Source organism: Streptomyces sp. NPDC006261 (assembly GCF_040613515.1).
In the GTDB taxonomy this organism is placed as follows: Bacteria; Actinomycetota; Actinomycetes; order Streptomycetales; family Streptomycetaceae; genus Streptomyces.
In genome coordinates, this window is the sequence record NZ_JBEXSI010000032.1 from 1 (window position 1) to 93,194 (window position 93,194).

Below are 93,194 nucleotides of genomic sequence, written 5' to 3' on the forward strand. Positions count from 1 at the left end.
GTCGGTGTGGTCCCCCCGGTGTCCGACGCCCCGCGACCGCTCCCGCGCCGCCGTGCCCGGTTCGCCGCCGGCCTGACTCTGCGGACATGCAGCCCTCCCGCTTGCTCCCGCGGAGTGTCAGCGCGCCTTCTTGGCGCCACCGACAGCGGCGATGGCACCGAGGGCCAGGAAGAGGTACCGCATGAAGTCGGCCTCTTCCTTCCAGGCCCGGGTCACCGCGTCGAAGTGGTCGAAGAACACCTCGGAGAACGAGACCTGGGCGACGTCCGCCATCACCATCGCGTAGCCGATGAGCTGGCCGAAGTAGACGGCGCCGACCGAGAAGACGGCGGACGCGGCGATGGTCACCGGGTTGGCGCCGCCGAGCTTGCCCGCCGCGAAGCCGACGAGGAAGCCGACGCCGACCGCCGCGTAACCGATCTCGCGCTCGATCGAACCCAGGATCACGCCGTACAGGACGGACGCGACGATCGCCGCGCCGAGGGCGACCAGCACGCCGAGGGCGAGGTTGTTACGGGCCGGGGGAGCCGGGGCGAAGGGCGCGCCGCCGAACGGGGCGGGCTGGCCCTGAGGGTTCCCGAAGGGGTTGCCGGTGGGCGCGGGGGGCTGGTCGCCGTAGGGGTTGCCCGTCGGGGCCGGGGGCTGCTCGCCGTACGGGTTGCCCGTGGGGACGGCGGGGGCGGGAGCGCCCGGTCCGCCGGCGTACGGGTTGCCGTCGGCGGGCTGGCCGCCGTACGGCTGCTGGGGCTGGTTCGGCGGCTGCACGGGCTGGCTCACGGTGGGTCTCCCCCTGGGGCGAAATGCGCAGGTGCGGTTCTTGACGCGAACACGCGTGCGCTCTGTGACGCCGCACGGTAGCAGTACGCACCGGAATTGGTCACTAGCAATCCGTTGGCCGATACGCGCACATCCCGGTGGCCGGTACGCGCCGTCAGAGCCGGTGTGCCGCCCCCGCCGGAGTGGCGCCCCGGGTGTCCAGGAGGAGCTGCGCCTTCACCGCGAGGCCCTGGAGGTCGTAGGTGCGGTGCTGCTGGAGCAGTACGGTCAGGTCGGCCGCGGCGGCCGCCTCGTACAGCGAATCGGCGCGCGGGACGGGGAGTTCGCGCACCCGCCAGTCCAGGACGTGCGGGTCGTGGTAGCCGATCTGGGCGCCCATGTCCATCAGCCGGGTGGCGATCTCGCGGGCGGGCGCGGCCTCCTGGTCGGCGCTGTCCGGCTTGTAGGTGACGCCGAGCAGCAGCACGCGGGCGCCCCGGACGGACTTGCCGTGCTCGTTCAGCAGGGTGGCGCAGCGCTGGATGACGTAACTGGGCATCCGGTCGTTGATCTCCTGCGCCAGCGAGACCATCCGCAGCGGGTGGCCGGGCGTGCGGCTGCTGTACGGGAGGCAGCCCGGGTCCACCGGGACGCCGTGGCCGCCGACGCCGGGGCCGGGGCGGAAGGGCTGGAAGCCGAAGGGCTTGGTCTCGGCGCACCGGATGACGTCCCACAGGTCGACGCCCAGGTCGTGGCAGGCCACCGCCATCTCGTTGACCAGCGCGATGTTGACGTGCCGGAAGTTGGTCTCCAGCACCTTCGTCATCTCGGCCTCGCGTGGCCCCCGGGCCCGTACGACCTTGTCGGTGAGCCGTCCGTAGAAGGCGGCGGCCGACTCGGTGCAGGCGGAGGTGAGGCCGCCGATGACCTTGGGGGTGGAGGCGTAGGTGTGGGTGCGGTTGCCGGGGTCGAGCCGGCTGGGGGAGCAGGCGAGGTGGAAGTCGCGTCCGGCGGTGAGCCCGGAGCCCTCCTCGAGCAGGGGGCGCAGGAAGTTCTCGGTGGTGCCGGGCGGGACGGCGGACTCCAGCAGCACGGTGGTGTGCGGGCGCAGCCGGCCGGCCAGGGCGCGGGCGGCGTCGCCGAGGGCGGTGAGGTCGATGGTGCGGTCGGGGCCGAGGGGGGTGGGGGAGCAGATCACGGCGGTACGGACCCGGCCCAGCTCGGCGGCGCTGGTGGTGGGGCGGAAGCCGCCGGAGAGCATGCGGCGGATCTCGGACGCGGTGAGGGAGCCCTCGACGGGGGTGCGGCCCGCGCGCAGCTCCGCGCAGGGGCGTGGGTCGGTGTCGTAGCCGACGGTGTCGATCCCGGCGGCCACGGCGGCCTGCACCAGGGGCAGGCCAAGGTGGCCGAGTCCGATGACGGCGAGGTCTGCGGGCATGTCGAAGGCCGCCTTCCCTATGACCGGAGAACGTATTTCGCAACTGCTGTGGACAGTGCAATGTCAGACTAGGCGTAAATATGACCTATATGTCGCATTGCGCGACGCCTGTCGTCCGGGTGTTGTCCACAGGCGGTGGCTGAAGTCGGGGAGCGCGGACAGAATCGAGGAGTGGACACGGGCGGCCGGCCCCTCGGCCGGGTGGCATTCCCGTGTCCGACCACCCCGATCCACCGGGAGGCAGCAGTGAGGACAGCGACACTGGGACCCGCCGAGCGCACCGCCGCGCTCGCCGCCATGGCCGAGCGCGAACTGGACGTGCTGGTCGTGGGCGCGGGCGTCGTCGGCGCGGGCACGGCGCTGGACGCCGCCACCAGAGGGCTCTCGACCGGCCTGGTCGAGGCGCGCGACTGGGCGTCCGGCACATCGAGCAGGTCGAGCAAGCTGATCCACGGGGGGCTGCGCTATCTGGAGATGCTGGACTTCGCCCTCGTGCGTGAGGCGCTGAAGGAGCGCGGGCTCCTCCTGGAGCGGCTCGCCCCGCACCTGGTGAAGCCGGTGCCCTTCCTCTACCCGTTGCAGCACAAGGGCTGGGAGCGGCTCTACGCGGGCTCCGGCGTCGCGCTGTACGACGCGATGTCGGTCTCCTCAGGACACGGCAGGGGCCTCCCTGTGCACCGCCACCTCTCCCGCAAGCACGCCCTGCGCGTCGCGCCCGCGCTGAAGAAGGACGCCCTGGTCGGCGCGTTGCAGTATTACGACGCCCAGATGGACGACGCCCGCTTCGTCACCGAGCTGGTCCGCACCGCCGCCTCCTACGGGGCCCAGGTGGCGAACGGGGCGAGGGTGATCGGCTTCCTCCGCGAGGGCGAGCGGGTCGTCGGCGCGCTGGTGCGGGACGTCGAGGGCGGCGAGGAGTACGAGATCCGGGCCAAGCAGGTCGTCAACGCGACCGGCGTGTGGACGGACGACACCCAGGGGCTCATCGGGGAGCGCGGGCAGTTCCACGTCCGGGCCTCCAAGGGGATCCACCTGGTCGTCCCCAAGGACCGCATCCACTCCTCCACCGGCCTCATCCTGCGTACCGAGAAGTCCGTCCTCTTCGTGATCCCCTGGGGCAGGCACTGGATCATCGGCACCACGGACACCGACTGGGATCTGGACAAGGCCCACCCGGCCGCCTCCAGCGCCGATATCGACTATCTGCTCGAACACGTCAACTCGGTCCTCAACACACCGCTGACCAGGGATGACGTCCAAGGCGTCTACGCCGGGCTGCGTCCGCTGCTGGCCGGTGAGTCGGACGCCACCAGCAAGCTGTCGCGCGAGCACACCGTCGCCCACCCCGCCCCCGGGCTCGTCGTCGTGGCGGGCGGCAAGTACACGACGTACCGGGTCATGGCCAAGGACGCGGTGGACGAGGCGGTGCACGGGCTCGACCAGCGGGTCGCCGCCTGCGTCACCGAGGACACCCCGCTGCTGGGCGCCGAGGGGTACAAGGCCCTGTGGAACGCGCGGGCCAGGATCGCGGCCCGGACCGGACTCCACGTCGTCCGGGTGGAGCATCTGCTCAACCGGTACGGCTCAATGACGGAAGAAATCTTGGAACTGATCCTGGCCGACGCCTCCCTGGGGGAACCGCTGCCCGCCGCCGACGACTACCTCCGAGCCGAGATCGTCTACGCGGCCTCCCACGAGGGCGCCCGGCACCTGGACGACGTACTGACCCGGCGTACCCGGATCTCCATCGAGACCTTCGACCGTGGCACCCGCAGCGCCCGCCTCTGCGCCGAGCTGATGGCGCCGGTGCTGGGCTGGGACGAGGGACGGATCGACCGGGAGGTGGAGCACTACGAGAAGCGGGTGGAGGCCGAGCGCGAGTCGCAGCGGCAGCCCGACGACCTCACGGCGGACGCGGCCCGGCTCGGTGCGCCGGACATCGTGCCCATCTGACCGGACATCGGGCCGATCGGGAGCCCGTCCCGGCGTCGTTCACCCTGACGGCCACCGCCCTTCACGTCCGGGCCAGTTGAGGGGGAGGGGCCCGGCCCCCTGGCGGGTGCCGTCCGGTCGGCGCTGGACGGGGAGGCCCGGTTGGTAGGAGGCTGTGGGAGATTCCCTCTTCGGCCCGTATCGCGGCGGACCCCGGACCCGGCACCAGGACCGGTCCCGGGGTGAGGGACAATGAACGCTCTGCCAGGGCGGGTTGATCGCAGAGGGGACGCATGTCGGAGGCGGAGCAGGCACGGGAGCCCCAACGGGACAAGAACGGTCGTCTCCTCGCAGGGCGGTACCGGCTCGGGGAGGTGCTCGGCCGGGGCGGCATGGGTACGGTCTGGCGCGCTGCCGACGAGACGCTCGGCCGCACGGTGGCGGTGAAGGAACTGCGGTTCCCGGGGGCCATCGACGAGGACGAGAAGCGCCGGCTGATCACGCGCACGCTGCGTGAGGCGAAGGCGATCGCACGGATCCGGAACAACGGCGCGGTGACCGTCTACGACGTGGTCGACGAGGACGACCGCCCGTGGATCGTGATGGAACTGATCGAGGGCAAGTCGCTTGCCGAAGCGATCCGCGAGGACGGCACGCTGACGCCGCGGCGGGCCGCCGAGGTCGGGCTCGCCATCCTCGACGTACTGCGCTCGGCGCATCGCGAGGGCATCCTGCACCGCGACGTGAAGCCGTCCAACGTGCTGATCTCCGAGGACGGCCGCGTCGTGCTCACCGACTTCGGCATCGCCCAGGTGGAGGGCGACCCCTCGGTCACCTCCACCGGCATGCTCGTCGGCGCGCCCTCGTACATCTCGCCGGAGCGGGCCCGCGGCCACAAGCCCGGGCCGCCCGCCGACCTGTGGTCGCTCGGCGGACTGCTGTACGCGAGCGTCGAGGGCTGCCCGCCGTACGACAAGGGCTCGGCCATCGCCACCCTGACGGCCGTGATGACCGAGCCGCTCGACCCGCCGAAGAACGCGGGCCCGCTGACCGAGGTCATCTACGGGCTCCTCGCCCGCGACCCCGACCAGCGACTCGACGACCGAGGGGCACGGGCGCTGCTCAACAAGGTGATCAACGCTCCTGACGCGCCTGAGGTCCCGCCCGCCGACTCCACCCAGGTCATGGCCCTGCCGACGGTCCCCGCAGCCGAAGCCGGTGCGGGCCGGGCCGCGAAGGCGGCGAAGGCCCCCAAGCTGACGAAGCAGACCGGGGCGTCGAGCGAGTCCGGTGAGGGCGCGCGGGACCGGCTGCGCGGAGCGCTGCGTTCCGTCCGCGGCGCGAAGGCGGTATCCGGTGTGGCCGCGGGTGCGGTGGCGGCCTCCGCTTCCCCGGCCTCCGCTGCCCAGGCCCCCGTAGCGACCGGCTCGCCGGTCGCCCCGCCCAAGCCCGCCGCACCCCCCGGCACCCCGGGCGCTCCCGGCGCTCCCGGTGGCCGGGGTGCGACGGCCTCGCCGTCCGTCCCCGCGGCCGCCACCACCGCCCTGGCCGCCGGCTCGCAGTCCGCCGTGAAGCCGGCCGGTTCCGGGGCCGCTTCGGGCGCGGCCGTACCCCCGCAGCGCTCCCCGACCTCACCGGCCACCACCCGCGCCTCGATCACCGATGTCGTGCCGCGCCGCACCCTCGCGGTCATCGCGGGCGTCGTCGTGCTGGCGATCCTCGGCACCGTCCTCGCACTCACCCTGGGCGACGGTGACGACAAGGCCAACGCCGGTGACGGCAAGGGCGACACCGCCGCGTCCGCCGGAGCCGCGGCAGGCGGGTCCGACGGCGAGGGCGACAGCAAGGGCGGGGGCTCCGACGGCGGTCAGAAGGAGGGGCAGGGCACCGGGGACGGCAAGGTGCCCGACGACCCGTCCGGTGACCCGGCGGGAGAGGACCCGAAGACGGACGACCCCGCCGGAGACGACCCGGAGACCGGCGACCCGGCCGGCGGCGGCCTGCCCGCGGGGTACGAGAAGGTCACCGACGACCGCTTCCACTTCACCATGGCGATGCCCGGGGACTTCAAGCGCACGGCCATAGCGGGCGCCAACTCCGGCGGCATCTACAACGCCGAGCGCGGCGGCTTCCCCCGGGTCCAGGTCGACTTCAACAGCTCGCCCAAGGACGACGCGGCCGCCGCCTGGCGCGGGGCCGTCACCAGCACCAAGCTCCTCAGCGACAACTACAAGCACGTCAGCATAAAGAAGGTCGAGTACAACGGCTATCCGACCGTCGCGGACTGGACGTTCGAGCGCAGCCACAACGGCGTCCGGGTCCGGGTGCTCAACCGCGGCTTCAAGGTCGACGCCGAGCGCGGCTACTCGATCATGATCAGCTGCAAGGTGGACGAGTGGGACGGCGGCGCGTGCCGCACGCTGCGCGAGACGGCGTTCGCCACCTTCACCCCCACGAAGTAGCCGTCGGACGGCCGCGCGAGGCGCGGCGCGGGACGTATTGGGTGGGCCGGGTTGGTGCGACCCGGCCCCTCGGCCCGCATTGCCACGTATCGTAAGACGACGGAGACCGTACGCAGCCGGAACAGTGGGTCAATTGCCCGCCGAATGACCACAACTGACTGGTTCGTACGGTTCGATGGCCGGGGGAACAGCGCGCTCTGGGGAGGCGTCGTGGACGACTACGCGGGTCGGGTGCTTGCCGACCGCTACCGCCTTCCGCTGCCCCCGTCCGACGGGTACGAACTGGTCGAGACCCGGGCGTTCGACACGTACAGCGGTCAGGAAGTCCTGGTCCGCCAGGTGCCCTTGCCGGAGATCGTGGACGCCGAGGTGCTCGACGCCGACGGCCGGTCGTCGGCGGGCGGGCGCACCACCGGGCGGGCGGTGCGCCGCAGTACGGACCCCGCGGTCCGGCGGGCGATCGAGGCCGCGCAGGCCGCCGCCCAGGTGCCCGACCACCCCCGGCTCGACCAGGTCTTCGACGTGTTCGCCGAGGCCGGTTCGCTCTGGATAGTCAGCGAGCTCGTCGCGGCCCGCCCGCTCGCCGCCCTCCTCGCCGAACGCCCCCTGAACCCCTACCGGGCCGCCGAGATCGGCTCCGACGTGCTCACCGCCCTGCGGGTGCTCCACGCGCACGGCTGGACCCACCGCAACATCACCGCCCGCACGGTCCTGGTCTGCGACGACGGGCGCGTGATGCTCACCGGGCTCGCGGCGGGCGCCGCCGAGGAGGCGCTCTGCGGCTATGCCCCCGAGCCCTTGCCCGACGACGAGCCGGCGGCGGCCGCGGAGACGTACGGCGGGCAGTCGGAGACGTATGGCGGGCAGTCGGAGGCGTACGGGGGGCAGCAGGCGTATGAGGTGCCCGGGGTCCATGAGGCGCCCGGGATCGGTGGAGCCGACGACACGCTGGGGATACCCGTCGTCGAGGCGGTCGACGCCGTGGAGCCGGGTGAGCTGCCGGGCGCGCCGGAGGGCCGCGGTGCCTATTCCCTCCCGCCGGCCGGCAACCATGACAGCCCGGAACTCCCGCTCGCACCGCCTTATGTGCGGGCGCAGCCGCCGCAGGACGACGCGTACCGTCCGGACCGGGGCCGGGACGGGGGGCGGGCGCCCGGGGGCCCCGAGGCTCCGGAGGCGTACGGCACGCCCGGTGGCCAGGAGCTGGTTCCGCGTCCCGCGACGCCCGCCGTGCCCTACACCGCCGCCCCCAGGCCCCCCGCCGAGCCGGGAGCCGCGAGCGCCGCTCAGCTGCGGGCCGCCCGCGCCGGGGCGATCGCCGCCTACCGGGCCGGTGCGCGCGCCGCCGCCCGGGTGACCGAGGACCGTCAGCAGGCGGCCGGGAGCACCCCGGCGGACCTCTCCAAGGAGACGCCCGGCGCGGAGGAGGACGCGACGGGCATCCTCCCCCCGCCGCGCCCCGAGCCCGACACCTTCGAGGCTAGCCCCGCCGCCGACCCCGGCCCCGCCGCCACCGAGCCCGCCCCCGCCTCCGCGGGCCGCCCGGGCCCCCTGCTGACCGGCCCCTGGGGCAGCCCGCCCGAGGACCCCTACGACGACGAGGACGACGAGGACGACGAGGAGGGCCCCCGCCCGCCCCGCCGCGTCCACCTCGCCGGCACCTGGGACGACGGCCCCGGCTCCGGGCGGCCCGTCCCCGCGGGCGGCTCCGGCACGGACGCGCTGCGTGCCGACTCCCGCCGCCCCGGCCAGGCCGCCATCGCCCCCGCCGCCCGTCTCCCCGTCGAGCGGGCACCCTCCAGCACCTGGGAGGAGGCCGTCGCGGGCACCCGTAAGACCGCCGTCTACCGGGGCCCCGCGACCCCGCTCGCCGCCGAGCGCGCCCGGCAGGCACGGATCGCGGTCGTCGGCCCCGTCACCGAACGCTGGGCGCCCGAACAGGCCGGCCCCGTCCACGACAACTGGCAGCTCGCACCGCCCATCGGCCCCTCCACCGACCTGTGGGCGCTCGGCGCCCTGCTCTACCGCGCGGTCCAGGGCCACGCCCCCTACCCCGAGGAGAGCGCGGCCGAGCTCGTCCAGATGGTCTGCGCCGAGCCGCCCGCCTTCGCCGAGGAGTGCGGCGCGCTGCGGCCCGTCGTCGAGTCCCTGCTGCGCCAGGACCCCACGGAGCGGCCGGACTTCGAGGAGCTGCGCGGCTGGCTGCGCTCGCTCGTGCGGTCCGCCCCCGAGCCCGAGGCGGGCGCCGACGTCGTCCCGCTGCCCGCACCCGACGCCACCCGGCTCCCCGTCGTACGCCGCCGGGGCGAGCTGGTCCGCAGGCGCCGGGGCCGGTTCGGCGGGGGAGCGGCGCACGGCCGCCACCGGCAGGGCAAGCGGCAGCGGCAGCAGCTGGAGAGGCAGCGCGCCGCTGAACGCCACGACCCGCGGCAGCCACCGCCGCGCCACGAGTCGCTGCTGCCCCCCGAGCCCTCCGGCCGCCCCGTCGACGCCTGGGAGCCCCGCCCGTCCCGCGTCCCGCGCGAGCCCAAGGGCCCCAGGGTGCTGCGCGAGCCCGCCCGGCCGCGCGAGGGGCGCTCACCGCGCCACCTCGGCCGGTTGCTGCTGATCCTGGTCCTGCTGCTGATGGCCGCGGCCATCACGTACGCGTTCATGTTCATGCCGAAGCAGGAGCCGGGTGGCGAGACGGGCGCGACGGGACAGCCGACGAACTCCGCCGCACCACCGCCCCCCGCCGCCTCCGGCGCGCCCGCCCCCTCCGAGGGAGCGAGCACCGACCCTGGCTCCCAACAGCCCCAGACCAGCCGCTCCGCCGTCGCGCTCGCCTCCGGCTATGTGCTCCGCAAGGACGCGGAGGGCTTCGAGGTCGGCGTACCGAAGGACTGGCAGCGCAGCCCCGCCAACGCGGACCGTCAGATCCGGTACAGCAGCGACGGGTTCACGCTCCTCGTCGTGCCCGGCCGGGACACCGTGAAGGCGGCGGGCGGCGACCCGCTGGACTACCAGCGCGTCAAGCAGCTCGAACTCCAGCCGTTCCGGGACTCCAGCTGGGCCACCTCCTCCGGGCTGCGCCGGGTCGACGTGGGCCGGCAGGCCATGGCCGAGGGGCAGTTCACCTGGCAGGGCAGCGGCGGCCGCGAGGTCTACGTCCGCAATCTGGCCATGATCGTCGACGGCCGATACCACATCGTCCAGGTCATCGGGCCGGAGGACGAACGCGACAAGGTCACCGAGATCTACCAGCAGGCCATCGCCTCCTACCGGGTGAACGCCTGACCGCGCGTCACCGTGGTCCGGTGGGTACGGCCGTTGTCCGGTGCCGACAACCATCACAGTGCGGTCTCGTGGGCGATCCCCCGTTCCGTCCCGCCGCCCGCGCTCCGTAATCTGACAAGCTGAGGAACGGGGGCGGGGACACACGTGGATCGATCACAGGGCACAGCTGCGGGACTGGTACTGGCGGGGCGTTACCGGCTGGGCGAGGTGCTGGGCCGCGGCGGCATGGGTAAGGTCTGGCGCGCCCATGACGAGGTGCTGCACCGCACGGTCGCCGTCAAGGAGCTGACCGCCGGGCTGTACGTCGCCGAGGCCGACCGGCTCGTGCTGCACGCCCGCACCCAGAAGGAGGCGCGCGCCGCGGCCCGCATCACGCACCCCGGTGTCGTCACCGTCCACGATGTGATCGAGTACGACAAGCGCCCCTGGATCGTCATGCAGTACGTGGACGGGCCCTCGCTCGCCGACGCGACCAAGGAGAAGGGTGACATCGCCCCGCGTGAGGCGGCCCGGATCGGGCTTCACGTCCTGAGCGCGCTGCGTGCCGCCCACAGCGCCGGGGTGCTGCACCGGGACGTCAAGCCCGGCAACGTCCTGCTGGCCCGCGACGGGCAGGTGCTCCTCACCGACTTCGGGATCGCCGCGATCGAGGGCGACTCCACCATCACCAGAACCGGTGAGCTGGTCGGCTCCATCGACTATCTGGCGCCCGAACGGGTACGCGGCGGCGACCCGGGCCCCGCCTCGGACCTCTGGTCCCTGGGCGCGACCCTGTACACGGCGGTGGAGGGCCGCTCGCCGTTCCGCCGTACGTCCCCGATCTCCACCATGCAGGCCGTCGTCACCGATGAACCGCCCGCCCCCGTCAACGCCGGTCCCCTCGGCCCCGTCATCACCGCGCTGCTCCGCAAGGACCCGGCCGACCGGCCCACGGCCGCCGCGACCGAGCAGATGCTGCTGGACGCCTTGGAGGGCCGGGAGCCGCGCTCGGCGCAGGCGCATGTGCCGACCCAGCGGGTGCCGGAGGAGGACAGGTTCGCCTACGCGGGCCCGGACCGCTCCACGGCCCGGCTCCCCGGGGCGGCCGGCGCGGACACAACCGCCCCCCTCCCCGTCGCGGGCCACACCTCCGCCCCCGTCACCCGGCGTGCCGGCTCCCGGCGGTGGCGCACGGTGCTCGTGGTGGTCGTCGCGGCGGCGGTCCTCGGGGGCGCGGCCGGACTGGCCGCGATGAAATACGGGCCGGACGCATCGGCCGAGGGCCGTACGGCCACCACCCCCACCGCGCCTTCCGCCCCGGAGACGACCCCGGATCCCACCGCTCCCGCCCGAGGGACGTCGGAGATACCCGACGGCTGGCACCGGGTCGACGACCCGGCGGGCTTCAGCCTGGTCGTCCCGAAGGGCTGGACGCGCCAGGTGAACGAAGGGCAGATCGACTACACCCCGGACGGCGGGGCCCACCGCATCCGGATCAGCGTCGACCCGGACCCGGACTTCGAGCATCCGTATCTGCACATGCAGAACATGGAGGAGCAGCTGGCGGACCGGCTGCCGGGCTACCAGCGGATCAGGCTGGAGAAGAACACCTTCCGCGACCGGCCGGGCTCGCTCTGGGAGTTCACCTGGCACGAGACCCAGGACCACGCGGGACCCCGGCACGGGATCGACCAGATGTACTACGGCGGGCCGGGCGGTCCCGAGTACGCGCTGTATCTGACCGCCCCGCAGGAAGGCTGGGAGACCAGCCGCGAGAAGTTCGACATCATGCTGCGCAGCTGGCGGGCGCCGGGCGCGCGGAGCTGAGGGGCGGCGGGGGCCTCCCCGTACGTCACGGCTGTGCATCCGCTGACCGGCCCCGGTGGTGCCCGCCGGGCCGCGTGACCCAGGATGGGCCCCATGAGCCATGACGGGGGACGGGCGAACGAGCCCACCAGCTACGAACTCCAGCCGCCGCAGAGCCCGCCGGGAACCGACGGGCCCCCGGCCACCCAACCCCCCGCCCGCATCCCCGCCCCCACCGTCGCCCCGACGGCCCCCGACGGCGCCGCGAACCGGATAGTCGGCGGGCGCTACCGGCTGCTGTCCCGGCTCGGGCACGGCGGCATGGGCACGGTGTGGCGGGCGCACGACCAGGTCGTCGACCGCGAGGTGGCCGTCAAGGAACCCCGCGTCCCGGACCACCTGGGCGAGCGCGAACACACCACGGCGCACCAGCGGATGCGAGTGGAGGCGCGGTCCGCCGCCCGGATCGACCACCCCTCGGTCGTCACCATCCATGACGTCGTCGTGGAGGAGGGGCGGCCCTGGATCGTCATGGAGCTGGTGCGTGGCCAGTCGCTCGGCGACCGCCTCCAGGAAGGCATCCTGGACACCCGGGAGGCCGCCAGGATCGGCCTCGCCGTCCTCGACGCGCTGGCCGCCGCCCACAACGCGGGGGTCCTGCACCGGGACGTCAAGCCGGACAACGTGCTGCTCGGCACCGCCGACCGGGTCGTCCTGACCGACTTCGGGATCGCCCAGGTGGAGGGGGAGCAGCGGCTGACGGAGACGGGGGCGTTCGTCGGCTCGCCCGAGTACATCTCGCCGGAGCGGGTCCTCGGCCAGCACCCCGGCCCCGCCTCCGACCTCTGGTCGCTCGGGGTCGTGCTGTACGCGGCGGTGGAGGGGATGTCCCCGTACCGCCGCTCCAACACCCCGGCCACCCTCCAGGCCGTGCTCTCCGCCGAACCGCAGATGCCCGCCCGGGCCACGGGTGCCTTCGGCCTGCTCGTGATGCGGCTGCTCCGCAAGGACCCGGCGGCACGGCCGTCCGCCGCCGAGGTCCGCCGGATCCTCCAGGAGACCGCCGCCCCGGCGCGGACCACGGAACCCTTCGCCGCGAGGGAAGGCGGCGGCAGGTGGGTGCCGCCGGTACTGCACCGCAACCGGTCCGCGCAGTTCGGCCTCGCGGGCGGGGCGCTGGCGCTCGTGCTGGCGCTGGTCCTGGTCCTGGTCAACCCGTTCGCGGGCGACGGGCCACCCGGGGGATGGCAGGTCCGGCCGGAGAACGAGGTGCTGTCGGCGGACGTTGCGGTGCCCGCGGAGTACAAGCGCGTGCAGGACGACAGTGGGGAGATGGTCTGGTATGCGGACCCCAGCGGCGTCTTCGGGATCGACTTCTGGCACCGGCCCCTGAAGGGCGAGGACGGCACGGACAGCGACGACCCCGGCCCCGAAGCGGCGGCCCGCAAGACGTACTACGAGAAGGGCGGGGCCGACACCACGCAGATGGAGGACGCCTCAGTCACGTACAAGGAGGTCACGCACCAGGGCCGCCCGGCCGTCGAGATGATCACGGACTACACCCCGTACGCCTCCTCCGGCGACGACCCGGTGCGCTACCGCTTCCACGAGCTCCTGATCCCCGGCAGGAGCCCGTCCGATCCCTACTGGCACGTCCGGGTGCGGATGCCCGCCAAGGGGCAGGCGGTGAAGGACGGGGCCACGATCTTCACCGAGGTCACCGGGCGGCTGAAGATTCATGATTCCTGAGCGCGATGGGCGGACCGCGGCCCCCGGCCTTCCGTATAGCCACTGATCAGCGGTTATGTCGCCAGTGATCGCTGGCTCGGTCGTGCGGGTAGCCCGGGGCGGGTGGCGGGTCCTGTGAAAAACTGTTACCGACGGGTACCCAAAGGGTGCGGCTGGACATACTCTCGGCCTCATGACGGACTCGCAGGCCCCTGACGCCCCTCTTGGTACGAACCCCGTCGCGGTCGCCCCCGCCGGCGTGCGCACGGCCGCCGATGTGGTCACCCCCGAGGTGGTCGCCCAGCTGATCAGCGGCGTCGTCGGTTCGGGCCGCACGGCCAACCACACGCCGTTCACCGGGGAGAAGCTGGCCGACCTGCCCGAGTCCACCCCCGAGGACGTCGCCACCGCCTTCGACCGGGCCCGCGCCGCCCAGCCCGCCTGGGCCGCCACCCCCGTACGGCAGCGGGCCGCGATCCTCCTGCGCTTCCACGACCTGGTCCTCAGCCGGCAGTCCGAGGTCCTCGACCTCATCCAGCTGGAGACCGGCAAGGCCCGCCTGCACGCCCACGAGGAGGTGCAGGCCGTCGCCGTCGCCGCCCGCCACTACGGGCGCAAGGCCGCCGCCTATCTCAAGCCCCGGCGCCACACCGGTGTCGTCCCGGCCCTCACCAAGGTCACCGAGCTGCGTCAGCCGCGCGGGGTCATCGGCCAGATCGCCCCGTGGAACTACCCCTTCGAGCTGTCGGTGGGCGACGCGCTGCCCGCGTTCGTCTCCGGCAACGCCGTCGTGATGAAGCCCGACACGGAGACCGCGCTCACCGCGCTCTGGGGCCGTGACCTGCTCATCGAGGCCGGACTGCCCGCCGAGGTCTTCCAGATCGTGCTCGGCGAGGGACCCGTCGTCGGCCCCGAGGTCGTCAGCCGCGCCGACTACGTCTCCTTCACCGGCTCCACCCGCACCGGCCGTGAGGTCGCGATCGGCGCCGCCTCCCGGCTGGTCGGCGTATCCCTGGAGCTCGGCGGCAAGAACGCCATGCTCGTCCTGAAGGACGCCGACGTGGAAAAGGCTGCCGCGGGCGCCGTCCGCGCCTGCTTCTCCTCCGCCGGGCAGCTCTGCATCTCCATCGAGCGGCTGTACGTCCACGAGTCCATCGCCGACGACTTCGTGGAGCGGTTCGCCACCCGGACGAAGGCCATGCGGCTCGGCACCTCCCTCGCGTACGGCGCCGACATGGGCTCCCTCGTCGGGGAGCGCCAGCTGGAGACGGTCAGCCGGCATGTCGCCGAGGCCGTCGAGAAGGGCGCCACGCCCGTCGCGGGCGGGGTCGCGCGCCCCGACATCGGCCCCCTTTTCTACGAGCCGACCATCCTGGACGGGGTGGAGGCGCCGATGGCCGTCTGCTCCGAGGAGACCTTCGGCCCGGTCGTCTCCATCTACCGCTTCAGCGACGAGGACGAGGTGATCGCGCTGGCCAACGCCACCCCGTACGGCCTCAACTCCAGCGTCTGGACCACCGACTCCAGGCGCGGCCACGAGGTCGCCGCCCGGCTGCGGACCGGCACCGTCAACATCAACGAGGGATACGCCCCCGCGTACGGCAGCGTCCAGTCCCCGATGGGCGGCATGAAGGACTCCGGCCTCGGCCGGCGGCACGGCTCCGAGGGCATCCTCAAGTACACCGAGGCCCAGACCGTCGCCCAGCAACGGCTGATCCCGCTGGCGCCCGCCTTCGGCATGGACGACGAGAAGTACGCCGCGTTCATGACCCGCAGCCTCAAAGCGATGAAGGCGTTCCGGCTGCGCTGAGCCTCCCGGAGGCCCCGGCGCCTTCCGCCCTTTTCGTCCCGATTCCGTAGTGAGGAGCGCCATGTCCCAGGACAGCCCTGCCCAGAAACAGCCCGTGAGCCCTGCACCGGCCGAGGACGACGCCGCGTACGACTACGACGTCCTGGTCGTCGGCTCGGGCTTCGGCGGGGCGGTGTCCGCCCTGCGGCTCACGGAGAAGGGATACCGCGTCGGCATATTGGAGGCGGGCCGCCGCTTCACCCCCGGCACGCTCCCCAAGACCTCCTGGGACCTGAAGAACTACCTCTGGGCCCCCGCACTGGGCCTCTTCGGCATCCAGCGCGTCCACCTGCTCGGCAACGTCATGGTGCTCGCGGGCGCCGGCGTCGGCGGTGGCTCGCTCAACTACGCCAACACGCTGTACGTGCCGCCCGCCCCGTTCTTCGAGGACCGCCAGTGGGCCTCGATCACCGACTGGCAGGACGAGCTGAAGCCGTACTACGACCAGGCCCGCCGGATGCTCGGGGTCCGCCTCAACCCGACCATGACCCCCTCCGACATCCACCTCAAGGCGGCCGCCGAGGCGATGGGCGTCGGCGACACCTTCCACCTGGCCCCGGTCGGCGTCTTCTTCGGGGACGGCAAGGACGCCGACGGCACGGCCAAGGCGAAGCCCGGCGACACCGTCCCCGACCCGTACTTCGGCGGCGCCGGACCCGCCCGCAGGGCCTGCACCGAGTGCGGCGAGTGCATGACGGGGTGCCGCCACGGCGCGAAGAACACCCTCAACGAGAACTACCTCCACCTCGCCGAGAAGGCTGGAGCGGTCATCCACCCGATGACCTCCGTCGTCGCTGTCACGGACGATCCGGAGGGCGGCTACCGGGTCCTCACCGTTCCCACCGACCGCCGCCGCAAGGCGAAGCCCACGAAGCTCCGCGCCCGCAAGGTGGTCGTCGCGGCGGGCACGTACGGCACCCAGACCCTGCTGCACGCCATGAAGGACCGCGGCCTGCTGCCCCGGCTCTCCGCGAGGCTCGGCGAGCTGACCCGGACCAACTCCGAGGCGCTGGTGGGCTCCCAGACCAGCGACCGCCGCTACCGCAAGAAGCACGGCATCGCCAAGGCCGACTTCTCCCAGGGTGTCGCGATCACCTCGTCGATCCACCCGGACGGCAACACCCACATCGAGCCGGTGCGTTACGGCAAGGGCTCCAACGCCATGGGCGCGATGTCGATCCTCCAGGTCCCCTACGGCGGCCGCCGGGTGCTCGGCTGGCTCGCCAACATGGCCAAGCACCCCACGCTCGCCGCCCGTTCGCTCTCCAACCGCCGCTGGTCCGAGCGCACGATCATCGGCCTCGTCATGCAGTCACTGGACAACTCGCTGACGACGTACCGCAAACCGGGCGGCATCGGCAAAGGCCTGCTCACCGCCCGCCAGGGCCACGGCGCGCCCAACCCGACCCAGATACCGGAGGCCACCCGCAGCGCCACCCTCCTCGCCGAGGAGATCAACGGCTTCGCCGGCTCCAACGTCGGCGAGCTGATGGGGACGCCGCTCACCGCCCACTTCCTCGGCGGCTGCCCGATCGGAGCGAGCGCGGAGGAGGGCGTCATCGACCCGTACCACCGCCTGTACGGCCATCCCGGCATCAGCGTCGTCGACGGCTCCGCGGTCTCCGCCAACCTGGGCGTCAACCCCTCGCTGACCATCACCGCCCAGGCCGAGCGCGCGATGTCCTTCTGGCCCAACAAGGGCGAGGCGGACCCGCGACCCGAGCAGGGAGCGGCCTACGAACGCCTCGCCGCCGTGCAGCCGTTGGCGCCGACCGTGCCCAAGAAGGCGTTCGCGGCGCTGAGGCTGCCGTTCCTCGGTATCCCCGTCGTACCGCCGAAGGGGACGGCGGAGGCCGGAGCGGACATCGAGGGCGTAGGGAACACCCCCGTACCCAATCCGTGATCTTTCCCCGGGCAACTGTTCGGGGAGCTGCGCGGTCGAACCCGTGCTGCCTCACAGCAGTCACACAGCTCCCGCCACGTACCAGAGGGTTCCGATGACACGCTTCTCCCCGAGAACCGCGCTGCGCCGCGCAGCGGGCTCTCTCGCCGCCGCAGGTCTGCTGGCCGCGGCCTCGCTCGCCGGGGCGGCCGCCCCGGCGCAGGCCGCCGACCTCCCGGTGCTCGCCATCGGCGGCCCTGCCGAGACCGCTCTGCACCCGTACCCGGCAAGCGGTGAGCCGCCCCACTCCACGCTCGGGATCACCATCAACAACCCGAGCGAGGACGAGGAGGACGAGGACTACGAGACGGAGTTCACCGTCACCTTCGACCTCGGCGGCATCGTGGGCGTCGCCGACGTGGCGGTGGAGGACGACTCGGACTGCAAGGTCACGGGCACGAAGGCGGTCTGCACCGACCGGGGCATCTGGGCCGGCCTCCGGGGCATCGACGACCTCCTCCTCACCGCCGCCGAGGGCAGTGGCGACGGCGACACCGGCACGATCAAGGTGACCGGACAGTCCAGGGGCGCGACCTTCACCCCGTTCACCACCAAGGTCACCGTCGGCGGCGCCGACCTCGTCATGGAAGAGCTCCCCTTCAAGGAGCAGACGAACCCGGGCGACCAGCAGAAGGCCCCGATCACCTTCACCAACCGGGGCAGCCGCGCCGCCGACGGCGTCCTCCTCGGCCTGGTGTACTCCCGCGGCCTCGACATCCCCGAGCGCTACTCCAACTGCGAGTACGCCGAGGGCGGCCCGGACTCCCGGGGCGCCGGCTGGACCACCGCCCTCTGCTCGGTCGAGGGCTCCTTCGAGGTGGGCGCGACGTACACCCTGGCGACCCCGCTGACCATCGAGGTCACCACCCGCGCCTACTACGACATGTTCGTCTACCGCATCCACGAGGACAGCGCCGCCCAGCGCACCGCACAGCGTGCGGGCGCCCCCTTCGAGCGCGGCACCGGCGCCGTCCTGAAGGCGGTCCCGGCGAAGACCCCCGCGAAGCAGGGGCCGACCGCCCGGGGCGGGGACCTCAACCCGTGGGACAACCAGCACGAGGCGGACTTCCGTACGAAGAACACGGCCGACTTCGTGGCGTACGGCGACAAGGTGGCCGGGGCCGAGGGCTCCACCGTGAAGGCGGACATCGGCTTCCGTAACGAGGGCCCGGCCTGGATCGGCTACCTCCGCTCCGGCGAGAACGTCGCGACCCTCGACTTCACCGTCCCGCCGGGCACGACCGTCACGGCGAAGCCGGACCGCTGCCGCGCTGTGACCGCCGGCGGTGGATACCGCGAGGACCAGAAGAGCCCCGCGCCGCGCTACATCTGCAGCACCTCCATGACCGTGCAGGACGGCGGCGGCCTCGACCTGGCGTTCGAGCTGCGGATCGACAGGAGCAGGGTCGGCGCGGAGGGGGCGGTCACCATCCGCAGCCCGTGGCTCCAGGAGCCGAAGCTGCCGTTCGACCCGAAGCCGGCCAACAACACCGCGTACCTGATCGTGAACGGTGAGGGCGAGGGCTCCGACTCCGGCGGCACGACGGGCGGCACGGACGGCGGCTCCGGCGAACCTTCCACGCCGCCGACATCGGCCCCGGACCCGTCGGAGAGCCCGTCCGGCACCACCCGACCCTCGGAGTCCGCCCCGTCCACCACCTCCGGCGGAGGTTCGGCGGGGACGGCCGGGAGCTCCGGCGGCGGGGGAGGCCTCGCCTCGACGGGATCGACCGTCCTGATCGCCTCGGGCACGGCGGCCGCGGCGCTGGCGGCGGGCCTGCTCCTGTTCACGGCGGCACGGCGACGGGCTGCCGCGCAGCACGCCTGACCGGCGGAGGAAGGGAGCGGAGGGGGAACAGGGCCTCCGCCCGGAACGCTCCGATGCGGCCGACCCGGGCGTCCCCGGGTACGGCCGCACATGGGGTGACCGGGCTGCTGTCCCCTGCGGACCGGTCACATGCGCCGGGACGTGGTCCCACGACGTACCTGCAGTACGTCACACGTCCCGGCCGGGCCACGCGTGGTTTTCTACCGCTGCCGCCCCTGGTTGGCACGGACACCGGGACCAACGAAGGCACGCCGGTCCCGGTCACGCGCCGTACGGGTGAGACGGGCCCCGAACGCAGATGCGGTCCTGTCGCCGGAGCTGTCCCGCGGGTCACACCCGGCCGCGGCACAGCTCCAGCAGGGTCATCGCCAGCGCGGTGCCCGGCTTGCCCAGCGCGTCCCTGTAGTGGCCGAGCACGGCCGTCTCGCGGGAGAGGTTGACCCGGCGGCCGCCGGAGGTGATCCGGGCCTCCTGGATGACCGCCGAGACGGCCATCCGTTCCTGGACGAGGCCGATGATGCGGTCGTCGAGGGTGTCGATGCGCTCGCGGGCACCGCCGATCAGGACGGCGGCCTCGTCGGTGTGGGCGCCGGTCCGCTCGGCGGGGGTGGTGCTGGTGTTTCCGACGGCGCTGGTGGTGATCCTGCTCATGGTGGTGACTCCTGGTGGGGTGATGGCCCCCCGGAGCTACGGGCCCGGAAGCACGAGGCGCCCCGGGCCTGATGGCCCGGGGCGCCTGGAACGTTGCTTGTCAGTAGCTCAAGCAGCACGACCATGGCAGCCGGCGGGCCGGATGCCATAGGTAAAGACGAAGATCGTGTGCTGACGCATGGGGGACAGTATGGCCCCGGTCCGGCGCGCCCACCAAGACCGGGCCCGGATCCTGAGACGGCGGCCCGGCGGAGGGTTCGCGCACGGCCGGTAGAATCGGAAGAACCGACCCCCTTCACCACCGCCGGAAGGCCGCCCCGTGCCAGCAGCACCCCCCGCCGCCCCCGACACCACGGCCGACGTGGTCCTCGTTGTGGACTTCGGCGCGCAGTACGCCCAGCTCATCGCCCGCCGTGTCCGTGAGGCCCGGGTCTACAGCGAGATCGTCCCGTCCACCATGCCGGTGGCCGAGATGCTGGCCAGGAACCCCCGCGCGATCATCCTCTCCGGCGGCCCGTCGTCGGTCTACGCGGAGGGCGCCCCCTCCCTGGACCGTTCGCTCTTCGAGGCGGGCGTCCCCGTCTTCGGCATGTGCTACGGCTTCCAGCTGATGGCGACCACCCTCGGCGGCACGGTCGACGACAACGGGGCCCGTGAGTACGGCCGCACCCCGCTGCACGTCTCCAAGGCGGGCTCGACGCTCTTCGAGGGCACGCCCACCGAGCAGCCGGTGTGGATGTCGCACGGCGACGCCTGCTCGGCCGCGCCCGAGGGCTTCACCGTCACCGCGTCCACCGACGTCGTGCCGGTCGCCGCCTTCGAGAACGACGAGAAGAAGCTCTACGGGGTGCAGTACCACCCGGAGGTCATGCACTCCACCCACGGCCAGCAGGTCCTGGAGCACTTCCTCTACCGCGGCGCGGGCATCGAGCCGAACTGGACCACCACCAACGTGGTCGAGGAGCAGGTCGCCCTCATCCGCGAGCAGGTCGGCACCAAGCGCGCCATCTGCGGCCTCTCCGGCGGGGTCGACTCCGCGGTCGCCGCAGCACTCGTCCAGAAGGCCATCGGGTCGCAGCTGACCTGCGTCTACGTCGACCACGGGCTGATGCGCAAGGGCGAGACCGAGCAGGTCGAGAAGGACTTCGTCGCCGCGACCGGCGCGAAGCTGAAGGTGGTCGACGCGCAGAAGCGCTTCCTCGACGCCCTGGCCGGGGTCTCCGACCCGGAGCAGAAGCGGAAGATCATCGGCCGCGAGTTCATCCGCGTGTTCGAGCAGGCCCAGCTGGAGATCCTCCAGGAGGACGGACCCGAGGTCGCCTTCCTCGTCCAGGGCACGCTCTACCCGGACGTCGTCGAGTCCGGTGGCGGCACCGGTACCGCCAACATCAAGTCCCACCACAACGTGGGCGGCCTCCCCGACGACATCGAGTTCGAGCTCGTCGAGCCGCTGCGCCAGCTGTTCAAGGACGAGGTCCGGATGGTCGGCCAGGAGCTCGGCCTCCCCGAGGAGATCGTCCAGCGGCAGCCGTTCCCCGGCCCCGGCCTCGGCATCCGCATCGTCGGCGAGGTCACCAAGGAGCGCCTGGACCTGCTCCGCGAGGCCGACGCCATCGCCCGCGAGGAGCTGACGGCGGCCGGCCTGGACCGCGACATCTGGCAGTGCCCGGTGGTCCTCCTCGCCGACGTCCGCTCGGTCGGCGTCCAGGGCGACGGCCGCACCTACGGCCACCCGATCGTGCTGCGCCCGGTCTCCTCCGAGGACGCCATGACGGCGGACTGGTCGCGCCTGCCGTACGAGACGCTGGCGAAGATCTCCACCCGCATCACCAACGAGGTCGCCGACGTCAACCGCGTCGTCCTCGACGTGACGAGCAAGCCGCCGGGGACCATCGAATGGGAGTGACCTTCCCGCTCCCCGTCAGCTCCTAGGTCAATGCCGATGCCGTCGCTCATTCGTTTGGGCGGCGGCATTGTCGTACCCCCTGGGTACGCTGAGTCAAGAGACGAGACTTCGGCGTATGGGAGCAAGCCGGACGTGCTGGTGTTCAGGTCTACGTACCCACGGGCATCCATCGGGACAAGCTCACGTTGACCGTCCCGTTCCCTCCGGAGATCGCCCTCACCGCGATCGATCGCCGCCGTCCTTAGGCCGCCCCACCTCTTCCCCTCACCCCCACCCGCCGGTAACTTCCGATCCCGTACCCCCCCCGGGAAAGTGAGGAGCCGCCATGTCCGAGCCGCCCGCCGTGCCCGCCCCCGCACCCATCCCCGTGGAGCAGCTGCACTTCGCGATGCCGCCCGTGCACGCGTCGCCGGACGAGGAGCGGGCGTACCGCAGGCAGCGGCTCGCCGGGGCGTTGCGGCTGTTCGGGGAGTACGGGTACGAGGACGGGGTCTCCGGGCACATCACCGTGCGCGACCCCGAGCTGGCCGACTGCTACTGGGTCAACCCGTTCGGGGCGTCCTTCGCCGATCTCGCCCCGCAGGACCTGATCCTCGTCAACGGTGACGGCCAGGTGGTCCAGGGGCGCTTCCACGTCAACCAGGCCGCCTTCGCCGTGCACGCGGCCGTGCACCGGGCCCGGCCGGGTGCCGTCGCCGTCGCGCACACCCACTCCGTGCACGGACGGGCGCTGGCCGCGCTGGGGGAGCTGATCGAGCCGATCACCCAGGAGGCCTGTGCCTTCTACGAGGACCACGCGTTGTACGACGCGTACACCGGTGTCGTCGTGGACGAGGAGGAGGGGCGGCGGATCGCCGAGGCCCTCGGGCCGCGCAAGGCCGTCATCCTGCGCAACCACGGGCTCCTGACCGTGGGGGACTCGGTCGACGCGGCCGCATGGTGGTTCCTGACCATGGAGCGCGCCTGTCAGGTGCAACTGCTGGCGCGCGGTGCCGGGAAGCCCGTCCTGATCGACCACCGGGACGCCGTCACCACCCGTGAGCAGCTCGGCAGCGACCTGGTGGCGTGGATCAACTACCAGCCCCTGTGGCAGCGGATCAGTCGAACGCTTTGACGGTATTCGTCCTTGGTCCGACCCGATGCGGGACCCGGCCGCCCCGTGCGGCACAATTCGCTGGTATCGCAGGTGAGTTGGCTGTACCAGGGTGGGAAAGGGTGTAAATCTCCGTGGCGTTGGACGAGGCAAGGGCGAGCGGCACGCACGGCGGAGGCTGTACGTGCGGCGACTGCCCGCACGGAGCACGCGAGGGACACCGGCGCGCGGTCGCCGCATTCCTGGCCAAGCGGGACGAACTGGCAGCCGGGAACGGCTTGCCCGCCGGGGTCGCCCAGTCGCCCTCCGCGTCCCGGCAGTGGGTCTCCGACGAGCTGACCGGGTCCGCCCGTACCGTCGCCGAACGGGGCCGGGCCGCCGGTGACGTCTGGCTCCACCATGTGTGGCGGGGCACCTTGTTCGTGGTCTGGGGCGCGGTCGTGGCCCTGCTCGTCGGGGCGAGCCTCACCGCGATCGGGCCCGGCTGGACCACCGCACGTACGGCCGCTCTGACCGCAGCGGTCGTCACGGCCGCCCTGCTGACCGTCGCCGCCCGCTTCCACCGCGCCCGGGGCGGCCTCCTCGCCCCGCTGATCGGCGAGGACAACCGGCTCTCCACCTCCAGGGCCGTCGCCGCCGCGTGGGTGCTGCTCGCCGTCTTCGCCGTCCTCGTCCTCGCCCTCCAGCTGGCGGGCGCCTCCGATCACGAGGACCGGGACGCGCTGATCGAGGGGCTCGATCTCGTGCGGTCCGCCGGGGTGCTGACCGTGCTGGCACTGGTGTGCGCGGTCGCCGTCGTCGTACGCCGCGTGGTGACCGTGCGGGTGCTGGGCCAGCGGCTCCAGAAGCTGCGAGCGGACCGGCCTCGCGCGGCCGATCTGCTCACCGACGACTCGGGGCGCGGCTCGTTCACCGATGTGCAGTACGTGCTGGTCAGCGCCGTCGCCGTACTCTTCGCCGGCGTTCGTCTGGCCCGCCGCCCCGAGCAGCTGCCCGACCTGCCGTGGGGCCTCGCCCTGCTGGTGGCCGTCTCGGCGGCGACGTACTTCGCCGGGAAGTACGCGGAGGGCGGCCGTCCGGTCGTGCTGTCCGTCGTGCGGGCCCGGGAGGCCGGGGACCTGGACGCCCCGATCCGGACCGGCGACGACATCGAGATCCGGGGCGCGGGGTTCGTACCGCCCGGTGCGGGCAGCCCCGACCGGCTGGCCCGGCTCGTCGTACGGATCGGCACGGTCCACGTCCACGTACCGCTGATCCCGGTCGCCGGAGGCTTCGCCAACCCGACCGACACCGTGCTCACGGTGCCGGTCCCGGTCGAGGTCGAACCGGGGACCGTCGACGTCCAGGTCGTCACGGCCGCCGGGGTGGAGACCAACCGCTGTTCGATCGACGTGACGGACTGACGGCCGCTTTCTCAGGTCGATCGCCCCGCAGCCCTGGTGAGCGGCGCCGTACAGGCGTACGTATGGTCAGGTGACGGGTCTTCGGGAAGCGGGGCGGCAGTGATGAACGGTTACGGCGGCGGTTCGTACGGTCTGGGCGAGCCGGGAGGACTGCGTGAGCGGGCGCGTGAGTACGCCCTGCTGCCGTTGCGGCTCTTCCTCGGCGTCACCTTCGTCTACGCGGGGCTCGACAAGCTGACGGACAGCGGGTTCCTCTCCGCCACCGGCCCCGGCTCCGTCGGCGAGATGATGCGCGGGGCCCGCGACTCCGCCGCGATCCCCGCCCTCGTCGACCTGGCGCTCAAGAGCCCCGAAGGGTTCGGTTACGCCATCGCCGTCGGCGAGCTCCTCGTCGGCCTCGGCACCCTTGTCGGCCTCTGGGCCCGGCTCGCCGCGCTCGGCGGGGCACTGATCTCTCTGAGCCTCTGGCTGACGGTCAGCTGGCAGGCGACCCCGTACTACTACGGCAACGACCTGCCCTATTTGATGGCGTGGCTGCCCCTCGTACTCGCGGGCGCCGCCGTGTTCTCCGCCGACGCCTTCCTCGCGTCACGGCGCCGCCGGAGCATGTAGGCGGTCCAGGTCGCCGTGGCGGCCAGCCACAGACCGCCGAGGAACACCGGCAGGAAGAAGGTCCACGGGACCTCCCACGCACCGGCCGCGTCGGCCGCGTACCCCCCGGCCAGGGCCAGCATCGCCAGACCCGCCACCGCCCGACCGGGCCGGAACTCATGACGCAGCACGGCTGACCTCCACCTGTCCGACTCCGACTTCCACTTCCAGCTCGATCGTCCCGGCCGGTTTCCCGCCCTTGGGCGGCGGGAGCGTGCGCCGGGACGACTCGTCGCTGTTGATGCGGACCTGGACCCGCTGCCCCTCCTCCAGCCGGATCTCCCCGAGGCCGGCCTCGGCGCGCACCTTCACCGTCACGTTCTTCGGGACGACGACGGCCGCCCGCCCCGCCCCGACCTCCAGCCGGGTCCGTACGGTCTCGCCCGGAGGGACCACCACCCCGGACAGGTCCAGCCGGGCGTCGCCGCTGCCCAGCTCGTAACGCTGCTGTACGGCGGAGATCTCGGCCGGGCGCCACTCCTGACGGGCCCAGTCCGTGCTGATCTCCTTCGGCAGCATCGTCGCGCCCGCCAGCAGCACCGCCGTGATCATCGCCAGCAGCACCGTGCCGAACCCGGTCCGCCCCAGCGCGGAGGAGACCAGCAGGCCGAGCCCGAAGACCGCGAGCGCCGCGACCAGACCGATCTGCAGCGCCGTGCCCAGCGGCTCGTGCTCCCAGCTCAGCCCGGTGCCCAGTCCCCCCACCACCAGCGCGGTCAGGAAGACGAGGCCGCCGATCGACCGCGGCCCCGGCGCGGCGGGCGCCGGAGCCGGCGGCCGGAACGGCGCGTCCGGGCTGGGGCGCCCGGCCCGGACCGTCTTCCGCGCCGTGTCCGGGTCGGTGTCCGAGGGACCCCAGAGATAGCCCGAGCCGACCGGACCCGTCGTCCCGTCCTTCACGATCGGGTCCCGCCACCACGACGGACCGCCCGGCGTCGGCGGCGCCTTGACCTCCGGCGGGGGCGCACCGAGGCCGCCGGTGTGCGGGTGGGCGGGAGCGGCCGGGGTGCCGGGCGGGGCCGCCGGGTCCTCCGGGGCCGCAGTCCTACGGGACTGCGTCCACACCGAGCAGCCGACCACGGCCACCGTGAGCAGCGCCGCGAACGCCAGCATGCCCCGGTTGCCCAGCATCGACAGGAAGAGCCCGCAGCCGATCAGCGCCAGCAGCAGCGCAACCAGCGACGCCCCGTCGACCCGGCCCGACAGCAGCCGGCGCGCCTCGTTCTCCTCCTCACCCTCCAGGGGCAGCAGGAGCCAGGCGAAGCCGTAGAAGATCAGGCCGATCCCGCCGGTCGCCGAGAGGACACCGAGCACGATCCGGAAGATCACCGGGTCCACGTCGCAGTACCGGCCGAGCCCGCCGCAGACCCCGGCCACCACCTTCTGCCGCGGGCTGCGCCGCAGCTGCGGTTTGGGCGCGTCGGGGGGCGCGACGCCGGGCGGGGCGTCCGAGGGAGCGGTCATACCTCCATGGTGACGGCCCGCACCGCCCGGTGGGAGCCGCGCCGACCCTGGCCGGTCCCTGATTTTGTGCCGGGGCCCCCGCAGGGGAACCCCCGGAAGCCCCCGGGGTGGGGCCGGCATCAGGACCCGTCTGCGGGTGCTCCTCAGGGTCGATCAGGGGGACTACCCTGATGCCTCCCGCCCCCGCCGCGTGTGACGATCGGGGTATGCCAGCCGCCACCGCCCGAGCCGCGCACAGCTCACTCGCCTCCGACCCGGAGGAGCCGCCGCTGCGCAAGCTGTACCGCAGCGCCGACGGGCGGATGCTGGGCGGCGTCGCGCGCGGGCTCGCCGGACACCTCGGACTGCCGGTCGCCTGGGTCCGGTTCGTCTTCCTCGGGCTTTTCCTCAGCGACGGCCTGGGCGCCCTGCTGTACGCGGTGTTCTGGATCGTCGTCCCTCTCGGCGTCGGCGGTGTCGGCGGCGTCCACGCCCCGCGCTCGGTGTTCGAGACGGCGGCGGACGGCCGGCGCAAGCTCCGTAAACCGGACCCGGGCCAGGTCTTCGCGCTGGTCGCCCTGCTCGTCGGGGCCGTCGTCTTCGTCGCCAACGTCGACATGGGCAGCGAGGCCGACCGCTACATCTGGCCGACGCTCCTCATCGGCGCGGGCTCCGTCCTCGTCTGGCGCCAGGCGGACAACGCGCGGCGCGCCCGCTGGATGGAGGTCGGCCGCCGGCGCCGGCTGCTGCAGCTGGCCCGCGCGCTCGCCGGGGTCGCCCTCGTGGGCCTCGGGCTCGCCGTCTTCATGGTGGTGCGCGGCTCGGCCGCCCAGCTGGGAAACGTCCTGACCGCCGCCATCGCCGTGCTCACCGGCATCGCCCTGCTCGCGGGGCCCTACCTCGTCCGGATGACCCAGGACCTCTCCGAGGAGCGCCTCATGCGCATCCGCGCCCAGGAGCGCGCCGAGGTCGCCGCCCACGTCCACGACTCCGTCCTGCACACCCTCACCCTGATCCAGCGCAACGCGGACGACGGCGGCGAGGTCAGACGTCTGGCCCGCGCCCAGGAGCGCGAGCTGCGGAACTGGCTCTACAACCCCGAGGGCACCGGCAAGGACGAGGACGACGAACCGGAGACCCTCGCCGAGGCCGTGAAGCGGGCCGCCGCCGAGGTGGAGGACAAGCACGGTGTCCCCCTGGAGGTCGTGGTCGTCGGCGACTGCCCCCTCGACGACAAGCTGGGCGCACAGATGCAGGCCGCGCGCGAGGCGATGGTCAACGCCGCCAAGTACGGTGGCGAGGGCGGCGCCGTGCAGGTCTTCGCGGAGGTCGAGGGCACCACGGTCTTCGTCTCCGTGAAGGACCGCGGCCCGGGGTTCGACCTGGACGAGGTTCCCGCCGACCGCATGGGCGTACGAGAATCAATCATCGGCCGGATGCAGCGCAACGGCGGCAGCGCCCGGCTGCGTTCGGTGCCCGGCGGGGGCACCGAGGTCGAGCTGGAGATGGAAAGGGCGAGCGAATGACCGAGAACACCGAAGCCACCGGGGGCCCGGAGCGACGGGTACGGGTCGTGCTCGTCGACGACCACCGGATGTTCCGCACCGGGGTGCAGGCCGAGATCGGCCGCACCGAGGAGACCGGCGTCGAAGTGATCGGCGAGGCCGCCGACGTCGACCAGGCCGTCACCGTCATCACGGCGACCCGCCCCGAGGTCGTCCTCCTCGACGTCCATCTCCCGGGCGGCGGTGGCGTCGAGGTGCTGCGCCGCTGCGTCCCGCTGATGGGCGCGGCCGACAACCCGGTCCGCTTCCTCGCGCTCTCCGTCTCGGACGCCGCCGAGGACGTCATCGGCGTGATCCGGGGCGGCGCCCGTGGCTATGTCACCAAGACGATCACCGGCACCGACCTGGTCGACTCCATCTTCCGGGTCCAGGAGGGCGACGCTGTCTTCTCCCCGCGCCTGGCCGGCTTCGTCCTGGACGCCTTCGCCTCCACTGACGCCCCGCCGGTCGACGAGGACATGGACCGTCTCACCCAGCGCGAGCGCGAGGTGCTGCGGCTGATCGCCCGGGGATATGCGTACAAGGAGATCGCGAAGCAGCTGTTCATCTCGGTGAAGACGGTGGAGTCGCACGTCTCGGCGGTGCTCAGGAAGCTTCAGCTCTCCAACCGGCACGAGCTGACGCGGTGGGCGACAGCGCGACGGCTGGTCTGAGCCGATCGGGCCGGGTGGGCCGGGTGGGCTGGGCGTGCTGGGCGTCGCTCAGTCGCGCTCCGGCTCCGGCTTCAGGCCCGGCTCCGGCTTCAGGCCCGGCTCCTACTCCTACTCCTACTCCCGCTCCAGCGAGATGTTGACCTTCTCGCCGATCCGGCGGTAGCCGATGCTCGCGTAGATCCGTTCGACGTCGGCGTCTCCGGGCTCCAGCCAGACCGTCCGGCAGCCCTGGGTGAAGGCCCGTTCCGTCAGCCAGGCGGTGAGCGCGGCGCCGACGCCCCGGCGGCGGAAGGGGGCCGCGACGGCGAGGCCGGCCAGTTCGCTGAGGCCCTCGATCGCGACCGAGCAGCCGCCCACGCCGGCCGGTGCGCCGTCGAGGACCGCGAGTGCGGAGACCTTGGCGTACTTCAGCTCCCAGCCCGGGTTGTGCCGGACGGTGAACGGGCCCACCCGGTAGTGGGTGGGGGAGCGCAGCGTGAGCGTGCGGGCGTACTCCTGGACGGCGTTCGCCATCGTCATACGGGGAGTTCCTTCGGCGGGAGAGAGGTCGGCGCCGGGGACTATGCCACCCGGGCCGCTCCGGCGAAAGGCATTTGGCTGATGGGCGCGATCCGGACCGGGGCTCCCGGACGCGGGGCGTGGATCATCTGGCCGCCGCCGATGTAGAGGCCGACGTGGCTGATGCCCGAGTAGAAGAACACCAGGTCACCGGGGGCCAGTTCGGAGCGGGAGACCCGCTGGCCGGCGTTGATCTGGGTGTAGGTGGTGCGGGGCAGGCTGACGCCCGCCGCCTGCCAGGCCGCCTGGGTCAGCCCGGAGCAGTCGAAGGCGTTGGGGCCGGTCGCGCCCCAGACGTACGGCTTGCCGATCGCCCCATGGGCGAAGGCGACGGCCCGTGCCGCCCGGGAGTCGGGGGCGGCGACCGAGGCTCGGGGGGTGGAGCGGTCGGCGTGGGCGGCGGAGCGGTCGGCGGGGCCGCCGCCGTGGCCGGCGTCGGCCGAGCGTTCGTACGCGGCGCGCTCGGCGGCGGTGAGGGTGGCCAGGAGCCCCCGGGCATCAGTCAGCTTGGTGCGGATCGCGGTGCGGTGCTTGTCCAGCTCGGCGCGGCGGGCGGCGAGCGCCTCGGTCTCCCGGTCGGCGCGGGCCTTGACCCGGGCGATGCCCGAGAGCTGGCGCCGGATCGAGCTGAGCAGGCTCGCCTGCCGGTCGCCCGCCCGGTCGAGGTGCGCGGCGCGCTCCAGGTAGCTGTCGGGGTCCGAGGAGAGCGCCAGTTGTACGGCGGGGTCGAGGGCGCCGGTGCGGTACTGCGCAGTGGCCATCGACCCGAGCGTGTGGCGGGCGGTGTTGAGGCGGTCGGTACGGCGGGCCGCCTCGTCCGCCAGGGTGTCGACGGCCTTGGTGGCGGCGGCCTCCTTCTCCTTCGCCCCGTTGTACTTCTCGGTGGCGACCTCGGCGTCGTGGTAGAGCCGGTCGACCTTCGCCCGGACCTGGGCGGCGGTGGGAGCGGGCTCGGCGGGTGCGGCCCCGGCGCCGGTGGCCGAGGTGGCGGTGGCGGCCCCGGCGAGCGCCAGGGTGGCGGCGGTGCGGGCAGCAGGGCCGGTGAACGGGCGCTGCTTGGGTTTCCGGTGAGCGGATTTCCGGTGCGCGGCCACGGGGGCGGCATCCTTCCTGTCGGCTGCCCGCCGGGGGATACCGACAGGTCCGCCAGGGACGCTAATCCGGGCGCACGGAAAAGGTTCGCCATGACAGCTATTGCCCGGATGTGACGCTTCACCACCGCCGGATGACCGGCGATGCGGAGCCGGAACTGATCATTCCGGCAGGTTCGAGCGCGTGGCGCACAGTTCCGGCGAAGGGCCCGAGAAAGGCTTACCTCACTGAGTGGCCACGCTTTGGCCATGGCTAGGCTCCGGGACCATGAACGCACTCATCGGCGTCTTCGTCGCCCTGCACATTATCGGCATCGCCTCCCTGCTGGGCGGCTTCCTGACGCAGATGAAGGCCATGGGCGCGGGCACCGCCCGCTTCGTTCCCGCCATGCTGCACGGCGCGCTGACCATGCTGGTCACCGGCGTCGCCCTGGTCGGGCTCAACCAGGCCGACGACCAGACCGTGAACAACGTCAAGATCGGCGTGAAGCTGGCGCTCCTCGTCGTCATCCTCGCGCTCGTCTACGTCAAGCGGGACGAGGAGAAGGTCGAGAAGGGCGCGTTCGCGGCGGTCGGCGGGCTGACGGCCGCCAACATCTTCATCGCCACGCTCTGGACCTGAGACTCTCTCGGGGGCGGCCGCCGGTCAGGCGGCCACCCCCGCCCCCGGCACTACGCCGGGCGCACGCTGCCGTAGATCGGCATGGAGTAGATCGACTCCTCGCGGACGTTCGCCCCCGGCTTCGGGGCGTGGATCATCATCCCGTCGCCCTTGTAGATGCCGACGTGGCTGATGTCGTCGTAGAAGAAGACCAGGTCACCGGGCTGCAGGTCGGACGTGGCGACCCGGGTGCCCGCCTTCACCTGGTCCCAGGTGGTCCGGGGCAGTGTCACGCCGGCCTCCCGCCAGGCCGCCTGGGTCAGCCCCGAGCAGTCGTACGAGGCCGGGCCCGAGGCCCCCCACACGTACGGCTTCCCGATCTGGGCGCGGGCGAAGTCCAGCACCTTCTGGGCCTTCGCGGCGTAACTGCCGTCCGCCCCGGCTCCCGTTCCCGTACCGCTGCCGGATCCCGGGCTCGTCCCCGTCCCCGTACCGCTGCCGGAGCCGCTGTCTCCGCCGGACTCGTTCGCGGCCTCCTCGTTCGCGGCCTCCTCGCGCGCCTTCTTCTCCGCTTCCTCGCGCTCCTTGGCCTCGGCGGCCTGGCGGCGGGCCAGCTTCTGCGCCTTCTCCTTGGCCTCGGCCTCCTTCTTGCGCTCCAGCTCCGCCAGCCGTGCCTTCTCCTCGGCGGTCAGCCTCGACAGCAGCGTCCGGGCCTCCGTGAGCTTGTTCTGCACCTTCTGCTTGCTGGAGCGCAGCGCGGTCTGCGTCTCCGTGAGAGACTCCAGGCTCTTCACGGCCTCCGCGCGCTTCTTCGACGCCGCGGCCTGCTGCGTACGGAAGTCGTCGACGGCCTTCTGCTGCCGCTCCGTCGACCGGCTCATCAGCCGGCTCTGGTCGAAGTACGCCTGCGGGTCGTCCGCCAGGAAGAAGGTCGCGGTGGGCGTGATGCCGCCGGTGCGGTACTGCGCGGCCGCGTAGGACCCCAGCTCCCGGCGCGCCTCGTTGATCTTCTCGGTCCGCTTCGCCACGTCGGAGAGCAGCGTGTCGACCTTGGTGCGCTGGGCCGTGGAGGCGGTCCTCGCGCGGTTGTACTGCTGCGTCGCGCTGCCCGCCTGCCGGTAGAGCTCGTCGACCTTCTTCTGGACGTCCTCGATGGCCGGCTTCGGCTCGGCGGGGGCAGCGGTCGCGCTCTGCGTGGAGAGCAGTGTCACAGACGCCAGCGCGGCCGTCGTGAACCCGACGGCGGGGGTGGTGGTGCGCACCTTCGTGCGCGGCTTGCGATGCGATGCCAAGACCGGCATCTCCTTCCGTGGACCGCCTACCGGGTTAGCTGTCGGGTTCGGACGGAACGGAAGGCTGTCCTACGGTCCGGATGCGAGGGTACGGACCGATTCACCCCGGTTGTGCGTGTGGGTCCCCGGTTCCGAACTGCTGGGACGGCAGGACGGATTCGGCAGAGGTGACCGTGAGACGCGGTTCGTCTCAGGGAGATTACGGATCACCTGACCGAGCACGCTAGCCAACCGGTGGCTCCGCTGGGAAGGAGGATGAGCGATATGCCCGATACATTTTCGTGACCTCTTCGGATCGGAGGCCCCGCACCCCCTCCGACCGGGCACTCCTTCACGGAACGTCGACGTCCGCTCTCCGTGCGTACGGGTGACGTGGGGGTGCGGGCGGCTGCTTCCGACCGCTTCCCGGCTTCGGCGGAAGGTTGTCGGTGCGGCCGCCTAGACTCGGTAGGCGATGAGCAGCCTCTTTGACGACAGTTTCCTGACCGGCCTCCAGCCCACGGAGGACGGCCCGCCGCCGCCCCCCGAGGACCACGCACCCGACGCGGTGCCGGAGGGACTCTTCGAGGGCGTCTTCGACGCGCCCCCGCCGCCCCGGGACGGGTATTACCGGGACGGCCACCCGCGCCCCGTCATCGACGCCGCGGCGCTGCTCGGCGGGCTGAACACCGAGCAGCGCGCCGCCGTCGTGCACGCCGGGTCCCCGCTGCTCATCGTCGCCGGAGCCGGCTCGGGAAAGACCCGGGTGCTCACCCACCGCATCGCCCACCTGCTGGCCGAGCGCGGGGTGCACCCGGGGCAGATCCTCGCGATCACCTTCACCAACAAGGCCGCGGGCGAGATGAAGGAGCGCGTCGAGCAGCTGGTGGGCCCGCGCGCCAACGCCATGTGGGTCATGACCTTCCACAGCGCGTGCGTCCGGATCCTGCGCCGCGAGTCGAAGAAGCTCGGCTTCACCTCGTCGTTCTCGATCTACGACGCCGCCGACTCCAAGCGCCTGATGGCCCTGGTCTGCCGCGATCTCGACCTGGACCCCAAGCGCTTCCCGCCGAAGTCCTTCACCGCCAAGGTCTCCAACCTCAAGAACGAGCTCATCGACGAGGAGACCTTCGCCGGACAGGCAGTGGACGGTTTCGAGAAGACCCTGGCCCAGGCGTACGCGCTCTACCAGGCCCGCCTGCGCGAGGCCAACGCCCTGGACTTCGACGACATCATCATGACGACGGTCCACCTCCTCCAGGCCTTCCCGGACGTCGCCGAGCACTACCGCCGCCGCTTCCGCCACGTCCTGGTCGACGAGTACCAGGACACCAACCACGCCCAGTACACGCTGGTACGGGAGCTCGTCGGCCCGGCCGGAGAGGCCGCCGACGCCCCCGCCGAGCTGTGCGTCGTCGGTGACGCGGACCAGTCGATCTATGCCTTCCGGGGCGCGACCATCCGCAACATCCTCCAGTTCGAGGAGGACTATCCCGACGCGAAGACGATCCTCCTGGAGCAGAACTACCGCTCCACGCAGACGATCCTCTCCGCCGCCAACGCGGTCATCGAGCGCAACGAGAGCCGCCGCCCCAAGAACCTGTGGACCAACGCCGGCAGCGGCGCCCGCATCACCGGTTATGTGGCCGACACCGAGCACGACGAGGCGCAGTTCGTCGCCGACGAGATCGACCGGCTCACCGACGCGGGCGACGCCAAGGCGGGCGACGTCGCCATCTTCTACCGGACCAACGCCCAGTCCCGTGTCTTCGAAGAGATCTTCATCCGCGTCGGCCTGCCCTACAAGGTCGTCGGCGGCGTGCGCTTCTACGAGCGCAAGGAGGTCCGGGACGTCCTGGCCTACCTCCGCGTCCTCGCCAACCCCGAGGACACCGTCCCGCTGCGCCGCATCCTCAACGTTCCCAAGCGCGGCATCGGCGACCGTGCCGAGGCCATGATCGACGCCCTGTCGATGCGCGAGAAGATCTCCTTCCCGCAGGCGCTGCGCCGCGTCGACGAGGCGTACGGCATGGCGGCGCGCTCGTCCAACGCCGTCAAGCGCTTCAACACGCTGATGGAGGAGCTCCGTACGATCGTCGAGTCCGGAGCCGGACCCGCCGTCGTGCTGGAAGCCGTCCTGGAGCGAACGGGCTATCTCGCCGAGCTCCAGGCCTCCACCGACCCGCAGGACGAGACCCGTGTCGAGAACCTCCAGGAACTCGCGGCCGTCGCCCTCGAGTTCGAGCAGGAGCGCGGGGACGAGGAGGGCACCGGCACACTCGCGGAGTTCCTGGAGAAGGTCGCGCTGGTCGCCGACTCGGACCAGATCCCCGACGAGGACGAGGACGGCTCCGGCGTCATCACGCTGATGACCCTGCACACGGCGAAGGGTCTGGAGTTCCCGGTCGTCTTCCTCACCGGCATGGAGGACGGCGTCTTCCCGCACATGCGGGCCCTCGGCCAGACCAAGGAGCTGGAGGAGGAGCGGCGCCTGGCGTACGTCGGCATCACCCGTGCCCGCGAGCGGCTCTACCTGACCCGGGCCGCCATGCGCAGCGCCTGGGGCCAGCCCTCGTACAATCCGCCCTCGCGGTTCCTGGAGGAGATCCCGGACGCTCACCTGGAGTGGAAGCGCAAGGGCCCGATGGCCGCCCCGGCAGGCCCCACCTCGGGCATCACGTCCTCGCTCTCCTCCTCGCGCGCCCGCTCCGGCCCTTCGGGCTTCGCGACCCGGCGCGGCACGGAGAAGGCGACGGTCACGCTGGTGGTCGGGGACCGGGTCACGCACGACCAGTTCGGGCTGGGCACGGTGACGGCCGTCGAGGGGTTCGGCGACCAGGCGAAGGCGACGGTGGACTTCGGCGGCGAGCGCCCGAAGAAGCTGCTCCTGCGGTACGCGCCGGTCGAGAAGCTGTAGGACCGAGAAGCTGTAGGGCGAGCAGGAGAAGGGGGCGGGACGGCCGTCGAAGCCGTCCCGCCCCCTTCTCGTGTCCGTACGTGCTGTGTGTGTACGTGCTGTGGCGCCGCAGGTCTGCTCAGGTCGGGTTGACGCCGTGGCTCCGCAGCCACACCAGCGGGTCGATCGACGCACCGCCGCCGGGCCGGACCTCGAAGTGCAGGTGCGGGCCGGTGGAGTTGCCGGAGCTGCCCGCGTACGCGATGACGTCACCGGCCTTCACCGGGCCGGAGCGGATCTTGGTGCTGCTGAGGTGGCAGTACCAGGTCTCCGTGCCGTCGGCCATGGTCACGATCGCCATGTTGCCGTAGGCGCTGTTGTACTGGGTGCGCACGGTGCCGTCGGTCGCGGCCATCACCGGGGACCCGTACCCGACGGGGAAGTCGATGCCCGTGTGCACGGACATCCAGTTGACGCCCGCCTGGCCGTAGTAGGCGCTGAGCCCGTGCTGCTTGACCGGCAGGACGAACTTGGGGCGCAACGCCTCGCGGCGTGCGGCCTCCTCCTCGCGCTTCTTCTTCTCCTCCACCTGGCGCTGCTTCAGGTCGATGCGCTCCTGGGTGCGGCTCGCGCGCTGACGGAAGTCGTCGCTGCCCTCGGAGAGCTGCTCCAGCTGGCTGTCGAGCTTGTTGTTCGCGGCGACCGGCTCGACCGTGCTCGGGTCGGCGACGGCCAGCGAGGTGGTCTTCTCCTGCTTGTCCTCGTCGCTGATCCCGCTGACGGAGGCGGCCGCGATGCCAGCGACGCTCATCACACAGGCGGAGGGGACGGCGACGGTCAGGAGAGCGGACCGCTTGGCGGGGCTGCGGCGGCGCGCCCGGCTGCGCGGGGCGGGGGTGCGGACCACGGTGCGGTCCACGGAAAGCGGGGCGGGCCCCGGTGTGTCGCTGTCGTCGGGTGCGGGGGCGGCGTCCGGATCGGGTCCGGTGTCGTGGCCGGTGCCGAAGCCGGCCTCGACATCGGTTTCGAAGCCGGCTTCGAGCCCGCTCTCGATGACGGCGAACTCGGCGGTGCCGGCCTCTTCGGGTTCCTGCTGTTCGTACAGCTGATGCGATGTCTGTTCGGGCTCGTACGCGGCGCCCTCGGGCGTGGCGCCGGAGTTCCAGGCGGTCGCGTCGTAGGCGCCCGTGTCGTACGTCCCCGTGTCGTACGCGCCGGTGTCGTACACCCCGGTGGTATAGGCGGTGGTGCCGTTCGTGCCGGAACCGTCGGCGCCGACCGTCCCGTACGCGCCGGTGTCGTACGTACCCGTGTCGTACGTCCCTGCGTCGTGCGTGCCCGTGTCGTACGTCCCCGCGTCGTGCGTGCCCGTCTCGTAGGCGTCCGTCCCGTACGAACCGCCGGCCACGTATGCGGTGCCGGTGCCGTACGTGCCGGTGGCGTACGCGCCGGTGTCGTACCCGTCCGTCTCGTAGGCGCCGGTACCGCAGGGAGCTGTGCCGTACTCGGCCGCGGTGAACCCGGCGGTGGGGAACGCGCCCGTGTCGGCGGTCGCCCACTGGCCGGTCGGGTCCTGGTCGGAGGGCTGCCGCCAGGTGGGCGTGGCTCCGGTGTCCCACTGCTGGTGGGCGGTGGTCTGCGTCTGGGCGGCGTACGCGTCGTAGGTGACGGTCTGCTGCGCGCCCGTGTCCCAGGCGGAGGAGTCGTACGAGCCGCTGGGGGCACCGTAAGAGGTGTCGTAACCGGAAGCCGCGTAATCCGTGGTGTCGGAACCGCCAGGGAGGGAACCGAAGAGCGGGTCGGTGTCGAAGCTGCCGGTCGATCGGGTGTCGTACCCGACGGGCCCGGCGTGGGGGTGCTGGTCGTTCACCAACTTCTCTCTCGCCTCGGCAGCAGGACTGTTCTGGATCCCGGTGAGGGGGTCCCAGGGGGAAGCAGTGGCCGCGACTGTACCCGGCAGTATGTGAGGACGACAATCTTCGACAGGTTTTGCGTCCTCAGGAAACGGGCAATCGGCCGTCTTTCGGCGGACGGCAGGCAGAGGCTTGGCTCTATGTTCGAGAGTTGTTCTATTTTAAGCGACAGACGACGTTCCGGTTGAGGGTGCTGAGCTCGCCCGGGCCTCCTGTGACTCCAGAGCCTCACGGACCGCGGCGGCGACCGCCGGGTGCACCGGCAGCGCGAGATGCCCGATTCCGGTGACGCGTACGTTCACGGCGTCGAGGTCGGGATGGTCGACACAGGCCGTCTCGACCGGGACCATCACCTGGTCCAGTTCGCTCCAGAAGCTGACGAACCGGGTCCGGCACCCCGGGGCGGGGAGGCGCAGCTCCTCGATCAGCGGGGAGCCGCCGCGCATCTGCCGCACGATGGGGTGAACGCCGGCTCCGGGGGCGACGGCGGTGCCGCCGTGGGGGGTGCCGAGCGTGACGAGGGTGCGCACCCGGTGGTCGCCGCCCAGTCGTTGTACGTAATAGCGGGCGATCAGGCCGCCGAGGCTGTGCCCGACGATGTCGACCTCGCGCTGCCCGGTGCGGGCGCAGACCTCCTCCACGTGGCGGCCGAGCAGCTCGGCGGCGGTACGCAGGTCGCGGGTGAGCGGCGAGTAGTTGAGGGACGCCAGGTGGCGGCGGCCGTGCCGGGCGAGCGCGCGGCGCAGCAGGACGAAGACGGAGCGGTTGTCGATGAAGCCGTGCAGCAGGACGACGGGCCGTTCGGCGGCGGGGGAGCCGGACAGGGTGGGCGGGCCCGGCGGCGGGCCCGGGGCGCGGCGCTCCTGGGTGAGGCCGAAGGGGTAGGCGGCCAGGTGGCCGGTGAGGACCACGAGCTCCAGAACGGTGGCGCCGAGCAGTGCGGTGGGGAGCCGGGGGCCCGGAAGTCCGGGGAGGCGGGTCAGTAGGGAGAGGAAAGGGAGGACCTTCACGCCGACCTCCTGCACTGGCGCACCGGGAGGCGGCGATAGGCCGTACCACCTTGCCGTGCGGCTGGCGGCACGGTGGTACGGCGACCTCGTAGCGGCTCTCCCCGCGCCGGTCCCCGCGGCGGCCGGATTGCCGCGTTCTACGGGGGACGGCGCCTGGCGAACATGTCCCACGTGTGATTTCCCCCTCCCCGCCTGCCGCGAAACGGCGGCTTGCGGGATGCTGTGGATAACGTTCGTTCACATCCCCGGCCCTTCAGGCGCGGGAGACCATGTGGAGGCAGTGATGGGTGTGACCGGTCCGATCCGTGTGGTGGTGGCCAAGCCGGGACTCGACGGCCATGACCGCGGGGCCAAGGTGATCGCGCGGGCGCTGCGGGACGCCGGTATGGAAGTCATCTATACGGGGCTCCACCAGACACCCGAGCAGATCGTCGACACGGCGATCCAGGAGGACGCCGACGCCATCGGCCTCTCGATCCTCTCCGGGGCGCACAACACGTTGTTCGCGAAGGTGATCGAGCTGCTGAAGGAGCGGGAGGCGGAGGACATCAAGGTGTTCGGCGGCGGGATCATCCCGGAGGACGACATCGCCCCGCTGAAGGAGCTGGGCGTGGCGGAGCTCTTCACCCCGGGTGCGACGACGACCGAGATCGTCACCTGGGTGAACGCGAACGTCCGTCAGCCCGCGCAGGCCTGATCCGCGGGCCGCACACGCGCACGTGGCCGGGGGCGGGGGCCGGGTGCGCGGCCGGGGCGGGGGTCAGGTCGTCAGCTCCGCCTCCATCGCGGCGCGCAGGCGCAGCGTGGAGACCAGGCGCTGGAACGCCTCCGACCAGTAGCCCCCGGCCCCCGGCGACGCTCCCTCCTGCTCGTCCGGGGTGGCCGTGAGGGCCTCCAGGCGGTCGGCCTCGGCCGGGTCCAGGCAGCGCTCGGCCAGGCCCATCACCCCGCTGAAGCTCCACGGGTAACTCCCGCCGTCCCGCGCGATGTCGAGCGCGTCGACCACGGCGCGCCCGAGCGGGCCCGTCCACGGCACCGTGCAGACCCCGAGCAGCTGGAACGCCTCCGACAGCCCGTGCGCGGCGATGAACGCGGCCACCCAGTCCGCACGTTCCGCCTCGGACAGCACCGCCAGGAGCTTGGACCGCTCGGAGATCGACGCGGGCCCCGGCGCGCCGGCCGGGGGCGCCGACGCCGCACCCAGCAGGGCTCGCGCCCACTCCGGGTGGCGTTGGCGCACCGCGGCCCGGCACCAGGCGGCGTGCAGCTCGCCAACCCAGTCGTCGGCGACCGGAAGCGCCACGATCTCGGCCGCCGGGCGCCCGCCGAACCGCTCCTGCCAGGCCCCGAGGGGCGTGGCCTCCACCAACTGCCCGAGCCACCAGGACCGCTCGCCCCGGCCCGTCGGCGGAACGGCCGCCACCCCGTCGCGCTGCATCCCGGCGTCGCACTCGTGCGGCGCCTCCACGGCGATGGACGCGCCGGCCCCCGTGCGGTCGGGGTTGACGCAGGACGTCGCGCGGGCCGCCATCCGCCCGGCGAAGGCCGAGAAGGGCAGGGCGGAGAGCAGCTCGGCCGCCGTGGCGCGCACGTTGCGGCTGCGGTCGGCGAGCGCCTGCTCCAGGAACTCCTCGTCCCCCTCCCCGAGCCCGTTGCGCAGGGAGTCCAGGAACATCAGCCGGTCCTCGGCCCGCTCGGTGGACCAGGTGGTGGTGAGCAGGGCGAGCGCGGCGGCGGGGTCCTGCACCCGTACGGCGTCGAGCAGGGCGACCCGCTCCGCGAACAGCCCCTCCTCCCACAGCCGGGCCACCGCCTCCGGATCGCTGGTGTCGGGCACGAGCGAGCCACCCGCGGCACCGCGCAGGGCGAACTTCCACTCGGGGTTCAGCGCGGCCAGCCACAGGCCGAGCGGTCCGGCGAAGGCGAGCGCCTGCGGCCGCAGGTCGGTGCGGGCGCGCGCGGCGTCCAGCAGCGGCGGCACCAGGGCGGCCGGGGCCCGGAACCCGCGCCGGTTGGCGGTGGCCAGCCACTGCGGGATGAGCTCGGTGAGGTCGGGCGCCGCCCCGCGCCGTCCCGAGACGGCCGGCGCTGCCCGGTCGGCGAGCAGCTGGGCGAGCCGGTGCCGGGCCGCCTCGGGGAGCTGCGGGCGCGGGTCGTGCGGCGCGGGCGCGGGCCTGGCCCCCGGCACGGCGGGCAGCAGCCCTGCCCGTCGCCGCACGGTGTGCAGGGCGGCGGCGTCCAGCAGGGCGGCCGGGCCGTCGGCCGGTACCGGGCCCCCGGGAGCAGCGGGCGGGCGGCGGTCGGTGCCCAGCAGCGCCGAGGTGACCAGCTCCTCCCAGGAGAGGGCGGCGAGGGGGTGGGCTTCGGTGATGGTCGGGCCGGTGGTGGTCGGAGGCATCGGGTCCCCTTCGGTGGCGTTCAGGGCGGTCGGCGGCGGAGACGGGTGATCGGCGGGTGGGGGAGGGCAGCGGGCGTGGCGGGCCGCCCACGGTGGCCCGCACAGGTCAGATGAGCCGTACGGCCCCGCCCGCGGCATCCGAGGACCCGGATCCGGGCCCGGACCCGCGTCCGGCCCCCGTGTCCCAGGCCGCGAACGGGTCGAAGCCGCGGTGGCCCAGCTCGCCGAAGACCGTGACCGGGCCGCCGCCGGAGAGCGCGACGAGCTTCCACGATCCCGGACGGGACAGCGCCGCCGAGGAGAGAGGCAGCGCGGATGCGCCCTCCGCGTCGGCCAGTTGCCAGCCGCCCTGGGACGGCACGGGTATGACGTCCCGCAGGGTGACCGGCCAGGCATCGAGCCATGGATCCCCCCGCAGCGCCTCCCCGTACGCCGCGAGGGCGGCCGCGGTGGAGCCGCCCGGCGGAGGTGAACCCGGCACCGGGGTGCCCGGCACCGCGCCGGGCGTGGTGAACTGCCGCCCCAGCTCGGCCCGGAGCCCGCCGCCCGGGTACGGCGTGAGCTCGGCGTCGATCGTGACGCCCACCGGCAGCGCGAGCTCCGGGGCGCGGCCCATCGCGCCGAAGGAGAGCAGCAGGGCCGTGCGGCCCGTCTCCCTTCCGTACAGCCAGATCCGCCGGGTGGTGAGCCGGCCGTCCGGCGTGTCGTACTGCGCGAGGACCAGCCATCGGTCGCGGACCGCCGGGCCCTCGGCGGACAGGGGCAGCCCCACCCGCGTACGCACCGTGGCGGCCAGCGGGTCCGGCAGCCGCTCCCGGCCCAGCCAGGCCGTGTCCAGCAGATGGAGCAGGGCGCACTCCTCCAGCAGCCGCACCGGCCAGCCCGGCCCGGATCCGGGTATGGCCCCCAACTCCCGCACCCGGCCCGCCAGTCCGGGCGCCTGCGCGTCGACCATGCGGGCGGCGGTCTCCTCCCACAAGGTGTACCCGGTGCGATCGGCGGCGGCGAGCCCGCCCCGCAGCAGATCCGTCAGACGCTGCTCCAGCTCCAGCGCCCCTCCGGTGACCCGCTCCGCCCGGCGCTCCGCCCGCTTCCTGGCGGCGGCGCTGTCGGCGGGGCCGGGCGCCGGCTCCCCGCTCGCGACGGCCTTCTGCCTGGCCTGCCTGGCCTCCGCCCGTCCCCGGCGGGCCTCCAGCCACTGCGCGGCCCAGTCGGCCGGCTCACCCCGCGGGACGGGGCCGTCGCCGGAGGCCCGGAGCAGCAGCAGCCCCAGCGCGTGCTTGCAGGGGAACTTGCGGCTCGGACAACTGCACGTGTACGCGGGGCCCGTGGTGTCGACCACCGTCCGGTACGGCTTGCTCCCGCTCCCCTTGCACAGCCCCCACACCGCCCCGGATCCGTCGAAGCCGGTGCCCGACCAGTGTCCGGCCGAGGCGAGCTTGTTGCCCGCCTTGCGTGATGCGTCGTCAGGAGCCAGGGACAGCACCTGCTCCACCGTCCAGCGCGCCACCGATTCCGTGGCGGGCAAGGGTTCTCCCCCGTGAGATAGCAGCATGGGAACGACGGTAGGGGGCGCCACTGACAATCCCCCTGACCTGGGATCAGAGCCCGTGCACAGCCGTCGCGAGGCCGGTTGTCAGTGGCATGGTGCACGGTGGGAACCACATCAGGTCGACCGAGTCTGTCGACGATCTGGAGGGGGATCCATGACCGTGCCCGAAACCACCGCTGCCGTCGGCGAGACGTCCGGCGCCGAGGCCCTGCGCCCGCACGCCGAGGACGCGTTCGCCGACGAGCTGAAGGCGCTCGCCGCCGCCGACGACCGCCCCAGGCCCGCCCGTTGGCGGCTGTCGCCCTGGGCCGTCGCCACCTATCTGCAGGGCGGGACGCTGCCCGACGGCACGGTGATCACACCCAAGTACGTGGGCCCGCGCCGACTGATCGAAGTGGCCGTGACCACCCTGGCCACCGACCGCGCGCTGCTTCTGCTCGGCGTCCCCGGGACCGCCAAGACCTGGGTGTCCGAGCATCTCGCCGCCGCAGTCAGCGGAGACTCGACCCTGCTGGTGCAGGGCACCGCGGGCACCCCGGAGGAGGCCGTCCGTTACGGGTGGAACTACGCCCAGCTGCTGGCCCACGGCCCCAGCCGCGACGCGCTGGTGCCCAGCCCGCTCATGCGGGCCATGTCGGAGGGCATGACCGCCCGTGTCGAGGAGCTGACCCGCATCCCCGCCGATGTGCAGGACTCGCTCATCACGATCCTCTCCGAGAAGACCCTCCCCATTCCCGAGCTGGGACAGGAGGTCCAGGCCGTTCGCGGCTTCAACGTCATCGCCACGGCCAACGACCGCGACCGCGGCGTCAACGAGCTCTCCAGCGCGCTGCGCCGCCGGTTCAACACCGTGGTCCTGCCGCTGCCCGCGACGCCCGACGCCGAGGTCGACATCGTCTCCCGGCGCGTGGACCAGATCGGCCGCTCGCTGGACCTGCCCGCCGCACCGGAGGGGCTCGCCGAGATCCGGCGCGTGGTGACGGTCTTCCGGGAGCTGCGCGACGGTGTCACCACCGACGGGCGCACCAAGCTCAAGTCGCCCTCGGGCACGCTCTCCACGGCCGAGGCGATCTCCGTCGTCACCAACGGTCTCGCCCTCGCCGCCCACTTCGGCGACGGCATCCTGCGCCCGGCCGATGTCGCGGCGGGCATCCTCGGCGCGGTCGTCCGGGACCCGGCCGCGGACCGCGTGGTCTGGCAGGAGTATCTGGAGACCGTGGTGCGCGAGCGGGACGGCTGGAAGGACTTCTACCGCGCCTGCCGCGAGGTCTCCGTATGAGCGGCGGCCAGGTCACCCCCAGCTCCATCACCCCCAGCTCCGCCATCCTCAGCTCCGCCACCACCGGGGCCGTCGCCGCCGCCGGGCCGTTGCTGCTGGGCGTGCGGCACCACGGCCCCGGTTCGGCCCGCGCGGTCCGCGCCGCGCTCGACGCCGCCCGCCCGGCCGCCGTGCTCGTCGAGGGGCCGCCCGAGGGCGACGCGCTGTTGCCGCTGGCCGCCGACCCGCAGATGCGGCCGCCCGTCGCCCTGCTCGCCCATGCCGTGGACGACCCGGGCCGGGCCGCCTTCTGGCCGCTGGCCGAGTTCTCGCCGGAGTGGGTGGCGATCCGCTGGGCCCTCGCACACGACGTCCCGGTGCGCTTCATCGACCTCCCCGCCACCCACTCCCTCGCTCTGAAAGAGCCCCACGCCGAACAGCCCGCCGAACAGCCCGCCGGACAGCCCGCCGGACAGCCCGGCGAGGAGACCACCCCCGCCTCCGGGGACGAGGAGGTCACCCCTCACGTCGACCCGATCCGAGTGCTCTCCGAGACCGCCGGATACGACGACCCCGAGCGCTGGTGGGAGGACGTCGTCGAGCACCGCTCACCGGCCGCCGACGCCACCGCCGACGCGCTCGCCCCGTTCGCCGCGCTCGCAGAGGCCATGACGGCCCTGCGCGAGGTGTACGGGGACGGCGGGCACCCCCGGGACGCCGTGCGCGAGGCGTACATGCGCATCCAGCTGCGCACCGCGCGCAAGGAGTTCGGGGACGGCATCGCCGTCGTCTGCGGCGCCTGGCACGTCCCCGCGCTCGCCGCCCGCACCACCCTCGCCGCCGACCGGGCCCTCCTCAAGGGGCTCCCGAAGGTCAAGGCAGAGATGACGTGGGTGCCCTGGACCCACCGCAGGCTCGCCCGGCACAGCGGTTACGGTGCCGGGATCGACTCACCCGGCTGGTACGGGCACCTCTTCGGCGCCGCCGACCGGCCGATCGAGCGCTGGATGACGAAGGTCGCCGGGCTGCTGCGCGGGGAGGACCGGTTCGTCTCCACCGCCCATGTCATCGAGGCCGTCCGGCTCGCCGAGACGCTCGCCGCGATGCGGGGCCGCCCGCTGGCCGGGCTGAGCGAGACCACCGACGCGGTACGGGCGGTGATGTGCGAGGGCTCCGACGTACCGCTCGCCCTCATCCAGGACCGCCTCGTCGTCGGCGAGACCCTCGGCGAGGTGCCCGACAGCGCCCCCGCCGTCCCGCTCCAGCGCGACCTGAACCGCAGCCAGCGCACCCTCCGGCTCAAACCGGAAGCGCTGGAGCGGGAGCTCGGTCTCGACCTGCGCAAGGAGACCGACGCCGCCAGGAGCCGACTCCTGCACCGGCTGCGCCTCCTGGGCATCGGCTGGGGCGAACCGGCCGAGGCCCGGGGCAGCACCGGCACCTTCCGGGAGAGCTGGCGGCTGCGCTGGCAGCCGGAGCTCCACGTCCGGGTCGCCGAGGCCGGGGTGTGGGGCACCACGGTCGCGACCGCCGCCACGGCGCGGGCCGAGTCCCAGGCCCTCGCGGCGACCGCGCTCTCCGAGGTCACCGCCCTCGCCGAGCACTGCCTCCTGGCCGGGCTGCCCGAAGCGCTGCCCGTCGTGATGAAGGCGCTGGCCGACCGCGCCGCACTCGACGCGGACGTCGGCCACCTCGCCGACTCCCTCCCGGCCCTCGCCCGCTCCCTGCGCTACGGGGACGTGCGCTCCACGGACACGGCCGCGCTCGCCGAGGTCGCCGCCGGGCTCGCAGAGCGGATCTGCGTCGGCCTGCCGCCGGCCTGCACCGGCCTCGACACGGACGGAGCCGAGGCGCTGCGCCGCCAGGTGGACGGGGTGCACAGCGCGATCGGCCTCCTCGTCGCCGGCCCCACGCCCGCCGAAGGGCTCCGGGACCGCTGGGGCGCCGTCCTGCGCAAGCTGGCCGGCCGCGACACGGTCGCCGGGATCATCCGGGGCCGGGCCACCCGGCTGCTGCTCGACGAAGGCCGGCTGACCGAGGACGAGGCGGCCAGGCTCATGGGCCTGGCCCTCTCGCCCGGCACCCCGCCCACCGACGCGGCGGCCTGGATCGAGGGGTTCGTCGGCGGGGCGTCCGGCGGCGGCATGCTGCTGGTCCACGACGAGCGGCTGCTCTCCCTGGTCGACGCCTGGCTCACCGGCGTCCCCGCCGGCACGTTCACCGACGTGCTGCCGCTCCTGCGCCGTACGTTCTCCGCCTACGAACCGGGCGTACGCCGCACCCTCGGCGAGCTGGTCCGGCGCGGCCCCGTCCCCGAGGGAGCCGGGAACGCCGGCGCGGACCTCGCGTACCCGGGCTTCGGACCCGGCCTCGACACGGACCGGGCCGACGCGGTGGAGCCGGTGCTGCACCTGCTCCTCGGCCGCACCCCCCTACCGGCGGAGGCGACCGTATGACCACGGGAGCAGCACCCGCCACACAGCAGCCCCCACACCACGCCACACAGCAGGCCCCACACCACGCCACACAGCAGGCCCCGCGCCACGCCACACAGGACGACGACCGAACGGGGGAGACGGTGGACACGGAGACAGAGAGGGCGCACCCCGCGCCCCCCGCCGACGACGAGCGGATGCGGCGCTGGCGCATGGTGCTCGGCGCGGACAGCGCGGAGAGCACCGGCCGCACGCTCACCGGCCAGGACGCCGCGATGGACGGTGCACTGAACGCGCTGTACGGCGGGGGCGGCGGCAGGAAGCCCGGCGGCCGGGGCGGCGGTGGGCGTTCGGCCGGGCTCGGCGCGTCCGCCCCCTCCGTGGCCCGCTGGCTCGGCGACATCCGTACGTACTTCCCCAGCTCCGTCGTCCAGGTCATGCAGCGCGACGCGATCGACCGGCTCGGCCTCTCCGCGCTGCTCCTGGAGCCGGAGATGCTGGAGGCCGTCGAGGCGGACGTCCATCTCGTCGGCACCCTGCTCTCCCTCAACAAGGCCATGCCCGAGACGACCAAGGAGACCGCGCGGGCCGTCGTCCGCAAGGTCGTCGACGACCTGGAGAAGCGGCTGGAGAGCCGCACCAGGGCCACCCTCACCGGGGCCCTGGACCGCTCCGCGCGCATCAGCCGGCCGCGCCACCGGGACATCGACTGGGACCGCACCATCCGGGCCAACCTGAAGAACTACCTGACCGTCCCGGGCACGGACGGCGGCCCGGCCACCGGCACGGTCGTCCCCGAGCGCCTCATCGGTTACGGCCGCGCCTCACAGTCGGTGAAGAAGGACGTCATCCTCTGCATCGACCAGTCGGGCTCGATGGCCGCCTCCGTCGTCTACGCCTCGGTCTTCGGCGCGGTGCTCGCCTCCATGCGCACCCTCGCCACCCGCCTCGTCGTCTTCGACACGGCGGTCGTCGACCTCACCGACCAGCTCGACGACCCGGTCGACGTCCTCTTCGGCACCCAGCTCGGCGGCGGCACCGACATCAACCGGGCGCTCGCCTACTGCCAGTCGAAGATCACCCGGCCGGCGGACACCGTCGTCGTCCTCATCAGCGACCTCTACGAGGGCGGCATCCGGGACGAGATGCTCAAGCGGGTCGCGGCCATGAAGGCGTCCGGCGTGCAGTTCGTGACCCTGCTCGCCCTCTCCGACGAGGGTGCCCCCGCCTACGACCACGAGCACGCGGCAGCACTCGGCGCGCTGGGTGCCCCCGCGTTCGCCTGTACGCCGGACCTCTTCCCGGACATCATGGCCGCCGCGATCGAGAAGCGGCCCCTGCCCGTACCGGACAAGGAGACAGGGGCGTAGACCCATCACGGGGCACCCCCGTCCGGCACCCTCTGTGACCGTTATCACCGCTCAGGTGTGATCTGCGATTTAGGGTCACACGGAGTGCGGGGATAACCTGCCGGATGGACATGCCGCGTACTCGGACACCGTGTGCGCCTCCCTAGTGACAGAGCAGTCACGTTGCCCTTCGCGGCACGCCCACGCAGAAGAACGAACCGCGATACCACTTAAAAGGGACGGACGCGCGTGGACCTGTTCGAGTACCAGGCGAGGGACCTCTTCGCCAAGCACGGTGTACCGGTGCTGGCCGGTGAAGTGATCGACACGCCTGAGGCAGCCCGCGAGGCGACCGAGAAGCTGGGCGGCAAGTCTGTCGTCAAGGCGCAGGTGAAGGTCGGCGGCCGCGGCAAGGCCGGTGGCGTCAAGCTGGCCGCCAGCTCCGACGAGGCGGTCGCCCGGGCGACCGACATTCTCGGCATGGACATCAAGGGCCACACGGTCCACAAGGTGATGATCGCCGAGCTTTCCCCGGAGATCGAGGCGGAGTACTACGTCTCGTACCTCCTCGACCGCACCAACCGCACCTTCCTGGCCATGGCCTCGGTGCAGGGTGGCATGGACATCGAGGAGGTCGCGGAGAAGAGCCCCGAGGCCCTCGCGAAGGTCCCGGTCGACTCCAACTCCGGCGTGGACATCGTCAAGGCCCGCGAGATCGTGGCCCAGGCGAAGTTCCCGGCCGACGTGGCCGAGAAGGTCGCCGAGGCCATGGTGACGCTGTGGGACACCTTCGTCGCCGAGGACGCGCTCCTCGTCGAGGTCAACCCGCTGGTCAAGACCAAGGACGGCCGAATCCTGGCGCTGGACGGCAAGGTCTCGCTCGACGAGAACGCCGACTTCCGCCAGCCGGGCCACGAGGCCCTCGAGGACAAGGACGCAGCCGACCCGCTCGAGGCTGCCGCCAAGGCCAAGAACCTCAACTACGTCAAGCTCGACGGCGAGGTCGGCATCATCGGTAACGGTGCCGGTCTGGTCATGTCGACCCTGGACGTCGTCGCGTACGCCGGTGAGAACCACGGCAACGTGAAGCCCGCCAACTTCCTCGACATCGGTGGCGGCGCCTCCGCGGAGGTCATGGCGAACGGCCTGGAGATCATCCTCGGCGACCCGGACGTCAAGTCCGTCTTCGTCAACGTCTTCGGTGGCATCACCGCCTGCGACGAGGTCGCCAACGGCATCGTGCAGGCGCTCGCGCTGCTCGAGTCCAAGGGCGAGAAGGTCGAGAAGCCGCTGGTCGTGCGTCTCGACGGCAACAACGCGGAGCTGGGTCGCAAGATCCTCTCCGACGCCAACCACCCGCTCGTGCAGCGCGTGGACACCATGGACGGCGCGGCCGACAAGGCCGCCGAGCTCGCCGCGGCTGCGAAGTAAGGACGAGGGACTCCACACCATGGCTATCTTCCTCACCAAGGACAGCAAGGTCATCGTCCAGGGGATGACCGGCGCCACGGGCATGAAGCACACCAAGCTCATGCTGGCCGACGGCACCAACATCGTCGGTGGCGTGAACCCGCGCAAGGCCGGTACCTCCGTCGACTTCGACGGCACCGACATCCCTGTCTTCGGCTCCGTCAAGGAGGCGATGGAGAAGACGGGCGCGAACGTCTCCGTCCTCTTCGTGCCGCCGGCGTTCTCCAAGGCCGCCGTCGTCGAGGCGATCGACGCCGAGATCCCGCTCGCGGTCGTCATCACCGAGGGCATCGCCGTTCACGACTCCGCCGCCTTCTGGGCGTACGCGGGCGAGAAGGGCAACAAGACCCGGATCATCGGCCCGAACTGCCCGGGTCTCATCACCCCCGGCCAGTCCAACGCCGGCATCATCCCGGGCGACATCACCAAGCCCGGCCGCATCGGTCTCGTGTCCAAGTCCGGCACGCTGACCTACCAGATGATGTACGAGCTCCGTGACATCGGCTTCTCCTCCGCCGTCGGCATCGGTGGCGACCCGGTCATCGGCACGACGCACATCGACGCCCTCGCGGCGTTCGAGGCGGACCCGGAGACCGACCTCATCGTGATGATCGGCGAGATCGGCGGCGACGCCGAGGAGCGTGCCGCCGACTTCATCGCGAAGAACGTCACCAAGCCGGTGGTCGGTTACGTCGCGGGCTTCACCGCCCCCGAGGGCAAGACCATGGGCCACGCGGGCGCCATCGTCTCCGGCTCCTCCGGCACCGCCCAGGCGAAGAAGGAGGCCCTCGAGGCCGCCGGCGTGAAGGTCGGCAAGACGCCGACCGAGACCGCCGAGCTGGCGCGCGAGATCCTCGGCGCCTGAGTCAGGCACCCGAGCACGCTCGAACGGCGCGGGCCCGCACCCTTGAACAGGGGTGCGGGCCCGCGCCGTTCGTCGTCCCCCGCTCAGGGGATCCGCGGGACCAGCCGCTCCGGTCCGTGCGCCAGCTGCTCCTTCAACGACTGCTGCAGCCGCAGGTCCTGCGGGGTCAGCTTCTGCGGACCACCGCGCGGCGGTACGCCCCCGACCCGCTCGGGCGGGGAGAGGGGCTGCTCGTAGTGCGTGGGCGCCGTGTGCAGGGTCAGGGCGGTCGCGCCGATGAGCAGGGCGGCGAAGGCGATGGCGGCCCTGGTCCAGAGGCGCGCCTTGTTCTCGCTGCCGGTGCGCACGGTGCGGGCAGGCGGCGGGGCCGGCACGTGTTCGGCGCGGGCGAGTCCGCCGAGCCGGTCGTGGAGCAGCTCGGACTGTTCGGCGGGCGAGGCGGCGGCCGCCAGTTCGGGCAGTCGCTCGGTGACGGCGGCCCGGGCCACCTCCAGCCGCCCCGCCGCCGCCGGAGTGGACGCCTCCGTCTCCGCCGCTGTCTCCGGCAGGTCCAGGCCGACCCCGTCGTAGAGGAGCAGGGTGCGCCGGTAGACCGGGGGGAGTTCGAGCAGCGCCTCGAACAGGGCCCGCCTCGCCGGTTCGGCGGGCGGGGCGTCGGGGTGCCGGTGGGTGCGGCGCAGCCGGTGCCAGGGGGACATCGCGTACTCGTACGCCGCCGCGCGCACCCAGCCGACCGGGTCCCGGTCCACGGCCACCTCGGGCCAGCGGTGCCAGGCCAGTTGGAAGGCCCGCTCGACGGACTCCCGGGCCAGGCTGCGGCGGCCGGTCAGGAGGTAGGTCTGGCGTACGAGGCCGGGGGCGGCGTGGGCGTACAGCGCGTCGAACGCCTCGTCGGGGGAGAGCCGGGGGGTGCCGGGCTCCGGCTCGGGGGGCGGGGGAGGGCTCGCGGGTGGAGGCGCGGGTGCGGGTGCCACCTCGGGCACGGAGGGCACCGCGGGCTCATGCATCACCTCGAGCACCGATGCCCTCTCGGGCTCATGCACCACCTCGGGCTCATGCACCACCTCGAGCACCGGTGCCACCTCGAGCACCGGTGCCACCTGGGGCACCGGGGGCGCCCCGGGCGGCCGTTCCGGCGCCGGCCGGTCCTTCAGCCGTACGGCCCCGGGCTTCTCGGCGCGGGCCGGCTCCGGACCGGGCGCGATGAGCTTCGCGTACAGCGCGCGCTTGCGGCCGCGCGGGCTCGTGCGCCCCGTCTCCCAGGAGCGCACGGTGGCCCGCGTCACTCCCACGGCCGCCGCCACCTGCTCCTCGCTCAGCGACTTCGCCTCGCGCAGTCTGCGGCGCTCCTTGGGGGAGGAGGGCAGCGGCGGTGCAGCGGCCTCGTCGGTGGTGCTCCGGGTCATGGACGGCCCCCGGCAGCGCTGCACTGGTCGAAAAAGTACATAAACGTATATTGAGCGACACGGCGGCTCTTCGCGCGTTACGCGGGATAAGCGCGTGTCGTTGGGAGCATGGGCGGCGTGACCCAAATGACCGAACGCAGCCCGATGTTGCCGCCCGAACGGACCAGGACCCTCGCCCTGGCCTCCGCCTTTCTGCGAGGCGTGGCCGCCGCCGGGCTGGGTCTCGGTTCGCTCGCCGTGCTGGTGATGGTGCTCTGGATCAGCTCCCCGTACCCGGACAGCGGACCCGGCGGCGCGCTGCGCGTGGCGGCCGCGGTCTGGCTCCTCGCGCACGGCGCCGAACTCGTCCGGCCCGACACCCTCAGCGGCGTCCCCGCTCCGGTCGGCGTGGTCCCGCTGCTCCTCGTCGTGGGACCCGTCTGGCTGGCGCACCGGGCGGCGCGCGATGCGGCGGAGCCGGAGGAGGGGCGGCGAAGGCCCTCGCAGGCCGGCGCGTTCTGTGCGGTGACCGCCGGATACCTGCTGGTCGCCGCAGGCGCGGCGGCCTATGCGCGGGGCGGCTCGCTGCGCGTCGTCCCGGACACGCTGGCGTTCCCGGTGGCGCTGGTGGTGGCCGGTGCGGCGGCGGCCGGGGTGTGGACGGCGGCGGGGCGCCCGTTCGGGCCGCTGCTGTCCTGGTCGCCCCTGGTGTTCCAGGAGGCCGTCGCCCGGACCCTCTTCCGCAACCGGGCCGAGGCCGTGTGCCGGGCTGCGGCGGTGGGCATGGCAGTGCTGATCGGCGGGGGCGCCCTCCTGGTGGCCGTGGCGCTGGGGCGGGAGCTGGCGGCGGCGCAGGATGCGTTCCTGGCGCTGGCCGGGGACTGGTCGGGGCGGGTGGCGGTGCTGCTGCTCGCCGTGTCGCTGGCGCCCAACGCCGCGCTGTGGGGCGCCGCGTACGGGCTCGGCCCCGGCTTCGCGCTCGGTACGGGCGCCACGGCCACCCCCCTGGGCCTCACCGGGGCCCCCGCCGTGCCCCACTTCCCGCTGCTGGCGGCGGCACCGGATCAGGGCCCGGCCACCCCGCTGAACTGGGCGGCCCTCGCCGTCCCGGCCGTGGCCGCGCTGGCGGTCGCCTGGTGCGCCGTAGACAGGGCGGCCCCCGCCGACGCCCCCCGGGCACAGGCCTGGAGCCCGCGGGAGACGGCGCTGGTGACCGGCCTCGCCGCGCTGGGGTGCGGAGCCGGTACGGCGCTGCTCATGGCGGTGGCGGGCGGCCCGCTGGGGTCGGGGGCGCTCGGTGCGTTCGGGCCCGCGTGGTGGCTGACGGGCCCGGCGGCGCTGGTGTGGACGGCGGCCATCGGCGTGCCGGCGGCCCTGCTCCTGCGGCTGTGGCGGCTGCGCGAACGGGGCTGGGCCTGGCGCAGGGACGTGGACGTACGGGAAGCGGCGGAGGGTGCGGAGGACGCCGGGGGTGCCGAGGACGTGGAGGTCGTACGGGGAATGGCGGACGCGGACGTATCGCCGACGGCGACCGGGAAACCCCGCCGCTGGTGGGCGCCCTGGCGCAGGGGCGCGCCCAGGGACATCACCGTCCAGGAGGGCCCGGCCGGGTCGGTCGCCGGGGGCACGGTCGCGGCGGGCGGTACGCCCACGGACGATACGGGCTTCGAACCGTACGACTTCCTGCCGACCGACCCCTGGCACGAGAAAGAGAGGAGGGAGGCCCGGTGGGCCTCCCTCAAGCGGGGCTCCGGCGGACTGATGGCCGACTTCCCCGCACGCATTCCGGCCGCCCTGCGCTCCGAGGAGGCATCCGTGCGGCCCACGGACGCGCAGCCCACGAACGTGCGGCCCACGGACGCGAAACCCACGGACGCCAAACCCGCCGACGCGCAGCCCACGAACGTGCGGCCCACGGACGCGAAACCCACGGACGCGAAGCTCCCGGACGCCAAACCCGCCGACGCTGACGGCCGGGGCGCTACTCCTTGACGCCGAAGAGGGGTTCCAGCGGCTTCGGCAGCTGGTCGTTGCAGGCCACCGCGCCGGTCTTGGTCAGGGCGTCGTTCACGCAGGTGTAGTAGTCGCGGTAGACGAGCTGCACCGTGTACGTCGTGATCACGATGATCAGGGCCAGCAGGGCGGTCACCAGACCGCTGATCGCCGCCGTTGTCTGCGGGCGGCCGCCGCTCTGGGGCGTGGTGGGCGCCGACGAGGGGCCCCCGTCACCCACGGCCGGAGTTCCGGCCCCCGTGACGGCGCCGGCCGTCGTCCGCTCCGTCGTGGGGCTCTTGGGCTGGGCGCGCAGCGAACTGACGGCCCAGTACACGGAGAGCGCGCCGAGCAGCAGGGCGATCTCCGTGAAGTCGAAGAGCGCGAAGAAGATGGACCAGATACCGCCGAGCAGTGCGTAGCGGGCGCGGCGCTGCACGGGGTCGGTCGGGTCCCAGCGCATCCCGCCGGAGCCGCCGTCGGGCCCGCCCTTGCCGCCCGGGCCGTTCGAACCGGAGCGGCCGCCGAAGCCGCCGCCGCCCCGTCCGGGCTGCTTGTTGCTCCACTGGCTGCCCCAGGAGGGGCGACCGCCGGAGCTTTCGCCCTCGTCGTCGCTCGTGGAGCTTGGGCCCGAGGGGTGGCGCGGCTGCCACGGCTGGTCGGGCCGGCCGGCCGGCGGCGGCGCGAACGGATTGTCGTCGGCCGGCTGCGCGGGTGCGTCGGGCGACGAGGGGGAACCGGAAGAGCCCGAGGAGGAGTCCGGCGACCCCGGGGTGGAGTCCGGCGAAGAGGACTGGCGTTCCCGCGTCAGCAGAGCGGCCCGCGCGGGCAGTGGGAGGCGGAAGGCGGTGCGACGGCGTCGGTCCGGCATGTGGTGAACGTCTTCCCCATCTCGTCATGTCCGTCCGGAGGACGGTTCGACCGCCCGGTGGACGGCTCGCTGTCCCCTGACGCTACCTCTCGGCCCGGCCCCCGTCCCGTGGGGGCCGCCGGGTGTGCCGGTATCGTTGCTGACGGTCGGCCCGTTCGTAGGGTTCCCCGTATCGGGCGAAGCGATTCTTTCGTACGACCCTACAAAGAGTTCGCCGCATGTGCGTCACCCCGCGGTCATCACGTGAGAAAGGGCCCCGACGTGGCCTCGCCGCCTCCCTCCGCCTCTCCCGCCCGGCTGGTCGTGCTGGTCTCCGGATCGGGCACCAACCTCCAGGCCCTGCTCGACGCCATCGGCGACGACCCGGCGGCGTACGGGGCGCGGATCGTCGCCGTCGGCGCCGACCGTGACGGGACCGGTGGTCTGGAGCGGGCCGAGCGGGCCGGAATCCCCACGTTCGTGTGCAAGCTCAAGGACCACGCGACGCGTGCGGAGTGGGACGGGGCGCTCACCGCGGCCGTCGCCGAGCACCGCCCGGACCTCGTCGTCTCCGCCGGTTTCATGAAGATCGTGGGCCCCGCGTTCCTCGCTGCCTTCGGCGGCCGGACCGTCAACACCCATCCCGCCCTGCTGCCCAGCTTCCCCGGCGCCCACGGAGTGCGTGACGCACTCGCGTACGGCGTCAAGGTCACGGGCTGCACCGTCCACTTCGTCGACGACGGTGTCGACACCGGTCCGATCATCGCGCAGGGCGTGGTCGAGGTGACCGAGGAGGACACTCCGGAGGGCGAAGCCGCCCTCCATGAACGCATCAAGGAAGTCGAGCGCTCGCTGCTCGTCGAGGCCGTGGGGCGGATCGCCCGTGACGGTCATCGCATTGAGGGACGAAAGGTTCATCTCGGTCATGTCGGTGAATAAGCCCATCCGCCGCGCCCTGGTCAGTGTCTACGACAAGACGGGGCTCGAAGACCTCGCCCGCGGTCTGCACGAGGCGGGCGTCGAACTCGTCTCCACCGGCTCCACCGCCGGGAGGATCGCCGCCGCCGGAGTACCGGTCACCAAGGTCGAGGAGCTCACCGGCTTCCCCGAGTGCCTGGACGGCCGCGTCAAGACGCTCCACCCCCGCGTCCACGCCGGCATCCTCGCCGACCTCCGCCTGGACGCCCACCGCGAGCAGCTCGCGGAGCTCGGGGTCGACCCCTTCGACCTGGTGGTCGTCAACCTCTACCCGTTCAAGGAGACGGTCGCCTCCGGCGCCTCCGACGACGAGTGCGTGGAGCAGATCGACATCGGCGGCCCCTCCATGGTCCGCGCCGCCGCCAAGAACCACCCCTCCGTCGCCGTGGTGACCAGCCCGGAGCGGTACGGCGACGTCCTCGCCGCCGTCAAGGCGGGCGGCTTCGACCTCACCGCCCGCAAGCGGCTCGCCGCCGAGGCGTTCCAGCACACCGCCGCGTACGACGTGGCCGTCGCCTCCTGGTTCGCCGCCGATTACGCGGCCGCCGACGACTCGGGCCTCCCCGAGTTCCTGGGCGACGCCCTCACCCGCAGCGACGTCCTGCGCTACGGCGAGAACCCGCACCAGCCCGCCGCCCTCTACACCTCGGGCACCGGCGGTCTGGCCGAGGCGGAGCAGCTGCACGGCAAGGAGATGTCGTACAACAACTACACGGACACCGACGCCGCGCGCCGGGCCGCGTACGACCACGCCGAGCCGTGCGTCGCGATCATCAAGCACGCCAACCCGTGCGGCATCGCGATCGGTGACGACGTCGCCGAGGCGCACCGCAAGGCCCACGCCTGCGACCCGCTCTCGGCGTTCGGCGGGGTCATCGCCGTCAACCGCCCGGTGACGGTCGCACTGGCCGAGCAGGTCGCGGAGATCTTCACCGAGGTCATCGTCGCCCCGGCCTACGAGGACGGCGCCGTCGAGGTGCTGGCCCGCAAGAAGAACATCCGCGTGCTGCGCGCCCCCGGGGCCCCGGCCACCACGGTCGAGGTCAAGGCCATCGACGGCGGCGCGCTCCTCCAGGTCACCGACCGGCTCCAGGCCGAGGGCGACGACCCGGCCAACTGGACCCTGGCCACCGGCGAGGCGCTCTCCGAGGCCGAGCTGAAGGAGCTGGCCTTCGCCTGGAAGGCGTCCCGGGCCGTCAAGTCCAACGCGATCCTCCTCGCCAAGGACGGCGCCTCGGTCGGCGTCGGCATGGGCCAGGTCAACCGCGTCGACTCCGCGAAGCTCGCCGTCGAGCGGGCGGGCGCGGAGCGTGCGGCCGGTTCGTACGCCGCGTCCGACGCCTTCTTCCCGTTCCCCGACGGGCTGGAGATCCTCACCGCCGCCGGCATCAAGGCGGTCGCCCAGCCCGGCGGCTCCGTCCGCGACGAGCTGGTGATCGAGGCCGCGAAGAAGGCGGGCGTCACGATGTACCTCACCGGGACGCGCCACTTCTTCCACTGACCGGCACCCGTACGCCTTGAGGCCGCACCCCGCGCGGGGTGCGGCCTCCGCCGTGTCCGGCGTGCGGGACCGCCTCGCCGCTCTGTTCTAATGAACGGCCGTATCCGAAGAACAGCAGGAATCCCTAGCGGGGGCAGTCACCGTGCTTGAGCTGAACAAGAGTGGAACGGACCGGCCGGAGGCGGGGCGGTTGCCCGCCCAGGGCGCCGGGCCGGACACCCGCCCGGCGGACGGCTCCCCGGGCACGGACGCCGCCACCGCCGCCGAACGCGCACCCCTGCGGCCGTACCTGATCGTCGGCGCCATCCTGTGCGGGCTCTACTTCCTCTACTCCTACCTCCAGTACAGCCGGTTCGGCTCGCCCTCCTGGGACCTCGGGATCTTCGAGCAGGAAGTACGGGCGTACGCGGACCTCAGGGCCCCGGTCGTCGACATCAAGGGCCCGGGCTATCTGATCCTCGGCGACCACTTCTCCCCGATCGTCGCGCTGCTGGCCCCGCTGTACTGGCTCTGGCCCTCGGCCGAGGCCCTGCTCTTCGCGCAGGCCGCGCTCTTCGCGCTGGGCGCGGTCATCGTCGGCCGCACCACGCAGCAGCTGCTCGGTGGCCGCTCCGGGCTCTGCGTCACCGTCGCGTACGGACTCTCCTGGGGCATCCAGGAGGCCGTGAAGTCCGACTTCCACGAGATCGCCTTCGCCGTCCCGCTGCTCGCCCTCGTCTGCCGCGCGCTGCTCCTGGGACGGTGGACGGCCGCCCTCCTCTGGTCGCTGCCGCTGGTCCTGGTCAAGGAGGACCTCGGCGCGACCGTCGCCGTCGTCGGCTTCCTGCTGTTCGTGTACGGGCGCCGCCTCCAGGGCGCGCTGCTCGCCGCGTTCGGGGTGGCCGCCTTCGTCGTCACCCTCATGGTCCTCATCCCGGCGGCCAGCAGCGCGGGGACGTACGACTACTGGCGGAAGATCGACAAGAACGGGGAGCAGGACGTCTCGATGCTGGACTCGGTCCTCGGCGTCCTGAACTCCGCCGACAAGATCGAGATGCTCGTCTTCCTGGTCGGCATCACCGCGTTCATGGCGCTGCGCTCGCCCCTGACGCTGCTGATCGTCCCCACGCTCGGCTGGCGGCTGCTCTCCCAGGACAGCAACCACTGGGGCATGGTCTGGCACTACAGCGCCATCCTGATGCCCGTGCTCTTCCTGGCCATGGCCGACGGCGTCCGCCGCAGCCGCGACTCGCCCCGCCCCTGGCTCGCCTCGTACGCGAAGGTCGTCGTCCCCGTCTCCGTCGCGATCGCCGTCGCGCTGACCCAGCACCTGCCGCTGCGCGACCTGCTGCGCCCGGACTCCTACAGCACCGACGCCCGTACGGAAGCGGCCCGGGAGGCACTGAAGGCCATCCCGGCCGGGGCGCGGGTCGAGACCGACATCACGCTCATGGCCCACCTCACCTCCGACCGGACCGTCTACTGGATCGGCGGAGCCCCCGGCACCGCGCCCGACGTCGTCGCCATCAACCTGGACTTCGGCTGGTCACGGCCGATCCAGGACCCGGTGGCGTACGCCCAGCAGCTCCACCCCGAGGCGCGCTACCGGCTCAAGCACCGGGGCGGCAGCTTCGTGGTGATGGAGCGTACGACGCCGGAGCCGGCGGAGATCCCGGGCGTGGGCAAGGACTGAGCGGGCGTACGGCAGGACCGGGCGGGCTTGCGCGGGGACCGGGCGGGTTGCGCGGGGACCGAGCGCGGCCGCCCCCGGACCGTACGCGCGAAGGCCGCACCCGGTGAACGGGTGCGGCCTTCGAAACCGTGCGCCGAACGCAAGGCGCGGCGGTGAGGGTCACCTGGAGCGGATGACCACCGACGAGCAGACCTTGTCCGCGAACGTCTGCTTCTTCTCGTCCCACAGCGGCCACAGCCAGCCGATGTAGCAGGCGATGCTGTCCAGGAAGTGCGCCAGGCGGCGCACGAAGGCCATGCCGAAGCCCAGCGGGCGGCCGTCGGCCTCGCGCAGCAGACGGATCCCCACGGCCTTCTTGCCGATCGTCTGGCCGGTGGTGCCCTCCTGGTACAGCTGCCACAGGGAGAGGCCGATCATCAGGAGCACGCCGATCAGGGCGATGACGCCGCCCGCCGCGTCACCCATGGCGCCGCCGATGCCGACGAAGAGGAGGTACGGCGCGCCGATGATGAGGCCGTCGATGATCAGCCCGCCCGCCCGCAGACCCCAGTGCGCCAGCTCCGGCATGCCGCCGCCGTATCCCGGCTGCTGCGGGTAGCCGCCGCCGTAGGGCTGGCCGGGCTGCTGCGGGTACCCCGTCTGCGGCGGGTACCCCGGTTGCTGCTGCGGGTAGCCGTAGCCCTGCTGGGGGACGCCCTGCGGAGCCTGCTGGGGGTAGCCGTAGCCCGGCTGTCCCTGCGGCGGTCCCTGGGGAGGCTGGCCGGGCTGCTGCCCGTACGGGTTGTTGGGATCGCCGAAGCTCATAAAGGGTGTTCCTTCAACAGACGTGTGGGGACGGATGGGCCACACGGAGGAAGGACGACGTTCAGCGGCCCGCCCCCCGTACAACCGCGGCCTTCATCGTTATAAGGGCAACCCGCGTTTGTCCAGCCCGGGGCCCCGGACGTTGTGCAAGTGCAATCTCGGCCAGGGGTGGGGCACAGGCAATTGGTATGCGGGCGGGGTCATCCGCGAGGATGGGTCCATGACTGCCCAGATTCTCGATGGCAAGGCCACCGCTGCCGCGATCAAATCCGATCTGACCGTCCGTGTGGCGGCCCTCAAGGCGCAGGGGATCACTCCCGGCCTCGGAACCCTGCTCGTCGGGGACGACCCGGGCAGCCGCTGGTACGTGAACGGCAAGCACCGCGACTGTGCCGAGGTCGGCATCGGCTCCATCCAGCGCGAACTCCCCGACACCGCCACCCAGGAGGAGATCGAGGACGTCGTACGGGAGCTCAACGCCGACCCGGAGTGCACGGGTTACATCGTCCAGCTGCCGCTGCCCAAGGGCATCGACACCAACCGCGTCCTGGAGCTGATGGACCCGGAGAAGGACGCCGACGGGCTGCACCCGATGAGCCTCGGCCGCCTCGTCCTCAACGAGACGGGCCCGCTGCCCTGCACCCCGCAGGGCGTCGTCCAGCTGCTGCGCGCGCACGGCGTGGAGATCAACGGGGCGCACGTCGTGGTCGTCGGACGCGGTGTCACCATCGGCCGGTCGATCCCGCTGCTGCTGACCCGTAAGTCGGAGAACGCCACGGTGACCCAGTGCCACACCGGCACCCGGGACCTCTCCTCGCACCTGCGCCAGGCCGACATCATCGTCGCCGCCGCCGGGGTACAGCACCTGATCAAGCCCGAGGACGTCAAGCCGGGCGCGGCCGTGCTCGACGTCGGCGTCAGCCGGGACGAGAACGGCAAGATCGTCGGCGATGTGCACCCGGGGGTCCGCGAAGTGGCGGCCTGGGTCGCCCCGAACCCCGGCGGTGTCGGCCCGATGACCCGCGCCCAGCTCCTGGTCAACGTGGTCGAGGCGGCCGAGCGGACCGCGGCCGAGGCCGCCGACGCGGCTGCCGCGGGCTGACGGCCGGATCCGGAGGGAACCCCATGGGTGCTGGTACGAGTCCGGCCGACCCGGCCCCCGCGGGCCGGGCGGCGGACGGGCCGGATCCGTCCGCGGATGGCGGCAACGCGGAGCCGGACAGCGGCTCCACGGCGCCCGCACGCGTGGAAACGGGCAGCGGCTCCACGGCGGCCGGGAACGCGGAGCCGGACAGCACGTCCACGCCGCCCGCACGCGCGGAAGCGGGCAGCGGCTCCACCGAGCCCGGCTCCGCGGAACCGGACGGCAACGCGTCGGCTCCCCGCAGGACCCGGCGGTTCCCGCTCTTCACGCGGGACACCGCCCGTCCCGAGGGCGGCGGCCGGGCCGCCTCGCGCGACGCGCCTGCCCCGGCCCGGCAGTGGCCGCTGCTCACCGTGCTCTGCGCGGCGGGCGCGGGCCTGCTGATCGTCGCCCTCGACCCGTTCGCCGAGGCGTTCCGCATCGGCACCATCCTGATCGGCACGGCGCTGATCGCCGGCGCCGTGCTGCGCTGGGTGGTGCCGTCGGTCGGCATGCTCGCGGTGCGCTCCCGCTTCACCGACCTGGTGACGTACGGGCTGATGGGCACCCTGATCGTGCTGCTCGCGCTGGTCGCGCAGCCGAAGCCGTGGCTGGACGTGCCGATCCTGGAGGACGCGGTCCGCTTCACGATCCGCTAGCGCGGCGGGCCCCGTGGGCCCGGGCGGACACCCGTCAGGAGGTGCCCGCCCGGGCCGCCCGTCCCCACCCCCGAGGAGGGACGGACGGCACGGTCCGGGGTTCCGCGGCGACAGACCCCGGCGTACGGCGGAGGGGGAGTGCGCGGCCTTCCCCCGCCCCGGGCTCAAGCGTCATGGACACGGAAGGCCGCTACAAGGTTCCCCCGGGGCCTGTGGCACGGAAGTGACCATTCCGGCACGGTGTGATCGCCGCGCAACGATGGCAGACTGACACGGCGCGAGGGACGGACAGGGCGGGCAGCGGACCGGTCCGGGGACGCACCGGACCGGCCGCAGTGGGGGCGCAGGAAGCGCATCCGGGGGACGCACCGGGGACGCAGGGGATGACTAGGGGGGAAACGCAATGCCTCATTGGAAGGCACTGCCTGAAGAGCTCGACCACAGCGCGGCCGGTTCCGCAGGCCGGGGCTCCGCCGCGACCGGAACGGGCGGCGGTTACGGCCAGGCCGGCCACGGCCCGTACGCCGACCACCAGGCCGGCCACGGCCCGTACGCCGACCACCAGGCCGGCCACGGCCCGTACGCCGACCACCAGGCCGGCCACGGCCCGTACACCGACCACGGCACGGACGCGTACGGCACCGACATCCACCGCGCCGGCGGCCACGCCCCCTTCGGTTCCACCGAGCGCGGAACCGTCCCCCCGGTCCCGCAGCAGCGGCAGGGTGGACGGCGGGCGGACACCCAGCGCGGCGGCGGCGCCGGCCCGGCCACCGGCGGCCGCGACAACGCGATCAGGATGGTCGTCGGTGCGGCCGGAGCGGTGATCGTCGTCGTCGGCGCATTGACGCTCGCGCCCAGTGGCGACGAACCCGCCAAGGCCACCCCGCCCCCGGCCGCCACGCCCACGGCCGCCCCCACGACCGCGGAGCCCGCCCCCGGACCGCCCGCGGGCGTCGAGTGCCAGGGCACCGACTGCGCCGGACGGAACCCCGACGAGATGGGGTGCGGCGGCGACCACGCCCGGACGGTGTCCACAGCCCAGGTCGGCGGTGCCCGCGTCGAGGTCCGCTACAGCGAGGTCTGCTCCGCCGCCTGGGCCCGGCTCACCGAGGCGGGGCCCGGCGACACCGTGACGATCACCGGCGGCGCGGCGGCGGACGCGCAGAACGGCGAGGTCACGGTCTCGGAGGCGTACACGCCGATGGTCGCGGTGAAGCAGGCGGCCGACGCGAGGGCCTGCGCGACGCTCACCGCGGGCACGAACGGCTGCACCACGTAAGGACGTAGGGAGTGCCCCGCATGCGGTGAGTGACCGCTTGTGCGCGGCACCACAGGGGGCCGGGCGGTCCACCCCGTCCGGGTCCGATAGCCTGGCCGCCGGATATCTCTTCACGTCAAGATTCGTCGGGGCGCGAAGGGATCTCCCGCACCAGGGTCCGGCACCAGGGGCCGGGACCCCCACCGCCAGCTGTCTAACGGAGACCGCCATGACCCGCACTCCCGTGAATGTCACCGTGACCGGCGCTGCCGGCCAGATCGGCTACGCGCTGCTCTTCCGCATCGCCTCCGGCCACCTGCTCGGCCCGGACGTGCCGGTCAACCTGCGCCTCCTGGAGATCCCGCAGGGCCTCAAGGCCGCCGAGGGCACCGCGATGGAGCTCGACGACTGCGCCTTCCCGCTGCTGCGCGGCATCGAGATCACCGACGACCCGAACGTCGGCTTCGCCGGTGCGAACGTGGCCCTGCTCGTCGGCGCCCGCCCGCGTACCAAGGGCATGGAGCGCGGCGACCTGCTCGCCGCCAACGGCGGCATCTTCAAGCCGCAGGGCAAGGCCATCAACGACAACGCCGCGGACGACATCAAGGTCCTCGTCGTCGGCAACCCGGCCAACACCAACGCGCTCATCGCGCAGGCAGCCGCCCCGGACGTACCGGCCGAGCGCTTCACCGCGATGACCCGCCTCGACCACAACCGCGCGATCTCGCAGCTGGCCGCCAAGACCGGTGCCGCCGTCTCCGACATCAAGAAGCTGACGATCTGGGGCAACCACTCCGCCACCCAGTACCCGGACATCTTCCACGCGGAGATCGCCGGCAAGAACGCCGCCGAGGTCGTCAACGACGAGGTGTGGCTGGGCGACACCTTCATCCCGACCGTCGCCAAGCGCGGCGCCGCGATCATCGAGGCCCGTGGCGCGTCCTCGGCCGCCTCGGCCGCCAACGCCGCCATCGACCACGTGTACACCTGGGTCAACGGCACCGCCGCCGGCGACTGGACCTCGATGGGCATCCCGTCGGACGGCTCCTACGGCGTCCCCGAGGGCATCATCTCCTCCTTCCCGGTCACCACGAAGGACGGGAAGTACGAGATCGTCCAGGGCCTGGACATCAACGAGTTCTCCCGTACGCGCATCGACGCGTCGGTCAAGGAGCTCACCGAGGAGCGCGACGCGGTCCGCGAGCTCGGCCTCATCTGATCCGCACCCCCGCACCACACCGGGAGCCCCCGGCAGCGCACGCTGCCGGGGGCTCCCGTCCTTCCCCTGTCCTACCGCAGTCGCTCCGCCGCCTCCCGCGCCGCCGTCACCGCCAGCCGCTGGAGGGCGGGACCGAACGTGATCCGGGCCGCGCCCAGTTCGCCCAGCCGGCGCACGGCGGCCGGGGAGTCCGGCGTACCGAGGGCGTTGAGCGGCAGGGGCGCGGCGGCGGCCAGCGCGGGCAGCTCCCCGGGCGGAGCGGCGATCGGGTAGATACCGTCGGCGCCCGCCGCCGCGTAGCGCCGGGCCCGGTCGAGCGCGGCGGCCGACCGGTCCCTACCGGCGGGCGCTCCGTCGAGATGGACGTCCACCCGGGCGTTGAGGAAGAGCCGGTCGCCCGCGGCCGCGCGGAAGCGGGCCAGCCGGTCGGCCTGGTACGCGGGATCCAGCAGGACTCCGTCCACCGAGTCCTCCAGGTTGCAGCCGACGGCCCCCGCCGTCAGGAGCCGTTCCACCAGCTCCTCCGGCTCCAGCCCGTACCCGGCCTCGATGTCCGCCGACACGGGGACGGAGACCGCACGGACGATCCGGGCCACGGCGGCGAACATCTCCTCCGCCGGGGTGCGCCCGTCCGCATGGCCGAGTGAGGCGGCGACGCCCGCGCTCGGGACGGCCAGCGCCGGGAACCCGGCCTCCTCCAGCGCCCGCGCGCTCGCCGCGTCCCACGGCCCCGGCAGCACCAGCGGGTCGCCGGGGGCGCGGCCGTGGTGCAGGGCGCGGAAGACGGAGACGCGGCCGGTCATGGGGCTCCTCGAGAAGGCGGGGTGGTGGGTCAGTGCTTGAGGTCGCCGGGCGTGTAGTGGCCCGGGACCTGGCGGGTGGCGACCCCGAAGCGGTTCCAGGCGTTGATCACCGTGATCGCGGCGATCAGCTGGGCCAGTTCGGCCTCCTCGAAGTGCTCGGCGGCCCGCGCGTACACGTCGTCCGGGACGAAACCGTCGGTCAGGACGGTGACGGCCTCCGTCAGCTCGATCGCCGCGATCTCCTTCTCCGTGTAGAAGTGGCGCGACTCGTCCCAGGCGCTCAGCTGGATGATCCGCTCGAGGCTCTCGCCCGCCGCGAGGGCGTCCTTGGAGTGCATGTCCAGGCAGAGCGCGCACCGGTTGATCTGCGAGGCCCGGACCTTCACCAGCTCCAGCAGCAGCGGGTCGAGCCCCTTCCGGGAGGCGGCGTCGAGGCGGACCATCGCCTTGTAGACCTCGGGGGCCAGCTGGGCCCAGGACAGGCGGGCGGGGTGCTCGGAGGCGTAGCCGGTGTGGGTGTGGGTGTGGGGTGCGGGTGTCGTCGTCATGACGTCGACGCTACGGGTCCGGTGGCGCACCGGTATGGTCCATTTCCATGAGAGATTCCTGGGCCACTTTCGGCGCCGACCTGCACCTGGAGCCGGTCGGTACGGGGTTGCGCAGCGGACTGATGGAGGCCCTGCGGGAGGCGGTGCGCAGCGGCCGGCTGACCCCCGGCACCCGGCTGCCGTCCTCCCGGGCGCTCGCCGCCGACCTGGGCGTCGCCCGCAACACGGTCGCCGACGCCTACGCCGAACTCGTCGCCGAGGGCTGGCTCACCGCCCGGCAGGGCTCGGGGACCCGGGTCGCGCAGCGGTCCGCGCCACGCCGGGCGGACCCGGTGGCGCCCCACACCCGGCCGGCCCGGCCGCGTACCGGCCACAGCCTGAAGGCGGGCTCCCCGGATGTGTCGTCCTTCCCGCGCACCGCCTGGCTCCGCGCGGCCCGCAAGGCGCTCACCGCCGCGCCCGACGAGGTGTTCGACTACGGCGACCCGCGCGGGCGCGTCGAACTGCGCGCGGTGCTGGCCGAGTACCTGGCCCGCTCACGCGGGGTTCACGCCGACCCGGAACGCATCGTGATCTGCTCCGGCTTCGCCCACGGGCTGATGCTGCTGGGCACGGTCCTGCACGGCCGCCGGGTGCGGGAGCTCGCCGTCGAGTCGTACGGGCTCGCCCTGCACCGCGACCTCGTCGCCGGCACCGGACTCGCCACCCCCTGCCTGGCGCTGGACCACCTCGGCTCGCGGACCGGGGAGCTGGCCGCGATGCGCGGTACGGGGGCGGTCCTGCTGACCGCGGCGCACCAGTTCCCCACCGGCGTACCCCTCCACCCGGACCGGCGCGCCGCCGCCGTCGACTGGGCCCGCTCCCGTGGGGGCCTGATCCTGGAGGACGACTACGACGGGGAGTTCCGGTACGACCGGCAGCCCGTGGGGGCCCTCCAGGGCCTGGACCCGGAACGGGTCGTGTACCTCGGCACCGCCTCCAAGTCGCTCGCCCCCGCCCTGCGCCTGGGCTGGATGGTGCTGCCCCGGGGCCTGGTGGCGGAGGTCGTGGCGGCGAAGGGCCCGTCGGACTGGATGACCGGCACCATCGACCAGCTGACGCTCGCGGAGTTCATCGCCTCGGGGGCGTACGACCGGCATGTGCGCTCCATGCGGCTGCGTTACCGCCGCCGCCGCGACCAGCTCGTCGCGGCGCTCGCCGAACGCGCGCCGGGCATCGAGGTCAGCGGCATCGCGGCCGGGCTGCACGCGGTCCTCGAACTCCCCCCGGGCACCGAGCGTTCGGTGGTCCAGGCGGCGGCCTTCCAGGGCCTGAGACTGGAGGGCCTCGCCACCTACCGGCACCCCGACGCCCCGGCCGGCCGCGACGCGCTGGTGATCGGCTACGGCTCACCGTCGGAGAGCGCCTGGGCGGGCGCGCTGGACGCGCTGTGCCGGGTGCTGCCGTAACAGGGCCCAGGCTGACCGGGCTCCGGCGCCTCACCGGGCCGGGCCAGGGCCAAGGACCCCGCCACCGCCACCGAGGGCCGGTCACCTGCGCCCTCCAGCCACCGCCGCCCGCTCCGTGGAGCTCAGCCGGGCCGCCGGCGGCCCCCCCCTCCCCTCCGGCTTCCGAACCGGCGGACCGTACAACTATTCTGACAAGCGGTCCGGTGGTGGACGGGGTGCCGGACCGTCTCACGCACCACGGGGGAGAACCGAACATGGCCAAGCGGAGGCTGAGGTCGAGCACCGTCGTGCTCGGCGGCATGGGGCTGCTCGCCCTGACGATCACATCCTGCGGCTCGGAACCGGACCGGCGGTGCGCCGACCGGACGACCCGCGAAACCCTGCCCAGTCACGAGTGCCGGAGCGGCAGTGGCGGCAGTGGCGGGTCCGGCGGAAGCGGCGGCCGGGGCTCGTACTACTACGGCGGCAGCACCAGCAGCTACGACGGCAAGGTCCAGGGCGGCAGCTTCGACAAGTCGGCGGTCGACCGGGGCGGCTTCGGCTGCACCAGGTCCGGCGGGGGCTGAGCCCGGTGGAGCGCCGCACCATCGAGCCGCGCCCCGGCTGGCAGGAGACCGTCGAGTCCCAGGGGCTCGTCTACCCGCTCACCCGCTACCCGGACGGGTCGCTGCGCCCCTACTGGGACGAGAGCGCCTACTACGTCTTCTCGCTCCCCGAGGTCGAGGCGCTGGAGGAGACCGTCGAGGAGCTGCACACGATGTGCCTGGCCGCCGCCGCGCACATCGTCGAGCACGACCGTTTCGCCGACCTCTCCATCACCGAGCCGAAACTGGCCTCCCTGGTCGCCGAGTCCTGGCACCGCCGCGACGAACTGCCCTCCCTGTACGGTCGGTTCGACCTCCGGTACGACGGCGGCGGCCCCGCGAAGATGCTGGAGTACAACGCGGACACCCCGACCTCCCTGGTGGAGGCCGCCAGCCCGCAGTGGTTCTGGATGGAGGAGCGGTTCCCCGGCGCCGACCAGTGGAACTCGCTGCACGAGCGGCTGGTCGACGCCTGGAAGAGGCAGGCGCACCTGCTGCCGCCGGGCCCGCTGCACTTCGTGCACTCGGAGGGCGACGAGGCGGGCGAGGACCTGATGACGGTCGCGTATCTGCGGGAGACCGCCCAGCAGGCCGGACTCGACACCGAGGCGCTCTCGGTGGAGGACATCGGCTGGGACCGGCTGAGCGGGCGGTTCGTCGACGACCGGCTCCGCTTCCTGCGCAGCTGCTTCAAGCTCTACCCGTGGGAGTGGCTGACCACGGACCGCTTCGGGCCGCAGGTGCTGGAGACCCTCGACAACGGCGGCGGCTCCGGCACCACCTGCTGGATCGAGCCCGCCTGGAAGATGCTGCTCTCCAACAAGGCGCTCCTCGCGATCCTGTGGGAGCTGTACCCGGGCCACCCGAACCTGCTCCCCGCCTACCTCGACGGCCCCCGCGAGCTGGCCGGGCCCGGCGGGGCGGGGTATGCCTCCAAACCGCTGCTCGGCCGCGAGGGTGCCGGGGTCGACCTGTACGGGCCCGGCTCCCCGGCCGTCCTGCGCGAGGAACCGTGCTGCTACCAGGAGCTGGCGCCGCTGCCCGACGTCGACGGCAACCGGGTGGTGCTCGGGGCGTGGGTGGTGGAGGACGAGGCGGCGGGGCTCGGCATCCGGGAATCGGCGGGGCCGGTCACGGACGAGTACGCCCGCTTCCTGCCCCACGTCATCCTCTGAAACCTGACGGCGTCCTCTGAGCCCTATCGGCCGAGCACCGTCCGCAGGCGGTCGAGACCCCAGTCCAGGTCCTCCTTGCTGATCACCAGCGGAGGCGCGATCCGGATCGTGGAGCCATGGGTGTCCTTCACCAGCACCCGCTGCTCCATCAGCCGCTCGGAGATCTCCCGTCCGGTGCCGAGGGCGGGCGCGATGTCGACGCCTGCCCACAGTCCCCGGCCGCGTACGGTCTCCACCGCGCCGCCCCCGGCCAGCAGCCCCAGCTCCCGGTGCAGATGGTCGCCCAGCCCGGCGGCCCGCTCCTGGTACTCGCCGGTCCGCAGCATCGCGATCACCTCCAGCGCCACCGCGCACGCCAGCGGGTTCCCGCCGAAGGTGGAGCCGTGCTCGCCCGGCTTGAACACGCCGAGGACGTCCGCCGAGGAGACGACCGCCGACACCGGCACCACCCCGCCGCCGAGCGCCTTGCCCAGCACGTACATGTCCGGCACCACGCCCTCGTGTTCCAGCGCGAACGTCTTCCCGGTACGCCCCAGACCCGACTGGATCTCGTCCGCGATGAAGAGCACGTTCCGCTCGCGGGTCAGCTCCCGCACCCCGGGCAGATAGCCGGCCGGCGGCACCAGCACCCCGGCCTCGCCCTGGATCGGCTCGATCAGCACCGCCACGGTGTTCTCGGTCATCGCCTCCCGGAGCGCGGTGAGATCCCCGTAGGGCACGATCTCGAACCCCGGGGTGTACGGGCCGTAATCGGCCCTCGCCTCCGGGTCCGTGGAGAAGCTGATGATCGTCGTCGTGCGGCCGTGGAAGTTGTCCGAGGCCACAATGATCTTCGCCATCCCGTCCGGGACGCCCTTGACCCGGTAGCCCCACTTCCGGGCGGTCTTCACCGCCGTCTCCACGGCTTCCGCCCCCGTGTTCATCGGGAGCACCATCTCCATGGAACAGAGCTCGGCCAGCTCCGTACAGAAGTCGGCGAACCGGTCGTGGTGGAAGGCCCGGGAGGTCAGGGTCACCCGCTCCAGCTGGGCCCTGGCCGCGTCGATCAGACGGCGGTTGCCATGACCGAAGTTGAGCGCCGAGTACCCGGCGAGCAGATCGAGGTAGCGGCGCCCCTCGACATCGGTCATCCAGGCACCCTCCGCCGAGGCCACGACGACCGGCAACGGGTGGTAGTTGTGCGCACTGTGCGCCTCGGCGGAGGCGATGGCGGTTTCCGTGGCGGACACGGGATCTCCGTTCGTCGTACGGCGTGGGCGGGGGTAGTGCCCACTTTGTATCGTCGGTCGCATCCGGCGCAGGGAAACCTGCACTCTCCGGCGCGCCCGCCCGCGCGCCTCTCCCGTGCCCACCCCAGCACCCGCCCGCGCGCACTCCGGCGGCCGGAATGTGTGCTTCGTCTCAGGTCCGCGCTCCCGGGGCGTGAGCGGACCCGGCACCCGAGCGGGTGCGCCCCCGCTGCGCCCCGCACCGGCTGCCGGAGATCGCCCCCGCACCTGAGACAATGGGCCCATGGCCTCTGATCGCCCCGCGCTCTCCACCGACCAGCCGCAGACGGGCCGCACCGGCGTGCCCGCCCGCCCCCGTGTGCTCTCCGGGATCCAGCCCACCGCAGGCTCGTTCCACCTCGGCAACTACCTGGGCGCGGTGCGCCAGTGGGTGGCGCTGCAGGAGACCCACGACGCCTTCTACATGGTCGTGGACCTGCACGCGATCACGATTCCGCAGGACCCCGCCGCGCTGCGGGCCAACACCCGGCTCGCCGTGGCGCAGCTGCTCGCGGCCGGCCTGGACCCGGAGCGGTGCACGCTCTTCGTCCAGAGCCATGTGCCCGAGCACGCGCAGCTCGGCTGGGTGATGAACTGCCTCACCGGCTTCGGCGAGGCCTCCCGGATGACGCAGTTCAAGGACAAGTCCGCCAAGCAGGGCGCCGACCGCGCCACCGTCGGCCTCTTCACCTACCCGGTCCTCCAGGTCGCCGACATCCTGCTCTACCAGGCCGACCAGGTCCCGGTGGGTGAGGACCAGCGCCAGCACATCGAGCTGACCCGCGACCTCGCGGAGCGGTTCAACGGCCGGTTTGGGCAGACGTTCACCATCCCGGCGCCGTACATCCTCAAGGAGACGGCGAAGATCTACGACCTCCAGGACCCGGCGGTCAAGATGAGCAAGTCGGCCTCCACGCCGAAGGGCCTCATCAACCTCCTCGACGACCCGAAGGCCACGGCGAAGAAGGTCAAGAGCGCGGTCACCGACACCGACACGGTGATCCGCTTCGACGAGGAGAAGAAGCCGGGCGTCAGCAACCTGCTCACGATCCTCTCCACCCTCTCCGGCAGCACGATCGAGGATCTGGAACGGAAGTACGAGGGCAAGGGGTACGGGGCGCTGAAGACCGACCTGGCCGAGGCCATGGTGGAATTCGTCACCCCCTTCCAGCTCCGCACCCAGGAATATCTGGACGACCCGGAGACGCTGGACTCCATCCTGGCCAAGGGAGCGGAGAAGGCCAGGGCCGTAGCCGCCGAGACCCTGGCGCAGACGTACGACCGGATGGGCTTCCTGCCCGCGAAGCACTGAGTCCAAGGACTCTGGCGAGATCACGGCCACAGGGGCCACACTTGCGGCGGCGGGTCGCGGCGCAAGGCCGGAAACCGACCATCGACGATTGAGGAGAACGACGTGGGGACCGTAACGCTCGGCGTTTCGATCGCGGTCCCGGAGCCCTACGGCAGCCTGCTCCAGGAGCGGCGCGCGAGCTTCGGGGATCCTGCCGCGTACGGCATTCCCACCCATGTCACCCTCATGCCGCCGACCGAGGCGGAGGCGGCCGACCTGCCGGCGATCGAGGCGCACCTCGACCGGATCGCCACAGCCGGCCGGCCCTTCCCGATGCGGCTCTCCGGCACCGGCACATTCCGGCCGCTCTCCCCGGTGGTCTTCGTCCAGGTCGTCGAGGGCGCCTCGGCCTGCTCCTGGCTCCAGAAGCGGGTCCGGGACGCCTCCGGGCCGCTGGTGCGCGAGCTCCAGTTCCCGTACCACCCGCACGTCACCGTGGCGCACGGCATCTCCGAAGAGGCGATGGACCGGGCGTACGCGGAGCTCGGCGACTACGAGGCGGCCTGGACCTGCGGCTCCTTCGCCCTGTACGAACAGGGCGCGGACGCCGTGTGGCGCAAGATCCGGGACTTCCCGTTCGGGGCGGGCGGCGGCACCCCCGCCGTCCCGGCCCAGGGCGGCTACTCGGTCGACGCGCCGTCCCTGCGCCCCTGACCCCGGAGGCCGGTGATCACACCGGCAGACGACGGAACAGCGGGCGCGGCGCGTGCCGCAGCGCCGACATCACCACCCGCAGCGAGCCGGGCACCCACACCGTCTCCGAGCGCCGCCGCAGCCCCGTCACGATCGCCCCGGCGACCGCCTCCGGGGTGGTGGAGAGCGGCTCCGGCTGCCCGGCCGTGGCCCGTGTCCGTACGGTGCCGGGGCGCACGACCATCACCTGTACGCCGGTGCCCTGGAGCGCGTCCCCGAGCCCCTGGGCGAAGGCGTCGAGCCCCGCCTTGCTGGAGCCGTAGATGAAGTCGGCCCGCCGGGCGCGCTCCCCGGCCACCGAGGACAGCACCACCAGCGAACCGTGCCCCTGCGCCTGGAGTGCGCCGGCGCACACCAGTCCCGCCGAGACCGCACCGGTGTAGTTGGTCTGGGCGACCCGGACGGCGGCCAGCGGCTCCTCCTCGTCCCGTGCCTGGTCCCCGGCGATCCCGAACGCCATCAGCACCACATCGATGTCGCCCTCCGCGAAGACCTTGCCCAGCACCTCCTCGTGCGCGGCGGGGTCCAGCGCGTCGAAGGCGACCGTACGGACGTCGGCGTCCCGGTCGCGCAGCTCGACGGCGGCCGCGTCCAGGGCGGGGGAGGGGCGGCCCGCCAGCCAGACCCGGCGGGTGCGCAGGGAGACCAGGCGGCGCGCGGTGGCCAGGGCGATCTCGGAGGTGCCGCCGAGGACGAGCAGGGACTGCGGGGCACCGAAGGCGTCCTTCACGGAACACTCCTGTTCAGGGGGTGGAAGAGAGGGAGCATGTACGTCACAGACCGAGCCGGCGGGCCAGGTCCGAGCGGAACGCCCCCGTCGGGTCCAGCTCCGCCCGCAGCTCCCGGAACGCGCCGAGCCCCGGGTACATCGCGGCCGCTGTCTCCGGCCGCATCCGCGAGTCCTGCGCCAGGCAGACCCGGCCCCCGGTGGCCGCCACCTCCTCGTCGAGGCGGTCGAGGAAACGGGCGAGGCCGGGCAGGGCGGCGGGGAGGTCGAGGGCGAGCGTCCAGCCGGGCGCGGGGAACGACAGCAGGCCCGCGCCCGCGGCGCCGAACCGCTGGAGTTCGGCCCGGAACGCGGGGCAGCGCCGCGCCGAGATCCGCCGCACGACGCGGTGCAGCGCCTCCTCCTGCCCGTACCCGACCGTGAACCGGTAGCGCACGAGCCCTGCGCGGCCGTACAGCCGGTTCGCGTCGGGGAGGGCGTCCAGGGCGTGGAAGAAGGCGGCGGCGGTGCGGGGCTCACCGGTCCGGGAGCGGGGCGCACTCCGGTAACGGACCTCGTTGAGGAGGGCCGCGGAGGTCCGGCCCAGCAGGCCGCCGGGGAGGAGCGGCCCGGTGGGGTGGCGGTCCGGCTGAACCGTGCGCGGGGCGCGCATCATGCGCCGGGCGTGCGCCGGTAGCGCGGAAGGGGGCATGTGCTCCCCTCGGGTGAGCACTCCGCGTCCGGTCGACCGGCCCCGGGCGAGGAGGTCGACCCAGGCGGAGGCGTACGGCAGGGGGCTGCCGGGGCCGTCGCGACCGGCGGTGAAGCGGGTCAGCAGGTCGTCCAGGTCCGTGGCCCGCTCGGTGGAGACGGAGACCAGCGGGGTGGCCACGCGCTTCAGGCGGAGGGTGGCGGAGAGGATCACCCCGGTCAGCCCCAGGCCACCGGTGGTCGCGTCGAAGAGGGCGGTGCCGGGCGTCACCGTACGCACCTCGCCGTCGGCGGTGAGGAGCTCCAGCCCGTCGACGTACCGGGCGAGCGAACCGGCGCCCGGGTGGTCGAGGCCGTGCACGTCGGAGCCGATCGCGCCGCCCACCGTGATCCGGCCGCTCCCGGGCACGACCGGCAGGAACAGGCCGCGCGACAGCAGGATCCGCAGCAGCCGGTCCAGCGGCACCCCCGCGTCGCAGCGGACCGTCCCCGCCTCCTCGTCCAGGGCGCGGACCCGGTCCAGGCCGGTCATGTCGAGCACCGAGCCGCCCGCGTTCTGCGCCGCGTCACCGGGCGCCCGCCCGAGCCCCCGGGCGAGGACGCCCCGGGGCCCGCGTCCCCGGACCACGGCAGCCGCTTCCTCGTACGTACGGGGGCGAAACCGTACGGCGGTGGTCGGGGCGGTGCGGCCCCAGCCGGTCAAGGACACCGTGTCGACGGACATGCCCGTGACCGTAGCCCCGGCCGTATCGTCCGGGAAAACCCATTCGTCACCTTTGTTACAGCGCTCACCGGAATGGGTGACGGATCGCGCGTCACCCGGACGAGAGGTAGGCCTTCCGGACGCGTCCGGAAGAGTCCTCGGTGCGGCCCGGAGGTTTCCCGGGCCCGGAAGGGTACGCGTACGTGCATGGACTGGCTCAAGAAACTCCCCGTCGTCGGGCCGCTCGTCTCCCGGCTGATGGAGACGCACGCCTGGCGCTCCTACGAGCGGCTGGACCGGGTCCACTGGGCCAGGCTCGCCGCCGCGATCACCTTCATCAGCTTCCTGGCGCTCTTCCCGCTGATCGCGGTCGGCACGGCGATCGCGGCCGCGCTGCTGAGCGACAAGCAGCTGGACACCATCAAGGACAAGATCGCCGATCAGGTGCCGGGCATCTCCGACCAGCTCGGCATCGACACCCTGGTGGCCAACGCGGGAACGGTCGGTCTGGTCGCCGGTGCGCTGCTGCTGTTCACGGGTGTCGGCTGGATCGGCTCGATGCGGGAGTGCCTGCGCGCGGTCTGGGAGCTGGACGACGTCCAGGAGGCCAATCCGGTCGTCGCCAAGCTCAAGGACGCCGTGCTGCTGGTCGGCCTCGGGGGAGCGGCGCTCGCCACCCTGGCGGTCTCCACCGTCGGGACGACGGCCGTCGGCTGGAGCGCCGGCCAACTGGGCGTCTCCCGCGGCGGCGTGGGCGGCATCCTGCTCCAGGTGGCCGCCCTGGCGGTGGCGGTCCTCGCCGACTTCCTGCTGATCCTCTATCTGCTGACGCTGCTGCCGGGGGTGGAGCCGCCCCGGCGCCGCCTGGTGGTCGCGGCCCTGATCGGGGCGGTCGGCTTCGAGCTGCTCAAGCTGCTGCTGGGCAGCTACATGAAGGGGGTCGCGGGCAAGAGCATGTACGGCGCGTTCGGCGTGCCGATCGCGCTGCTCCTGTGGATCAACTTCTCCGCGAAGCTGCTGCTGTTCTGCGCCGCCTGGACCGCGACCGGGTCCAAGGAGGAGGAGCTGGGCGAGAACGCCGAGCATGACGATGACGATGACGCTGAGAGCAAGACGGAGCGGGAGGCCGGGGCGAAGCCGGAGGCCGGGGCCGGCGGCTCCACCCGGGCCTCCTGAGCCCGGTCCTGCGTCAGTCCTGCGGCGTGCGGCGGCTCAGCCCCGGCAGCGGCCAGCGGCGGTTCACCAGGAACACCGCGGCGGCCAGGGCCACCAGCACGCCGCCGACGATCGCCAGGGCGATCCCGACCCCGCCGGAGCCCTGCCCGGCCGCCGCCGCGTGCGCGGCCTTCGCCTGGCCGCCGGAGCCCTGGTCCCCCCCGACGGCCGGCTGCGCGCCCTTGCCGCCGGAGACGGTGCCGGTGCCCGTGTCCACGGACTTCGGCGGCACCAGCTCGCCGACCGGCCGGACCTTGCCGCTCGCGGCGAAGCCCCAGTCGAGCAGGTGGGCGGCCTCCTTGTAGACGGCGTGGCTCTCGTCCGCCGACGGGTTCATGACGGTCACCAGCAGCACCCGGCCGTCGCGCTCGGCGACACCGGTGAAGGTGTTGCCCGCGTGGGTCGTGTAGCCGTTCTTGACGCCCGCGATGCCTTTGTACGGGTCGACGCCGTTGTCCCCGGTGATCAGCCGGTTGGTGTTCTGGATCTCGAAGGTCTCGCGCTTCTTCCCCTTCTTCTTCTCGCCGGGGAAGTCGGCGGAGGCCGTCGCCGCGTACTCACGGAAGTCCTTCTTCTGCATGCCGCTGCGGGCGATGAGCGTCAGGTCGTAGGCGCTGGAGACCTGGCCCGGCGCGTCGTACCCGTCCGGCGAGACCACCGTCGTGTCCAGCGCCTGGAGCTCCTCGGCGTGCTTCTGCATCGCGGCGACCGTCTGCGGCATACCGCCGTACATCTCGGCCAGTACGTGCACAGCATCGTTGCCCGACCGGAGGAAGACCCCGAGCCACAGGTCGTGGACCGTGTACGTGTGGTCCTCCTTGACGCCCACCAGGCTGCTGCCCTCGCCGACCCCCGCCAGGTCGCTGTCCTTCACCGTGTGCGTCAGGCTCGCCGGCTGAAGGGCGGGAAGGAGGGTGTCCGCGAACAACATCTTCATGGTGGAGGCGGGCGCCAGCCGCCAGTGAGAGTTGTGCGCCGCCAGCACCTGCCCGCTCTCCGCGTCCGCGACGATCCACGAGCGGCCGGTCAGCCCCTTGGGCAGCACCGGGGCGCCCGGGCCGAGGTTGACCTGGGTACCGACCTTGGAGAGCTGCTCCCCTCCGACGCCCGACATCGCGTGGTTCGGCTGTGGCTGCTCGTCCTTGTCCTTGTCCTTCTCGGCCGCCGATGCGGGGGCGAGGACGAGACTGGACAGCACAGCGGCGGCGGTGACCGTCAAAGCGATCTTTTTCAGAGCAGGCACGGTCGAAAACGTACACGGCGAAGATGTGGATGAGGACCCGGACGGACTGACCCGCCGGAGGGACGGCCGGGACTGCCCCTTTCGGACGCCACCCCGGACGAGGGGGCCGGAGGGCGGCGGAGATACTGGTCCCATGAAGCTCAGCCGCCCCGTCTCCTGGTTCCTGCTCGTCTTCGGGGTGTGGAGCTGGTTCATCTGGATCACTTTCGTCAAGAACCTGTGGCAGGACGGCAGCGGGCTCGCGTTCGACGACGCGGGTGAGCCGACCGGGTACTTCTGGGTGCACCTGCTGCTCGCCATCACGTCCTTTCTTCTGGGGACGGTGGTCGGCGCGATCGGGTTGCGCGGTGTCCGGGCTTTGCGCGACGAGCGCGCATGAGGACAGGAACGTAGGGAAGTGCGGATGGCAGCAGTGGTCTTCGTCCTGGTGGCACTCGTGGTGCTGGCGCTGCTCGCGAGCGTGCACCGCTATGTGTGGCGCCGGTTCGTCGGTGACACGACGGCACCCGGCAGCACACTGCGCACGGTGGGCACCGTCGCCGCCTTCGTACTGCCCCTGCTGAGCCTCGGCGCCATGACCTCCGGCCGCATCGGCGCGCCCTTCTGGCTCCAGCAGGTGCTCGCCTGGCCGGGGTTCCTTTGGCTGGCCGCCCTGATGTACCTGACGCTGGCCCTGCTGGTGGGCGAGGTCGCCCGTCCGCTCCTGACCCGGGTGCTCGCCCGGCGCGACGCGGCGGCCGCGGCCCGCGCCACCGCCGGAACCGGAACCACTGGAACGGCCGGGGACGGAACCCTCGCCGCGACGGCGAGCGGAACCCGTCCCCGTACCGAAGAACTCGTCCCGGCGGGCCGGACCTGCCGCTCCACCTCGGCCGACCCGGCCCCGGTGACCGCGCCGGCCCCCGAACCGGAACCGGAAGCGGTACGCGGTACGGAACCGGCGGAACAAGCGGAACCGGCCGACCCGGAACCGGAGGAAGCGGAACCGGCCGAACCGGAACCGGAGGAAGCGGAGTCGGCGGCACCCGCCCCGGGGATCACCCACCCCTCCCGCCGCCTCTTCGTCTCCCGGGTCGTCGGCGGCGCCGCTGCCGCCGCCGGGCTCGCCACCGTCGGGTACGGGACCGCCGGCGTCCTGCGCGGGCCGAGTGTCCAGCGCGTCACCGTGCCGCTCGCCAAACTGCCCCGCGCCGCCCACGGTTTCCGGATCGCCGTGGTCAGCGACATCCACATCGGCCCGATCCTCGGCCGCGCCCACACCCGCCGCATCGTCGACACGATCAACTCCACCTCGCCCGACCTCGTCGCCGTCGTCGGTGACCTCGTCGACGGCTCCGTGGCCGACCTCGGCTCCGCCGCCGAACCGCTGGCCGGGCTGCGGGCACGGCACGGCAGCTTCTTCGTCACCGGCAACCATGAATACTTCTCCGGCGCTGAGCAATGGGTGAACCATGTCCGCGAACTGGGGCTGATCCCCCTGGAGAACGCCCGGGTGGAGATGGACGGGTTCGACCTCGCCGGGGTCAACGACATCGCGGGGGAGACCGAGGGCCAGGGCCCCGACTTCGTCCGCGCGCTCGGCGACCGGGACCGCGGCCGCGCCGCCGTCCTCCTCGCGCACCAGCCCGTCGTCATCCACGACGCCGTCGAGCACGGCGTCGACCTCCAGCTCTCCGGCCACACGCACGGCGGACAGCTCTGGCCGGGGAACTACCTCGCCGAGCTGGCCAACCCGACCGTCGCCGGGCTCGAACGGTACGGCGACACGCAGCTGTTCGTCTCGCGCGGGGCGGGTGCCTGGGGGCCGCCGGTGCGGGTCGGCGCCCCGGCCGACATCACCGTCGTCGAGCTCGCCTCGCGGCAGGCCTGAGCCCGGCCTCCCACCGCTGTGGCCGTTGCGGTTGCGATCATGCGATCTTCAACAAAACTGCACCGCAACGTCACTCTCAGCTACGGAAACCCGCAGGTGAGAGGCGGGAAACGGCCTTTTCGGACACGCTGCGTCGAACGTGTCCAACAAAAGGCTGTGAGCGCCCCATTTACTCTTCCAGATGTGAAAATCGTGTGATTGGGTAAGTGCGAACGTGCGGCAGTGTGCGTGTCTGAGCGCAACTGCCGTGGTGGGGCTGGTAAGGGAGAGCACGGCAATGCGGTCGGTCCGGGTACGGATTCTCGCGATTTTCGCGGTTTTGGTCATCGCAGGCGTCGGCGCCTGGCAACTGCTCCCGTCGGGGGAGGCGAAGACCGACGCGGTCACCGTCGGGACATCGGACATCGTGACTTCCCTGGACCCGGCCGGTGCGTATGACGCGGGCTCCTGGGCGATCTACAGCAACATCTACCAGTCGCTGATGACCTTCAAGCCCGGTGCCATCGTGCCGGAGCCGGACGCCGCGGAGAGCTGCGCGTTCGTCGGGCAGAAGCTCCAGACGTACCAGTGCAAGCTGCGGGACGACCTGGTCTTCTCCAACGGCCGGAAGATCACCGCCGAGGACGTCAAGCACTCCTTCGACCGGATCTTCGCGATCAAGTCGGACGTCGGTCCCTCGGGTCTCTTCCCCACGCTCGACACGGTGTCGACCGAGGGCCGCACGATCACCTTCAACCTCTCCGGCAAGGACGCGACCTTCCCGCAGAAGCTCGCCACCGGCGCCGCGGCGATCGTCGACTCGACCAAGTACCCCAAGGACGAGCTCCGCAAGGGCAACCAGGTCGACGGCTCCGGGCCGTACGTCCTCAGGTCGTACGAGCCGGACAACCGCGCCGAGCTGGTGCCGAACCTGAAGTACAGGGGCGCGCTCAAGAAGATCGGCGAAGCGGTCACCATCCGCTACTTCAAGGCGTCCGAGGACCTGTTGACCGCCTGGAACAGCGGCGACGTGGACGTCGCCCACCGCCAGCTGCCGTCCGCCAAGCTCGCCGAGCTGGACGAGGGCGACCCGGAGCTGCGGGTGACCGAGGCGGCCAGTGCCGAGATCCGCAACATCATCTTCAACACGCGGGAGAACTCGCCGTTCGGTGAGAAGAAGGTCCGCCAGGCCGTCGCCGCGCTCCTGGACCGGGGCCCGCTGGTCAGCAAGGTCTACCAGGGCACGGTCGAGCCGCTGTACTCGCTGATCCCCACCGGCTACATCGGGCACAGCACCCCCTTCTTCGACGCCTACCCCACGTCCGACCCGAAGCGCGCCGAGCAGCTGCTCCAGGCGGCCGGTGTCGAGACCCCGGTCGCTGTCAACTTCGCCTACCGCGAGGGGGACATGTACACCAAGGAGACCGCCGAGCTCCGTCGCCAGCTGGAGAAGGACGGCCTCTTCAAGGTCTCGGTCAAGGCCGTGGAGTGGACGAAGTACCAGAAGGGCTACGCGGCCGGTGAGTACGACATGTACACCGTCGGCTGGTTCCCCGACTTCCCGGACCCCGACACCTTCAGCCAGCCGCTCGTCGGCACCGGCAACGTCCTGCACAGCGGCTACTCCAGCAAGAAGATGGACAGGCTGATCGCCGCCACGCAGCAGTTCAGCGACCGCGGCCGCACCTCCAACGACTTCAAGGAGATGCAGAAGCTGGTCGGCGAGGACGTACCGCTGCTGCCGCTGTGGCAGAAGAAGGACTACGTCGTCGCCAAGACGGGCGTCGCAGGCTCCCAGTACCTCTCCGACGGCACCGGCTTCTGGCGTCTGTGGGAACTCAGCTGGATCTGACGGGCCGATGTCCCGGTCGCCTCGGCCGGGACCTGGCCGGTCAGCCGGCCGGCCGGGGCTCAGTCCCGGCCGATGCACCCGGCATGAACTCCACCAGCAGCGCGTGAACCTGCCGTACGAGCGGTCGCAGCACCCGGAAGCGGGAGAGCCCGATCGCCCGTGCGGCGATCGGCGCGGTGCGCTCGACGAGCCGCCGGCTGCGCTCGGCGCCCGGGGAGCGGTCGTACACCCAGAAAAGCACCAGGCCCATCTGCATCAGCCAGAGCAACTCGGGCAGCAGTGGTGCCAGTTCGGGATCGCTCTTGGTGCCGGAGCCGGTGAGGGTCTCCCGGTGGATCGAGATCGCGGCCTCCCGGGCCGCCACCGATTCGTCGGAGAACGGGGAGAGCGGACTCTCCGGGTCGGCCGCGTTCTTGAAGAACTGGGCGGCGAACCGGTGGTACGGCTCCGCCACGTCCAGCCAGGCCAGCAGCACCCCCCGGATCCGGTCGGCCAGCTCCGCCTCGTCCGCGAGGGCGGGCCGCACCGCCGCCGCGTGTTCACCGGCGATGCGGTCGTAGAAGCCCTGGACCAGGTGCTCCTTGGAGGAGAAGTAGTAGTAGGCGTTCCCGGTGGAGACGCCCGCCTCCTGCGCGATCGCCCGCATCGTCGTCCGGTCGTACCCCCGCTCGGCGAAGAGCCGGAGCGCCGTCTCGAGAATCAGCGTGCGGGTCTGCTCGCTCTTCGCGGCCTTGCCTGCCTGGACGGTCTTGCCGGTCTTGGCGGGCTTCGCGGCCCCGTTCTCCTGCACGTTCTTCTCTTCCTTCACCACGGGCCCAACACTAGCGGGGAGCCCACCGACCACCTGGCGGCACTGGGCATGCCCGGCCCGGGACGCACCGCGGAGCCGTCACCGACCGGTATTTCGCCGCGGCGAGCACGGTCCCCCGGGCGAAAGGCGCTCCGGCCGGGGTGGCCAGCCAGTGGGCCTTCGAGCGGTACTTAGCCAGCGCCCACAGGCAGACGATCCAGGCGGACGTGCCCTGGTAGACCTGCCCCAGGTCCCCCACCACGGTGATCTCCGCGTACGTGGCGGCGGGGTCCAGCTCCGGGAACCGCCGCCGCGCCTCGGCCGATCCGGCCGGTACGAGGTCCAGCGGGACGAGCTGGCGCCGGCGGCCGAGCCAGTGCCGCAGGTGGGTGCAGAGCGGGCACTGTGCGTCGTAGAGCACGGTGAGCCGGCGGACGGGAGCAGCGGCGGTCACGGGGCTCACTGCCCCGGCGTCGGGGCGGGCGCGGCCCACGGGCCCGTGGGCCCCGGCTTCGTCCAGCCCTGCGGGGGCACGGGCGGGGTCTGCTCGCGCTCCAGTGCGCTGCGGCGGCGGATGCGGCTGAGCACGTACACGTTGCCCAGGTGCATGACGCCGAGGACCAGCAGGACCACGCCCACCTTCACCGAGAGCGCCTCGAACAGCTCGCGGGCGTTCGCGACCCCGTCGGCGTTCTTGAGGTAGAGCGTGACGAACCCGAGGTTGACCAGGTAGAAGCCCACCACCAGCAGGTGGTTGACGGCTTCGGCGAGCTTGTCGTTCCCGTGCAGCACGTCGGCGAGGAAGACCCGCCCGTTACGGCTGAGAGTACGGGCGACCCAGACGGTGAGCGCCACGCTGATCAGCAGGTAGAGGACGTAGGCGACAACAGTGAGGTCCATGCCCCACCCTCCTTTGAACGCGTTCAAAACTGCTCTTGGGCGTGACTGTAGACCCCTTCTTGAACATGTTCAAGAAGGGGTCTGCGAAATGTGTGTCAGAGCACCTCGGTCAGTGGCTCGGGCGATTCCGCCGACTCGGGCGGCTCGGTCAGCGCGTCCGCGATATCCGCGCGCAGCGCCTCACCGTGCAGCGACGGCAGCTCGGCCAGCATCTCGGACCACTCCTCGGCCGCGCTGTCCACGCCCTCGCGGAACCCCCGCTCGATCGGCCTCCGGGCGAGGAGCAGCCCCACCGCCGCGAGCGGCCGCAGCAGCCACCGCCCGCGCACGCTCAGCACGACGCAGACCCGCCAGGAGCCGTGCTCGGCCGGGCGCGGGGTCACCGTGAGACGGGCCTTGCCCAGCCGGTGCACCGCCCTGCCGATGACGGGGGCCCGGGCGGCCGGGGGCGCCGACGAGGGCCTCTCCAGCGCCGCCCACCAGGCGTGCAGGTCGGCCTTGGCACGGCCCGAGAAGCGGTACAGCGAACCGCCCTTCGGATTGTGCCCGTCGAGGGACACCTCCAGCGCCCTGGGCGTCCGGGGCTCGCGGACCCGCACCCCCACCCGAACGGACATGGACTCCTCCGCCAAGCGGCTCTCCACCTCGACGGTGCGGGAGGGCCGCCACTCACGCAGGACGGTGGCTTCAAAGGCCACCTCCTCGCCCGGCCCGGTGCCCTCCCCGTACTGCGCCCCCGACTGCAGATGACGCCCCTTCAGCAGCCGGAGACCGTGTACCGGGCGCCCGTCGGGCAGCAGGATCTCGCCGCCCTGCTCACGGGAGGCGTCGAAGAGGTCCACCACGTGCCCGGCGGCCTCCTCGAACCAGTGGCGGTCCAGCGCGGTGACGGTGACCGTGTGCTCGAAACGTGCCATGGGGTGGGCCCGCCGCTCAGGCGCTCATCGAGCGGGCCTGGTTGAGCTGCCCCATCACCGCGGGGAAGGTGTGCGGGCCCGTCGCCGGGACCATGGTGCCGTGGTGGCGGCCGCCACTGGTGACCGTGACCTGGACGAACCCCACCGTCCGCTTCTCCTTCATCAGCAGGAACAGCAGGCCGATCAGGCAGAACAGGGCGAAGACGATCGCCAGCACGATCGCGTGCGCCGGGATCTTCTCCTCGGTGCGCGACATGTCGGTCGCCGTCCAGACGGCGCCCTTGAGCGGCATCGTCCCCGAAGGGCTGACGATCGCGTCGCTCATGACCGTGATGTCACCGATCGACAGCACCGGGACCCCGCCGTGGCCGGGCACTTCCTGCGGTACGGGGAGGTACTGGCCGGGCATCGTCGGCTGCGCCTGGTACGGATACCCGTAGCCCGGGCCGGGCTGGGTCGCCGACTCGGGCAGCGGCTGCGGATAGCCGTAAGCGGGCGTGCCGCCCGGCGGCGGGTACCCGTACGCCTGGCCGTCGGCCATCGTCGGCGGGTGGCCGGGGTGCTGGGGGTGGCCGGGCTGCTGCTGGGGAGGACCCCACTTGTACGCGTCGCCAGGTGAAGGATTCGGCTCGCTCATGGGGATCCCCGTTCTCTGCGTGTGTTCAGCTCCGCACGACCGTACCGCCCGTTTCGCCCGGACGCAGCAACGGGCCCCGGCCACCCCGGTCGTGACGACCGGGGTGGCCGGGGCCCGTGAAGGTCCTCGATGAGGTCAGAAGCGACGCGTGATGAGCGCGCGCTTCACCTCCTGGATCGCCTTGGTGACCTCGATGCCACGGGGGCAGGCGTCCGTGCAGTTGAACGTGGTGCGGCAACGCCAGACACCGTCACGGTCGTTGAGGATCTCCAGACGCTGCTCGCCGGCCTCGTCACGCGAGTCGAAGATGAAGCGGTGCGCGTTGACGATCGCCGCCGGGCCGAAGTACTGGCCGTCGTTCCAGAACACCGGGCACGAGGACGTGCACGCGGCGCACAGGATGCACTTGGTGGTGTCGTCGAACCGCTCGCGGTCCTCGGCGGACTGCAGACGCTCGCGGGTCGGCTCGTTCCCCTTGGTGACGAGGAAGGGCATGACGTCGCGGTACGCCTGGAAGAACGGGTCCATGTCGACCACGAGGTCCTTGAGGACCGTGAGGCCCTTGATGGCCTCCACCATGATCGGCTTTTCCGGGTTGATGTCCTTGATCAGCGTCTTGCAGGCGAGCCTGTTCTTGCCGTTGATCCGCATCGCGTCGGAACCGCAGATGCCGTGCGCGCAGGACCGGCGGAACGTCAGGGTCCCGTCGAGCTCCCACTTGATCTTGTGAAGGGCGTCGAGGACACGCTCCTTCGGGTCGATCTCGATCTGGAAGTCCTGCCACTGGACCTCGTCGGAGACCTCCGGGTTGAAGCGGCGGATCCGGAACGTGGCGGTGATGAACGGGGAGTCGGCGAAGCCGGCTTCGGGCTTCGCGGTCCCGTCGGTCTTGTCCAGGGTCGGGGTAGCCATCAGTACTTACGCTCCATCGGCTGGTAGCGGGTGGTCACGACCGGCTTGTAGTCGAGCCGGATCGACTCGGCGCCGTCGGCGGCCACCTCGCGGTACGCCATGGTGTGGCGCATGAAGTTGACGTCGTCGCGGTTCGGGTAGTCCTCGCGGTAGTGACCGCCGCGGGACTCCTTGCGGGCGAGCGCGGAGACCGCCATGACCTCGGCCAGGTCGAGCAGGTTGCCCAGCTCGATGGCCTCCAGCAGGTCGGTGTTGAACCGCTTGCCCTTGTCCTGGATGGACACGTTGAGGTACCGCTCGCGCAGCTCGGCGATCTTGTCGACCGCCGTCTTGATCGTCTGCTCGGTACGGAACACCATCACGTTGGCGTCCATGCACTCCTGGAGCTCCAGGCGCAGTGTCGCCACGCGCTCGGTGCCGGTGGAGTTGCGCAGCCGCTCCACCTGGTCGGCGACGAGCTGCGCCGGGTTCTCGGGAAGCTCGACGAAGTCGTTCTTCACCGCGTACTCGGCGGCGGCGATGCCGGAGCGCTTGCCGAAGACGTTGATGTCGAGCAGCGAGTTGGTGCCCAGGCGGTTGGCGCCGTGCACGGAGACACAGGCGACCTCGCCGGCGGCGTACAGGCCCGGGACGACGGTGGTGTTGTCGGCCAGCACCTCGCCCTCGACGTTGGTCGGGATGCCGCCCATGGCGTAGTGCGCGGTCGGCTGGATCGGGATCGGGTCCGTGTAGGGCTCGATGCCGAGGTAGGTCCGCGCGAACTCCGTGATGTCCGGGAGCTTGGCGTCCAGCTGCTCCGGCGGCAGGTGGGTCAGGTCCAGGTAGACGTGGTCACCGGCCGGACCGCAGCCGCGGCCCTCGCGGATCTCCGTGTAGATGGAGCGCGAGACGACGTCACGGGAGGCCAGGTCCTTCATGACCGGCGCGTACTTCTCCATGAAGCGCTCGCCGTCCTTGTTGCGGAGGATGCCGCCCTCACCGCGGGCACCCTCCGTCAGCAGGATGCCCATGCGCCAGATGCCCGTGGGGTGGAACTGGAAGAACTCCATGTCCTCCAGCGGCAGGCCGCGCCGGTAGCAGGCGGCCTGGCCGTCACCGGTCAGGGTGTGCGCGTTGGACGTCACCTTGAAGAACTTGCCGGTGCCGCCGGAGGCGTAGATGACCGACTTCGCCTGGAAGACGTGGATCTCGCCGGTGGCCAGCTCGAACGCGACGACGCCGGCGGACTTCTTGACCCCGTCGACCTCGGTGATCAGCTGGTCCAGGACGTAGAACTCGTTGAAGAACTCCACGCCCTCCTTGACGCAGTTCTGGTACAGCGTCTGGAGGATCATGTGGCCGGTGCGGTCCGCGGCGTAGCAGGACCGGCGGACCGGGGCCTCACCATGGCTGCGGGTGTGACCGCCGAAGCGGCGCTGGTCGATGCGGCCCTCGGGCGTCCGGTTGAACGGCAGGCCCATCTTCTCCAGGTCGAGGACGGCGTCGATGGCCTCCTTCGCCAGGATCTCGGCCGCGTCCTGGTCGACCAGGTAGTCGCCGCCCTTGACCGTGTCGAAGGTGTGCCACTCCCAGTTGTCCTCCTCCACGTTGGCGAGCGCGGCGGCCATGCCGCCCTGCGCCGCACCGGTGTGGGAGCGGGTGGGGTAGAGCTTCGTCAGCACGGCGGTACGGCTGCGCTTGGTCGACTCGATGGCCGCGCGCATGCCGGCGCCGCCGGCGCCGACGATGACGGTGTCGTACTTGTGGATCTGCATGGTTTCCTCTGGTCCCTCTGTCCCGGCGCCTAGCGGATGTTCGGGTCGAAGGTGAAGATCACCAGCGTGCCCAGCAGGACGGTGAACACCGTGGCGGTGTACAGGAGCATCTTCAGCCAGAAGCGGGTCTTGTCCCGTTCGGCGTAGTCGTTGATGACCGTACGGAGGCCGTTGGCGCCGTGGAGCATGGCGAGCCAGAGCATCGTCAGGTCCCAGATCTGCCAGAACGGCGAGGCCCAGCGGCCCGCCACGAAGGCGAAGCCGATCTTGGAGACGCCGCCGTCGAGCACCAGCTGGATCAGCAGGTGGCCGAGGACGAGGACGACCAGGACGATGCCCGACAGGCGCATGAAGAGCCAGGCGTACATCTCGAAGTTGGTGCGCGATCCCTTGGGCGTCTTGCCGGTCCGCTTGCGCGGGGGCTCGATCACCGGGGCCGGGTGGTCGACGTCGTAGAGGCTCACGCCCTCGACGTCGCCGATCGCGGCTGCGGAAGAAGTCTCGCTGGACATGGGCCTCAGCTCCCGAAGACGTCGCGTACGGCGTGACCGAGGACGGGGTACAGGGCCCCGACCATCAGCACGATCCAGATGCCCAGCACGGTCCAGAGCATCTGCTTCTGGAAGCGCGGGCCCTTGGCCCAGAAGTCCACGGCGATGATCCTAAGACCGTTCAGCGCGTGGAAGAGAATGGCGGCCACGAGGCCGTATTCGAGGAGCGCGACGATCGGCGTCTTGTACGTGGCCACGACATCGTCGTAGGCCTCGGGGGAGACGCGGACGAGAGCGGTGTCCAGGACATGTACGAACAGGAAGAAGAAAATGAGGACACCGGTGACTCGATGAGCCACCCAGGACCACATGCCTTCCCGGCCGCGGTACAGCGTTCCAGCCGGCACGGAAGAACCCTCCGGGAGCGGGGATTGGGGTCGGCCGGCTTGACTGTCGGTCTGACCCGGCCGGGTACGGTCCACCGGCCCCGGCCATCGTAGCGACGCTTTGTCGGTTCGTTCGCGCCGGGGTCTCTGGTGTGATCAAAGTGGCAATCAAACAGGCACGTACGGGCTAGAGCGGCCCTCGCTGGCGCGGCCCCCGGGCCGGTGGGTCCGGTCGCGGGCCCGGGTCACCAGCCGTCGGTCACCGGCCCTCGTCACCAGCCCTCGGTCACCAGCTCGACCAGCCGGCTCCGGGCGAGTCGCCGCAGCTCGTCGGCGGTCACGGCCCGCTCCTCGTCCACCTCGTGCGTCAGCCTGACCCGGATACCGGCCAGGACCTGGTCGACGTGCTGCGAGGGCGGGCACGCGTCCAGGCAGATCACGAAGGAATGGCCGAATCTGCTCTCGTACGCCGCGTGTGCGGCCCGCAGCGCCAGGTGGGCGGCGCGCGGCGCGTCGTGGTGCAGGCAGGGGGCGGGCTCGGCGGCGAGCGCCTCCGCGATGTCCCGGGCCGCCAGGTCGTACCCCGCCTCGTCGGAGGCGGCCAGCAGGGACGCCAGGTCGGGGAAGGGGCGGTGGGCGGCCATCCGGTGGGCCCAGCGGCGGCTGCCGCAGCACTCCAGGAGCGCGGCCTCGGCCGTGGTGAAGGGGGCCTCGTTGAACCGGGCGAGCCCGGCCACCAGGTCGGCGCGGGGTACGCCGAAGCCACCGCTGACCTGCGGCGGGCGGCGGTGCTGCCCGGGTATGGCGGAGGGCCCGGCCGGGGGCGTGGACTGCTTGGGCAGGCCGGCGGGGGACTCGCTGGACCTGGACAGCGTGGACTCCTCGGATGAACGACATCTGTGACCCTGAAAGAGGGGCAGAAGGGCAGCAAGGTTGCCCGGCGGGGCGTACGCGGGGTGAAAGGGGGACGCGTGCGGGGCGCGAGTGGGACGTTCGCGAAGCGGAAGTGAAAGGAGATACGAATGTGCCGCAACGCTAGCGAGATCGGTCGGCGGCCGTCCGAGGGTTCGGCCAAAAATCACCCGAACGGGAGAGTTTCGGAACGTTTGACGACCGCCTGACCTGCGGCGCCGGGGGTTCTGTACGCTCCGCGCTTGTTCTCGGTGGGCGGATCGCCAGCAAAAATGTCAACCTTTCAGCCTATTCACTCACTTCTGCCCCCTACCTACCCCCTGGCCCCTATTCCGGAGGAATCTGACCGATGTCGCCCACGCGTGGTGCCCTCGTCACCGGCGCGGCTGTCACGGCCGCGGCCGCCGTCGTCCTCACCGTCGTCGTCTGGCCGGAAGGCTCCGGCAGCCACCCCTCCCGCGACGCGGCTTCCCCGTCCGGGACCTCCGCCACGGCGGCCACCCCGTCGCCCTCCCGCAGCTACCCGCTCTCCACCACCCCGAGCACGATCCCGGCGGTCCGCGAGCACACCGCCGCGCGCGGTCCTGGCTGGCAGCCGGGCAAGGACAGCTCGATCGTCATAGCCAAGGGCAGCCAGGTGCTCGCCGACGAGGCCCAGCTGCTCGCCAAGGAGCTGAAGCTCCCCTACCGGGGAGCGCAGGCGCCCCGCGAGGGAGACGTCGAGCTGGCGCTCGGCGCGAAGGACAAGGGTCCCGCCGAGTCGTACACCCTCACCGTCCGCGACCGGAAGGTGAAGATCACCGGCCCCGACGAGTCGGGCGTGTTCTACGGCACCCGCACCCTCAAGCAGTCGCTCAAGGCGGACAGGACGGTGCCCGAGGGTGTCGTCAACGACCGGCCCGACCGGCCGCAGCGCGGGCTCAACCTCGACATCGCGCGCAAGCACTACAGCGCGGAGTGGATCGAGGACCGCATACGCGAGATGGGCGACCTCAAGCTCAACCAGCTCGGCCTGCACTTCTCCGACGACCAGGCCTTCCGGATCGAGTCCGAGACCCACCCCGAGGTCGTCTCGGACGAGGCCCTCACCCAGGACGAGGTCCGCCGCATCGTCGGCCTCGCCAACAGCCTGCACATCGAGGTCGTCCCCGAGATCGACTCGCCCGGACACCTCGGCGCGGTGCTCCGCGCCCACCCCGACCTCCAGCTCCGCAACACCCAGGGCCGGGAGTCGAGGGGGTCCATCGACATCTCCAAGCCGGCCGCGGCGAAGCTGATCGACGAGCTGCTGGACGAGTACACCGAGCTGTTCCCCGGGAAGTACTGGCATCTGGGCGCCGACGAGTACCAGGCGCTGATGGTCGGCAACCCGGCCGCCTCCTACCCGCAGCTCCAGCGGGCCGCCGAGCAGAAGCACGGGTCCGGCGCCACCATCGAGGACCTCGCCACGGGCTGGCTGAACGACCGGGCGGCGGTGGTGGAGCCCAAGGGCCGCACCGCCAAGGCGTGGAACGACGGCCTCTTCCGCGACTCGGAGGTCAAGGCAGACAAGAACATCGAGATCGAGTACTGGACCGGCAAGGAGATCGGCGCCCGGCCCCCGCAGGAGTACCTCGCCGCGGGCTACGAGATGCTCAACCTCAACGACGAGTTCCTGTACTACGTGCTCGGCGAGCCGAACGAGTTCGTCTACCCGACCGGCAAGCGGATCTACGAGCAGTGGACCCCGATGGTGCTGCGCGGCACCGAGCCGGTGGCGGAGCGCTACTCGCCGCAGATCCTCGGCGGCCGGTTCGCGGTCTGGGGCGACCTGCCGAACGCCCAGACGACCCAGCAGGTCGCGGACGGCATCAGGATGCCGCTCGTCGCGACCGCGCAGAAGCTGTGGGACCCGCGGAAGCCGGAGCTGACCTGGACACAGTTCCAGGAGCTGGCGGCCCGGACGGGCAGCGCGGGCTGACGGCGGCCGGGGCGGTCGGCGGACCGCAGGCATCCTGAGCCTTCGGGCCCTTCGGGGCCTTCGGGGCCTTTGGACAGCGAAGGCGTCCACGGGCTACGGTCCGCCGACCGCGCGCTCCTGGGGAGGACGTGAGAGGTCACCGACCGCTCCCTGGGGGGAACGCCTCATGCTCTGCTCCCGCTGCCGCATCAGAACGGCCGTCACCGACGACGGCCTCTGCACCTTCTGCTCGGGCACACGGCCCCCGCTGCCCGACCACCTGACGCCCCCGGCCACCGGACCCGGCGGCTGGGGCGTCGGCGACTGGCCGCGCTCACCGGTCGGCCTGTCCTGGGCGGTGACCGCCCTGCTGGGCACCGTCATCGCCATCGACCTGGCCGCCATCGGAGCCGGGCTCCACCTGCGCAGCATGTGGCAGGGCTTCATCGACGCCGGCTACACGGCCGTCCAGGGCAGCCGGGTCGAGTCGGCCGACCGGCTCCACGACGTCATCACGGACTACCGGCCGACCGTCCTCCTGATCACCGGGATCCTCTTCATCCTCTGGTTCCACCGCGCCCGCCGGAACGCCGAGGTCTTCGACCTGGGCGCGCAGAAGATGGGCCCCGGCTGGGCCGTGGGCAGCTGGTTCGTGCCTGTGGCCAACCTCTGGTTCCCCTACCGGGTGGCCGACGGGATCTGGACGGGCAGCGCCCCCATCGGCCCGGAGGGCGGCCGGGTGGCCGTCCCGCGGGCCCTGCTCAACTTCTGGTGGGCCCTGTGGGTCGCGTCGGTCCTCTCCGACCGGATCACCGCACACGTGCTGGAGAGAGCCGAGAAGCCGGAGCAGACAGCGCAGGGCCTCGCGCTGGTGGCCGCCGCCGACGCGCTGGAGGTCGTCGCCGCGGTCCTGGCGATCCTCTTCGTCCGCGCCCTGACCCGGATGCAGGTGGAACGCGCCGTAGACCCCCCGGCTCCCGCCCCGCCGGTCCCGGGCGCGCACCGGTGACAGCCGCTCAGAAGTGACGCTTTTCAGCCATTCGGCGCAGTACGCGGTAGACCGAGGGAGACGTCGATGAGTCTGCTGGAACTGATCGGACGCGCCGACGAGCGATCGCTCGCCGCCAGCGCCGTGGCCTGTCTGGACCGCTGCCTGCCACTGTTGGCGGGACCGGACGGGCCCGAACCGCTGCGGCCGCTCTGGGCGAGCTGCGAGGACGGGCAGGAATGGGCCATCCGCCTCGCGGCTGTCCGTACGGCGATGGACGACGAGGCCGTCAGCGACGGACCGGCCGCACGGGTGCGCGCGATGCTGGGGGCCGCCCCCTCCGACTTCGCCCCCGCACCCCTCCGGGAGTGGGCCGACGCCTGCTCGCTGGTCGCGCTGGAGATCCACGGCCGGTTCGACGCCCCGGACGGGAAGGCCCCGCAGGACGCCGGCCTTCTGAAGGCGGCGCGCGGCGGGGCGGCGACCGACGTCGGACCGTTGGTGGCGGGGGAGCTGGAGCGGCAGGTCCGGATCCTGGAGATCCTCGCGGAGACCGCCGGGACGGCGGGCAGCGGGGCCGGGGTGCGCAAGGCCCTGGACCTGTCCGTCGAGGGGCGCCGGGTGCTGCGCGCGGTGATGTCGCGCCGGGCCCGCAGCAGGGGGTGACCGAGCCGGGCCCGAGTCCGGCACCGTCCCCCCGGAGGGTCGGCCGACGGACTGCGCACTCTTCACCCGGAGCGTGCAGGCGGGCCGGCGGGACCTTCTGCCCTCAGGGCCCGGCCTGCGCTCCGCCTCCCCGGCCGATGCGGCCGAGGATGTCGTGGTGCAGGGCCTCCAGGCCGGCGGAAGGCAGCGGAACCGGGCTGCCGGTGAGGACGTACCACTCCTCCGCGCCGGTGTACTGGAGGGCGATGTCGGCGCGCCCGTCGGGTCGCAGGGTGGTGGAGACCGTCAGCTCACCGGTGACGACACCCACCTCGTCGGTCATTGCCCCGCCGGGGCCCGCCTTGACGTCGTCCACGAACTGTTGCGGCTGTGCCGGGTCAGGTCCGTTCATGAGGTGCTTCCGTTCATGGGTTACAGGTGTCCAGCATCTCCGTCAGCATGCCCTTCTCGGCCTCCGTGACCGAGAGCTCGTACGCCGCCTTCACCGACACCCAAGCACGGGAGTAGGTGCACCAGTACGTCTTGGACGGCGGCTGCCACTCGTCCGGCCCCTGGTCGCCCTTGGAGCGGTTCGACGACGCCGACACCGCCAGCAGTTGAGGGCGGGTCAGGTCGTTGGCGAACTCCTTGCGCTTCTCCTGCGTCCAGGTCCTGGCCCCGGAGCGCCAGGCGTTGGCGAGCGGGACCATGTGGTCGATGTCCAGGTCGCGGGCCTCGCTGAACTCCTCGTCGTCGTAGACGCTGGTCCACTTCCCGGCGACCGCCCGGCACTGCGGGTCCCGTTCGACATCGGTGCCGTCACGCTCCAGCACGGTCTCCCGGGTGTCACAGGACTCGCCCTGCGCGGCCCAGTGGGGGAACTTGGCCCGGCTGTAGCCGGACATCGAACCGTGCCGGGCCACCTTCAGCCCGGCCAGCTCCTGCCTGGCCTGTCCCGCGGTGGGTATGCCCGGCAGGGCCGTGTCGTCGGCCGCCGCACCGCCGCCTGCCCCGGCGGAGGCCGAGGCGGACGGCTTCCCGTCCGGCCCGGGCGTGGTCGCGTCCTCGATCGCCGCGCATCCGGCCACCAGGAACACGACCCCGACCGCCAGCCCCCGTCGCCACCAGTTCTGCCGCATCGTCATGACCTGGCCCACCCCACGCAGTCCGCCCGCTGATTCCCTCGGTCCGCGCAGCTTATCGGCTCCTCTTCCGTCTCCCGGTGCCGTCCTGTGTGCCGGGTTCACCGTGGAACAACGCTCGCCACCAGGCAGTTTCGAGTGGAGGAGACGAATCCCTGATGTTCGACGCCTTGAAGGGCCTGAAGGAGAAGGCCGAAGACCTCGCCGAGGCCCACGGGGACAAGACTTCCGACGGGCTGGAGAAGGCCGGCGGCTTCATCGAGCACAAGACCGGCGGCAAGCACGGCGACAAGATCGATACCGCTGTCGACAAGGCCCAGGAGTACGTCCAGGGCCTCGGCGACTAAAAGGACTGGCCCCGAAGGCGCCCGCCCTGCCCAGCGGCGGGCGGTTCGCGGCGATTCACCCGGCCCACTCCGGGCCGAGCTGTCACCGGGTGGCCGCGGACAGGATCACGTCAACGAGCCGCTCGGCGGCATCCGGGCGGCCGTGTGCCCTGGCCGCCGCTGCCATCGCTTCCCGGCGCTCCGGATCGCCGAGTTGCGGGCCGCCGCCTCGCGCAGGTGCCCGCCGGTCACGTCGCCGAGGAGTGCGACCGCCGCACCGGACTCCTTCAGGTGAGGGGCGTTGTGGGCCTGCTCGTTGCCGGCCGCCGTGGCGAGCGGGATGAACACCGCGGGCTTGCCCAGAGCGGTCAGCTCGGCCAGGATGCCGGCTCCGCTGCGCGAGATCACCAGATCACCAGATCAGCCAGGGCCAGGACGTTCGGCAGCTCCGGACCGACGAAGGGGGTGAGGCGGTACCGGGCGGCGGGGCCGCGGGGGCGCCCATGACCTGGGCGCGGGGAGAGGAGCGACGACCGGGGCCGCCACCCCCCACAGGAGAGGCCCCGGCCGTCTTCCACGGGGTCGCAGCACGACCCCGTACTCATCTCAGCGCCGCGACTGCGTTTTCTGTCACACCGCACCGAGGGCCGCGAATTGTTGCGAGTTATACAAGTCATGGACGTGACCCCTGCCGACCACGTAGCGTGCTGAGTCGCGCAGAGTGGCGCAGCAGTGGTGACCAGCTGCGATTGAGGACAGCAGGGCGGGTTGAGGGAGTGCTGGGGGACGACGCGGAGCTGACCGCCGCGGTGCTCGCGGCGCAGGACGGGGACGAGGACGCCTTCCGTGCTGTGTACCGCGCTGTACAGCCACGGCTGCTGGGCTACATACGGACGCTTGTGGGCGAGCCGGACGCCGAGGACGTCGCGTCCGAGGCGTGGCTCCAGATAGCGCGCGACCTCGACCGCTTCAGCGGGGACGCCGACCGCTTCCGGGGCTGGGCGGCCCGGATCGCCCGTAACCGCTCGCTCGACCATCTGCGGATGCGCAGCCGCCGCCCCGCGATCGGCGGCGACGAGACGGAGCTGACCGGCAGGCCCGCCGAGTCCGACACCGCCGGTGACGCCATGGAGGCGCTCGACACCGACCGCACGATGTCCCTCATAGCCCAGCTCCCGCAGGACCAGGCCGAGGCCGTCGTGCTGCGCGTGGTCGTCGGGCTGGACGCGAAGAGCGCCGCCCAGACCCTCGGCAAACGCCCCGGCGCCGTACGGACCGCCGCCCACCGCGGCCTCAAGCGGCTCGCCGAACTCCTCGGTGCCGACCACCCGGACGCGCCGCTCTCCGCCGGTGCGCCGACTCCGGACGGTGGCCCCGAAGGACCGGACCGGGCGTCCGCCCAGGGTTCCGGGAGCGACGCAGGTCAGGGGCAGGGCGGCGGCGCGGGGCTCGGTGCCGTACCCTCTCAGCGCCCCGGTAGGGCCGGTCCGGCAGCGCCGGCCGGGGTCACTCCCGGTGTGACGCATTCGCGACCGTGGACGCAGAGGGACATGTGATGGCCGACGAGCAGGACGAGTGGCTCGACAAGGACGCGGCGGAGAAACTGCTCCGCGGCGAGCCGGTCGTGCCCCTCGGCGACCAGGCCCGCGACGACGCACTCCGGCTTGCCGAAGCACTCGGTGCGGCCCGTGCCGCCCGCCGCACCCCGGCCGGTGAACTCCCCGGCGAGGACGCCGTGCTCACCGCGTTCCGGCAGGCCACCCGTCGTCCGCAACCGGGTCTACGCCGTCCTCGGCACCCTCGTCATCGCGGCGCTGCTCGCCGTGAGCCTGGT

At 72.4% G+C, this 93,194-nt stretch carries 77 protein-coding genes, 2 pseudogenes and 1 riboswitch; of the genes and pseudogenes, 45 read left to right on the forward strand and 34 right to left on the reverse strand.

The genetic code is table 11. The features are described from left to right. Positions 1 to 117: 117 nt before the first annotated feature. Both ABZ154_RS21390 and ABZ154_RS21395 read right to left on the reverse strand, forming a co-directional pair. On the reverse strand, positions 118 to 777 hold the full coding sequence (locus tag ABZ154_RS21390) for a hypothetical protein (protein ID WP_356834854.1): 660 nt from the start codon (positions 775 to 777) through the stop codon (positions 118 to 120). A 154-nt stretch (positions 778 to 931) separates the two neighbouring features. Continuing rightward, entirely contained in the window at positions 932 to 2,194 is a 1,263-nt protein-coding gene (locus tag ABZ154_RS21395; protein WP_356834856.1) for a nucleotide sugar dehydrogenase, read from the reverse strand. Positions 2,195 to 2,440: 246 nt separating this feature from the next. On the opposite strand from ABZ154_RS21395, the gene ABZ154_RS21400 reads away from it, so the two are divergent. The 8 genes from ABZ154_RS21400 (at position 2,441) to ABZ154_RS21435 (ending at position 18,996) form a co-directional block, all read left to right on the forward strand. Continuing rightward, positions 2,441 to 4,147, forward strand: coding sequence for a glycerol-3-phosphate dehydrogenase/oxidase (locus ABZ154_RS21400; protein ID WP_356834858.1), 1,707 nt, complete (start codon positions 2,441 to 2,443; stop codon positions 4,145 to 4,147). 272 nt (positions 4,148 to 4,419) lie between these two features. Further along, entirely contained in the window at positions 4,420 to 6,588 is a 2,169-nt protein-coding gene (locus tag ABZ154_RS21405) for a serine/threonine-protein kinase (protein WP_356834860.1), read from the forward strand. Between the two features lie 210 nt (positions 6,589 to 6,798). Next, a complete protein-coding gene (locus ABZ154_RS21410; protein WP_356834985.1) occupies positions 6,799 to 9,864 on the forward strand; it encodes a protein kinase in 3,066 nt (1,021 codons plus the stop codon). Positions 9,865 to 10,008: 144 nt separating this feature from the next. Continuing rightward, positions 10,009 to 11,670, forward strand: coding sequence for a protein kinase (locus tag ABZ154_RS21415; protein ID WP_356834862.1), 1,662 nt, complete (start codon positions 10,009 to 10,011; stop codon positions 11,668 to 11,670). A 93-nt stretch (positions 11,671 to 11,763) separates the two neighbouring features. Beyond that, entirely contained in the window at positions 11,764 to 13,398 is a 1,635-nt protein-coding gene (locus tag ABZ154_RS21420) for a serine/threonine-protein kinase (RefSeq protein WP_356834864.1), read from the forward strand. A 172-nt stretch (positions 13,399 to 13,570) separates the two neighbouring features. Continuing rightward, the gene (locus ABZ154_RS21425; protein WP_356834866.1) at positions 13,571 to 15,187 is read left to right on the forward strand and encodes a succinic semialdehyde dehydrogenase; all 1,617 of its coding nucleotides are present in this window, start codon (positions 13,571 to 13,573) and stop codon (positions 15,185 to 15,187) included. Between the two features lie 61 nt (positions 15,188 to 15,248). Then, positions 15,249 to 17,129, forward strand: a complete 1,881-nt coding sequence (locus ABZ154_RS21430; RefSeq protein WP_356834868.1) for a GMC family oxidoreductase — start codon at positions 15,249 to 15,251, stop codon at positions 17,127 to 17,129. A 94-nt stretch (positions 17,130 to 17,223) separates the two neighbouring features. Further along, positions 17,224 to 18,996 (forward strand): peptidase, encoded by a 1,773-nt coding sequence (locus ABZ154_RS21435; RefSeq protein ID WP_356834870.1) that lies wholly within the window; start codon positions 17,224 to 17,226, stop codon positions 18,994 to 18,996. Between the two features lie 330 nt (positions 18,997 to 19,326). On the opposite strand, the gene ABZ154_RS21440 is transcribed toward ABZ154_RS21435, so the two are convergent. Continuing rightward, positions 19,327 to 19,647 (reverse strand): chorismate mutase, encoded by a 321-nt coding sequence (locus tag ABZ154_RS21440; RefSeq protein ID WP_356834872.1) that lies wholly within the window; start codon positions 19,645 to 19,647, stop codon positions 19,327 to 19,329. 319 nt (positions 19,648 to 19,966) lie between these two features. On the opposite strand from ABZ154_RS21440, the gene guaA reads away from it, so the two are divergent. From guaA to ABZ154_RS21460, 4 genes are all read left to right on the forward strand, one after another. Next, entirely contained in the window at positions 19,967 to 21,553 is a 1,587-nt protein-coding gene (gene guaA, locus ABZ154_RS21445) for a glutamine-hydrolyzing GMP synthase (protein ID WP_356834874.1), read from the forward strand. A 325-nt stretch (positions 21,554 to 21,878) separates the two neighbouring features. Continuing rightward, positions 21,879 to 22,667, forward strand: a complete 789-nt coding sequence (locus ABZ154_RS21450) for a class II aldolase/adducin family protein (RefSeq protein ID WP_356834876.1) — start codon at positions 21,879 to 21,881, stop codon at positions 22,665 to 22,667. Between the two features lie 113 nt (positions 22,668 to 22,780). Continuing rightward, a complete protein-coding gene (locus ABZ154_RS21455) occupies positions 22,781 to 24,049 on the forward strand; it encodes a hypothetical protein (protein ID WP_356834878.1) in 1,269 nt (422 codons plus the stop codon). Positions 24,050 to 24,151: 102 nt separating this feature from the next. Further along, positions 24,152 to 24,661 carry a DoxX family protein gene (locus ABZ154_RS21460; protein WP_356834880.1) on the forward strand — a complete coding sequence of 170 codons (510 nt, stop codon included), beginning with the start codon at positions 24,152 to 24,154 and terminating at the stop codon, positions 24,659 to 24,661. On the opposite strand, the gene ABZ154_RS21465 is transcribed toward ABZ154_RS21460, so the two are convergent. After that, positions 24,568 to 24,831 carry a hypothetical protein gene (locus ABZ154_RS21465; RefSeq protein ID WP_356834882.1) on the reverse strand — a complete coding sequence of 88 codons (264 nt, stop codon included), beginning with the start codon at positions 24,829 to 24,831 and terminating at the stop codon, positions 24,568 to 24,570. The two genes, ABZ154_RS21460 and ABZ154_RS21465, sit on opposite strands and share 94 nt — an antisense overlap. After that, positions 24,818 to 26,164, reverse strand: a complete 1,347-nt coding sequence (locus ABZ154_RS21470) for a PspC domain-containing protein (RefSeq protein WP_356834884.1) — start codon at positions 26,162 to 26,164, stop codon at positions 24,818 to 24,820. Before ABZ154_RS21470 ends, ABZ154_RS21465 begins: the two co-directional genes overlap by 14 nt. Positions 26,165 to 26,370: 206 nt before the next feature. Between ABZ154_RS21470 and ABZ154_RS21475 the strand changes: the two genes are divergently transcribed. Both ABZ154_RS21475 and ABZ154_RS21480 read left to right on the forward strand, forming a co-directional pair. Beyond that, positions 26,371 to 27,669 (forward strand): PspC domain-containing protein, encoded by a 1,299-nt coding sequence (locus ABZ154_RS21475; protein ID WP_356834886.1) that lies wholly within the window; start codon positions 26,371 to 26,373, stop codon positions 27,667 to 27,669. Continuing rightward, on the forward strand, positions 27,666 to 28,361 hold the full coding sequence (locus ABZ154_RS21480) for a response regulator transcription factor (RefSeq protein WP_356834888.1): 696 nt from the start codon (positions 27,666 to 27,668) through the stop codon (positions 28,359 to 28,361). The genes ABZ154_RS21475 and ABZ154_RS21480 overlap by 4 nt, the downstream gene beginning before the upstream one ends. Before the next feature lie 114 nt (positions 28,362 to 28,475). On the opposite strand, the gene ABZ154_RS21485 is transcribed toward ABZ154_RS21480, so the two are convergent. Together ABZ154_RS21485 and ABZ154_RS21490 are read right to left on the reverse strand one after the other, a co-directional pair. Then, a complete protein-coding gene (locus ABZ154_RS21485; RefSeq protein WP_356834890.1) occupies positions 28,476 to 28,880 on the reverse strand; it encodes a GNAT family N-acetyltransferase in 405 nt (134 codons plus the stop codon). 41 nt (positions 28,881 to 28,921) lie between these two features. Beyond that, positions 28,922 to 30,013, reverse strand: a complete 1,092-nt coding sequence (locus ABZ154_RS21490) for a C40 family peptidase (protein ID WP_356834892.1) — start codon at positions 30,011 to 30,013, stop codon at positions 28,922 to 28,924. A gap of 265 nt (positions 30,014 to 30,278) precedes the next feature. Between ABZ154_RS21490 and ABZ154_RS21495 the strand changes: the two genes are divergently transcribed. Further along, positions 30,279 to 30,632 (forward strand): hypothetical protein, encoded by a 354-nt coding sequence (locus ABZ154_RS21495; protein ID WP_356834894.1) that lies wholly within the window; start codon positions 30,279 to 30,281, stop codon positions 30,630 to 30,632. Between the two features lie 50 nt (positions 30,633 to 30,682). Here ABZ154_RS21495 and ABZ154_RS21500 read toward each other — a convergent pair whose 3' ends face one another. Next, positions 30,683 to 31,912 (reverse strand): NlpC/P60 family protein, encoded by a 1,230-nt coding sequence (locus tag ABZ154_RS21500; RefSeq protein WP_356834896.1) that lies wholly within the window; start codon positions 31,910 to 31,912, stop codon positions 30,683 to 30,685. Then, a riboswitch (cyclic di-AMP (ydaO/yuaA leader) is annotated at positions 31,911 to 32,077 on the reverse strand. Its footprint overlaps the gene before it by 2 nt. Positions 32,078 to 32,357: 280 nt before the next feature. On the opposite strand from ABZ154_RS21500, the gene pcrA reads away from it, so the two are divergent. After that, a complete protein-coding gene (pcrA, locus tag ABZ154_RS21505) occupies positions 32,358 to 34,799 on the forward strand; it encodes a DNA helicase PcrA (RefSeq protein WP_356834898.1) in 2,442 nt (813 codons plus the stop codon). Positions 34,800 to 34,917: 118 nt separating this feature from the next. Here the strand turns inward: pcrA and ABZ154_RS21510 are convergent, their stop codons facing one another. Both ABZ154_RS21510 and ABZ154_RS21515 read right to left on the reverse strand, forming a co-directional pair. Beyond that, a complete protein-coding gene (locus ABZ154_RS21510; RefSeq protein WP_356834900.1) occupies positions 34,918 to 36,648 on the reverse strand; it encodes a peptidoglycan DD-metalloendopeptidase family protein in 1,731 nt (576 codons plus the stop codon). A 204-nt stretch (positions 36,649 to 36,852) separates the two neighbouring features. Then, on the reverse strand, positions 36,853 to 37,701 hold the full coding sequence (locus ABZ154_RS21515; protein WP_356834902.1) for an alpha/beta fold hydrolase: 849 nt from the start codon (positions 37,699 to 37,701) through the stop codon (positions 36,853 to 36,855). 283 nt (positions 37,702 to 37,984) lie between these two features. On the opposite strand from ABZ154_RS21515, the gene ABZ154_RS21520 reads away from it, so the two are divergent. After that, the gene (locus ABZ154_RS21520) at positions 37,985 to 38,398 is read left to right on the forward strand and encodes a cobalamin B12-binding domain-containing protein (protein WP_073877772.1); all 414 of its coding nucleotides are present in this window, start codon (positions 37,985 to 37,987) and stop codon (positions 38,396 to 38,398) included. 63 nt (positions 38,399 to 38,461) lie between these two features. Here ABZ154_RS21520 and ABZ154_RS21525 read toward each other — a convergent pair whose 3' ends face one another. Next, positions 38,462 to 40,099, reverse strand: coding sequence for a DUF5691 domain-containing protein (locus ABZ154_RS21525; protein WP_356834904.1), 1,638 nt, complete (start codon positions 40,097 to 40,099; stop codon positions 38,462 to 38,464). Between the two features lie 106 nt (positions 40,100 to 40,205). Then, the gene (locus tag ABZ154_RS21530) at positions 40,206 to 41,654 is read right to left on the reverse strand and encodes an SWIM zinc finger family protein (protein WP_356834906.1); all 1,449 of its coding nucleotides are present in this window, start codon (positions 41,652 to 41,654) and stop codon (positions 40,206 to 40,208) included. Positions 41,655 to 41,805: 151 nt separating this feature from the next. Here ABZ154_RS21530 and ABZ154_RS21535 point away from each other — a divergent pair, with 151 nt between their 5' ends. From ABZ154_RS21535 to sucD, 5 genes are all read left to right on the forward strand, one after another. After that, complete coding sequence (locus ABZ154_RS21535) at positions 41,806 to 42,930, forward strand: AAA family ATPase (protein ID WP_356834908.1); 1,125 nt, start codon at positions 41,806 to 41,808, stop codon at positions 42,928 to 42,930. Next, positions 42,927 to 45,365, forward strand: coding sequence for a DUF5682 family protein (locus tag ABZ154_RS21540; protein WP_356834910.1), 2,439 nt, complete (start codon positions 42,927 to 42,929; stop codon positions 45,363 to 45,365). Before ABZ154_RS21535 ends, ABZ154_RS21540 begins: the two co-directional genes overlap by 4 nt. Positions 45,366 to 45,541: 176 nt before the next feature. Next, complete coding sequence (locus ABZ154_RS21545; protein ID WP_356834987.1) at positions 45,542 to 46,714, forward strand: VWA domain-containing protein; 1,173 nt, start codon at positions 45,542 to 45,544, stop codon at positions 46,712 to 46,714. Positions 46,715 to 46,942: 228 nt separating this feature from the next. After that, a complete protein-coding gene (sucC, locus tag ABZ154_RS21550; RefSeq protein ID WP_356834911.1) occupies positions 46,943 to 48,124 on the forward strand; it encodes an ADP-forming succinate--CoA ligase subunit beta in 1,182 nt (393 codons plus the stop codon). Positions 48,125 to 48,143: 19 nt separating this feature from the next. Next, positions 48,144 to 49,028: a succinate--CoA ligase subunit alpha gene (gene sucD, locus ABZ154_RS21555; RefSeq protein ID WP_356834913.1), complete on the forward strand. Its 885-nt coding sequence runs from the start codon at positions 48,144 to 48,146 to the stop codon at positions 49,026 to 49,028. Positions 49,029 to 49,111: 83 nt separating this feature from the next. Here sucD and ABZ154_RS21560 read toward each other — a convergent pair whose 3' ends face one another. Continuing rightward, positions 49,112 to 50,434 carry a helix-turn-helix domain-containing protein gene (locus ABZ154_RS21560; protein ID WP_356834916.1) on the reverse strand — a complete coding sequence of 441 codons (1,323 nt, stop codon included), beginning with the start codon at positions 50,432 to 50,434 and terminating at the stop codon, positions 49,112 to 49,114. Between the two features lie 126 nt (positions 50,435 to 50,560). On the opposite strand from ABZ154_RS21560, the gene ABZ154_RS21565 reads away from it, so the two are divergent. Further along, on the forward strand, positions 50,561 to 52,405 hold the full coding sequence (locus tag ABZ154_RS21565) for a DUF6350 family protein (RefSeq protein ID WP_356834989.1): 1,845 nt from the start codon (positions 50,561 to 50,563) through the stop codon (positions 52,403 to 52,405). Here ABZ154_RS21565 and ABZ154_RS21570 read toward each other — a convergent pair. After that, positions 52,395 to 53,276 (reverse strand): hypothetical protein, encoded by an 882-nt coding sequence (locus ABZ154_RS21570; RefSeq protein WP_356834919.1) that lies wholly within the window; start codon positions 53,274 to 53,276, stop codon positions 52,395 to 52,397. The two genes, ABZ154_RS21565 and ABZ154_RS21570, sit on opposite strands and share 11 nt — an antisense overlap. A 261-nt stretch (positions 53,277 to 53,537) precedes the next feature. Here ABZ154_RS21570 and purN point away from each other — a divergent pair, with 261 nt between their 5' ends. From purN to ABZ154_RS21585, 3 genes are all read left to right on the forward strand, one after another. Next, positions 53,538 to 54,194 carry a phosphoribosylglycinamide formyltransferase gene (gene purN / locus ABZ154_RS21575; RefSeq protein WP_356834921.1) on the forward strand — a complete coding sequence of 219 codons (657 nt, stop codon included), beginning with the start codon at positions 53,538 to 53,540 and terminating at the stop codon, positions 54,192 to 54,194. Next, on the forward strand, positions 54,181 to 55,734 hold the full coding sequence (gene purH, locus ABZ154_RS21580; protein WP_356834923.1) for a bifunctional phosphoribosylaminoimidazolecarboxamide formyltransferase/IMP cyclohydrolase: 1,554 nt from the start codon (positions 54,181 to 54,183) through the stop codon (positions 55,732 to 55,734). Before purN ends, purH begins: the two co-directional genes overlap by 14 nt. Before the next feature lie 142 nt (positions 55,735 to 55,876). Further along, positions 55,877 to 57,406, forward strand: coding sequence for a DUF2079 domain-containing protein (locus tag ABZ154_RS21585; RefSeq protein WP_356834925.1), 1,530 nt, complete (start codon positions 55,877 to 55,879; stop codon positions 57,404 to 57,406). Between the two features lie 159 nt (positions 57,407 to 57,565). Here the strand turns inward: ABZ154_RS21585 and ABZ154_RS21590 are convergent, their stop codons facing one another. Beyond that, entirely contained in the window at positions 57,566 to 58,210 is a 645-nt protein-coding gene (locus ABZ154_RS21590) for an RDD family protein (RefSeq protein WP_356834927.1), read from the reverse strand. Between the two features lie 220 nt (positions 58,211 to 58,430). Between ABZ154_RS21590 and ABZ154_RS21595 the strand changes: the two genes are divergently transcribed. From ABZ154_RS21595 to ABZ154_RS21610, 4 genes are all read left to right on the forward strand, one after another. Continuing rightward, complete coding sequence (locus ABZ154_RS21595; protein WP_030561694.1) at positions 58,431 to 59,312, forward strand: bifunctional methylenetetrahydrofolate dehydrogenase/methenyltetrahydrofolate cyclohydrolase; 882 nt, start codon at positions 58,431 to 58,433, stop codon at positions 59,310 to 59,312. 23 nt (positions 59,313 to 59,335) lie between these two features. Then, on the forward strand, positions 59,336 to 59,992 hold the full coding sequence (locus tag ABZ154_RS21600; RefSeq protein ID WP_356834929.1) for a DUF3017 domain-containing protein: 657 nt from the start codon (positions 59,336 to 59,338) through the stop codon (positions 59,990 to 59,992). 403 nt (positions 59,993 to 60,395) lie between these two features. After that, positions 60,396 to 61,274: a DUF2690 domain-containing protein gene (locus ABZ154_RS21605; protein WP_356834931.1), complete on the forward strand. Its 879-nt coding sequence runs from the start codon at positions 60,396 to 60,398 to the stop codon at positions 61,272 to 61,274. Positions 61,275 to 61,482: 208 nt separating this feature from the next. Then, positions 61,483 to 62,472 (forward strand): malate dehydrogenase, encoded by a 990-nt coding sequence (locus ABZ154_RS21610; RefSeq protein WP_031127367.1) that lies wholly within the window; start codon positions 61,483 to 61,485, stop codon positions 62,470 to 62,472. A gap of 71 nt (positions 62,473 to 62,543) precedes the next feature. On the opposite strand, the gene ABZ154_RS21615 is transcribed toward ABZ154_RS21610, so the two are convergent. Together ABZ154_RS21615 and ABZ154_RS21620 are read right to left on the reverse strand one after the other, a co-directional pair. Continuing rightward, a complete protein-coding gene (locus ABZ154_RS21615) occupies positions 62,544 to 63,275 on the reverse strand; it encodes an isocitrate lyase/phosphoenolpyruvate mutase family protein (RefSeq protein ID WP_356834933.1) in 732 nt (243 codons plus the stop codon). 29 nt (positions 63,276 to 63,304) lie between these two features. Next, positions 63,305 to 63,823 (reverse strand): carboxymuconolactone decarboxylase family protein, encoded by a 519-nt coding sequence (locus ABZ154_RS21620; protein ID WP_356834935.1) that lies wholly within the window; start codon positions 63,821 to 63,823, stop codon positions 63,305 to 63,307. Positions 63,824 to 63,870: 47 nt separating this feature from the next. On the opposite strand from ABZ154_RS21620, the gene ABZ154_RS21625 reads away from it, so the two are divergent. The 3 genes from ABZ154_RS21625 (at position 63,871) to ABZ154_RS21635 (ending at position 67,030) form a co-directional block, all read left to right on the forward strand. Continuing rightward, complete coding sequence (locus tag ABZ154_RS21625; RefSeq protein ID WP_356834937.1) at positions 63,871 to 65,271, forward strand: PLP-dependent aminotransferase family protein; 1,401 nt, start codon at positions 63,871 to 63,873, stop codon at positions 65,269 to 65,271. A gap of 254 nt (positions 65,272 to 65,525) precedes the next feature. After that, complete coding sequence (locus tag ABZ154_RS21630; RefSeq protein WP_356834939.1) at positions 65,526 to 65,837, forward strand: hypothetical protein; 312 nt, start codon at positions 65,526 to 65,528, stop codon at positions 65,835 to 65,837. A 5-nt stretch (positions 65,838 to 65,842) separates the two neighbouring features. After that, positions 65,843 to 67,030, forward strand: a complete 1,188-nt coding sequence (locus tag ABZ154_RS21635; RefSeq protein ID WP_356834941.1) for a glutathionylspermidine synthase family protein — start codon at positions 65,843 to 65,845, stop codon at positions 67,028 to 67,030. A 23-nt stretch (positions 67,031 to 67,053) separates the two neighbouring features. On the opposite strand, the gene rocD is transcribed toward ABZ154_RS21635, so the two are convergent. Further along, on the reverse strand, positions 67,054 to 68,259 hold the full coding sequence (gene rocD, locus ABZ154_RS21640; RefSeq protein WP_356834943.1) for an ornithine--oxo-acid transaminase: 1,206 nt from the start codon (positions 68,257 to 68,259) through the stop codon (positions 67,054 to 67,056). 358 nt (positions 68,260 to 68,617) lie between these two features. Between rocD and trpS the strand changes: the two genes are divergently transcribed. Both trpS and ABZ154_RS21650 read left to right on the forward strand, forming a co-directional pair. Beyond that, on the forward strand, positions 68,618 to 69,610 hold the full coding sequence (trpS, locus tag ABZ154_RS21645; RefSeq protein ID WP_356834991.1) for a tryptophan--tRNA ligase: 993 nt from the start codon (positions 68,618 to 68,620) through the stop codon (positions 69,608 to 69,610). Positions 69,611 to 69,712: 102 nt separating this feature from the next. Then, positions 69,713 to 70,303 (forward strand): 2'-5' RNA ligase family protein, encoded by a 591-nt coding sequence (locus ABZ154_RS21650; protein WP_356834945.1) that lies wholly within the window; start codon positions 69,713 to 69,715, stop codon positions 70,301 to 70,303. A gap of 16 nt (positions 70,304 to 70,319) precedes the next feature. Here the strand turns inward: ABZ154_RS21650 and ABZ154_RS21655 are convergent, their stop codons facing one another. Further along, the gene (locus ABZ154_RS21655) at positions 70,320 to 71,072 is read right to left on the reverse strand and encodes a decaprenylphospho-beta-D-erythro-pentofuranosid-2-ulose 2-reductase (RefSeq protein ID WP_356834947.1); all 753 of its coding nucleotides are present in this window, start codon (positions 71,070 to 71,072) and stop codon (positions 70,320 to 70,322) included. A gap of 43 nt (positions 71,073 to 71,115) precedes the next feature. Beyond that, complete coding sequence (locus tag ABZ154_RS21660; RefSeq protein WP_356834949.1) at positions 71,116 to 72,483, reverse strand: FAD-binding oxidoreductase; 1,368 nt, start codon at positions 72,481 to 72,483, stop codon at positions 71,116 to 71,118. 186 nt (positions 72,484 to 72,669) lie between these two features. Here ABZ154_RS21660 and ABZ154_RS21665 point away from each other — a divergent pair, with 186 nt between their 5' ends. After that, entirely contained in the window at positions 72,670 to 73,638 is a 969-nt protein-coding gene (locus ABZ154_RS21665) for a YihY/virulence factor BrkB family protein (protein WP_356834951.1), read from the forward strand. 13 nt (positions 73,639 to 73,651) lie between these two features. Here the strand turns inward: ABZ154_RS21665 and ABZ154_RS21670 are convergent, their stop codons facing one another. Next, the gene (locus tag ABZ154_RS21670) at positions 73,652 to 74,920 is read right to left on the reverse strand and encodes a D-alanyl-D-alanine carboxypeptidase (protein WP_356834953.1); all 1,269 of its coding nucleotides are present in this window, start codon (positions 74,918 to 74,920) and stop codon (positions 73,652 to 73,654) included. A gap of 133 nt (positions 74,921 to 75,053) precedes the next feature. Between ABZ154_RS21670 and ABZ154_RS21675 the strand changes: the two genes are divergently transcribed. From ABZ154_RS21675 to ABZ154_RS21685, 3 genes are all read left to right on the forward strand, one after another. Continuing rightward, a complete protein-coding gene (locus ABZ154_RS21675) occupies positions 75,054 to 75,299 on the forward strand; it encodes an SCO4848 family membrane protein (protein WP_015610857.1) in 246 nt (81 codons plus the stop codon). 33 nt (positions 75,300 to 75,332) lie between these two features. Continuing rightward, positions 75,333 to 76,790, forward strand: a complete 1,458-nt coding sequence (locus ABZ154_RS21680) for a metallophosphoesterase (RefSeq protein WP_356834993.1) — start codon at positions 75,333 to 75,335, stop codon at positions 76,788 to 76,790. Positions 76,791 to 77,067: 277 nt separating this feature from the next. Further along, on the forward strand, positions 77,068 to 78,621 hold the full coding sequence (locus tag ABZ154_RS21685) for an ABC transporter substrate-binding protein (RefSeq protein WP_356834955.1): 1,554 nt from the start codon (positions 77,068 to 77,070) through the stop codon (positions 78,619 to 78,621). A 40-nt stretch (positions 78,622 to 78,661) separates the two neighbouring features. On the opposite strand, the gene ABZ154_RS21690 is transcribed toward ABZ154_RS21685, so the two are convergent. The 10 genes from ABZ154_RS21690 to ABZ154_RS21735 form a co-directional block, all read right to left on the reverse strand. Next, a complete protein-coding gene (locus tag ABZ154_RS21690; protein ID WP_356834957.1) occupies positions 78,662 to 79,432 on the reverse strand; it encodes a TetR family transcriptional regulator in 771 nt (256 codons plus the stop codon). Between the two features lie 10 nt (positions 79,433 to 79,442). After that, complete coding sequence (locus ABZ154_RS21695; protein WP_356834959.1) at positions 79,443 to 79,874, reverse strand: DCC1-like thiol-disulfide oxidoreductase family protein; 432 nt, start codon at positions 79,872 to 79,874, stop codon at positions 79,443 to 79,445. Continuing rightward, positions 79,871 to 80,311: a hypothetical protein gene (locus tag ABZ154_RS21700; protein WP_356834961.1), complete on the reverse strand. Its 441-nt coding sequence runs from the start codon at positions 80,309 to 80,311 to the stop codon at positions 79,871 to 79,873. Before ABZ154_RS21700 ends, ABZ154_RS21695 begins: the two co-directional genes overlap by 4 nt. Positions 80,312 to 80,406: 95 nt before the next feature. Further along, the gene (locus tag ABZ154_RS21705) at positions 80,407 to 81,228 is read right to left on the reverse strand and encodes a hypothetical protein (RefSeq protein WP_356834963.1); all 822 of its coding nucleotides are present in this window, start codon (positions 81,226 to 81,228) and stop codon (positions 80,407 to 80,409) included. A gap of 16 nt (positions 81,229 to 81,244) precedes the next feature. Beyond that, entirely contained in the window at positions 81,245 to 81,865 is a 621-nt protein-coding gene (locus ABZ154_RS21710) for a hypothetical protein (RefSeq protein ID WP_356834965.1), read from the reverse strand. 135 nt (positions 81,866 to 82,000) lie between these two features. Beyond that, positions 82,001 to 82,777, reverse strand: a complete 777-nt coding sequence (locus ABZ154_RS21715; protein ID WP_073877834.1) for a succinate dehydrogenase iron-sulfur subunit — start codon at positions 82,775 to 82,777, stop codon at positions 82,001 to 82,003. Continuing rightward, entirely contained in the window at positions 82,777 to 84,531 is a 1,755-nt protein-coding gene (gene sdhA, locus ABZ154_RS21720) for a succinate dehydrogenase flavoprotein subunit (RefSeq protein ID WP_356834967.1), read from the reverse strand. The genes ABZ154_RS21715 and sdhA overlap by 1 nt, the downstream gene beginning before the upstream one ends. Positions 84,532 to 84,560: 29 nt before the next feature. After that, a complete protein-coding gene (locus ABZ154_RS21725) occupies positions 84,561 to 85,043 on the reverse strand; it encodes a succinate dehydrogenase hydrophobic membrane anchor subunit (RefSeq protein ID WP_356834969.1) in 483 nt (160 codons plus the stop codon). Positions 85,044 to 85,048: 5 nt separating this feature from the next. After that, positions 85,049 to 85,429, reverse strand: coding sequence for a succinate dehydrogenase, cytochrome b556 subunit (gene sdhC, locus ABZ154_RS21730; RefSeq protein WP_010058610.1), 381 nt, complete (start codon positions 85,427 to 85,429; stop codon positions 85,049 to 85,051). Between the two features lie 251 nt (positions 85,430 to 85,680). Further along, positions 85,681 to 86,148 carry a 2-oxo-4-hydroxy-4-carboxy-5-ureidoimidazoline decarboxylase gene (locus ABZ154_RS21735; protein ID WP_356834995.1) on the reverse strand — a complete coding sequence of 156 codons (468 nt, stop codon included), beginning with the start codon at positions 86,146 to 86,148 and terminating at the stop codon, positions 85,681 to 85,683. A gap of 521 nt (positions 86,149 to 86,669) precedes the next feature. Here ABZ154_RS21735 and ABZ154_RS21740 point away from each other — a divergent pair. The 3 genes from ABZ154_RS21740 (at position 86,670) to ABZ154_RS21750 (ending at position 89,913) form a co-directional block, all read left to right on the forward strand. Next, positions 86,670 to 88,280, forward strand: a complete 1,611-nt coding sequence (locus ABZ154_RS21740; protein WP_356834971.1) for a family 20 glycosylhydrolase — start codon at positions 86,670 to 86,672, stop codon at positions 88,278 to 88,280. Between the two features lie 166 nt (positions 88,281 to 88,446). Then, complete coding sequence (locus ABZ154_RS21745) at positions 88,447 to 89,268, forward strand: DUF4328 domain-containing protein (protein ID WP_356834973.1); 822 nt, start codon at positions 88,447 to 88,449, stop codon at positions 89,266 to 89,268. 66 nt (positions 89,269 to 89,334) lie between these two features. Then, a complete protein-coding gene (locus tag ABZ154_RS21750; RefSeq protein ID WP_356834975.1) occupies positions 89,335 to 89,913 on the forward strand; it encodes a hypothetical protein in 579 nt (192 codons plus the stop codon). 103 nt (positions 89,914 to 90,016) lie between these two features. Here ABZ154_RS21750 and ABZ154_RS21755 read toward each other — a convergent pair whose 3' ends face one another. Further along, the gene (locus ABZ154_RS21755; protein ID WP_356834977.1) at positions 90,017 to 90,304 is read right to left on the reverse strand and encodes a hypothetical protein; all 288 of its coding nucleotides are present in this window, start codon (positions 90,302 to 90,304) and stop codon (positions 90,017 to 90,019) included. A 13-nt stretch (positions 90,305 to 90,317) separates the two neighbouring features. Beyond that, positions 90,318 to 91,037 carry an HNH endonuclease family protein gene (locus ABZ154_RS21760; RefSeq protein WP_356834979.1) on the reverse strand — a complete coding sequence of 240 codons (720 nt, stop codon included), beginning with the start codon at positions 91,035 to 91,037 and terminating at the stop codon, positions 90,318 to 90,320. 155 nt (positions 91,038 to 91,192) lie between these two features. Here ABZ154_RS21760 and ABZ154_RS21765 point away from each other — a divergent pair, with 155 nt between their 5' ends. Further along, on the forward strand, positions 91,193 to 91,381 hold the full coding sequence (locus tag ABZ154_RS21765; protein ID WP_356834981.1) for an antitoxin: 189 nt from the start codon (positions 91,193 to 91,195) through the stop codon (positions 91,379 to 91,381). Between the two features lie 82 nt (positions 91,382 to 91,463). Here the strand turns inward: ABZ154_RS21765 and ABZ154_RS21770 are convergent. Continuing rightward, a pseudogene (locus ABZ154_RS21770) lies at positions 91,464 to 91,839 on the reverse strand (glycosyltransferase); the annotation flags it as partial. Between the two features lie 297 nt (positions 91,840 to 92,136). Between ABZ154_RS21770 and ABZ154_RS21775 the strand changes: the two are divergent. Next, a complete protein-coding gene (locus ABZ154_RS21775) occupies positions 92,137 to 92,916 on the forward strand; it encodes an RNA polymerase sigma factor (RefSeq protein ID WP_356834983.1) in 780 nt (259 codons plus the stop codon). Further along, positions 92,916 to 93,194 (forward strand): annotated as a pseudogene (locus ABZ154_RS21780) (hypothetical protein); the annotation flags it as partial. The gene ABZ154_RS21775 and the pseudogene ABZ154_RS21780, both read left to right, overlap by 1 nt.

Bases quoted from the DNA above. Each gene is read 5' to 3' on its own strand.
- ABZ154_RS21605 (WP_356834931.1), top strand. From the start codon at position 60,396: ATGCCTCATTGGAAGGCACTGCCTGAAGAGCTCGACCACAGCGCGGCC.
- ABZ154_RS21450 (WP_356834876.1), top strand. From the start codon at position 21,879: ATGTCCGAGCCGCCCGCCGTGCCCGCCCCCGCACCCATCCCCGTGGAG.
- ABZ154_RS21630 (WP_356834939.1), top strand. From the start codon at position 65,526: ATGGCCAAGCGGAGGCTGAGGTCGAGCACCGTCGTGCTCGGCGGCATG.
- ABZ154_RS21420 (WP_356834864.1), top strand. From the start codon at position 11,764: ATGAGCCATGACGGGGGACGGGCGAACGAGCCCACCAGCTACGAACTC.
- ABZ154_RS21610 (WP_031127367.1), top strand. From the start codon at position 61,483: ATGACCCGCACTCCCGTGAATGTCACCGTGACCGGCGCTGCCGGCCAG.
- ABZ154_RS21715 (WP_073877834.1), bottom strand. From the start codon at position 82,777: ATGGCTACCCCGACCCTGGACAAGACCGACGGGACCGCGAAGCCCGAA.
- ABZ154_RS21675 (WP_015610857.1), top strand. From the start codon at position 75,054: ATGAAGCTCAGCCGCCCCGTCTCCTGGTTCCTGCTCGTCTTCGGGGTG.
- ABZ154_RS21395 (WP_356834856.1), bottom strand. From the start codon at position 2,194: ATGCCCGCAGACCTCGCCGTCATCGGACTCGGCCACCTTGGCCTGCCC.
- ABZ154_RS21500 (WP_356834896.1), bottom strand. From the start codon at position 31,912: ATGCCGGTCTTGGCATCGCATCGCAAGCCGCGCACGAAGGTGCGCACC.
- ABZ154_RS21525 (WP_356834904.1), bottom strand. From the start codon at position 40,099: ATGCCTCCGACCACCACCGGCCCGACCATCACCGAAGCCCACCCCCTC.
- ABZ154_RS21705 (WP_356834963.1), bottom strand. From the start codon at position 81,228: ATGGCACGTTTCGAGCACACGGTCACCGTCACCGCGCTGGACCGCCAC.
- ABZ154_RS21530 (WP_356834906.1), bottom strand. From the start codon at position 41,654: ATGCTGCTATCTCACGGGGGAGAACCCTTGCCCGCCACGGAATCGGTG.
- ABZ154_RS21540 (WP_356834910.1), top strand. From the start codon at position 42,927: ATGAGCGGCGGCCAGGTCACCCCCAGCTCCATCACCCCCAGCTCCGCC.
- ABZ154_RS21485 (WP_356834890.1), bottom strand. From the start codon at position 28,880: ATGACGATGGCGAACGCCGTCCAGGAGTACGCCCGCACGCTCACGCTG.
- ABZ154_RS21460 (WP_356834880.1), top strand. From the start codon at position 24,152: ATGAACGGTTACGGCGGCGGTTCGTACGGTCTGGGCGAGCCGGGAGGA.
- ABZ154_RS21570 (WP_356834919.1), bottom strand. From the start codon at position 53,276: ATGCCGGACCGACGCCGTCGCACCGCCTTCCGCCTCCCACTGCCCGCG.
- ABZ154_RS21760 (WP_356834979.1), bottom strand. From the start codon at position 91,037: ATGACGATGCGGCAGAACTGGTGGCGACGGGGGCTGGCGGTCGGGGTC.
- ABZ154_RS21625 (WP_356834937.1), top strand. From the start codon at position 63,871: ATGAGAGATTCCTGGGCCACTTTCGGCGCCGACCTGCACCTGGAGCCG.
- ABZ154_RS21615 (WP_356834933.1), bottom strand. From the start codon at position 63,275: ATGACCGGCCGCGTCTCCGTCTTCCGCGCCCTGCACCACGGCCGCGCC.
- ABZ154_RS21600 (WP_356834929.1), top strand. From the start codon at position 59,336: ATGGGTGCTGGTACGAGTCCGGCCGACCCGGCCCCCGCGGGCCGGGCG.
- ABZ154_RS21475 (WP_356834886.1), top strand. From the start codon at position 26,371: ATGCCAGCCGCCACCGCCCGAGCCGCGCACAGCTCACTCGCCTCCGAC.
- ABZ154_RS21535 (WP_356834908.1), top strand. From the start codon at position 41,806: ATGACCGTGCCCGAAACCACCGCTGCCGTCGGCGAGACGTCCGGCGCC.
- ABZ154_RS21660 (WP_356834949.1), bottom strand. From the start codon at position 72,483: ATGTCCGTCGACACGGTGTCCTTGACCGGCTGGGGCCGCACCGCCCCG.
- ABZ154_RS21755 (WP_356834977.1), bottom strand. From the start codon at position 90,304: ATGAACGGACCTGACCCGGCACAGCCGCAACAGTTCGTGGACGACGTC.
- ABZ154_RS21685 (WP_356834955.1), top strand. From the start codon at position 77,068: ATGCGGTCGGTCCGGGTACGGATTCTCGCGATTTTCGCGGTTTTGGTC.
- ABZ154_RS21480 (WP_356834888.1), top strand. From the start codon at position 27,666: ATGACCGAGAACACCGAAGCCACCGGGGGCCCGGAGCGACGGGTACGG.
- ABZ154_RS21765 (WP_356834981.1), top strand. From the start codon at position 91,193: ATGTTCGACGCCTTGAAGGGCCTGAAGGAGAAGGCCGAAGACCTCGCC.
- ABZ154_RS21710 (WP_356834965.1), bottom strand. From the start codon at position 81,865: ATGAGCGAGCCGAATCCTTCACCTGGCGACGCGTACAAGTGGGGTCCT.
- ABZ154_RS21590 (WP_356834927.1), bottom strand. From the start codon at position 58,210: ATGAGCTTCGGCGATCCCAACAACCCGTACGGGCAGCAGCCCGGCCAG.
- ABZ154_RS21560 (WP_356834916.1), bottom strand. From the start codon at position 50,434: ATGACCCGGAGCACCACCGACGAGGCCGCTGCACCGCCGCTGCCCTCC.
- ABZ154_RS21595 (WP_030561694.1), top strand. From the start codon at position 58,431: ATGACTGCCCAGATTCTCGATGGCAAGGCCACCGCTGCCGCGATCAAA.
- sdhA (WP_356834967.1), bottom strand. From the start codon at position 84,531: ATGCAGATCCACAAGTACGACACCGTCATCGTCGGCGCCGGCGGCGCC.
- ABZ154_RS21565 (WP_356834989.1), top strand. From the start codon at position 50,561: ATGACCGAACGCAGCCCGATGTTGCCGCCCGAACGGACCAGGACCCTC.
- sucD (WP_356834913.1), top strand. From the start codon at position 48,144: ATGGCTATCTTCCTCACCAAGGACAGCAAGGTCATCGTCCAGGGGATG.
- ABZ154_RS21700 (WP_356834961.1), bottom strand. From the start codon at position 80,311: ATGGACCTCACTGTTGTCGCCTACGTCCTCTACCTGCTGATCAGCGTG.
- ABZ154_RS21665 (WP_356834951.1), top strand. From the start codon at position 72,670: ATGGACTGGCTCAAGAAACTCCCCGTCGTCGGGCCGCTCGTCTCCCGG.
- ABZ154_RS21430 (WP_356834868.1), top strand. From the start codon at position 15,249: ATGTCCCAGGACAGCCCTGCCCAGAAACAGCCCGTGAGCCCTGCACCG.
- ABZ154_RS21545 (WP_356834987.1), top strand. From the start codon at position 45,542: ATGCGGCGCTGGCGCATGGTGCTCGGCGCGGACAGCGCGGAGAGCACC.
- ABZ154_RS21440 (WP_356834872.1), bottom strand. From the start codon at position 19,647: ATGAGCAGGATCACCACCAGCGCCGTCGGAAACACCAGCACCACCCCC.
- ABZ154_RS21470 (WP_356834884.1), bottom strand. From the start codon at position 26,164: ATGACCGCTCCCTCGGACGCCCCGCCCGGCGTCGCGCCCCCCGACGCG.
- ABZ154_RS21405 (WP_356834860.1), top strand. From the start codon at position 4,420: ATGTCGGAGGCGGAGCAGGCACGGGAGCCCCAACGGGACAAGAACGGT.
- purH (WP_356834923.1), top strand. From the start codon at position 54,181: ATGTCGGTGAATAAGCCCATCCGCCGCGCCCTGGTCAGTGTCTACGAC.
- ABZ154_RS21495 (WP_356834894.1), top strand. From the start codon at position 30,279: ATGAACGCACTCATCGGCGTCTTCGTCGCCCTGCACATTATCGGCATC.
- pcrA (WP_356834898.1), top strand. From the start codon at position 32,358: ATGAGCAGCCTCTTTGACGACAGTTTCCTGACCGGCCTCCAGCCCACG.
- ABZ154_RS21725 (WP_356834969.1), bottom strand. From the start codon at position 85,043: ATGTCCAGCGAGACTTCTTCCGCAGCCGCGATCGGCGACGTCGAGGGC.
- ABZ154_RS21425 (WP_356834866.1), top strand. From the start codon at position 13,571: ATGACGGACTCGCAGGCCCCTGACGCCCCTCTTGGTACGAACCCCGTC.
- ABZ154_RS21620 (WP_356834935.1), bottom strand. From the start codon at position 63,823: ATGACGACGACACCCGCACCCCACACCCACACCCACACCGGCTACGCC.
- ABZ154_RS21740 (WP_356834971.1), top strand. From the start codon at position 86,670: ATGTCGCCCACGCGTGGTGCCCTCGTCACCGGCGCGGCTGTCACGGCC.
- ABZ154_RS21745 (WP_356834973.1), top strand. From the start codon at position 88,447: ATGCTCTGCTCCCGCTGCCGCATCAGAACGGCCGTCACCGACGACGGC.
- ABZ154_RS21750 (WP_356834975.1), top strand. From the start codon at position 89,335: ATGAGTCTGCTGGAACTGATCGGACGCGCCGACGAGCGATCGCTCGCC.
- ABZ154_RS21520 (WP_073877772.1), top strand. From the start codon at position 37,985: ATGGGTGTGACCGGTCCGATCCGTGTGGTGGTGGCCAAGCCGGGACTC.
- ABZ154_RS21435 (WP_356834870.1), top strand. From the start codon at position 17,224: ATGACACGCTTCTCCCCGAGAACCGCGCTGCGCCGCGCAGCGGGCTCT.